Source organism: Aquipuribacter nitratireducens (assembly GCF_037860835.1).
Classification (GTDB): domain Bacteria; phylum Actinomycetota; class Actinomycetes; order Actinomycetales; family JBBAYJ01; genus Aquipuribacter; species Aquipuribacter nitratireducens.
Genome location: NZ_JBBEOG010000007.1, coordinates 1 through 114623, shown reverse-complemented (window position 1 = coordinate 114623; position 114623 = coordinate 1). Strand labels below are relative to the sequence as shown.

Sequence of the window (114623 nt, the reverse complement as noted above, 5' to 3'; positions counted from 1 at the left end):
TCGAGGAGGTGACCGGGCGGCCGTTCACCGCCGTCGTCACCGAGCGGGTGCTCGGGCGGGCGGGCATGACGGCCAGCGGGTACTTCCGGACCGACGAGGCCCGCCCGGACGTCGCCGTCGGCCACCTGCCCCGCGACGACGGCCCGTGGCGGAGCAACGTCTTCAGCATCCCCGTGGTCGGGGGCGGTGACGGCGGAGCCTTCGTCACTGCGCGCGACGTCGACCGCTTCCTCACGGCCTTCGAGGACGGCTCGCTGCTCGGCGGGCTGAGGGACGCCGCCCTCACGCGGCACACGGAGGTGCTCGACGCGCCCGGCTTCGGCATGGGCTACGGCGTGATCCTCTACCCGGACGGGCGCTTCGGCCACGGTGGTGGCGACCCGGGGGTCGACGTGCTCGCGCAGCGCTGGCCGGAGGAGGGGGCCACCCTCGTCGTGCTGTGCAACATGGCCGAGCCGGCCGCCGACATCCGCACGGCGGTGCTCGAGGCGTGGCGCGCTCCGGGCTGACCGCTCCGCGCCGACCGACGGGGGCCAGGGCGCTCAGCGCATGTGACCGGTGTCGTTCCACCGCTCGATCACCCGGTTGCCGCGCTCGTACCCGAGCCGGCACAGCGCGGCCGTGCCGAGCACGAACCGGCGCCCCTCGACCGCCGGGAGCTCCAGCCACCGGGCGGTGAGGATGCGGAGCAGGTGCCCGTGGGCGACGACGGCGACGTCACCGTCGAGCTCCTCGAGCCGGGCGACGACCCGGTCCGCGCGTTCACCGACCTGCTCGACGAGCTCGCCCTGCCCGAGCGGGTGCGTCCACACCGTCCACCCGGGGACGTCCTCGGCCATCTCCGCGGTGGTGCGGCCCTCCGCCTCGCCGTAGTCCCACTCCATGAGGTCGTCGACGAGCTCCGGCTCGCCGAGCCCGGCGAGCCGGCACGTGTCGGTGGCGCGCCGCAGCGGACTGCACAGGACGTGGGCGAAGCGCTCGCCGGCGAGGCTGTCCCCGGCACGGCGGGCGTGGTCCTCCCCGTCGGGTGTCAGCTCGAGATCGGTGCGACCGGTGTGCTTGTGGGCGGCGCTCCACTCGGTCTCGCCGTGGCGGAGCAGGGTGATCGTCCGGTCCTCGGAGGCCATGGGACCAGTCGACCGGTCCGGCGAGCCGGCCGCCACCGGAGCCGTGCCCCGACGAGGCGGCGACGACCCTGCAGGCGTCAGCGCCGGACGGCGCGCCCCACCTGCCGCACCCGGCCGAGCCGGCCGCGCGCCTGCTTCTCGGGCCGCTGCTGCTGGCTCTGCTGCGCGCCCAGCGCGACGACCGCCCCGGTCAGGACGGGCGTGACCCACTGCAGCGCCTTCAGCTGCTGCTGCGCCTGGGCGACGTCGTGCGGCGTGCCGCTCGACGGCTCGGTGCTGCCCTCGACCGGCACGTGCTCCTTGCCGACCTTGGCCCCGAGGACACCGCTCCACGCGGTGGCGCCCACGGCGAGCAGCGTGAGGGCCGACTTCACGACCGTGTTCGCGAGCACGCCTTTCTGCTGCCCGACGCGGTCCCTGTTCGCCACGAGCAGGCCGATCCCACCGAGGGTGTGCGCGGCGACCGCAGCCGCCTGGACGGGGGCCCACTTCCCCCACCCGGCGCCGGACGCGGCGAGCCGCTGCTCCGGCTCGGCGCGGTCGGCGGCGCTGTTGACGCCGACGGCACCCATGAGGGAGCCACCGAACCAGGCGGCGCCGCCGAGGTCGTGGAGGGTCTGGGAGACGGTGCTCGTGCGCGACATGGCGGCCGGGTACCCGCGGCCGGTCAGGTCATGCGCCGTCGGCGGGCCGGGGGAGCGGCGCCCCGTGCGGCAGCGAGTCGGGCAGGCCGAAGGCGGCGAAGAGCCGGGTGTCGAGGAACGACGTGATGCTGCCGACCCGCCCGTCGCTCACCTCGAGGACGTGGACGGCCCACGGCACGTGGCCGGCGGTCTCGTCGTCCGGGTCCGCCCGGCGGTACTGGGCGACGGCCGCGCTGCCGTTGGCGCCGCGCGTCGGCACCAGGCGCGAGCCCCGGCAGCCGTGGCCGGGTCCGGTCATCCACGCCCCGATGTCGTCGGCGCCGCGCAGCCACATGGCGAACGGCGGCATGTTCTGCGTGGCGTCGGCGTGGAGGAGGGCGACGAAGGCGTCGATGTCGTATCGCTCGAACGCGTCGAGGTAGCGCTCGAGGAGGGCCTGGTGCCGGGCGTCGAGCGGGTCGAGCGGTCGGGCGTCGTCCGGGTGGTGCTGGGCGAGGGTCGCGCGGGCGCGCTGGAGAAGGCTGTTGGCCGAGGCGGTGCTGACGCCCAGCAGGGCGGCGACCTCGTCGGCGCGCCAGCGCAGCACGTCGCGGAGGATGAGGACGGCCCGCTGGCGGGCCGGCAGGTGCTGGAGGGCCGCGACGAACGCGAGCCGGACGCTCTCCCGCTCCGCGGTGATCTCGGCCGGGTCGGCGGCGAGGTCCTGGGTGGCGGTCCCCCACGGCAGGGGCTCCAGCCACTCCTCGTGCGCCCGCACGTCGGCGAGCGAGGTCTCGACCGGCGCCGACGGCCCGCCGATCTCCAGTGGCGTCGCCCGGCGGGAACGGCTGCCGATGGCGTCGATGCAGACGTTCGTCGCGATCCGGTACAGCCACGACCGCACGCTCGAGCGCCCCTCGAACCGCTCGGCGGCCCGCCACGCCCGCACCAGCGTGTCCTGGACGGCGTCCTCCGCGTCGTGCAGGGAGCCGAGCATGCGGTAGCAGTAGCCGGTGAGCTCGCCGCGGAAGGCGTCGAGGTCGGTGTCGGCGTCGAGCACCTGCGTCATGGCGCGACGGTAGACCCGGGGGCCGACGCTCCGGGAGCCCCCGACGGGCATGGCGGCACCGCGGACCGGGTACGGCTGGAGGCATGCCACGCCACGACCTCGACGACCACGAGCTCGACGAGCTGTGGGAGCAGTTCCACACCGTCGTCAACATGACGAGCAAGGACCTGTCCGACTGGCTGCGGGTGCGCGCCGCCGACGAGGACGCCGAGGCGTTCCTCGACGAGACCGGCCACATGCCGGGGCTGTCGACGGGCCAGCACGTGCTCCGCATCCTCGGTCGGCGGAAGACCGACCTCGACGAGGCCGACGTCACGACCATGGCCCGGGTCGTCGACCGCGTCACCGCGCAGCGGCGCGAGGACCTCGAGCCCACGGCCGGCGACGCGGCGTGGCGCCACGAGCTCATGACGATCGGGCACGACCCGCTGCAGCCGCCGCGGGGCGGCTGAGACGCGTCAGCGACGCCGACGCACGAGCCGCCAGACGTTGCGGTCGTCGGCGCCGCGGGAGTACGTCACCTCGTCCATCGTGAGCCGGACGAGCAGCAGCCCCCGCCCGCTCTCCGCGAGCGGGTCGACCTCCGGTGGCTCGGCGGCGGTGAGGACCGCGAGCGCGGCCGCGGGCAGCGGCACGCCCGAGTCGCGGAGGACGGCCTCGAGCCGGTCCGGCCAGCACTCGACGGCGATGTCCATCGGCACCGGCAGACCGGGGCTCGCGTGCTCCACGGCGTTGGCGACGAGCTCCGCGAGGGCGGTCTCCAGTGCGATCCGGTCCTCGTCCGGCACCTCGGGCCGGTCCCGCCACAGGCCCGCCAGCAGCTCGTGGACGCGTCCGAGGCTCTCCGCGTCGGTGACGGTGACGAGCGAGCGCGAGCCGTCCGCCCGGCTCACGCGGTCCCACCCGGTCGGGCGGGCTCAGCCACCGAAGGCCTCCTCGACCGACGCGTACGGACGCATGACCCGGTCGAGGTTCGTCAGCTGCAGGACCGTGAGCACCTGGGGCGCCAGACGGGCGATGCGGAGGTCGCCGCCCCCCTGCCGAGCGGCCTTGAGGCCGGCGACGAGGGCGCCCAGGCCGGAGGAGTCGATGAACTCGACCGCGGACATGTCGACGACGACGCGGGCGTCGCCGGTCGTGACGCACGCGGTCACGACCGCGCGCAGCTGCGGCGCCGACACCATCGTGAGCCGCCCCACGGGGCTCACCACCACGAGGCCGTCGTCGGTGCGGGTGGTCCCGATGTCCATCAGCGGGAGGCTCCTTCGGTGGTCGCGGTGTCGGGGTCGTCGGCGGGGCGGAAGGTGGCCGCCCGGAACAGCACGCTCAGCAGGAACAGGTCGTACACCACCCAGGCGACGTTCACCCACGTGCCCAGCGCCGGTGCGGCGCCGAGCGCCCAGCGTGTCACCCCGACGACGACGGACACCACGAGCAGCCCGACCGCGACGAGCTGCCAGCGCACGAGGTCCCAGCGCGGCCGGTCGACCGCCTGCCGGTTCTTCGGGGTGACGGCGAAGCCGAGCCCCCGACCGAAGAAGACGTTCCCCACGGCCGTCGCGCACGCCGTGATCCACAGGGGGAAGAGGGCGAGGGAGTACTGCTGGCCGCGCCACGTGCGGATGCCGCGCCCGACGACGGCGAACAGCAGCTGGTTGACGACGAGGAACGGCAGGAGCCGGGCGAAGAACTCGACGCTGTACGCCTCGACCGGCTGCACGCCGACGCACAGGTACAGCACCGGCGCGGCGATGTAGACGAGGGCGAAGAAGCCCGACAGGTACGTCCACATCGTCGCGGAGTACATGAGCTTCTGGCCGAGCGAGAGACCCCGCTGGACGAGGGGGTTCTCCCGCAGCATCACCTGCAGCGTCCCCTGCGCCCAGCGCAGCCGCTGGGTGAGCATCGTCCCGAGGTCCTCCGGCGCGAGGCCGTGGGCGAGCACCTCGTGGTGGTACACCGAGCGCCAGCCGAGGGCGTGCAGCCGCATGGCGGTCGCCATGTCCTCCGTCACGGAGATCGTCGCCATCGGCATGACGGGCTGGGCCTCGTCGGCCCGGTCGACGTCGACGGCCCGCACGACCGCGCGCACGGACTCCAGCGCCCCGAGCGGGGACCACTCCCGCGCGGCGAGCCGCTCGAGGGCGGCCTCGTCGACGACCGCCTCGCCGATCTCCTCGTCGATCGCGATGCCGGGTCCCCCGCCGCGGTGCCGGCCCGCGCCGACGCCCATCTCGGCGATGGCGCGCAGGTCCGCCTCGAGGGCGGCGACGTCGTCGGCGACGACGTCCCGCGCAGCGGCGTCGACCGCCCGCTGGAAGTCGTACGTCACCTCACCGGCCGGCTCGCCCGCGTCGAGCCGTCGCCGCGCGCGGGCGGCAGCGTCCCGGACGCTCGTGAGGGCCCGGAGGGTCGTGGCGGCGCCGGGGTCCCGGCGTGCCTCGCGCACCGCGCGGGCGAGCACGCGGTCGGCGGTGCGCAGGGCGTCGCGAACGGCCCGGTCGAGCTGCCGGACGTAGCCGACGACACCGATCTGCATGAGCGCCTCGCGTCGCAGGACCGCGTTGGAGCCGCAGAAGAACGCCGCGTTCCACCCGTCCTTGCCCTGCTGGATGGGCCCGTAGAACAGGGGCGCCTGCACGCCGAAGGGGTCGGCGTCGGTGACGTTGGTGAAGTACTGCGGGGTCTGGACGAGCGCGACCCGCGGGTCGTCGAACCAGCCGATCGTGCGGTCGAGGATCTCCGGTGCCGGCACCTGGTCGGCGTCGAGGACGAGCATGAGCTCGCCGTCGGTGGCGAACAGCGCGTTGTTGAGGTTGCCGGCCTTCGCGTGGCGCTGCTTGCCGACCCAGTCCTCGCTGCGGGTGATGTACCCGACGCCGGCCGCCTCGGCCGCCGACCGCATCTCGGGCCGGTTGCCGTCGTCGAGGACGTACGTGCGGTGGGGGTAGCGGATCCGCTGCGCCGCGAGCGCGGTCGTCATGACGAGCTCGACGTCCTCGTTGTACGTCGTGATGAGGACGTCGACGCTCACGCCCGCGGGGGCGGGCGGGGCGTCGCCGCGCTGCTTCAGCCGCCACGCCGTCACACCGAACAGCCACGCGTCGACGAGGCTGTAGGTCTCGGCGACGACGAGCGGCACGGCGATCCACCACACCTCCCACGGCACCGACCACCCCCACCGCCACACGACGTAGGAGGTGCCGAGCAGGAGGGTGAGGACGACGAGGGCCCGGACGAGCAGGAGCCGTCCCGTGAGCGGGCCCCGCGCCGTGGTGTCGAGCGGGAGGCTGCCGCTCACGCCCCGGCCTGCCGACGCACGACGACGACCGTGACGTCGTCGGGCGGGGTCCGGCGGTGGGCGAGGCGCGAGACGCGCGCGACGACCTCGGCGGCCTCCGCCGACGAGCGCACGAGGGTCTCGACGTCGGCGAGGGCGGCCAGGGTGCCGTCGAAGAGGTCGAGGACCCCGTCGCTGCACGCCACGAGCGTGTCACCCGGCCCGAGCGCGACGCTGTGCGGCCGGAAGCCGTCGGTGAGCCCGGCCCCGACACCGAGGGGCAGGTCGTCGGAGCGCAGCCGCTCGACGCCCCCGTCCACGCGCACGACCATCGCGAGGCCGTGCCCGGCGTCGGCGTACCGGACGAGCCCGGTGGCGGGGTCGAGGTGGGCGTGGAAGGCGGTGACGAACGTCGCGGCGTGGTCGAGGTCGGCCGCGAGCGCCTCGGCGGCGACGTCGAGGGCGACCGCCGGGCCGCCGGCGCGGGCGGTGCTCCGCAGGACGGCCCGGACGGTCGCCGTGATGATGGCGGCGGCCAGCCCCTTTCCCATGACGTCGACGACGGACAGGGCGACGCGTCCCAGTCCCGTCCCCGGCAGGGAGTACCAGTCGTAGAAGTCGCCGCCGACCCCGCGCGACGGCAGGCACGCGGCGGCGAGGTCGTAGCCGGGCAGCACCGGCGGGCGGCGGGGCAGCAGACCCTGCTGCACGGCGGCCGCCCGGCCGATCTCGCGGTCGGTGGTGAGCTCCTGCTGGACCCACATCGCGAGGTCCCGGAGCAGCGACTCCTCGCCGGCGCTCAGGGACCGGGGCCGGTCGTCGAGGATGCAGAGGGTGCCGACACGCTGGCCGTCCGCGGTCTCCAGCGGGTGCCCGGCGTAGAAGCGGGCGCGGGGGTCGCCGACCACCCAGCGGTTGTCGGCGAACCGGTCGTCCGCCGCGAGGTCCTCCACGACGAGCGTGCCGGGGCCCTGGATCGTCGCGTCGCAGATGGCGTCGGAGCGCGGGGTGCTCGCACCGGCCGTGAGGCCCTGCGCGGACTTGAAGAACTGCCGGTCGCGGTCCAGCAGCGTGACGGCGGCCATCGGCACCCCGAAGAGGCCGGCGGCGAGGCGCGTCACGCGGTCGAAGCGGTCCTCCTCGGGCGTGTCGAGCACGTCGAGGGCCCGGAGCGCGCGCACCCGCGCCTCCTCGTCGACGTCGACCGGGTCCGTCGTTCTCGTCATCGCGGCGGGTCCTCCTGCTGCTCGGCTCCGACCGTGGAACCTGGACGGCGACAGAGGTACGCCGCCGTGCGAGGTATCGGATGGCAGGGGACGGCGCTTGAGCCGAACAGGTGACCCGGCTCAGCCCTGCCGGGCCGCGAGGGCGGCACGCAGCGCGGTCGGGACCGCGGGGCTGCTGTCGATCCGCCAGTCGGCCTCCTTGTCGTGGGAGAACCACACGAGACCGACGACGTCGGGCTGCGCGTCGAGGTAGCGGACGAGCTCCGCGGCCCACGCGGCCTTGTCGCCGCCCTGCTCGGCGGACGCGGTCTCGGCCACGAGGACCGGCGTGCCCGGGGCGACCGCCCGCAGCTCGGCGAGACCGGGACCCAGCAGCTCCTGGGGCTGCTGCCAGCTCGACCACGACTGGCTCGTGCCCCAGTTGTAGCCGTCGAGGGCGACGACGTCGACGTACGCGGACCCGGGGTACAGCCCCGCCACCGGGGCCGAGCCCGGGTAGGGCACGTTGGGGCTCCACACCCACTCCACGTCGGCGCCGGACGCCTCGACGAGGGTGTGGACGTGCCGCCACGCGCGGACGTAGTCGCCCGACCGGTTGCCGTTGACCTGCTCGGCCCACGGGTACCAGTCGCCGTTCATCTCGTGGGCGAAGCGCAGCCGGACGCCCTGGCGGTTCGCGGTCGTCCAGGCGGCGAGGTCGCGGGCGAAGGCCCGGATGTGGGCGTCGTGGTCGCCGCCGGCGATACGCGCGAGGGAGTACGTCGGCTGCGCGACGCCCGCGCCGGCGGCCCACGGCTCCCACGTGACCACGGGCACCGCGCCGCGGGCACGCACGGCGTCGAGCTCGGCGACCGGCAGCGGTCGGGTGAAGTCGACGTACGACAGGACGATGCCGGGCTGCTCGCCGACGAGGCGGGCGACCTCGTCGAGCTCCGCGTGCGCGGTGGGACCGCCCGGGACGGACACGCCGAACGCCATGCGGGTCGGGCCGGGCGTGGGGGTGGGGCTCGGGGTGGGCGTGGGCGTAGGGCTCGGGGTCGGGCTCGGTGCCGGCCTCTTGCGGCCGACGGACGTGGTCGTGCGGACCGCACGGGTCGTCCACTCCGTCGCGCCGGTCGCGGCGGTCGCGCCACCGGCAGCCGTCCGCGTCGCGCCGGGCAGCCGCCGGGCGGCCTCGGCGCTCGTGAGGAGCGTCCCGGTGAGGGGCGTGGCGACGAGCGTCACGACGACGGTGACGACGGCGAGGAGGAGCGTGACGCCGACACGGGGCCCGCCGGGCGCACGGGAGCGGGACGGGTGGGACTGCGGCACGTCAGGGGCATCGTCACCCGCCCCCCGTCACAGCATCGACCGACCCGGCAGACCGCCCGCCACCTGCGCGGGCGTCGCGCGTCGCCGTCCGTGCACCTCGGGGTGGGGCGCTGGCCCGGCGGTGGCGGCGGACACGCTGCGCGTGTGCCGGTGAGCCTGCGCGGGTGACCCGGCCGCTGCGCCGGACGCGCGACGCGTCACGGCACCTCGCGAGGGCGTCACGGTGCGGCCGACGCCGTGGAGTCCGGGCTCGCGGCGGGCGCCGGCCGCGGTGGGGCCGGTGCGTCCGTCCCGCCGGCGGCGAGCAGGGCGACGTCGTCGACGTACGCCGTGACCGGGTCCCCACCGGTGTCGAGCACCCCGAGGGCCCAGCCGGTGACCGCCTCGAGGGTGAGCCCGTCGTCGGGGGCCCCGTTGCCGACGTCCTTCCTCTCGAGCTCGTCCCAGCCCCAGGCGAGCCGTCGCCAGCCGGGGGTGTCGTCGGTGAAGTACGCCGTCCAGCGCCCGGCGTCGTCGACCTCCGACCCCTCGGAGCGGTTGTCGAGCAGGTCGACGAACCACACCTCGCCCGACCCCGTGCCGAGGAACCACAGCCCGAGGCCGGTCGAGTCCGTGGCGTCGACCGGCTGCCAGGAGCCGCCGTCGCCGAGGACCCGCACGACACCGCCGTGCTCGGCTGTCGTCACGGTGACCTCCAGCGCGGACCCGGCGGCGTCGCCGGTGCCGGGACGCGGCTCGGGCGGGGTCACGGCGTCGACCTCGACGACCGCGTCGGGCGACCCGAAGACCTGCAGCCCCACGGGCGTGCCGTCGTCGTCGAGCCCCGAGGCCGGGAGGTCGGCGAAGTCGTCGAGGACGCGCGCGGTGGCGCGCCCGTCCGTCGGCGCCGGGGACCCCGCCGCGGCGCCGGACGCCGCGCCCGTGGCGACGGGTGTGGTCCCGGCCGGGCTGCCGGGGCTGTCCGGCACGAGGTCCCCGCCGGTCCCGGTGCAGGCCGCGAGACCGAGGACGGCGGCACCGGCCACCACGGGGACGACGTGACGGAACGCAGCGCGCACGGACGCAGCGTAGGCGCGCTACCAGCGGCGGGGGCCTGCGCCGACGGCGTGGCGTGCCGGGTCGAGCCGGACGCGCACCGTGACCGTGTCCCCCTCCTCCACGTCCTCCGCGCTCCGGACGTGCGCGGGGAGCGCGACGAACAGGCGCCCGTCCCCGCTCGGCATGAGCGACGACCGCCACGTCGTGGTGCCGAGCCGGGCCTGCACCGCGACGAACCCGCGTCGGCGCCGTCCGAGCGGCGCCAGCCCGGCCGACTCCGCGGCGTCGAGGTGGACCACGTGCCACCCGCTGCCGCCGAGCAGCCGCTCCACCTCACCGCTGACCGCGAGCTCCACCGCCACGCCCCGGACGGTAGGCCCGGGCACCGACGGTTCCCGCGGGTGCGGCGACGCACGGCCGACCGGAGGATGGGGGGGTGGAGCTCCCGACCGCCCTCGCGTTCGCCACCGAGCACAGGCGCAGCGTCCTCGTGACGCTGCGCCGCGACGGTCGACCGCAGTCGTCCAACGTCATGCACGTCGTGCAGGACGGCTGCCTCGTGGTGTCCGTGACCGACGACCGCGCGAAGACGCGCAACGCCCGCCGGGACGCGCGCGTGAGCCTCCACGTGAGCGCTCCCGACTTCTGGAGCTACGTCGTCATCGACGGCACCGCCGAGCTCACCCCCGTCGCGGCCGACCCGGGCGACGCGACCGTCGAGGCGCTCGTCGGCTACTACCGCGACGCCGCCGGGGAGCACCCCGACTGGGACGACTACCGCCGGGAGATGGTGCGCGAGCGCCGGCTCCTCCTGCGGGTCCGGCCCGAGCACGCGTACGGCATGCTGCCGAGGAGCGCGTGAGCGCGGGCGACGTCGGGGACGCGGGGGACGCCCGTCGCGACCTTCCCGGCGTGTCCGACGCGACGGTCGACGCCCTGGGCGCGCTCAGCGAGGCGCTGGAGGCGGTCGAGGTCGCACGCGGCCACCTCTACGAGTTCCACCGGCTGTCCGGCCGGGCCGACATCCAGCTCGGCGAGGCCCTCGAGGCGCTGGAGGAGGCCGGCCACGACGACCTCGCCGCGCGGGTCCGCGAGGACCTGCTCGGCCGCAACGTCCTCGACGGGCGGTGGACGTTCCAGGTCGTCGAGGAGTACGACGACGGCTACTGGTCCCGCTTCCGCGCGTGGGAGCGGACCGCCCGGGAGGAGCTGGCCGACGGGCGCCGGCACCTGCTCGAGGCGCGGATGAAGGAGCGGGAGCGCACGCGCGGCCGCCCCGGCCACGAGGCGACGCCGGGAGCCTGAGCGCGCGTCAGAGGTCGCCGGCGGCGAAGGTGTCGCACGCCGCGAGCGTGCCCTGCTCGTACCCGGCGGTGAACCACCGCTGCCGCTGCTCGGCGGACCCGTGGGTCCACGTGTGGGGGTCGACGGGCCGGCCGGAGGCCGCCTGGATGGTGTCGTCGCCGACCGCCTCGGCGGCCGAGAGCGCGTCGGCGAGCTGCGGGGCCGTGACGGGCTCGAGGAACGTGACGCCCGTGTCGGGGTCGACCGTCGTCGCCGCGGCCCCCACCCACATCCCCGCGTAGCAGTCCGCCTGCAGCTCGAGCCGGACCTGACCCGACCCGGACCCGGCGGCGCTGCGGTCCGCGGCCGCCATGGTGCCCGTCACCGCCTGCACGTGGTGGCCGTACTCGTGCGCCGTGACGTAGAGCTCCGCCAAGGGGCCGTCGGAGGCGCCGAAGCGCTCCTGCAGGACGTCGTAGAACGTGAGGTCGAGGTAGATGCCCTGGTCGGGCGGGCAGTAGAACGGGCCGGTCGCCGCGTCCGCCGCGCCGCAGCCGGTGCTCGTCGCGCCGTCGAAGGCCGTGACGGACGGCAGCGGCAGCGCGACGCCCTCGTCGGCGAGCACGGCCGTCCAGTACGCGTCGAGGGACTGCGCGGCGGCCGACAACCGGCACTCCTGGTCGGTGTTCGCCTCCTCGGCCGTGCAGTCGCCGACGGCCTCCTCGACGGGCGCCGGGCCGCCCCCGCCCGCTCCCTGCAGGATCGGTCCGAGGTCGACGCCGGTGAACGCGTAGACGAGCACCCCGACGAGCACGAGGACCCCGCCGCCTCCCGCGACCGCCGCGCCGCCGCGGCGCCGTCGGACGCGACCGCCCTCGAAGCGGCCACCCTCCTGGAACGTCACGACCGAACCCTGGCGCTCCGGACGGCCTCCCGCACGCCGTGGCCGCGCCGGTGCGGAGTCGTCGACCACCGGCCGAGGTCGAGGCGGTTCATCGCCGGGGTCGCGGCCACCCCGTGGACGAGCACCGACAGCAGGACCGTGAACGCGACCGTCGACCACAGCTCGGCCGCCTCGCTGAACGCGCCCTCGGTCGTCGCGTACGCGAGGTAGTAGAACGAGCCGATCCCGCGCACCCCGAAGAAGCCGAGCGCGAGGCGCTCCCCGCGCGTGCCCTGCCCGCCGAGCAGCGACACCCAGCCCGCGGCCGGACGCACGACGAGGAGCAGGAGCACGCCCGTGAGCGCGCCGGTCCACGTGAGGTCGTCGAGCAGGCCCCGCGCCGAGGCGACGCCGAGGAGCAGGAGGAGGACCATCGTGAGGATCTGCTCGACCTGCTGGACGAAGGAGTGCAGCACCTCGTGGTAGCGGTGCTTCGACTCGTGGCGGCGGATCGCGAGGGCCGTCGCGAACACCGCGAGGAAGCCGTAGCCCTGCACCGTCTCGGCCACGCCGTACGACAGCAGGACCGCCCCGAGCGCGACGACGGCCTCACCCGCGTCCGCGAAGCGCCACTCCGGGCGGGGGGCGCGGAAGGCGAGCCGGGCGAGCAGCCAGCCGACCGCGTACCCGACGACCACCCCCACGACGACCTTCCCGACGAGCTCCCACGCCAGCCAGCGGGGCCCCCACTCCGCGAGGCCCGCGGCCGAGCCGGCGAAGAGCGCGAGGTAGACGAAGGGGAACGCGAGGCCGTCGTTGAGGCCCGCCTCGCTCGTGAGCCCGAAGCGGACCTCGTCGTCCTCGCCCTCGTTGGGGCCCTCGAGCTGGACGTCGCCGGCGAGGACGGGGTCGGTGGGGGCGAGGACGGCGGCGAGCAGGAGCGCGCTCGCCGGCAGCAGCCCCATGAGACCCCATCCGAGGAGCGCGACCGCCGCGATCGTCAGGGGCATCGCGATGCCGAGCAGCCGCCACGTCGTGCCCCAGCGACGCCACGAGAACGGCCGGTCGATCGCGAGCCCGACACCCATGATCGCGACGATGACGGCGACCTCGGTGAGCCGCTCCGGCACCTCGCCGGAGGCGGTCGGGTCGATCTCGGGCAGCGGCAGCGGGAGGAGGCCGACGAGCAGGCCGACGGCGGTGAACCCCATGGCGACCGACACCGGGTGGTCGCGCAGGAGCCGGGGCAGGGCGGCCGCCACGACGAGACCGAGCCCGCCGACGACGTACACGACGTCGGCGCTCGTGATCTCGGGCGCGGGCAGCTGACCGGCGGTGGTGAGGGGGAGCCGTGCGAGCACGGGCGCAGCGTCGCACCCGCACGCGCGCGCGGCACGCGGGGGGGACGGGGTGCCGGTCGGCGCGCGCGTGCCTACCGTGGCGCGGGTGAGCGACCGCGAGCTCGACGTCGTCGTCCACGGCGCCACCGGCTTCACCGGGCGGCTCGTGGCCCGCTACCTCCTCGACCACGCCCCGGCGGGGACGCGGATCGCGCTCTCCGGACGCTCGCGGGAGCGGCTCGCGCAGGTGGGCGAGGGGCTGGGTCCGGCCGGCGCCGACCTCCCGCTCCTCGTGGCGGACTCCCACGACGACGACGCCCTCGCCGATCTCGCCGCCCGCACACGCGTCGTCGCGACGACGGTCGGCCCCTACGAGCGGCACGGTCTCCCGCTGGTCCGGGCGTGCGCGACGGCCGGGACCGACTACGTCGACCTCACGGGCGAGGTCCTCTTCATGCGCGCGAGCATCGACGCCTGCCACGCAGCAGCCGCGCACAGCGGCGCGCGGGTGGTGCACGCGTGCGGCTTCGACTCCGTGCCCTCCGACGTCGGCGTCCACCTGCTCGCGACGACCGCCGCGGCCCACGGACTCGGCCGGCTCGAGGAGACGCGGTTCCTCATGACGGGGGCCGCCGGCGGGGTGGGTGGGGGGACCGTCGCAACCGCGCAGGGCGTCGTCGAGCGCCTCGCGTCGGACCCGGACGCACGCCGGGTCGCCCTCGACCCGTACGCCCTCAGCCCCGACCGCGCCCGCGAGCCCGACCGCACCGTCGACGCCCCGCCCGGGGACGGTCCCGACCCGTGGGGGGTGCGGTGGGACGCGGTGACGGGACGCTGGCTGGCGCCGTACGTCATGGGGGTCGTCAACAGCCGGGTCGTGCGCCGCAGCAACGCCCTGACCGGCTGGTCGTACGGTCGCGGGTTCCGTTACGAGGAGGCGATCGCCGTGCCGGGGCGCGTCGTGGGCGCACCGGTGGCGGCCGCCGTCGCGGCGGGCACGCTCGCCGGGGCCGCGGCGTTCGCCGTGCCGCCGGTGCGGCGTCTGCTCGACCGGGTGCTGCCGGAGGCCGGCACCGGTCCGGACGAGGCGAGCCTGCACGAGGGCTGGTTCGCCGCGCGGTTGCACGCCCGGACCACGAGCGGCCGGGTCGTCGAGGCGGTCCTCCGCTCGCCGGGCGACCCCGGGTACGTGTCGACGGCGCGGATGCTCGGCGAGGCCGCGCTCGCCCTCGTCCACGACCGGGACCGGCTGCCCGACCGGGCCGGGGTCCTGACGCCCGCGACGGCGTTCGGGGACGTCCTCCTCCGGCGGCTGCGCGCGGCGGGTGTCACGTTCCGGGCGCTGTGAGGCCGCTCGTCGCCCGCTCGGTGGCCGGAGCGAGCGTCGGGGCCGGGGTCAGGACGGGGGTCAGGACGGGGGTCAGCACGGGGGTCAGGGCGCCGGGCCCCAGTCCGCGGCGAGGGCGTCGCGCAGCGCGGCGACGCGCCGGGCGCCGATCCGCCGTGCCAGCTCGGCCTCGACCTCGCGCAGCTCCCGGGCGGCCCGACGGACGAGGGCGGCACCGACCCGGGTGAGGCGCACGAGGCTCGCCCGCGCGTCGTCCGGGTCCGTCCCGACGTCGAGCAGGCCGAGGTCGACGAGCTCACCGACCGTGCGGTGCATCGACTGCCGCGTCACGCCGACGGCGCGCGCCAGCGCCGCGATGCTGGATCCCCCGGGGTCGAGCGCGGCGAACACCTGCGCCTGGCTGCGGGTGAGCCGGACCCCGTCGCGCGAGAGGCGTGCGCGGAGCGCGTCGTCGAACCAGTCCGCGGCGCGCAGGAGCGCGAGCGCGAGGGTCGGGTCGGCGTCCGGCACCCGACCAGTGTTGCGCACACCGTCAGTCCGGCTGACACTGTCGTCAGCGGGGCTGACGAATGGACGTCAGCCGGACCGACGAGGAGGCACGGTGCGTATCGCGGTGACCGGGGCGACCGGACGGACGGGCGTGCACGTGGTGCGCGCGCTGCGGGGGTCCGACCACGAGGTGGTGGCCGTCGTGCGGGACGAGGCGAAGGCGCGCGACGTCCTCGCCGACGCCGTCGCGGCGGGTGGGGTCGAGGTCCGGACGGCGGACGTCACCGACGCCGCGTCCCTCACGCGTGCCGTCGCGGGGTGCGACGGCGTGGTGTCCGCTCTCGGGCCGGTGAAGGGCTCCCCGCCGGACCTCATGACGCGGGCGGCGTCCGCCGCGCTCGACGCCGTCCGCGCTCTGCCGCGGCGTCGGCTCGTGTGGCTGACGGGTGCCGGCGTGCGCCGGCCCGGGGACACCCCGGGGGTCGCCGACCGTCTCATCGTGACGATCATGTCGGTCGTCGCGTCCCGCACCCTGCAGGACAGCCGCGAGGCCGTCACCCGTGTCGTCGCGGCCGGCGACGTCGACTGGACCGTCGTGCGGGCGCCGCGCCTCACCGACGGCCCGCCGGCGGGTCGGCGTCGCGTCGCCGACCGCGTCGGCGGCGGCCACGGGACCACCCTGCCCCGCGCCGACCTCGGCCCCTACCTCGCCGGGCTCGTCGTCAGCGACGGCCAGCTCCGTGCGGCGCCGGTGGTGTCGGCGTGACCGCGGCGAGACGGACCACCTGACCGGGTCGCACCTGCGCGAGCCGGTCGACGTCCGTGCCGGCGCGCCACGGCCCCGGCTCCGCGTCGTCGACGTAGGCGACGACGGGGTACCCGCCCGTCACGGGGTGGTCGGCGAGGAACACGACGGGTCGCCCGGACGGCGGCACCTGCACCGCTCCCCGCAGCAGGCCCTCGCTCGCGAGCTCCCCGACGCCCTCCCGCGCCCGCAGCGCCGCGCCGTCGAGGCGGACGCCCACGCGGTCGCTGTCGGCGGCGACGGTCCACGCCGTGCCGGTGAGGGCGTCCCACGCGGCGTCGTCGAGGCGGTCGAGCCTCGGCCCGCGGTGCACGTGGAGGAGCACGTCGTCGGCGGCCGGCACGGGGCGCGGAGCGACCTCGACGTCCGGCAGCGCCGCCGGGTCGCCGGTCGGGAGGACGGCACCGGCCGCGACGACGGGCGGACCGAGACCGGCGAGGGTGTCGGTGCTCCGCGAGCCGAGGACGGGGCGGACCGCGAGCCCGCCGGCGACCGCGACGTAGGTCCGCACCCCGCTGGTCGGGGTGCCGAGCGCGAGGACCTGCCCGGGCTCGAGCCGGACCACGCCGTCGACGGGTGCGCCCGGGCACGGCGCGCCCGTCACCGCGACGACGACCGGCGTGACGGCGCGGAGCCGGAGCCCGCCGAGGGTGACCTCGAGCGCCGCGGCCGCCTCGTCGTTGCCGAGCAGCCGGTTCGCCAGCCGCAGCGACGCGCGGTCGGCGGCGCCGGAGCGGGTGACGCCGAGCCCGGCGAGCGCGGGCCGACCGAGGTCCTGCACGGTGCAGAGCGGGCCGGTGGCGAGCACCTCGAGGCTCACGGTCCGACGCTCTCGAAGCGGACCCGGGTGCCCGGCGGCAGGAGCGCGGGGGGCTGCCGGTCGACGTCCCACAGGGCGGCCGTCGTCGTCCCGACGAGCTGCCAGCCGCCGGGGGACTCGCGCGGGTACACGCCCGTCCAGCCCGCGGCGAGCCCGACGGCGCCCGCGGGGACGCGCGGACGGGGGTCGTGCCGGCGCGGCACGCGCCAGTCGCGGGCGGGCCCGTCCAGTGCCACGCAGTAGGGGAAGCCGGGGGCGAACCCGCAGAACGCCACCACCCACGCGGTGGCCGTGTGGACGCGGACGAGGGCGGCCGGGTCGAGGTCGACGGCGGCGGCGGCCTCGGCGAGGTCGGCGCCGTCGTACGTCACCGGGACGACCACCTCGTCGTGGTCGGCCGTCGCCGTCGCCGTCGCCGTCGGCCCCGTCGTCGTGGCCGTCGCCCGCGCGGTGTCGGCCCCGGCGGCCCGCCACCTCGCGCGCACCGCGGCGGCCGTTCCCGCGGGCGTGGCGGTCGCGGGGTCGAGCACGAGGAGGACGGTCGTCGCTGCCGGGACGAGGTCGACGACCCCCGGCAGCGGGTCCGCCGCGAGGGCGGCGTGGAGCCGGAGGACCTCCTCGCTGCCGTCGACCTCCGCGAGCAGCCCGCGGGCGCCGGCCGGGAGGAGGCGCAGGTCGCTCACGCGAACGGCGCGAGCGTGACGCCGGCGGCCTCGAGCGCCGCCCGCACCGCCCGGCCCGTGGCGACGGCACCGGGGGTGTCGCCGTGGAGGCAGAGCGAGCGGGCGCGGACCGTGACGGTGCCGCCCTCGCGCGTGGTGACGGTCTCGTCGGTCGCGAGCGCGACGGCGCGGGCGGCCACCTCGGCCGGGTCGTCGAGGACGGCGCCGGGCTCGCGGCGCGGGACGAGCGTCGCCTGCGGCGTGTAGGCGCGGTCGGTGAACGCCTCGGCGACGAACGGGACGCCTCCCTCCGCGGCGAGCCGCTCGACGACGGAACCGGGCAGCCCGAGGACCGGGAGCGGGGTCCCGGTGACGGCCGCCGCGTCCCGCACCGCCGCGACGACCGCCCGCGCCTGCGCCTCGTGGTGGACGAGCGCGTTGTACAGCGCCCCGTGCGGCTTGACGTACCGCACGCTCGTGCCCTCGGCCGCCGCGAGCCCGGCGAGCGCGGCGACCTGGTAGACGACCTCGTCGAGCAGCTCGGCGGGGTCGGCGTCGATGAATCGGCGCCCGAAGCCTGCGAGGTCCCGGTACGACACCTGTGCGCCGACGACCACCCCGCGTGCCGCCGCCGCCGCGCACACCCGTCGCATGGTGGAGGCGTCGCCCGCGTGGAAGCCGCACGCGACGTTGGCGCTCGTCACGACGTCGAGCAGCGCGTCGTCGTCGGTGAGCCGCCACGCCCCGAAACCCTCGCCCAGGTCGGCGTTGAGGTCGATGGTCGGTGCGTCCACGGGCCCCATGGTCCCGCACCCCTCGAACCCGGGGGTCAGGAGCCTGGGTCCGTGTCGACGGGTGGGCCGGAGGTCCGCGTTCGCGTCGACGTGTGCCGGTGGACGGCCGCCGCGATCAGGCGGACCCGGGCGGGGGTGACGCGACAGCAGCCCCCGACGAGACGGGCTCCCGCCGCCAGCCACGCGTCGGCCGGCTCCTCGACAGGCTGCGTGGCGCCGCTCCACCGGTGCGTCGCGGCCTCCCACGTCTCGCCGGAGTTCGGGTAGACGACGCGCGCGCCCAGCTCCGCCGCCGTCGTCGCGGCCGCCGGTTCGCAGCAGTTGACCCCGGCGGCGACCACCCGTGGGTGCGCGGCCACCTCCGCCAGGCGCGCGGCGTCGACGGGTTCCCCGCGGCGGGTCCGGAGCCCGCCGGCCGTGTCGAGGGTGCACGTGAGGGAGACCCACACGTCGGCGCCGACGTCCTCGGCCGCGAGGAGCACGGCGTCGACCTCCGCGAGACCGGGCAGCGTCTCGCACGCGAGGACGTCCGCGCCGGCGGTGACGAGCAGCGACATCCGCTCGGCGTGGAACCTCCGCAGCCGTGCGGTGACACCGACGGAGCCGTCGAGGTAGTCGCCGCGGTACTCCTGGCCCCCGGGCAGCACGGCGCCGTAGGGGCCGAGCGACCCGGCCACCCACACCCGGTGCGCCGCGCCGGTGGCAGCCTCCCGGGCGCACGTCACCGACAGCGCGATCAGGCGGCGGGCCTCGGCCGGCGTCGCCCCGGCGGCGACGAGACCGTCGACGCTCGCCTGGTACGAGGCCGTGACGAGGACCTCGGCCCCCGCCGCCACGTGGTCGGCGTGGGCGCGCACGAGCGCCGCGGGGTCGTCGCGCAGCAGCCGCGCGGACCACAGGTCGTCGGTGAGGTCGTGGCCGAGGTCCTCCAGGTGCGTCGCGAGGCCGCCGTCGAGCGTGAGCGGACCCGTCTCCAGCGCGTCCCGGAACCGGGACGTGCTCATGACACGAGGCGGTCGAGCGACGGCACCCGACGCCCGGGCGGGACGGCGAGGAACGGGACCGCCGCGTGGTAGCCGCGGGCCTCGAGCTCGCCGGGCTGCCGGCCGAGCGCCGCCAGGCCGGCGAGCATCGCGGCGCGCTCGTCGTCGTCGGCGAGCCGCCGCTGCACCACCGGGTGCCGCTCGCCCACCTGCACGTCGTAGCCGCGCGCCGCCAGCATGCGCGCGATGGGTCCGAGGTCGACCCAGCGGAGGACGAGCCCGCACACCCACGGCGCCACCTCGGTGGTGTGGTCGAGGAGCCGTGCGAACGTCCGCTCCCCGACGTAGCCGATGCCGCCGGTCACGACGACCCCGCCGACGGGTGCGAAGACCGACAGGTCGACGTCGGGGTCCGCCTCGGGGTCGCCGGCGCGACCGCCGTCGAGGAGCCCGACGGCGAGCCCGTACTCCACGGCCGGCACCGAGGCGTCGAGGCCGAGGACCGTGACGGCGTCGTCGCGCCGGCGCTCGGCGAACCACGCGCGGTCCGCGGCGACGAGCGCGTCGTGGTCGAGCCGCGCGAGGTCGGGGTCGGCCCACCGGTCGAACAGCTCCTGCTCGGACACGCGGTGGTTGAGGAGGGCGGCGTCCTGGCCGAACGAGCAGCACACGTCCGCGACGGCGCGGGTCTCCTCGAGCTCGTCGACGAGTCGCCGGAACAGGCGCGCGCCCGCACCGACCACCCCGTACTCCAGCGAGCGGAAGTACGTGAAGTACGGCCGCGGGTCCGGTGCGGTGTAGAGCGCGGTGAAGTCGCGCTTGCCCGCCATGCTCACGCCTGCCGCAGCAGCGCGAGGGCGGCAGATCTTCCCGGGATGCCGCTCACACCGCCCCCTCGCCGGGCGCCCGCCCCGCCGAGCAGCACCCGCTCGTGCGGTGTCTCGACCCCCCAGCGGCCGACGTCGCCCGGCTCCTCCGCCCAGGGCCACGCGAGGTCGCGGTGGAAGATGTGCCCGCCCGGCAGTCCCACCTCGTGCTCGAGGTCGACGGGGGTCCGCACCTCGAGGCACGGGCGGCCGTCGGGGTCGTGGGCGAGGACGTCGGCGAGCGGCTCGGCGAGGACGCTGTCGAGGCTCGCGAGCGTCGCCTCGAGCGCCTGCGCGCGCGCTCTCTCGTTGTCCTCGCGGAACAGCCGGGCCGGCATGTGGAGGCCGAACAGCGTGAGCGTCTGCGCCTCGGAGGCGGCGAGCCCCGGTCCGAGGATCGACCGGTCGGACAGCGTGTGGCAGTACACCTCGCACGGCGGGACGGTCGGCACGCGGCCCGCGGCGGCCTCGGCGTGCGCGGTCGCGAGCTGCTCGGCGGTCTCGTTGACGTGGAAGGTGCCGGCGAAGGCGTCCTCGGGCCGGACGGAGTCGTCCCGGAGCCGCGGCAGCCGCGTGAGCAGCATGTTGACCTTGAGCTGGGCGCCCTCGACGGGTTCGCCGCCGGTCGGGGACCCGCCGTCGGTCGTGCCCGCCGCCGCCCCGGCGGCCGCGAGCGCCGACGCCAGGTGCGCGGGTGCGCCCGCCCACACGACACGGTCCGCCGTGACGGTGGCCTGCGAGCCGCCGGCGTCGACGGTGAGCCGGCCGTCGGGGTCGAGCGCGACGACGCGTGTCCCGGTCGCGAGCACGGCGCCGGCGGCCCGGGCGGCGGTGGCGAGCGCCCCGGACACCGCGCCCATGCCGCCGACGGGCACGTCCCAGTCGCCCGTGCCGCCCCCGACGACGTGGTAGAGGAAGCACCGGTTGGCGCGCACGTCGGTCAGGGGGTCGGCGAAGGTCCCGATGAGCGCGTCGGTGAGGACGACACCGCGGACCAGGTCGTCGGCGAACCGCTCCGCGACGACCTCGCCGACCGGCCGCTCGACGAGCGCGCGCCACAGGTCCGCGCCGACCGCGTCCCGGACGTCCGCCGCGGCCGGCAACGGGCCTGTCACGGTCGGCCACACCGCCGCCGCGACGCGCGCGACGTCGGCGTGGAACGCCTCCCACGCCGGGTGGTCCGCGGCGGCGCCGAGCCGCGCGAACGACGCCGCCGTCGCGTCGCGGTCGTCGGCGACGAGCAGGCCCGTGCGCCCGTCCGTCCGCGGGTCCGGGGTGTAGGAGGACACGCGGCGACGGACCAGCCGCAGGTCGAGGCCGAGCTCGTCGACGACCTGCCGGGGGAGCAGGCTCACGAGGTAGGAGTAGCGGGACAGGCGCGCCTCGACGCCCGGGAACACGCGCGCGCTCACCGACGCGCCCCCGAGGTGGTCGGCCTGCTCGAGCAGGAGCACGCGACGCCCCGCACGGGCGAGGTAGGCGGCGGCCGTCAGGCCGTTGTGACCGCCTCCGACGACCACGACGTCCTGGTGCTCCTGCGGCAGCGGGGTGGTCACCGCCTCATCCTGCCGGACGGCTCCGGAGGCACTCACCGAGGAGGGCGACGGCCTCGTCCAGCTGGTCGTCGCGCAGGTACGGCGCGGGCCCGAGCCGCAGCACGTCCCCGCGGTGGTCGGTGAGCACGCCCCGCTCGAGCAGCGCCGCCTGCAGCGCGGCGGCGTGCGGGGTCCGCAGCGCGAGGAAGCCGGCGCGCTCCGCGGGGTCCGGGACGGCGACGGCGAGGACGCCCGGGTCGACGTCCAGGGCCGCGACGCCCGCCGCGAGCCGGCCGACCTGGTGGACGCTCACCTCGCGCAGGCGGGCGGGCGTGAGCCGGTGCTCGTCGAAGAAGTCGAGGACGCGGGCCGCCCGGTAGTGGCTCGTCGGGTCGTACGTCGACCCCGCGAACCGCTCGGGGCCGTCGCCGAAGCCCACGGCCCCCGCCGGTGCGGCGGACAGGTCGGCGAACTCGGCGAACCAGCCCGTGACGTACGGGCGCAGGGTGGTCCCCCTGGGCCAGCGCATCGCGCACACCCCCTCGCCGTGCTGCAGGTACTTGTAGCCGCCGCCGAGGACGTAGGCGTCGTGGAGGTCGTCGTCGGCCAGCGACCAGTCGAGGGCGCCGACCGCGTGGTAGGCGTCGACGACGAGCACGGTGCCGTGCCGCCGCGCGGCCGCGGCGAGTGCCGCGAGGTGGGGGACGACGTGCGCCGTGCCGAAGAGGACCTTCGAGACGAGGACGAGCCCGGTGTCGTCGTCGACCTCGGCGGCGAGGCGCTCGGCGAGCGTCTCGACCGGCTCGGCGGGCACCCGGACGACGTCGATGAACCCCTCCTCGAGCCGGGCGAGCTGCCGGCGCGCGGAGTGGAACTCCCCGTCGGTCGTGACGATCCGGGGGCGGGTCCCCCAGTCCCACGCCGACAGCAGCCGCACCAGCAGCGTGTGCGTGCTGTCGGCGAGCGTGACGACACCCGAGCCGTCGTCGCCCAGCAGACGCAGCCAGCCCTGCCGGACCCGCTCGGCCTTCGCGAAGGCGCGCGACCACTTCTCGTCGAGCAGGGCCGCGGCGTCGTCGAACGCCTCGAGCTGGGCGTCGCGGGCGACGTCGGGCCATGCCTGGTGGGAGTGCCCGGTCAGCAGCAGCCGCTCGGACACCCGCGACGCCCGGTAGTGCTCCGCGAGCGCACCCATCAGAACCGGCTCCTGACCGTCCACAGCGCGGGGAACGCGGGCCGGATCGTCGTGCGCAGGTACGCCGCCCCTGCCGAGCCGCCCGTGCCGGGCTTCGCGCCGATGGTCCGCTCCACCATCTTGACGTGCCGGTAGCGCCACTCCTGGACGCCCTCGTCGAGGTCGGTGAAGGCCTCGCACAGCAGGGCGGCGCCCGGGTCCTCCCGGTACAGCCGCAGGAGCATGTCCTCGACCGCGTCCTGCGTGGCGGGGCCGGGCACGTCGCCGGGGGCGGTGCTCCCGACGGGGTGGCCGGTGCGGGCGAGGTGCGCGAGCAGCGCGTCCCACAGCGACGGCGCCTCCAACCGGCGCCGCAGCCGCTCGCGCGCGGCCTCGTGCTCCGCCCGGCGCACGGCGGCCGGGTCCTTGAGCCCGAGCGCGAACTCGACCTCCCGGAACTGCGCGGACTGGAAGCCGCTGCCGGACTCGAGGTGGGCGCGGAACGACGCGAACTCCAGAGGCGTCATCGTCTCGAGGACGTCGAGCTGGCTGACGAGCACCTTCACGATCGTGCGGACCCGGCCGAGGGTGTGGGAGGCGCGGGCGCGCTCGTCCTGCCCGAGCAGGACGACGGCGCGGTCGAGCTCCCAGAGGATCTGCTTGAACCACAGCTCGTAGACCTGGTGGATCGTGATGAAGAGGAGCTCGTCGTGCTCCGGTGGGTCGCTCGACAGGGTCTGCAGGTCGAGGAGCTCGTCGACCCGGAGGTACGTGCCGTACGTCTTGCCGGGTCGGGGCCCCGATGTGGCGTCCTCGCTCATCGGCGACAGTGTGCCCGCGTCACCCGCTGCTCGTCGCGAGGCCCGCGCGCTGCCGCAGGCCGTCGAGGAACGCGTCGGCCTCCTGCGCCGGGCTCCACAGCCACCCCTGGCCGGTGGGGCAGCCGAGCCGGCGCAGCAGGTCGGCCTGCTCCGCGGTCTCGACGCCCTCGGCGACGACCTCCGTGCCGATCGCGGAGCCGAGCGCGACGACGCTGCGGACGACGGCGAGGGAGCGGGGGTCGCGCGTCATGGCGTCGACGAACGCCCGGTCGATCTTCACCATGTCGACGGGCAGGTCGACGAGGCGCGCGAGCGAGCTGTACCCGGTGCCGAGGTCGTCCACGGCGACCGCGACGCCGGCCACCCGCAGCCGGTCGAGCTGGGCGGCGAGGCGCCCACGGCCGGCCTCGAAGCCCGTCTCCGTCAGCTCGAGGACGAGGCGGTCGCCGGGGAGGCCCGTGCGGGCGAGCACCCCGAGGACGGTGTCGGCGAGGTCCTCGTCCCGGTCGAGCTGCCGGGCGGAGACGTTGACGTGGACCTTGGGCGCGTCGGGCCCGAGGGCGTCGAGCCAGGACCGGGCGGTGCGGCACGAGCGCTCGAGGACCCACCGCCCGAGCTCGGGCATGAGCCCGGCGCCCTCGGCGACGTCGAGCCAGTCGCCGGGCAGCCGCAGCCCGTCGTCCGGGTGGTGCCAGCGCAGGAGGGTCTCGCCGGCGACGACGCGCCCGTCGGCGATGTCGACGACCGGCTGGACGTGGAGCGTCAGCTCCCCGGCACGCAGGGCGCGGCGCAGGTCGTCCGCGACGCGGACGAGCCGCACCGCGCGGGTGCGGTGCTCGTCGTCGAACACGACGAAACGGCCCTTGCCGGCGGACTTCGCCGCGTACATCGCGGTGTCGGCGTCGCGCATCATCGTGTCGGCGGTGCTGTCGGCGCCCGCGAGGACGATGCCGACGCTCACGCGGACGCGGGCGGGGCGCCCGGTGACGTCGAGGGGCTCGGTGACGGCGGAGACGATGCGCTCGGCGACGCGTCGGACGCCGGCCTCGTCGGTGTCGGGGCAGAGGACGACGAACTCGTCGCCGCCGAGCCGGGCGACGGTGTCCTCCGCGCGGACGCACGCCCGGAGCCGGTCCGCGACGGCCGCGAGGACCGCGTCCCCGGCGGCGTGCCCGTCGGTGTCGTTGATCTGCTTGAAGTCGTCGAGGTCGCAGAACAGCAGGGCGGGGTGCTGCCCGCTGCGCCGGCCGCGGACGAGCGACTGCTCGAGGCGGTCGCGGAGGAGGACGCGGTTCGGCAGGCCCGTCAGCTCGTCGAACAGCGCCATGTGCGCGAGCTGCATCTCCGCCTCGCGGCGGGCGCTGACGTCGAGCATCTGGACGGCGACGACGGGCTCGTCGTGGCCGAGCCGCACGACGGCGAGCGCCACCTCGAACCAGCGGGGGGACCCGCCTCCGGTCGACACCTCGTGCCGCCAGCCCTCCGCCCGGCCCGCCAGCAGGTCGTCGACCGCGGCGAGGAGGAGGTCGCGGTCCGGCGGGGTGAACCGGGCGCACCACTGCGACCCGCGCAGCGAGCCCGCACCCGCGGCCAGCATGGCCTCGGCCTCGCGGTTGGCCTCGAGGACGACGAGCCGGGACCCGTCGGCGCCGAGTTCCGGTCGCAGCAGGAGCATGCCGAGCAGCGCGTCGGTGAATCCGCCGCGGAACAGCTGCTCCGAGCGGCGGACGGTCGCGAGGACGCGGTCTCGCTGCCGCACCGACACCGCGACGGGGAGCACCGTCATCGCGGCGGCGATGACGTACACCTGGAGCAGCTGCGCCTGCGACGCGGGCCACACCTCGGCGCCGGCGCGCGCGAACGCCCCCATCCCCGCGGCCGTGAGCAGCGACGCGGCGACGGCGGCGACGAGGAGCTCGAGCGCGACGGTCCGCACGCCGAGGCGCACGGCCGCCCACACCATCGCGACGAGCGGCAGGAACGGCAGCGGTCCGATGCCGACGACGAAGACGACGAGCACCGTGAGGGCGAGGACGGTGACCTGGAGGGCGCGTTCGAGCGGACGGCGCGGGCTCCTCGGCTCCCGGGCGGCGAGGGCGATCGGCAGCGCGAGGGTCTGGGCCGCCGCGTGGCTCGGCACGACGACGAGCGCGGTCCGCAGGAGGTCACCGCCGTCGAGGACCGCGACGGCGGCCCCGGCGAGGACGCCGCCGACCACGGCTCCCGCGGCCACCGCGGCCGCGAGCCGCGGCAGGTCCGCGAGCCGCGACAGCCCGACGGTCCGGCCGCGGAACCGGAGCAGCGCCGCGGTGACGGCGACCTCCGCGGTGTTGGCGACGGCGTAGCCGGCCGACAGGTCGACAGGGCGTCCGCCCGTCCAGTTGCCGGCGAGGATGCCGAGGCCCACGGCCAGCAGCACCGCGGGCAGCCGCCGCGGCAGCAGCACGGCGGCGGCGACGCCGGCTCCGACGGCCGGCCACCACGCCGCGACGGAGCTGCCCGCCGGGGCGAGGACCACGGCCCACTGGCTGAGGGCGAGCACGACCACGCCGAGCCCGACGACCGTGAGGGCGTCGGCGAGCAGTCCCGTCGGGTGACGGCGGGGCGTGGACCTGGTCACGATGATCCAGATCGGCGGGCCGGGGCCCCGACCTGAGCCCCGGCCCGCCGACGGGACGCGCCCCCGGGGTGTGGCGTCTGTCAGCGCGTCCGGTCGCGCGACATGCTGCGGTAGCTGCCGATGCTCGCCGTGCTCGTCTCACCCGGCTCGTCGTCGAAGACCATCGCCCCGATGCGCCCGCTCACCACGGCCTCACGGCCGGTGAACGTGTAGCGGTACGTGTACGTCGACCCCTCGAACGAACCCGAGTCGACGATCTTCGACGTGTACTGCGAGCCCGTGCCCGTGAGGGTGATGTCGACGGGCGGGGTGACGGCGCCCTCGCCGCCGTGGTCGCTGACGACGAGCGTGCCCGTGAGGCGCGCCGACGTCAGCTTCTTGTCCATGGTGAAGGTGACGTCACCGCCGTCGACGAAGCGCTCGCCGACCGGCTCGCACCCGCCCTCGACCGGCTCCTCGCCGTGCCCGCCGCCGCCCTGCTCCGGCAGGACGCCGTCGGGGCACTCCCAGTCCGTCACGAAGCCGAAGACGTACGCGGTCGAGCGGCCGAGCTCGTCGACGTAGAGGAAGCCGGTGTGGGCGTTGCCCGCCACGCCGGGCAGCGTGCCGACCTCGAGCCAGTCGATCTGGGCGAGGCGGCCGGACGACTTGGAGAAGAACATCGACCCGGCCTGCGCGGGGCCGGCGGTCGCGACGAGCCCGAAGGCGGTGAGCGCGGCGACGGCGACGGTGCCGAGACGGCGGGTGGTGGTGGAGCGGCGCATGACGGGTCCCCTCTGGACGGGTGGTGCGGGTGGGTGGTGCGGACGGGTGGTGCCGTGGTGCGGGTGGTGCGGGTGGTGCGCTCAGCGGCGGGTGCGGAGCCGCTGGAGGACGAGGCGGCCGACCGCCTCCCCCTGCGCGAGACCCGCCTCGATGCCGCGCGGGTAGTGGATACCGCCGTACAGACGGGACACGGCGGCCTCTCGCGCGGCGGCGTCGAAGGAGGTGAACGAGCGGGCCGGGTACCCGCGCTCGGCGTGGGTGTCGTCGGTGAACGCGACCTCACCGAGCAGGTCGGTGAGCACGACCGCGGCCGCGGCCGACGACACCGAGTGCCCCGACGTGTGCTCCGGGAACTGCGGGGTGTTGACGACCGTCGTCCACGCGGGGTCGACGTAGCGGTTGAGGTACGTGACCGGGCGCAGGAGGTTCGTCTCGTACTTCACGGTCCAGCACGCGAGGAAGGCGTCGTTGAGGGCGACCCCGAGTCGGACGTAGGCCTCGAGCGCCTCGTCGAGCGCGAGGTCGAGGCCGCGCGCGACCTGCTCCGCCACGAGCATCCAGTGACCGCTGGGCAGCCCGGTCGGCGTCCCGAGCGGTGGGGTGAACGAGCCGGGGTTGTCGGTCCAGAACCGGGCGATCGCCCGTTCCTCGTCGCCGTTGCGCCGCGACTGCTCGAGCACGGCGAGCGCCTGGTCGTGGAACGCGGAGCCGGGCTCGGTGCTGAAGGGCACGGGCGGCTCGGCGCCGACCTCCCCGCGCTGCAGGACGAGGGGGCGCACCGTGCCGCACCAGGGCTCGATCGCGGGCCGGAAGTTCGGCGGTGTCGACTCCCACAGCCACGGCTGTCCGGTCGGTGGGGTGTACGGCCGCGCGAGGGCCTCCGCGTGCCCGTCCGTGGCGCACCAGTCGGCGAGCCGGGCCGCGACCGCGCTGCCGTGCTCGAGCGAGGCCGCGAGGTCCGTCGGTCGTACCCCCGCGGCGCGGCGCGAGGCGACGACCTCGGCGTGGACGGCGTCGAGGTGGGGGCGCGTGGCCGGAGCCCGCAGCGGCAGGACCGCGAGGAGGACGTCGTGGGCGGCCGCCGACAGCGCGGCGTGCCAGTCGAGGCGCGCGCGACCGGGCGCCGTGACGACACCCGTCGTCGCACCGGCACCGACGGCCCGCAGGTCGCTGAGCTGCCCGGCGAGGGAGCGGTGGCCGGGCATGCCCGCGACGACCGCCTCGTACATCGCGAGCGCGGTGCGGGAGTACGCCCGGGCGGCCGCCGGCGGGGTGAGGTTCTCCAGCAGCACCGCGCGGTACGCGGCCCGGACCCAGTGGTGGGCGACGTCGGCCGGCAGCAGGGGGGCGGGCAGCAGCGGGGCGACGGGCCGGGCGGCGGCCCGGGCCGCCGGGGCGACGAGCCCGGCACCGACGGCGAGCGCGACGCCCGCGCTCCCCACCCGAAGCGCGTCACGGCGCGACGGACCAGCAGACCTGCCCACGGCAGCCCCCCGATGCTCTCTCCAGCGCCGCCCCCCGTCGGGCGGCAGCTCATCTGACACCGTCCGAGCCCTCGTGACGAGAGGCGAGGACACGTCGTTACACAACTGTGACAACAGGCGTCTGACCAGCGGATTCGTTGCCCAGTGAAGCATCGGCGCGGACGAGTGGTGCCGACGGCGGAGCGTGGTGGAGCGAGCACCGGCCGCTACGGGGAGGCTCGTGGGGCCCGCCGGTGCAGCCGGGTCAGGACGGCGTCGCAGAGGACGAGGACCACGGTCGCGGTGACGACGTGGACGACGAGCAGCCTGTCCCACACGGCGGGCCACCGCGCCAGCGCGCTCCACACGACGACCAGCACCACGGTCGAGGACAGGCAGGTCGGGAGGGCCCGCCTGACGCGCAGCAGACGCAGCGTGCCGTACGCCGCGAGGGTGCCGATCGGGACGGTCGCGACCAGCACCAGGAACGACGAGGCAGCGGCCAGGAGGAACGCGACGACGAGCTCGTCCTCGCGACGGACCGCAGCGGCGAGGATCACGTGGAGGCCGCCGACGAACGCCGCGTGCGACACCGCGCCCGCGACGGCTCCGGCGCCGCCGACCGCCACCAGCCGGCGCGCGCGCCCCGGCAGAACCCGCGAGCGGTCAGCGAGGACCGGGGACACCCGCTCCCGCCCGCTCCGGGGAGCACGAGACGAGCCACGCGACGACGTCCGGGGTGGGCAGCGGCCGGGAGAACAGGTACCCCTGACCGCGTTCGCAGCCGAGCCCCGTCAGCTCGTGCGCGACGGCAGGGTCCTCGATCCCCTCGGCGACGACCCGCACGCCGAGAGCATGGGCGAGGGCGATGGTGTGCGTGACGATCGTCGCCGTCGTCGGGCTCTCGAGGACGTCCGCGACGAAGGTCCGGTCGAGCTTCAGCTCGTCGACGGGGAAGTCGCGGAGGTAGGCGAGGCTCGCGTAGCCGGTGCCGTAGTCGTCGATGGAGACCCCGACGCCGGACTGCTGCAGGGCGAGGAGCACCTCCGCGACCCGGGCGGGTTCGCTCATGAGGGTGTCCTCGGTGAGCTCGACGACGAGGGCGTGCGACGGCAGTCCGGCCCGCCGTAGCGCCTCGTGGACCTTGCCCGGCAGGAGGAGGTCCTGGACGTTCGCGGCGGAGAGGTTGACGGAGACGGGGACGTCGACGCCGAGGTGCCACCACGTGGCGCAGGCCTCGAGCGCGAGGGCGAGGACGCGCTCGGCGAGCGCCCCCATGAGACCGGTCGCCTCGGCGAGGGGGAGCACGACGGCGGGGAGGAGGGTCCCCTCGACCGGGTGCTCCCAGCGGACGAGCGCCTCGACCCCGACCATCGGCGGTGCCGCCGGTGCCCCGTCGACCGTCCACTCGCGACGCTGCAGCGGGACCTGGGGCTGGAGGTGGACGACGAGCCGTCCCGGGCCGGGACCGGCTGCGGTCACGGGTGCGTCGTCGAGGACCCGCCGCAGGTCCTCCATGAGCACGAGGCGGCCGAGTCGGGAGGCGTCGGCGTCGAACTCGCGGACGGCGGTGTCGGCGCGCTTGGCGTCGTACATCGCGACGTCCGCGGCACGCATGAGCTCGCTGCGGTCCCGGGCCGGCCAGGGCGCGCTCGCGACCCCGACGGACACGTCGACGTGCACGCGCGTCGCACCGAGCTGGTACGGCTCGGCGACCCGGTCGCGGACCGAGTGCGCCAGGGCGACGGCGTCCGGGGCTGCGGTCCCGGGCAGGAGGAGCGCGAACTCGTCGCCACCGAGGCGCGCGAGCACGTCGCCGGGTCGGGCGACGGACTCGATGCGGCCGGCGACCAGCACGAGGAGCTCGTCGCCGACCGCGTGCCCGAGGCTGTCGTTGACCTCCTTGAAGCGGTCGAGGTCGAGCAGAAGGAGGCTGAGCGGGTTCTCCCGCGACGCCGTCGCGAGCAGCCGGTCGCACTCCTCGAAGAGGGCCCGTCGGTTCGCGAGCGTCGTGAGCTCGTCGGTGCGTGCCTGTCGCTTGGCGTCGGCGGCCTCCCGCAGCTGCTTCATCGTGAGGACCGAGCGCCCCAGCTAGACGGCCACGGACGCGAGCGCGAGCCAGCCCGACAGCCCGGTCCCCGCCTCGCGGAGGCTGATGCCGATGAGGACGAGGGAGACGAGCACCATCGTGACGGGCAGCACGATGCTCGCCCCGGCGCCGGGCGCGGCCGCAGCCGGCGGCCGGGGCCGGGCCAACAGGGCGGGCACGACGAACAGCGCCGCCGCCACCACGTAGACGAGGTCGACGAGCCCGCCCTCGACGTAGCTGGTCCCCGCCTCCGCGCGGATGAAGAGCACGTCCGCGACGAACCACGTCGTGAGGCCGGCCGCGACGGCGAGCAGGTCGGTGTGCTGCCGGAACGGCACGAGACTCAGCCCGCCGACCACGACCAGGACGAGCAGCAGGTCGTTGACGGGGTAGGCGAGGTAGACGAGCGCGGCCCCGAGCGGCACGTCCGACATGACGAGACCCGGCGCCAGGAGCAGCGACGCGACCGCCGCGGCGCCGAGGCCGGCGACGACGCCGTCGAACCACATGATGGTCCGCCACGGCCGTACCCGCTGGCGCAGCAGGAGCATGACGGCGACGTAGCCGAGCGGGTAGAAGGCGAGGTAGCCGAGGTCGGCGAGGGAGACGTACGCGTCCTGGTGGGCCGCGACGAGGGTGTAGTACGCGTTGCCGGCGACGGTGCTGACGAGGGCGGTGGCGACGAGGCGCCACGGCAGCCCGCCCGCGCCCGGCACGCCGCCCGTGCGCCACAGCGCCACGGCCGCGGCGAGGTAGGGCACGTTGAACAGGCCGACGTCGATGAGGAGGACCTGCCCGGCCTCGGCGTCACGGAACAGGAACGTCGTCGCGAAGGCGAGCACGCTGAGGACCGCGACGACCGCGCACGCCACGGTGCCGCGTGGCCGGGTCCGCGCCGGCGTCACGGGAGAAGCGCCCATCGAGTCCCTCCCCGGAGCCAGGTCGCACCTCCCGGTATCGGCAGGCGGGGCCCCGACCTGAGCCCCAGCCGGTGCGGGTCACCCCACTACGGTGCAGCGATGACGGAGCCGCCCCTGCGAGTCCTCGTCGTGGGCGGCGGTGCCGCCGGCCTGCTCCACGCCCAGCTGCTCCTCGACCGGGCCGCCGACACCGGCCGGCAGGTCGCGCTCACGTGGGCCGTGTGGCGTGAGGGCGCGGCCACCGCGTCCCGCTCGGGCGGGCTCGCCCTGCGCTACGCCTCGCCCGACCCGCGGGCCGCGGACTGGGCGGCGCGCTCGCCGGTGGTCGGGGCCGCGCTCGCCGCGCGGCACGCCCACCTCACCGGGCACGTGCGGACCGGCCGGGCGCTGCTCGTGTCGCAGCGTGCGCCGGTCGTGGCGTTCAGCGGGGACGTCGTCGAGCCGGCCGCGTACGGCCTGCCGCACACCCACGGCCTGCTCCACGAGGCCGGGCCCCTGTGGCACACGTGCGGCCTGCTGCCACGATGGGCGGCCGCGCTCGCCGAGGACCCGCGGGTCCGCCGCGTCGACCTCGACCGCCCGGTCCGCTCGACCGCCGACCTGCTGCGCCTGCACGACGAGGCCGCGGCCGACGTCACCGTCGCGTGCCTCGGCCTCGGCGCCCACGCGCTCGGCGACCCCGCGCTCGAGGGCCGTCTCGGGGTGCTCGTCACCGGTCCGCTGCCGGCCGGGCTGCACCGCGACCACGCCGTCGTCGACGACGACGACCCGCTGCGCCCCCGCTACACCGTCCCCCACGGCGGGTCGCCGGCGACACCGGACCACCTCCACGTCGGCGGCACGTACCTGCCGGTGACCGACCCCGCCGACTGGGACGAGCCGTCCCGGCTCCGGGAGCGCGCCCTCGCCGAGGTGCCCGCCCTGCTCGCCGACGCCCGCGCGCGCTTCCCCGACCTGCGCGACTGGGAGCCGGATCCCGACGGGGTGTGGTGGGGCCTGCGTCCGGTCCGCCCCGAGGTCGCGGTCGGTCGCCTGGACCCCGCCGGCACCGGCGGCAGGACCGTCGTCGTCGACCACGGCTGGGGCGGCTCCGGCTGGACGATCGGGCCGGCGCTCGCCGACGAGGTCGCGACGGGCGTCCTCACCGACCGGGCCGAGGGACTGCCGGTCGTGGCGCGGTGAGCGTGCACCGGTGACCGCGACACGCCGCGGCGACCGGTCACACGTGCACGCTCAGCCGCCTCTCCAGCCGCCACGTACCCTCGACACGTGACCGCCCTCGTCGCCGCCGGCTCCCTCGTCGCCGGGTTCGCCGTCGCGGAGGCGACGGGGGTCCGCGAGCTCGGCGGTGCCGTGCTCCTCGCGGGCGGCGGGTGGTGCGCGGTGCGCTGGTGGCGCGGCCACGGGCCCGTCACCGCCGTCGGGCTGTCGGCGCTGTACCTCGGCGCCTTCGTCGGCTCCCACGTCCTCGCCCGCGAGATCGGCGCGTGGCCGTCCGTCGCCACCGTCTCCGCGATCACCGCGGCCGCCGCGTGGGTGGCCGCCGACCGCCGGCCCGCCCGGCAGCAGCCCGCCTGAGCGCGCGTCGTCGCACCGGCGCCGCCGCCCCGGTCGAGGGGCGCTGGCCCGTCGCCGGGGGCACCGCCTCCCTCGTCAACGACCCGGCCGGCGGCCCGGGTTGGCTGCTCGCCGTCGACGACGTCCCCCAGTCCCACGTCGACCTCGTCGACCCGACGGTCCTCGTCTTCGAGTACGTCCGCTGGGTCGGGGCGCTCGTCGACGCGCTCGCGCCGAGCGGCGCCCCGGTCCACTCCGTCCACGTCGGCGCCGGTGCCGGGACGCTCGCCCGCTACGTCGCGGCCGTGCGGCCGGGGTCCCGGCAGGTCGTGCTGGATCCCGACGGGCCGCTCCTCGACGTGGTCCGCGACCAGCTCGGTCTCCGCTCGGGCCCGCACCTCAAGGTGCGCGCCGTCGACGGTCGCGACGGGCTCGCCGCGCTGCGCCCGGGCGGCTACGGACTCGTCGTCCGTGACGCGTTCGCCGACGCGCAGGTGCCGCACCGGCTCCGCACTCGGCAGTGGGTCGAGGCGGTCGCGCGCGTGCTGTCCCCGGACGGGGTCGTCGTGCACAACCTCATGGACGTCGGGGCGCTCACGACCGCGCGCGCGGAGGTCGCGACCGTGCGCAGCCTGCTGCCCCACGTCGTCGCGGTCGTCGAGCCGTCGGTGCTGCGCGGCCGCCGCACCGGCAACGTCCTGCTCGTCGCCTCCGCCGTGCCGCTGCCGGACACCGTCCGCGACCGCTGGGCGCGGGCGCTGCACGGTGACGCGGCCGCGCCCGTCCGGCTCCTCGACGAGGCCGCGACCCGGGACCGGCTCGGGGGCGGGGAGCTCCTCGACGACGACGCGCCCGGGCCGCCTCCGCCGCCGCGGCCCTCGTGGCGGTGAGGGGGGCCGACCTACCATCCGCGCATGGGGCGAGCGCGGGCCGTGGGCGCGACGGTCGCCGTCGCGTCCCTGCTGCTCCCGGCGTGCGCTGTCGACGAGGGGGTCGCGGTGGTGACGGGCTCCGCCGAGCCGTCCTCGGCCTCCTCGGTGGTGCCCTCGCTCGCCGCGGAGGTCGTCCAGTACCGCCGCGACGCGCAGCGCGACGTCGTGCAGGTGAAGGTGACGAACCTCGGCGAGGCCCCGGCTCACGTCACGCACGTGCGGCTGGAGTCGGACACGTTCGCCGACCCGCTCGAGGCGGACAAGGACTCGACGATCGGGCCGGGTCTGAGCGCCGACCTCACCGTCCCCCTCGCCGAGCCGGCGTGCGACGGCCCCGCCGACCCGGCCCCCGCCGTCGCGCACCTCACCCTCGGCGACGGCACCGGCGGCAGCGACGTCGTGACCGTCGAGACCGAGCAGCAGGCGCCGGGCGCCGACGTCCTCGCGACGGTCCGGGACGAGCGCTGCGCCGTCCTCGCCGTGACGGACGTCGTCGCGCTCACCGTCACGCCCGGCTGGACCGACGCGGGGCCCGTCGGCGGCGAGCCGGCGCTGCGCGGCACGCTCGACGTCACCCCGCTCCCGGCGGCGCCCGACCTCACCGTGTGGGTGGAGGGCGCGACGACGCTGTTCACCGTCGCCGGGCGCAGCACCGCCACCCTGCCCGCGGGGGGAGCGGAGCCGGTGGCGCTCGACGTCGTGCTCACCGTCACCCGCTGCGACGCCCACGCCGTCGCCGAGGACAAGAAGGGCTACCTGCTCCCGGTGCGGGTCGCGGTGGGCGGCGCCGAGCCGGTGCTGGTGGAGGTACCGGTGCCGGTGCCGGAGCGCGCGCCGCTCCAGGACCTCATCGACCGCACGTGCAGCTGAGACCGGCACGGCACGGGGCCCGCCCGGCTGCTGCCGGACGGGCCCCTGGGTCGTGCGGTGCGACGGGTCAGCCCCGGGAGGCCGCCTTCGACGCCCGGCTCTGCGCTGCGCAGACGTTCGCGACGTCGACGGTCTCGCCGCGTGCGACGACGACGTCGCGGACCGCCTTCACCTCACCGCGCTGGTCGGTGCACGTGAGGGTCCACGCCTCCGGCTCGTTGACGACGCGCGGCGTCGGGTTGCGGTACGAGACGCTGCCCGACCAGTCGTCGTTGACGCCGCCGGCGTAGTTGAAGACCACGACGGTGTAGTCGCCGGGGACGGGGTCCCGCAGCGTGACGACCTCGGGCTGGGCGCCCGTCGCCGCGCTGCCGACGACGTCGCCGTCGGCGTCGAACACGTAGAAGTCCCAGTCCGCCACGGCGGCGCTGCCCCACGTGAACCGCAGGTCGGCGAAGGCGTTGTCGTAGCCCTCCTCGATGGTGAACGTCGTCGTCTCGTACGGCCCGGACAGCGACAGCGCCCGGTTCTCCCCGGGCGTGCCCGCGGGGTTCGCCAGTGTCGCGGGCGGCTGCGGCGGGGCGGTCGGCTCCCGACCGTCACGCCCGGCGACGATGGGACGCGTCGAGGGGTTGACGGCGAAGTCGAAGCGCCCGCCCGTGGAGTCGTAGCGGCTCGACAGCGAGTCCTCGAACTGGATGACCTCGCCGCCGCGGCCGACGACCGGGGAGGTCGAGGTGAGGAACTGCTTGCTCACCTCGATGCTCCAGCCCGCGGGCGCCGTGCCGACGATGCGCGAGTGGTACGCCGGGTCGGCGGTCGCCCGCTGGATCTCCAGGTAGGCCGCGCGGTTGCCGCCCAGGCCCGCACCGGCCGCGGGCTCGAGACCGAGGTACTCGGCGACGACCGCCCGCTCGAAGGCCGGGTGGAAGTTCTCGTCGCCGATCTCCGGGGTGAAGCCCATCGAGCCGGCCGTCCAGAACGCCCAGTCCTCCGTGCCGCCCGTCGTGTCGTACAGCTCGTACGACGGGATGTTGGCGTAGCCGTTGTGGGCGGTCGCCTTCGCGCCGAGCGCCTTGTACAGCGGCTCCTCGAGCGGGGCACCCGTCGCGGCGACGCCGGGCGGGCGCAGCCACAGGTTGCTGTACGTGTGGTTGGTGATGAGCGTCGTCACCGAGCGGCTGGCCACGAGCGCCTGGATGTTGCGGCTCTCCGGCTCGGAGAACGGTTCGTCACCGCGGTAGGTGTCGCTCGACCAGCTCGTGCTCGCACCCGGCCCGCCCCACAGGCCGCCGTAGTTGCGGTTGAGGTCCGTGCCGCGGTAGCGGCCGGCGTTGTTCGCCGCGCACGTGCCCGTGCGGAACTGCGCCGGCGTGACGGCGCTGATCGCGCAGTTCTTGCGCTTGTTGTCGTAGGAGAACGTGCCGAAGGTGTCGGTCGTCGTCGCCTCGCGGGAGATCGTGAAGCCGTCCGGGTTCACGACCGGGACGATGATCGTGCGCGTCTCCTCGACGAGGTCGGTGATCTCGGCGTCGCTGCCGTAGCCGTCGAGCAGCTCGTACGCCCACTCCATGGCGTGCTCGCCCGAGGGCCACTCACGGGCGTGGTGCAGTCCCATGTGGAGGAAGACGGGCTTGCCGTCGTGGACCCGGTCGACGTCGGTCGTGATCTCGATGCCGTGGACCTCGCGGCCCTCGACCGTGAGCTCCTCGAGCGTGATCGGGCGGACCAGGCCGGGGTTGGCGGCGACGAGCTGCTTGAGCTCGGCCTCGTAGTCCGCGAGGCGCCGGTACTCGGTGCGCCCGCTCGGCAGGCCCGTCGTCTCGTTGGCGGCGGCGAACTGCGCGTCGGCGCGGCGGTCGGCTGCGGACTGCGCCCCGAGGTCGGCGATCTCGACGTCGTAGTCGAAGCCGGCCTCCTCGAGCGCCTCGGCGTCGGCCTCGCCGTGGAGGACGACGTCGATGCTCGTGGGCGTGCCGTGCTCGGTGAGGTCGAGGTCGAGGGCCTGCAGGCGCTCCTTGGCCTTCCGGTCCGGGGTCTCGACGGTGACGAGCTGCGAGGTCTCCGGCTCGCCGAGGATCTCGAGGAACGTGAGGTCGACGGTCACCTCGCCGGGGCGCCCGGACAGCAGGCAGCCCTGGACCGTGAGCTCGGTGCCGGCGTCGACGAAGCCGGTCGCCTTCTCCCGACCGCCGAAGCCGGCGCTGGCGGCGACGACGTCGCCGGCCGCGTCGAGGACCGCGAGGTCCCAGTCGCCGCTGCCCGCGATGCCGGCCTCGACGAGGCCGCTCGTCGGGGCGGTCACGGTGTAGGAGTCGACGCCCGCGCCGCGGGCGGGTCCGGCGGCGCAGTCGCGGGACTGCGCGGCGCCGACGGACAGGACGTTGGTCGGGTCGGCCACGGCCGACGGGACGGTCACCAGGGCCCCGGTGACGACGAGGGCGCCCGTCAGCCCGACGACGGCACGCGCCCGTCGGGAGGACAGCGCGGGTACGAACGACATGCGGTCGCCTTTCGCTGGGAGGATCCGCGAAACCTAGGGCCGCGTGATCAACGAGAACAAGGCTTTACCGGTCGGTCGGCAACCACTAGGGTCACGCGCCCGAGGTCGTGCGCGTCCGCCGCCTCAGGAGGAGGGCAGGCTCGCCAGCACGCAGAACTCGTTGCCCTCCGGGTCGGCCATGACCACCCACGTGACGTGCTCGTCGCCGCCCTGCCCGATGTCGGCGCGGCGCGCCCCGAGCGCCTCCAGGCGCGCGACCTCGGCGGCCTGGTCGTCGGGGGCGAGGTCGAAGTGCCAGCGGTTCTTGCCGGCCGTCTTCGCCTCCTGCACGCGCCAGAACATGACGGGGAACGCCTTGCCGCCCTCCGCACGTGTGGCCGCGGGCGCGATGACGGCCGCGCTGCCGTCGTCGGCGGAGTGGACGAGGTGCCAGCCGAGCGCCTCCACCCAGAAGCGTGCCTGCGCGGCCGGGTCGAGGGAGTCGACGGTCACGGAGTTCACGTGCAGGGCCATGCCGCGGACACTAGGGCTGGGACCACCCGCCGTCACGCGACCGCGCGGTGGCACCCTGGGCCGCATGAGCGAGCGGCAGTTCGGGTTCCGCACCCGTGCCCTGCACGCCGGCGGCGCGCCGGACCCCACGACCGGTGCCCGGGCGGTGCCGATCTACCAGTCGACGAGCTTCGTCTTCGAGGACACCGCGGACGCCGCGAACCTCTTCGCCCTCCAGAAGTACGGGCTCATCTACACCCGCATCGGCAACCCGACGGTGTCGGCCCTGGAGGAGCGGCTCGCCTCGCTCGAGGGCGGCCTCGGGGCCGTCGCGACGTCGTCCGGCCAGGCCGCCGAGTTCGTCACGTTCGCGGCGCTCGCCGGTGCGGGCGACCACGTCGTCGCGGGCGCGTCGCTGTACGGCGGGACCATCACGCAGCTCGACGTCACGCTGCGCCGCTTCGGCGTCGACACGACCTTCGTGCGCGGCGGCGACCCCGCCGACTTCGCCGCCGCGCTCACCGACCGGACGCGTTTCGTCTTCGCGGAGGTCGTCTCCAACCCCGGCGGCGAGGTCGCCGACATCGCGGGCCTCGCCGACGTCGCCCACGCCCACGGGGTGCCGCTCGTCGTCGACGCGACGACCGTCACCCCGTACCTGTGCCGGCCGATCGAGCACGGGGCGGACCTCGTGCTCCACTCGACGACGAAGTTCATCGGCGGTCACGGCACGACCCTCGGCGGGGTCGTCGTCGACTCCGGGCGCTTCCCGTGGGACAACGGGAAGTTCCCGTCCATGACCGAGCCCGTGCCCAGCTACGGCGACCTGAGGTGGTGGGGCAACTTCGCCGAGTACGGCTTCCTCACGAAGCTGCGGAGCGAGCAGCTGCGCGACATCGGCGCGACGCTGAGCCCGCACTCGGCGTTCCTCCTCCTCCAAGGCGTGGAGACGCTGCCGCAGCGGATGCGGGAGCACGTCGCGAACGCCCGCCGGGTCGCGGAGTGGCTCGACGCCGACCCGCGCGTCGCGTGGGTCCGCTACGCCGGGCTGCCGTCCCACCCCGACCACGAACGTGCGCTCCGGTACACCCCGGAGGGCCCGGGCGCCGTCTTCAGCTTCGGGGTCGAGGGTGGCCGCGAGGCGGGGGAGCGGTTCATCGAGTCGGTGCGGCTGTGCAGCCACCTCGCGAACATCGGCGACGCCCGCACGCTCGTGCTCCACCCGGCCTCGACGACGCACCAGCAGCTCAACGAGGCGCAGCTGGCCGCGGGCGGGGTGTCGCCGGACCTCGTCCGGATCAGCGTCGGCCTGGAGGACGTCGACGACGTCCTGTGGGACCTCGACCAGGCGCTCGACGCGGCCGTGTCGACGGCGGGTGCGGCATGAGCGCCCCGACCCGTGAGGAGCGGACGTGGCGCGGTCCCGGGGCGCTGGAGCGGCAGGCGATCCTGCGGCGCACGCGGACGGTCGCCGTCGTCGGCATGTCCGACAAGCCGTCGCGCGCGTCGTACTTCGTCGCGACGTACCTGCTGTCGACCTCGCCCTACGAGGTGTGGTTCGTCAACCCGAACATCGGCGAGGTGCTCGGTCGCCCTGTGTACCCGTCGCTGGACGCGCTCCCGGGGGTGCCCGACCTCGTCGACGTGTTCCGCCGCCACGAGGACCTGCCCGGAGTGCTCGACGAGACCCTCGCGCTCGGCGAGGGGGTGCGGACGTTCTGGCTGCAGCTCGGGCTGTGGCACGAGGACGTCGCGCGCCGCGCCGAGGCGGCCGGCCTCCAGGTCGTCATGGACCGCTGCCTCAAGATCGAGCACGCCCGCTTCCACGGCGGCCTCCACCTCGCCGGCTTCGACACCGGCGTCATCGACTCCCGGCGCCGCCGCGCCTGACCCTTGCGGGGCCCGTGCCGCGGGACGACCATGGAGTGGGTCGAGGGTGACGGTGCAGGAGGTGCTGCGATGCACGCGAAGGCCGGGGAACGGCTGGTGGTCCACAGCAACCGGGAGGGCGCGCCCGGGCGGGACGCGGAGATCCTCGAGGCGCGCGGCGAGGACGGTGCTCCGCCGTACCTCGTGCGGTGGTCCGACGACGGGCACGAGAGCCTCGTCTTCCCGGGGCCGGACGCGGAGGTCGTCCACGAGGACCACCCGCAGGGCTCCTGACCGCGCGCCCCGGTAGGCGCTCGCGCCTGCCGCCGCGGGTCAGCAACCTCCTCCTGCTCGCCGCGACGGTCCTCGCGCTGCTGACCGGCCTCGCCACGTGGTTCGTCACGACGGACGACAACCGCTGGGTCGTCGCGACCCACGGCGCGGTCGGGCTGCTCCTCCTGCTGCTCGTGCCGTGGAAGCAGCGGGTCGTCCGCACCGGGCTGCGCCGGCGGCGGCCGAGCCGGTGGCTGTCGCTGCTGCTCGTCGCGCTCGTCGTCGTCGCCCTCGCGACGGGCGTCCTCCACGCGACGGGCCTCGCGACCCGGGCGGGAGGGCAGCTCACGATGTGGTGGCACGTCGCGAGCGGCTTCGCCGTCGCCGCGCTGCTCGCCTGGCACGCCCTCGCCCGGCGGCAGCGGCTGCGCCGGACCGACCTCGACCGTCGCCTCGCGCTGCGCGCCGCGGGGCTCGCCATCGGCGCCGGCGCGCTGTGGCTCGCGACGAGCGCCGCGACGCACGCCCTCGCCCTGCCGGGAGCGGCCCGTCGACCGACGGGGTCGTACCTGCTCGCCCGGCCCCGCCCGACGATCTGGCTCCTCGACAGCACGCCTGACAGGGCCGACGCGGACCCGGCGACGTGGCAGGTCCGTGTCGACGACGCCGACGGCTCGCGGGACGTCGCGGTGACGGCACTGGCGGACTCGTCCGACCGGGTCCGCCGCACCGTCGTCATCGACTGCACGTCCGGGTGGGCGAGCGAGCAGCCGTGGACGGGGGTGCCGCTCGCGGCACTGCTGCGACCGGGCCCCGACGACCGGGCTGTCGTCGTGCGCTCGAGCACCGGGTACACCCGCCGGTTCCCCCTCGACCGCCTCGACGACCTGCTGCTCGCGACCGACATGGCCGATGCCCCGCTCGACGTCGCGCTCGGCGGTCCGGTCCGGCTCGTCGTGCCCGACCAGCGGGGGTTCGCGTGGGTGAAGTGGGTCGTCGAGGTCCGCACGGACCCGGGCCCGCCGTGGGCGCAGTCGCCGGTGCCGCTGCAGTGAGCGCCCGGGCGAGACCGCCCGGCAGGTCGGGCGCCGTGCCCCTGGGACCCGGGACACCGGGCGCCGCAGAGTCCTCCTCGACGCGGACCACCCGGTCCGCACCGACTCTCACGAGGAGACCCGAGACCCATGAGCACCACCGCACACCCCGTCGTCCCCGCCCCCGGCCGCGCCGCGGGTGCGACGTCCGAGCGCGCCGACAGCGCCCACCGTCCCCGCGGGTGGGCGTGGGCCGGTGTCGCCGCCGGCGTGGCCGGCATCGGCACGATCGTCACCAGCTCCATGTCCACCGCCGTCTACGACGCCACGGTGCAGGGTGACGCCCCCGCGATCGTCGACGTCATGGCCGGCCAGGTCCCCCAGCTCATCGCCTTCCACCTCACCACCATGGCGACCGTCGCCCTGCTCCCCGTCGTCGCCGCGGGACTGCACCGGCGGCTGCGGGCCACGACGCCCGCGGACAGCCTCACCGGTCCGGTCGCCGCGATCGGCCTCGTTCTCGTGGCGGTCGCCGCCCTCATGGGTTCGGGGCTCGACACCGAGTTCCTCTTCGCGGTCGGTGAGCCGGAGGTCCTCGTGCCGGAGGCCGCGGTCGTCTTCGGCCACTGGGTCGGGACCATCCCGTGGCTGTGGGTCGGCGCGGGCATCAGCGGTGTCGCCGTCGCCGTCGCCGCGCTGCGCCACCGGGCCGTCCCCCGCTGGCTCGGGGTCGTCGGCCTCGTGCTCGGCGGGCTCACGCTGCTGCTCGGCATCAGCCCCCTGCAGTACATGGCCGGCATGACCGGCCCGGTCTGGCTGCTCGTCACGATGCTCGGCCTCGCCCTCGGCGACCGGCGGGCGTGAGCGCGTTCCCGCACCACGACCACCACGCCGTCCGTACGCTGCGCTCGCCATGACAGCCGCGACATCAGCGACGCCCGGCACCGGCGTCACCACCACCGCGCCGTCCCTCACCGAGGGGCGGCGCGGCGGCGCGCCGTGGGCCGCGGGTGCGACCGTCGCCGTCGCCTGGGGCGTCGGACTGCTCTCCCTCCTCCTCCTGCTCGGCGGCCGGCCGCCGCTCGAGCAGGACCTCCTGTTCTACGTCGTCGACCTCGCCGTCGCCCTCGTGTTCGGCGCGGTCGCGGCGACCGTCCTGTGGCGGCGGGTCCACGTCGTCGCCGTACTGATGGGACTCGCCGCCGTCGGGGGCGCGCTCGCCGCCCTCGGGTACGGCTACGCGCAGCTGGCCTCGGTCGTCGGCGGCCTGCCGGGCGACGCCGTCCTCCAGCGGCTCTCCGGCACGGCGTGGCTGCCCGGCACGTACGGCATGTTCCTCGTCCTGCCGTGGCTCGTCCGCGAGGAGGGTGCCCTGCCCGGGGACCGGGCCGGACGCGCCGGGCTGGCGGTCGGGGCCGCGCTCACCGTCGCCCTCTTCACCGCCCGGCTCCTGCCCGAGACACCGACGCTCCTCGTCGTCCAGTCCGTCCTCACCCTCGCCGCGGTGGTCGTCGGTCTCCTCGCGGCCGCGGGCTGCCTCCGCCGGCGCCGTGCCCTGCCGCCCGGGCAGCGCGCGCCCTACGTGTGGCTCGCCCTCGGCACCGCGGCCGTCGCCCTCTCGTTCGTGCCCATCGCCCTGCCCTTCCTCCTCACCGTGGTCCCGCTCGCCGTCGTCCCCTCGCTCCACCTCGCGAGCCAGGTGCTGTTCCCCGGCGCGGTCATGGTCGTCGTCCTCCGACGCCGCCTGTGGGGCCTCGACCTCGCCCTGTCCCGCGCGGTCCTCGCCGGCGCGCTCACCGCGGTGCTCGTCGTCGCGTACGTCCTCGTCGCCGCGCTCGTCGCGGCGCTGCTGCCCGACGCCGGCCTCGCGCCGGTCGTCGCCGCCGGTGTCGTCGTCGCGGCGGTCCAGCCGTCCCGGCTGTGGCTGCAGCGTCGCGTCGACCGGCTCGTCCACGGCGACGCCGCCGACCCCGCGCTGGCCGTCCGGCGGCTCGGGTCGCGGCTGGCCGCCGCCGCGTCCACCGAGGACCTCCTCGAGTCCCTCGTCGACGGGGTCGTCGCCGCCCTCCGCCTCGACGCCGTCACGCTCGTCGTCGACGGACGCGAGGTGGTCCGCCGGGGTGAGCTGACGCCCCACTCGGTCGGCGTCCCGCTCGAGCACCGGGGTGCCCCGGTCGGCCGGCTCGTCGTCACCCCGCCGGCCGGGGAGCGCCTCGACGGCCGCGCCCGCGCGGTGCTCGACGAGCTGGCGGGGCTCGTCGCCGCCGGTGCGGCGCTCACCGTCGCGGCGCGCGAGCTCGAGAACGCGCGGGAGAAGGTCACCGAGGCACGCCTCACCGAGCGACGGCGCCTGCGCCGGGAGCTCCACGACGGCCTCGGTCCGTCGCTCGCCGGGATCCGGCTCGGCATCGGGGCAGCCCGCAACGTCGTGCGCGACGACCCGGCCGCGGCCGCCGACCTGCTCGGGGCGCTCCAGGGCGAGCTCGACCAGCGCGTCGAGGACGTCCGCACCCTCTCGCGCGACCTCCTCCCGCCGGCGCTCGACGAGCTCGGCCTCGTCCCGGCGCTCGGCGAGCTCGCGGCCCGGCACGCGACCGGCGGCCTCGACGTCGACCTCGATCTCGACGACGCGACGTCCGCGCTCCGCGGCGCGCTCGCCGTCACCGCGTACGGCATCGTCGTCGAGGCGGTGACGAACGTCGCCCGGCACAGCGGCGCCTCGCGCTGCACGGTCCGGCTGCGGCGGGAGGGCGAGCACCTGCGCGTCCACGTCGACGACGACGGCACCGGGGTGGCGGAGGGGAGCCTGCCCGGTGTCGGGACGTCCTCGATGCGGGAGCGCGCGGAGGAGGTCGGGGGCAGCCTGGCGCTGCTCGCCCGCCCGGGCGGCGGGACGCGCGTGGAGGCGGTGCTGCCGTGGCGGGCGTGATCGGGAGGGACGCGGCCGGCCGGGTGGTGCACGTCGTCGTCGTCGACGACCACCCGGTCTTCCGGCTCGGCATGGTGAGCCTGCTCGGCAGCCTCGACGGCATCACGGTCGCGGGTCAGGCGGCGTCCGCGACGGAGGCCGCCGGGGTGCTCGACGCCGGGACGACACCCGACCTCGACGTCGTCCTCATGGACGTCGACCTCGGCGACGGCACCGGCATCGAGGTGACCCGCGAGCTCGTGCGGCGGCGCCCGGAGGTCGCCGTCCTCGTCGTCACGATGCACGAGGACGACGACAACCTCGTCGCGGCCATCCGTGCCGGCGCCCGCGGCTACCTGCTGAAGAGCGCGAGCCCGACGGAGGTCGAGCGGGCCGTGCGGGCCGTCGCCAACGGGGAGGTCATCCTCGGACCCGAGGTCGCCGCCCGGACGCTCGCGTACCTCTCGGGCGCCCGTACCGCCGCCGTCGGCGGGCCCGTGCCCTTCCCCGAGCTGACGGCGAGGGAGCGGGAGGTGCTCGACCTCGTCGCCCGCGGACTCGACAACGCCTCGGTCGCCCGGCGGCTCGTGCTCGCCGACAAGACCGTCCGCAACACCGTCGCGGCGATCACGGCGAAGCTCGGGGTCAGGGACCGCTCGGCGCTGATCGTCCGCGCGCGCGAGGGAGGGCTCGGCGCCTGACGACTCGGGGCCGCCACGGGGTCCGTCCCGGTATGGGGCACCATGGCCGCGTGACGACGGACACCACCGACCGCAGCGAGCTCGGCGCCGGCCCCCTCGCGCACGTCGACGACACCGTGCGCCCGCAGGACGACCTGTTCCGCCACGCCAACGGGCGCTGGCTCGCCGAGGCCACCATCCCGGACGACCGCGCGGCCCACGGCAGCTTCTACGTCCTGCGCGAGGAGGCCGAGAAGGCCGTCCGCACGATCATCGAGGAGGCGGCGGCGTCGGGGGCCGAGCACGGCTCGAACGCCCAGAAGGTCGGCGACCTCTACGCGAGCTTCATGGACACCGACCGCGTCGAGGCCGTGGGGACGCAGCCGCTGGGCCCGGTCCTCGACCGGGTCGACGGCGTCGGCGACGTCGACGGCTTCCTCCGGCTGCTCGGTGAGCTCGAGCGCGAGGGCATCGGCGGCGCGTTCGGCTCCTACGTGTGGGTCGACAAGGGCGACCCCACCCGGTACCTCCTCCACCTGTCGCAGGGCGGCATCAGCCTCCCTGACGAGTCGTACTACCGGGAGGAGCAGCACGCAGCGGTCCGCGACGCCTTTCCCGGCCACGTCGCGCGCATGCTCGCCATGACGCGCGTCGTCGACGGCGGCGCCGACGACGAGGCCGCGCAGGCCGCGGCCCGGACGGTGCTCGCGGTCGAGACGCGGCTCGCGTCCCACCACTGGGACACCGTCGCCACCCGCGACGCGGTCAAGACGTACAACCTCCTCACCGGCGAGCAGCTCGACGCCGTCCTGCCCGGCTGGCGGGCGTGGGCCGACGGCGTCGGCGTGCCCGAGAGCGGCCGCGGCGAGGTCGTCGTCGGTGAGCCGGACGCGCTCGAGGGCCTCGCGACGGCCCTCCGCGACATCCCGCTCGAGGAGTGGAAGACGTGGCTGCGCTGGCGGGTCGTGACGTCCCTCGCCGGCTACCTCACCGACGAGGTCGTCGGGGAGAACTTCGCGTTCTACGGCACGACGCTGTCCGGTGTCCCGCAGATCCGCGAGCGGTGGAAGCGGGGCGTCTCCCTCGTCGAGGGCGTCCTCGGGGAGGCCGTCGGCGAGCTCTACGTCGAGCGGCACTACCCGCCGGCCGCGCACGCCCGCATGGCGGAGCTCGTCGACAACCTCATCGCCGCCTACCGCGAGCGCATCGACGGCCTCGACTGGATGTCGCCGGAGACCCGGGCCCGCGCCCAGGAGAAGCTCGCGAGCTTCACGCCGAAGATCGGCTACCCGGTCCGCTGGCGCGACTACTCCGCGGTCGACATCGAGCCCGGCGACCTGCTCGGCAACGTCCGCCGGGCGACCGCGGCCGAGACCGACCGCGAGCTCGCGAAGCTCGGCGGCCCCATCGACCGCGACGAGTGGCTCATGACGCCGCAGACCGTCAACGCGTACTACAACCCGGCGCTCAACGAGATCGTCTTCCCCGCGGCGATCCTCCAGCCGCCGTTCTTCGACCTCGAGGCCGACGACGCGTACAACTACGGCGGCATCGGGGCGGTCATCGGCCACGAGATCGGGCACGGCTTCGACGACCAGGGCTCCCGCTACGACGGCACCGGCGCGCTGCTCGACTGGTGGGGCGAGGACGACCGCGCCCGCTTCGAGGAGCGCACCCGCGCGCTCGTCGACCAGTACGAGGCGTTCGCGCCCGCGGAGGCACCGGACACGCACGTCAACGGCGCCTTCACACTCGGGGAGAACATCGGCGACCTCGGCGGCGCGGAGGTCGCGCTGCACGCGTACCGGATCTCGCTGCGCGACCACGAGCCGCAGGTCGTCGACGGCCTGACCCCCGAGCAGCGCTTCTTCCTCGGCTTCGGCCGGATCTGGGCGCAGGTCACGCGCCCGGAGGAGGTGCGTCGCCGGATCACGGTCGACCCGCACTCGCCGCCGGAGTTCCGCGCCAACGTCGTCCGCAACGTCGACGCGTTCCACGAGGCGTTCGGCACGCAGGCCGGCGACGGGCTGTGGCTCGACCCGGAGCAGCGCGTCCGGATCTGGTGAGCGGCGCCGCCGCGCTCACCCGAGCGCGGCGGCCACCACCTCGCGTGCGGCGTCCTGCACCTCGCGCAGGTGGTCCTCGCCCCGGAACGACTCGGCGTAGATCTTGTAGACGTCCTCGGTGCCGGACGGACGCGCCGCGAACCACGCCTGCTCGGTCGTCACCTTGAGGCCGCCGAGCGCGGCGCCGTTGCCCGGGGCCTCGGTGAGGACGGCGGTGACGGGGTCGCCCGCGAGCTCGGTGGCGCTGACGTCGTCGGCGCTGAGCCGCGACAGCTTCGCCTTCTCGTCCCGGTCGGCGGGGGCGTCGACGCGGGCGTACACGGGGGCGCCGTGTCGGCGCTCGATGTCGGCGTACAGCTGGGAGGGGCTGCTACCGGTGACCGCGGTGATCTCGCTCGCGAGCAGGGCGAGGAGGATGCCGTCCTTGTCGGTCGTCCACACGCTGCCGTCACGGCGTAGGAAGCTCGCCCCGGCGGACTCCTCGCCGCCGAAGCCGACGCTGCCGTCGAGCAGGCCGGGCACGAACCACTTGAAGCCCACGGGCACCTCGAGGAGCCGGCGGCCCAGCCCGGCGACGACCCGGTCGATGACCGAGCTCGAGACGAGGGTCTTGCCGACGGCGACGTCGTCGCCCCAGTCACGGCGCGAGAACAGGTGCTCGATGGCGACGGCGAGGAAGTGGTTGGGGTTCATGAGCCCGCCGTCCGGGGTGACGATCCCGTGCCGGTCGGCGTCGGCGTCGTTGCCGGTCGCGACGTCGAACGGCGCCTCGCCGCCGTCGGAGCCCGCCATCCGCTCGCGCAGGCTCGCCATGGCCCACGGGCTCGAGCAGTCCATCCGGATCTTGCCGTCGCGGTCGAGGGTCATGAACCGCCACGTCGGGTCCACGAGCGGGTTGACGACCGTGAGGTCGAGGCGGTGCGTCTCGGCGATCGCGCCCCAGTAGTCGACGGCCGCCCCGCCGAGCGGGTCGGCGCCGATCCTCACACCGGCCTCGCGGACGGCGTCGAGGTCGAGGACGGCCGGCAGGTCCTCGACGTAGCGCGCGAGGAACTCGAAGGACTCCGCGTGCCGCCGCGCCCGTTCGAACGGCACCCGCTCGACGGCGTCGGCCCGGCCGCCGCCCTCGCGGAGGATCGCGTTGGCTCGGTCGGCGATCCAGCCGGTGGCGTCGGAGCCCGCGGGCCCGCCGTGGGGCGGGTTGTACTTGAAGCCGCCGTCGGCGGGCGGGTTGTGCGACGGGGTGACGACGATGCCGTCGGCGCGGCTGCGGTCGTCGTCGGACGTCCCCTGGTTGTGGCGCAGGATCGCGTGGCTGACCGCAGGGGTGGGCGTGTACCGGTCGGACGCGTCGACGAGCACCGGGACCTCGGCGGCGGCGAGCACCTCCAGCGCGCTCACCCACGCGGGCTCGCTGAGGGCGTGCGTGTCCCGTCCGAGGTAGACCGGACCCTCGATGCCCTGCTCCCGCCGGTACTCCACGATCGCCTGCGTGGTCGCGACGATGTGCTGCTCGGTGAACGCGGTCTGCAGGCTGCTGCCACGGTGCCCCGACGTGCCGAACGCGACGGCCTGCCCGGGGTCGTCGAGGTCGGGGGTCAGTGCGTAGTAGCTCGTCACGAGGTGGGCGACGTCGACGAGGTCCTCGGGCTGGGCGGGCTGTCCGGCGCGCGGGTGGTCTGCCATGCGTCGATCCTGGCCCGGCCACTCGGTCCGCACCAGGGCGCGGGAGGCTGTGGACGACGCCCGCGGCGGCCTGCCGTTCCGCCCTACGGTCGCGGAGTGGACGACCTCATGCGGCTGCCGGCGACCCTGCACCTCGTGCAGCAGCTCCAGCTGACGCCACGGGTCGCGGCGACCGCCACGCGCGTCGCCGCCCGCGCCACGGGTCTCACGTACCCGCAGCTCGCGGTGCTCGCGACGTCGTGGCACGACACCGAGCTCCCGCTCGGCGTGGTCGCGCACCGGCTCGGACTCGCGCCGGCCGCCGTCTCGCCCGTGGTCGCGCGCCTGTTTCAGCGGGGGCTGGTCGACAGGCGCAGCTATTGCAGGCCGGCGGCCTCCGCCAGCGCCACGACGTCCGCGAGGAGCGTGTCGACGCCGTCCGCCGGTCGCGGGGAGACGAGGACGACGGTGTCGGCCCCGGCCGCGTGCTGCGCCGCGATGCCGGGCGCGACGCCGTCGCCGCGCAGGACCAGCAGGTCGAGGACGTCGTCGGCGAGGGCGGCACGGCCCGACCGGACGTCGTCGAGGTGCGCGCGCACGTCGCCCGGCAGGTCCGCCACGTGCGCCTCGGTGCCGCCGTGGCGGAGCGCGTCGAGGACCCGACCGCGCAGCACCTCGTCACGGTCGCCGTCGCCGACGTGGGCGCCGGCGAGCGCCCACGAGTACGTGGTGAGCAGCCGTGCCCCCGGCCGGGTCGAGCCGGTCGCCGCCTCGTCGAGCCGGCGACGGGCCGACGCGACGTACGCGACGGGCGTCGGCTCGGCGAGGACGAGACCGTCCGCCGCCTCCCCGGCGAGGGCGACCGACCGTGGCCCACGGACCCCGAGGCTCAGCGGCGGGACGACCTCGGGCGGGTGGTCGAGCCGGACCGCGTCGAGGGCGACGTAGCGGCCCTCGGTGCGGACCTCGCAGCCGGCGAGCAGCTCCCGCACCGCGTCGGTCGTCTCCCGCAGCGCACCCAGCCACGAGGCCGGCGCGGCACCGACCTGCGCCATCCACGAGGCGACCCCGTGGCCGAGGCCCGCGTGCACCCGGCCCGGGAAGGCGCCTGCGAGCGTCGCGAGCTCCATCGCCGTGAACGCGGCGTTGCGGACCACCGCTGGCAGGATCCCGATGCCCACGACGACACGCTCGGTCGAGGCGAGCGCGATCGCCGCCGTCGTGGGCCCACCGGTGAAGAAGCAGTCCTCGACGACCCAGATCTCGCCGAAGCCGGCCGCCTCGCAGGCGCGCGCGACCCGCGCCACGTCGGCCGGCGCCACCTCCCGGGGCAGCATGATCCCGACGGAACCGCTCACGGGACCTCGACCTCCTTCGCGTCGGGGCGGCAGTCGCGCAGCCGGCCGGGCACGAGCAGGCCGCTCAGCCCACCGGCCACGAGGAGCCCCGCGCAGATCAGCATGGCGGCCCGGTACCCGTCGGTGAGGGCCTCCGGGTCGGCGTAGTCCTGCTGCCCGAGGCCCACGAGGCCCGGCAGCGCCGCCACCGCGAGCAGCCCACCTGCCCGGCTCACGGCGTTGTTCACCCCGCTGGCGGTGCCCGTGTACCGGTCGGGCGCGGCGGCGAGCTCCGTCGTCGTGAGCGGCGCGACGATGAGGACGAGACCCAGGCCGAACAGCAGCACGCCCGGCAGCACCGCCGTCCAGTACGAGTCGCCCTCGGAGACGAACGCGAGCCACGCGACCCCGACCGCGCCCACGAGCGGGCCGGCGACCAGCGGCAGCCGGGGCCCCACCCGGTCGGTGAGTGCGCCGGCCCGTTCCGACAGGAACACCATCAGGAGCGTCGAGGGCAGACCCGCGAGGCCCGCGACGAGCGGGCGGTAGCCGAGCGAGGTCTGCAGCTGGATGACGAGGAAGAAGAACATCGCCCCGAGCGCCGCGTACACCGCGAGGGTCAGGACGTTCGTCACCGTGAACGTGCGGTTCGCGAACAGCGACGGCGGGACCATCGGCGCGCTCGCCCGCCGCAGCCACCACACGAACGCGACGCCGGCGACCACCGCGACGACCCCGGCGACGGGGGCGGCCGAGGCGAGGAGCTCGCTGCCCTCGCCGCGCCCGGCGCCCGTGAGCGCGACCGTCAGCGCCGCGAGCGCGACGACCGCGAGGACAGCGCCCGTCCAGTCGAGGTGGGGCGCGGAGTCCGGGTCCCGGCTCTCCGGCACGTAGCGCGCGGTGAGGACGAGCGCGACGACCGCGATCGGGAGGTTGACGAGGAACACGAGCCGCCAGTCGAGCTCCGCCAGCCAGCCGCCCAGCGCCGGTCCGAGCGCGGGCGCTGCCGCACCGATGCCCGCCCACGTGCCGATCGCCCGGCCGCGGTCGGCGGGACGGAAGCTCGCCTGGATGACCGCGAGCGACCCCGGGGTCAGCAGCGCGCCGGCGATCCCCTGGAGCACGCGCGCGGCGACGAGCAGGTTCGCGGTCGGTGCGAGGGCGCACAGCAGCGACGTCACGGCGAAGCCCGCGATGCCCCACACGTAGACCCGGCGCCGGCCGAGGTGGTCCCCGAGGGAGCCACCGACGAGGATGAACGCCGCGAGCGTGAGCGTGTAGCCGGTCACGACCCACTGCAGCTGGGCGAAGCTCGCGTCGAGGTCGGACCCGATGCGCGGCAGCGCGACGTTGACGACGGTCGAGTCGAGGAACGCGATCGTCGAACCGAGGATCACCGCGGCCAGCAGACCGGTGCCCTGCCGGGTGCCGTACGCGACCGTGCCGGCGTCCGGTGCGCGCGTGGTGCCGTCCACGGCGTCCAGCCTCCCCCGCCGTGCCGTGGCGCGCGCCTCGATCTACCGTCGGCCCGTGACCGAGACCGCGGCGGGCGCCGAGAACCCGCACCAGAACGTCAGCTTCGCCTCCAACGGCGGGACCGCCCACGGCTACCTCGCCGTCCCCGACAGCGGGTCCGGTCCGGGTCTCGTCGTCATCCAGGAGTGGTGGGGTCTCACCGAGCACATCAAGGACGTCACCGACCGGTTCGCCCGCGAGGGCTTCGTCGCGCTCGCCCCCGACCTCTTCGGCGGCCGCACCACCCACGACTCCGACGAGGCCGGCGAGCTCATGCAGAACCTGCCCGTGACGAAGGCGGCGACCGACCTCGCCGGCGCGGTCGAGTTCCTCCGGTCCCACGAGGCCGTGACCTCGCAGACCGTCGGCGCCGTCGGCTTCTGCATGGGCGGCGGGTTCGTCCTCGTCCTCGCCGCGCAGCAGGGCGACCGCGTCGGCGCGGCCGTGCCGTTCTACGGCGTCGGCGGCTACGACCAGGTCGACCTCGGTGGCATCACCGCACCCGTCCTCGGCCACTTCGGCACCGAGGACGGCTTCGCGCCGCCGGAGCAGGTCGACGCCCTCGAGGCTCAGCTGCAGGAGAAGGCGAAGGGCAGCGTCGAGATCGTCCGGTACGAGGGTGCGGGCCACGCGTTCTTCAACGACGAGGACCACCTCGGCACCTACGACGCCGACCTCGCCGCGCAGGCGTGGTCGCGGACGGTGGAGTTCCTCCGCGCGAACGTGCGCTGAGCCGGCGACCTGAGGGACGGCGGGCGTGCCCGAGCTGCCGGAGGTCGAGCAGGCCCGCGCCACCGTCGAGGCGGGCGCCCTCGGGCGCCGCATCCGCGACGTCGACGACACCGACGACTGGGTGTGCCGCCCGCACGAGCCCGGCGAGATCCGCGAGGCGCTCGTCGGGCGCTCGCTGACGGCGGCACGGCGCCGCGGCAAGACGATGTGGTGCGAGACGTCCGACGACGGTCCGCTGCTCGGCCTCCACCTCGGCATGGCCGGCCGGCTCCACGTCACCGACGCCGCCGGGAGCCGCACCACCGGCGGGGACCTCGTGCGCGGCGCCGACGGCACGGGCCCCGGCGGCAAGCCGGAGTGGTTCCGCTTCACGGTGACCTTCGACGACGGCGGCGCCCTCCGGCTGTTCGACAAGCGGCGGCTCGGCCGGGTCCGGCTCGACCCCGACCTCGACGCTCTCGGGCCCGACGCGGAGGAGGTCGGCCTCCGCGAGTTCCGTGAGCGGGTCGGGCGGGGCACCGCGCCGCTCAAGGCCCGCCTGCTCGACCAGGCCGTCGTCGCCGGGATCGGCAACCTCCTCGCCGACCAGGTGCTGTGGCAGGCGCGGCTCGACCCGCAACGCGAGGCCGGCGGCCTCGACGCCGACGAGCTGCGCGTCCTCCACCGCGAGCTGGGACGGGCCATCCGCTCGGCGACGTCGAAGGGCGGCGTCCACACCGGCGAGGTGATCCGCCACCGGCGTCGCGGCGAGGACTGCCCCCGCTGCGGCGCCGCCATGGCGAGCGGGAAGGTCGGCGGGCGCACCACGTGGTGGTGCACCCGCGAGCAGGTCGCCTGACGGCGGCGCCTGCGGCACGATCGGTCCGTGCCGGAGCTGCCGGAGGTCGAGGCGCTCGCGCGGTTCCTCGCCGAGCGCGCCGTGGGGCGCGTCGTCGCGCGCGTCGACGTCGTGGCACTCAACGTCCTCAAGACGTTCGACCCGCCGCCGACGGCCCTCCAGGGGCTCGCCGTCACCGGCGTCGCCCGGCACGGCAAGCTCGTCGACCTCGACGTCGACGGGCTCCACCTCGTCGTCCACTTCTCCCGCGCCGGCTGGGCGCAGTGGCGCGACCCGGCGCCGACCGCACCCGCGCGCCCCGGCAAGGGACCGCTCGCCCTGCGGGTCCTGCTCGACGACGGCGGGTCCCTCGCCGCGCTCGACCTCACCGAGGCGGGCACGCAGAAGCGGCTGGCCGTCCACGTCGTCCGCGACCCCGCCGACGTCCCGTCCGTCGCCGGTCTCGGCCCGGACCCGCTCACCCTCGACGTCGACGGGCTGGCGGAGCGGCTCGCCGGGTCGCGGCAGCGGCTCAAGACCGTCCTCACCGACCAGCACGTCGTCGCCGGCATCGGCAACGCCTACTCCGACGACGTCCTCCACGCCGCGCGGCTCTCGCCCTTCGCGCCCGCCGGGTCGCTCGACCCGGACGAGCTCGCACGGCTCCACGCCGCCGTCCACGCCGTGCTCGCCGGAGCCCTCGGCAGCGCCGTCGGTCGCGCCCCCGACCAGCTGAAGGACGACAAGCGCGGTCGGATGCGGGTCCACGGCCGCGCCGGGCAGGCGTGCGACGTCTGCGGGACGACCATCGCGGAGATCAGCTACACGGACTCGTCGTTCCAGTACTGCCCGGGCTGCCAGACCGGCGGCCAGGTCCTCGCGGACCGGCGGATGTCCCGCCTGCTCCGCTGAGTCGAGCGGGACCGGCGCCTACACGTCGCCGCGGAAGGGCTCGAGCACCCGCCCCATCCGCTGCCAGCGGTCGATCTCGCACCCGTCCGTGAGGGAGAACGTCGCGTCGACCGGGATCTGGTCGCCGTCGGCGCCCGTCAGCAGCCCCCGGACCGCGACGACCGCGTCGCCGCCGTACTGCTGCGTGCAGAGGGCGTCCGGGGGGACCGGCTCGAACGGCTGGCCCGTCGCGACGGCGCTCTGCAGGTCGGCGCACGCGCCGGTGACGTCCGGGTGCGTGCCGTCGCCCTCGACGACGCCCTGCGTCCACGAGCACACGAGGGTCACGGCGGACCCGCCCTCGGGCACGACCTCGAGGTCCGCACCGACGAGCTGGGGCAGCAGCGGCGGCGGCGAGGCCGGGTCCGGGGCGGTGGCCCCGTCGGACGGCAGCAGGGTGACCGTGTCGTCGTCGGCGGACGACGGCGTCTCGTCGGGCACGCTCACCTCCGGTCCGGTCGGCGCGGCGCCGGTGGCGTCCGGCGCGGTTCCCGCACCAGATCCTGACGCGGTCCCGCCGTCGCCGCACGCGGCGAGCACGAGCAGGGCGCTCAGGACGCCGACAGCGGCCACCGGTCGCGAAACGGTTGTCACACCGGTCATGACGCTCATGCCCATGGGACGATCCCACCACCCCGTCCGGTTCCGTCCCAGTCGTGGCGGACCGCGGGACACCGCGAGACACCCGCGAGAACGCCAGAGGAGCGCCCGTGACCGAGGTCCCCACCGTCACCGTCACCGACCTGCCCGACGACGCGGTCCTCGTCGACGTCCGCGAGGACGACGAGTGGCGCGCGGGGCACGCGCCGGGCGCCCGCCACATCCCGCTCTCGCAGGTGCCGCAGCGCCTCGACGAGCTGCCCGAGGGCGAGGTCCACGTCGTCTGCCGCTCCGGCAACCGCTCGGCACGCGCGACCGCGTGGCTCAACCTCAACGGCTTCGAGGCGGTCAACGTCGCCGGAGGGATGGGCGCGTGGCGGGACGCCGGCAAGCCGATGGTGAGCGAGGGCGGCGGCGAGCCGACCGTCCGCTGACCGGTCCGCGCGTGCTGCGCCCCCGCCCGCCGCTGCCGCCGCGGGCGCGGCCGCTCGTCGTCGCGCACCGCGGGGCCAGCCTCGTCGAGCCCGAGCACACCCTCCGGGCGATGCAGCGCGCGCTCGACGACGGCGCGGACGGGCTCGAGTGCGACATCCGCCTGTCCCGGGACCAGCACCCCGTGTGCTTCCACGACGTCGACCTCGACCGGACGTCGGACGGGGAGGGCCTGCTGTACCGCCGGACCCTCGCCGAGCTCGACCGCCTCGACTACGGCGAGGGCCCGGGCATCCTCACCCTCCGCCGCGTCGCCGAGCTCTGCCGCGACGCGCCCCGACCGGTCGGGCTCCTCGTCGAGACGAAGCACCCGAGCCGGTGGGCGTGGCGCGTCGAGCGGCGGGTCGTCGAGGTGCTCCGGGACGTGCTGGGGCGGGACCTCGCGGGTCTGCCGTTCCTCGCCGGCATGTCGTTCTCGCCGCTCGCTGTGCGCCGCCTCGCGGCGCTCGCACCCGGGCTGACCCGGGTGCGGCTGCGCTCGCACCGCGCCCCGATCCCGCAGCTCAGCACCTCTCAGGCCGTGGGCCTCGACCTGCGCCTCGTCCTCGCGGACCCGACCGTCGTCGCCGACTGCCACCGCCTCGGCCAGCAGGTGTTCGTGTGGACCGTCAACACGCCGCAGGACATGCGGACCTGTACGCGGCTCGGCGTCGACGGGCTCATCACCGACGACCCCGCGACGGCGCGCGAGGTGCTCGACGACCTCGTCGGCCCGGACGGCACCCCGTCCGCGCGCCCGTGACGCGTCCTACCCTCAGGGGACTGACGGTTTCGCGAACGGTGCGCTCGGGTACTCCGCCGCCGTCAGCACGCGACGACGGAAGGTGACGACATGGCGTCGGTCACAGCGGTACGCACGGAACGGGAGTGGGCGCTGCCCCACGCCCCCGCCGCGGTGCCGCGTGCGCGGGAGGAGCTGGTCGGGCTCCTCACCGACTCCGGCGTCCCCGAGGAGACCGTCGTGGAGGCGGAGCTCGCGGCCAGCGAGCTCCTCGGCAACGCCATCGTCCACGGGCGGCCCACCCCCTCCGGCTCGGTCCTGCTGCGCGCCCGGGTGCGCGACCGGGCGGTGGAGGTCGCCGTCACCGACGGCGGTCCCGCTGCCGGCGGCAGCCCCGACATCCGGCCGCGCAACACCTCCGTCGTCGCCACCCGCGGCCGCGGGTTGCGGATCGTCCGGAGCCTCGCCCACGAGTGGGGTGTCCTCGTCGACGCCGAGGAGGGGTGCACGACCGTCTGGGCCGCCCTCGGCGGACCGTCCCGCCGGCGCGCGTTGTAGGTCCCGCGGGCGCCTACCCTGGGCCACCGTGACGACCCGCCCGAAGTCCCGGACCCCACGCCCCGCGGCCGACCAGCCGATCGAGCCGCCCCGCGGCGGGCTGCGCGCCCCGTGCCCCTGCGGCTCCGGCAAGCGGTACAAGCAGTGCCACGGCCGCGTGCGCGCGGGCGCCGAGTTCGTCGCGCGCCCCTTCGAGGGCCTGCCGCACGAGACCGACTGGGTCGCGTTCCGCGAGATCGTCCCGGCCGCCACCATGCGCGCGCGCACCGTCGACGGCGACGACGTCACGTTCGCGACCGTGCTGCCCGTCGCGTGGCCGGCGCTGCGGCGCGCGGACGGCAGCGTGTTCGTCGGCGTCCAGGCCGCCGACGCCTCCGCCGACGCCTCGCGCGACCTCGCCGCCGCCATGGACGCGGCGCTCGCCGCGGACGGCCCGGGCCCTGTGACGCACGTCGACGCCCGCCGCTCGACCGCCCGCCTGCAGGACCGGCTCGACCTCGACACCCCACCGGTGCTCGAGGTCCACGAGGGCTTCGACTTCTGGGTCGACGGCGTCCTCGACACCGACCCCGGCGAGGCGGAGGACCCGAGCGACCCGCTGAGCGCGCTCGCGCCGCAGGTGCGCGCCTCCCTCGAGCGGGCGAACGCGGCCGTCGTGCCCACGGAGAAGCTGACGAGCGCCGAGAGCGCGTACTGGTGCCGCATCGGCGACAACGTCCACCTCCGGTGGGTCATCGCGACCCCGGAGGACCGGTTCCTCGACGCGCTCGCGCGCCTCCACGTCACGACGGTCGACGGCGACACCGCCGGTTCGACGCTCGGCCCCGGCACCCGCTTCGCGGGGTTCTTCCGCGCGTACGGCCTCGTCGTGCCCGTGTGGGACCTGCCTGGCGACATGAGCGCCGAGGGGACGGAGGAACCCCTCGCGTCGTTCGCCGAGCGGTTCCAGGACGCCCTCGCCGTGTCCGACCCGCTCGACGCCGAGCAGCGGCGAGCCCGGGCCGGCCTGACGTCCCGGCAGGTCACGCTGCGCTGACTGTGCCGGAGGGCGTCCCGCGCGACGTCCTGGGGTGCCATGCTCGCCCCGTGCTCCGCCTCCTCGGCGAGGTGCTGGTCGACGGTGCCTCGCCCGTCCCCGGGCGCGCGCGCCGGCTGCTCGCCACGCTCGCGCTCGCGCGGCCTGCCGCGGTGGGCGTCGACCGCCTCGTCGACGTCCTCTGGGGTGACGACCATCCCGGCAACCCCACGGCGGCGCTCCACAACCACGTGTCCCGGCTGCGCGGGGCCCTCCCACCCGACGTCGCCGTCGTGACGGTGCCGGCGGGGTACCGGCTCGAGGCGGCGGACGACGTCGTCGACGTCGCCCGGTTCGAGCGGGCGCTCGGCGTCGCCGGGGCGAGACCACCCGGTCGTCGTCTGCCGGAGCTCGACGAGGCGCTGGCGCTGTGGCGCGGTGAGCCGTACTGCGACCTCGACGACCCGGCGGCCCTCGGCGAGAGGGAGCGGCTCGGGCGGGTGCGGGACGCGCTCGCCGACCTGCGGGCGGACGACCTGCTCGCAGCGGGACGCGTCCACGAGGCCGTGGCCGAGCTGGAGGGCCGACGAGCGCGGGACCCCCTGCGGGAGCGGACCGTCGAGCTCCTCATGCACGCCTACGTCGCGGTCGGGAGACGCGCCGACGCCCTCGCCGCGTACCGGGACCTGCGCACGCGGATGGTCGAGGAGCTCGGGCTCGACCCGTCCCCGTCGCTGCGACGCCTGGAGCTGGCGGTGATGGACGACGACACGAGCACCGTGCCGGCGCCCGTCCCGCACCCCCGACCGGAGACCGAGCCGGACCTCGCCCCGCGGTCCGTCGTCCGGCTCGTCGGGCGCGAGGCCGAGACCGCGCTGGCGCTGCGGCTGCTCCGCGAGCACCGGCTCGTCACGCTCGTCGGCCCGGGTGGCGTGGGGAAGACGAGGCTCGCCCACCACCTCGTCGACGAGGCGTCGCAGCCCACGGGCGGCCACGACCGGACCGTCACCGTCGTCGAGCTCGCACCCGCACGCACGGAGCAGGAGGTGGCGGAGCTGGTGGCGAGCACCCTGCGCGTCCACCCCGGCGCCGGGCGCACCTCGACGGACCGGGTCGTCGCGACCCTGCGGCACGACCGGCACCTCCTGGTGCTCGACAACTGCGAGCACGTCGTCGAGGCCGCCGCCCACCTCGTCGACGCGGTGCTGACGCGCACGCCCGACGTCGTCGTCCTCGCCACGAGTCGCGAGCCGCTCGACGTCGACGGCGAGCGGGTGGTGCCCGTCGCGCCCCTGCCGCTGCCCGTCGCCGCCTGGCTCCTCGACGACCGCGCCGCCGCGCTGGGGCTGCCGCTGCCGAGCGGAGCCGGGACGGCGGACCAGGTCGCGCGGCTGTGCGAGGCGCTCGACGGGCTGCCGCTCGCGCTCGAGCTCGCGGCGGCGCGGCTCCGGTCGATGACCCTCGAGGAGCTGCTCGACCGCGTCGACGACCTCCTCGGCCTGCTCGTCGGTGGACGACGGACGACCGCGTCGCGCCACCGGTCCCTGCGCGCGCTCGTCGAGTGGTCGGTCCGCGACCTGCCGCCCGACCTCCACCGGACGTTCACCCGCTTCGCGGTGGTCGCCGGCAGCGTCGACGCCCGGACCGCGGCCGCCGTCTGCGGCCTCGACGTCGACGAGGCGGCCGAGCAGCTCGCCGAGCTCTCCCGCCGCTCGCTGGTCGTGCAGGAGCGGGCGCCGGGCCGCCCGCTGCGGTACCGCTGCCTGCAGACCGTGTCGGCCTACGGCGTCGACCTGCTCGCCGCCGGCGGCGACCTCGCCCGGACCCGGGATGCGCACGCCGACCTCGTCCTCACCGACGTCGCCCGAGCCGGGTCCCTGGACGGGCCGGGACCGCCCGGCGTCGACGGCCTCCCCTCGCTCGCGGAGACCAGGGCCGCGCACCGCCACCTGCTGGGGTCCGGCGACGGCCCGCGGGCGCTCGCGCTCGCCGCCGGGCTGCAGCACCCGGCGCTGTTCCGCATGCAGGCCGAGGTGTTCGGCTGGGTGCACGCGACCGCGGACCGCTTCGGCTCCCTCGACCACCCCGATGCGGAGCGGGTCGTCGCGGCCGCCGCCACCGGGGCGTGGCAGGCGGGCGACCTCGCCCGTGCCCGGTCGCTGGCGGACCGCGCCGCCGGGATCGCTGCCCGCTCGGGCTGGCCGGACTCGGGGGCGAGCGCCGCCGAGGCACGGGCGGACGTGCTGCTCTTCGACGGCGACCTCGACGGCGCGGCCGTCCAGTGGGACCTGTCCGTGGCGCGGACCCGCGCGGCGGGACCGTCCGCCCGGCTCGTGACCCGGCTGGCGGACCGGGCGATGGTCGCCGGGTACCGGGGGCGCCTCGAGGTCGTCGAGGAGTCGCTGGGCGAGGCCCGCGCCCTCCTGCCCCCGCGCGACGCCTCGTGGTTCACCGCGTGGGTCGACTACGCGGAGGGCGAGGCGCTGGCCGCGACCGACCCGGCGCGCTCGTTGGCCGCCCTCGACCGTGCGCTCGCGCTCGCCTCGACCACCGGGGCGGAGTTCACCATCGGCGTGGCGGGACTGACGTGGGCCGGCCTCCAGGTGCGGGAGGGCGACCCGGCGGCGGCGTGCGGGGTGCTCCGCGACCTGCTGCTGCGCTGGCGGCGGGCCGCGGCGTGGGTCCAGCAGTGGATCACGCTGCGCACGGCCGTGGAGCTGCTCGAGCGTCTCGACGAGCCGGTGGCGGCCGCGCAGGTCCTGGGTGCGGTCGAGGCGGCGGGTGGCGTGGGCGTCACCGGGCCCGACGCGCAGCGTCTGCGCACGGTCGGGGAGCGGCTCGCCTCGGTTCTCCCGGACGCCGCGGAGCACGTGCGCGCCGGGGCGCGCCTCGACCCGGAGGCGGTCGTCGACCTCGTCCTCGAGCGCGTGCCCGCGGCGACCGCACCGACCTCCTCGGCCGTCGAGCGCGAGCAGCGACGTCGTGACGACAGCGGAGCGGGAGGTCCGTGACAGCGGGCGGCGCGAGCGTGGGCGCCGACGCGGCACCGCAGCGGCGGTGCCGTCCCCGACGAAGGAGACCCACGTGCACCCCGACCTGTTTCTCACCGACGCCGGCCTCGAGACCGAGCTGCTGTTCCTCGACGGCCGTGAGCTGCCGTACTTCGCCTCGTTCCCGCTGCTCGACGACCCCGAGGGCCGCTCCCGGCTCCTCTCCTACTACCGGCCGTTCGTCGCCCTCGCCGACGGGCTCGGGGTCGGGGCCGCCCTCGAGACACCGACGTGGCGGGCGTCCGCGGACTGGGGCGCCCGCCTCGGGTTCGACGCCGCCGACCTCGCGCGGCTCAACGCCGACGCGGTCGCGCTCGTCCGCGAGGCGGTCGCCGAGGCGGCCCCCGCCGTCCCCGTCGTCGTCTCCGGCAACCTCGGCCCCCGGGGCGACGGCTACGTCGCCGGTGACCGGATGACGGTCGAGGAGGCGACGGCGTACCACGCGCCGCAGGTGGCGGCCCTCGCCGACGCCGGGGCGGACCGGGTGGCGGTCCTCACCATGACGTACGTCGAGGAGGCGGTCGGGGTCGTGCGGGCGGCAGCCGCCGCGGGCGCGCCCGTGCTCGTGTCGTTCACCGTCGAGACCGACGGCCTGCTCCCGTCCGGGCAGCCCCTCGCCGAGGCGGTCGCCGAGGTGGACCGGCTCACCGACGGCCACCCCGAGACCTACGGGCTCAACTGCGCCCACCCGGACCACGTCCACGACGCGCTCGCCGGGCTCGGCGACGTGTCCGGGAGGGTCACGGCGTTCCGGCCCAACGCCTCCCGCATGAGCCACGCCGAGCTCGACGAGGCCACCGAGCTCGACGACGGCGACCCGCTGGAGCTCGGGGCGCAGCTCGCGGACCTGCGGCGCCGTCACCCGCACCTCACGACCTTCGGCGGGTGCTGCGGGACCGACCTGCGGCACGTCCGTGCCGCGGGCCACGCCCTCAGCGCGGCGGTCGTGGGGGTCTGAGGCGGCTCACCCCAGCGGGTCGCGCACCACGGGGCAGCTCATGCACCGCGGCCCGCCACGGCCCGAGCCGAGCTGGTCGCCGGGGATCTCGAGCACCTCGACACCCTCGTCGCGCAGGCGGGCGTTCGTCTCCGTGTTCCGCTCGTACGCCACGACGACACCGGGGGCGAGGGCCAGGGTGTTGTTGCCGTCGTCCCACTGCTCGCGCTCGGCGGTGACGGGGTCGAGGCCGGTGTCGACGCGGCGGATCCGCTCGAGCCCGAGCGCCTCCGCCGCGGCCGGCAGGAACGGGGCCGCGGGTCCGACGGAGAGCTCGACGGCCTCCGGCGGCACGTGGGCCCCGCTCGTGCCGGCGGTCCCCGCCGCGGCGGTGATCGGGTGGCCCTGCAGGGAGTGGGCGACGTTCGGGTACACGACGACGGCGTCGCGGTCGACCATCGTGCAGACGGTGTCGAGGTGCATGGTCGCCCGCTCCTGCGCGATCGGGACCGCGAGCACGGTGTGGGCGAGGCCGCGCCCCAGCAGGATGCGGGCGAGCCGCTCGACGCCGGCGGGGGTCGTCCGCTCGCCCGTGCCGACCGCCACGACGCCGGGTCCCACGACGAGGACGTCGCCGCCCTCGACGTGCTCCCACGCCGGCCGGTACGCCACGGTCGTGCCCTCGAACCGCGGGTGGTGCGCGTACACGAGGTCGAGGAGGTGCGTCTCCCGGTCCCGCGCCGGCATGGCGAGGGACGTGACGGCGACCTCGTCGCCCACCCACACGCTGGAGTCGCGGGTGAAGAGCAGGTTCGGCAGCGGGTCGACGACGAACTCGTCGTCCGGCAGCAGCGTCGCGACGAGCCCGCCGCGCCCGGGCACCTCGTCGTTCCGCACGCCCGCGACGAGGGCGGTCGTGAGCCGCGCGGGGTCGAGGTCGGCGAGGTAGCCGCGCAGCCGCGCGCGCAGCGTGTCCCCGATGCGGAGCCCGCTGCCGGAGGAGTCGGCGAGGGTGTCCTCGATCGCCCGCTCGCGGGCGTCGGGCTGCTCGAGGACCTCCCGCAGCAGGTCGGTGACGAGGTGCACCCGCACCCCCCGCGCGCGCAGCGTGTCGGCGAACGCGTCGTGCTCGGCCTGGGCGCGGTCGACCCACGGCAGGCCGTCGAAGAGCAGGCGGTCGTTGTTGCGGGGGGTGAGGCGGCGCAGCTCCGCTCCCGGCCGGTGGAGGATCACCTCCCGCAGCGTGCCGACCTCGCTGTCGACGAATCCTCCGCTGGCGGGTGCCGGTGCGTCCGTGCTCACGCGCGCCATCGAACCACCTCGGGCCACAGCGGGCAGGGTGCGTCAGCTCCCACCGTGCTCCTGGGCGAGGGCGCTCGCGCGCGCAAGGACGACCTTCGCGGGGGTGCCGGTCCGGGCGGCGGCGACGGCGACGTCCTCCCACTCCGGCTGCACGTTGACGACGCGCCCGTCGAGCCAGGCGCGCTTGACGCGCACGTGGTCGACGCCGTGCTCCCCGTGGAGCGCGACGCTCACCTCGTCGCGCGGCAGCGCGTGCTTCGCGACCGCCTGCACCCGCATGCCGATGGCGCTCGTCTCCCGCACGACGACGTCGCGGACGGCGCTCGCGCGCTCCGGGTCGCTCAGCACGTGGAGGGTGTGGGCGGGGCGGCCCTTCTTCATGAGGATGGGTGCGAGCCACGCGTCGGACGCGCCCGCCTCGAGCAGGCACGCGAGCACCCGCGGCCACAGCCGCGGGTCGAGGTCGTCGACGTTCGTGCTCGTGACGAGCGCGACGTCCGCGCCGGTGTCGCCGAGCGGCCCGACCGGCGCGCCGAGCACCACCCGCAGCGCCCCGAACCGGCCGGGGGTCTCCCGCGACCCCGCCCCCGCGCCGAGCGCGGCCGGACGCAGCGGTGGCAGCGGCCCCCAGCCGTCGGCGAGCGTCGCGAGCAGTGCCATGCCGGTCGGCGTGCACGTCTCGCCCGCGCCCGGCCCGGCGAGGACCGGTGCGCCCGTGGCCGTCGCGAGGTGGAGCACCGCGGGCACCGGCGCGGGCACCCGGCCGTGGCCGAGGGTGCCGGCGGCGTCCTCCGAGCCGCTGGCCCCGCCCACCCCCACGGGCGTGACCACCACGCGGGACACCCCGAGCGCGTGCAGTGCCGCGCACACGCCGACGACGTCGGCGATCGAGTCGTGCCCGCCGACCTCGTGGAAGTGGACCCGGTCGACGTCGCTGCCGTGGATCTCGGCCTCGGCGGCGGCGAGCGCGGCGAACACCGCCGTCGCCTGGTCCCGCACGCGCCCGTGCAGCGGAGCCGTGGCGAGGGCGCGCTTGATGTCGGCCCAGCGCCGGTCCGGGCCCGACCGGGTGTCCTCGGCGTCGGGCACCACCTCGGCGCGGGCGACCCGGAAGCCGTCGCGGACCTCGTGCCGGAACACGACGTCCGCGGGCACGACCGCGCGGACCGCGGCCCGGACGGCGGTTGCGTCGGCGCCGGCGTCCCACAGCGCCGCGAGCAGCATGTCGCCCGCCGCGCCCCGTCCGGCGTCGACCCACAGCGTCGTCACGGCGACGCCTCGCCCCGGCCGGTCACCACCGGCCCAGCCTCGCGGGGCGCCGCGGCGCGTGCCACCCGGGCGGCGTGGACGCCGGCGCCGTACCCGTTGTCGACGTTGACGACGACGACGCCCGGTGCGCACGAGTTGAGCATCGACAGCACCGCCGCGAGCCCGCCCGCCCCGGTGCCGTAGCCGACCGAGGTCGGCACGCCGACGAGCGGGACCCCGACGAGCCCCGCGACGACCGACGGCAGGGCGCCCTCCATGCCGGCGACGACGACGAGGCAGTCCGCGTCGGCGAGCCGGTCCGCGACGGCCATGAGCCGGTGGATGCCGGCGACGCCCACGTCGTCGACCCGCTCGACGCCCGCCCCGTGCACCCGGATCGTCACGGCCGCCTCGGCCGCGACCGGTCCGTCGGAGGTGCCGGCCGCGACGACCCGCACGAGCCCGCGCGGGGCCGGGAGCGCCCCGAGGACCGCGGTGCGGGCGACCCGGTCGACGTCGGCGTCGGCGAGCTCGGCGGCGACGTGGTCGAGCGCCTCGGGCGACAGCCGCGTCGCGAGCACGGCGGTGTCCGGGTGGGCGGCGTGGAGGGTGCGGAGGATCTCGACGACCTGCTCCGGGGTCTTCCCCGACCCGAAGACGACCTCCGGGTCGCCCGTGCGGGCGCGCCGGTCGACGTCGATCCGGCTGTGCCCGAGGTCGACCGCGCGGGCCTCGCCCTGCAGGGCTCCGGGGGTGTCAGGCGCGTGGTGCAGCACGTGACGGAGGGTAGGACGTGCCGGTGCGCGCGCCCGACCATGGCCTAGCCTCCGCCGGGTGGGACGGCAGCGGATCGCGTACCTCGGCCCGGCCGGCACGTTCACCGAGGCCGCGCTCGACGCCGCCGTCGCCTCGCTCGGCGACGACGTGGACAAGGTGCCCGTCGCCACGGTCGGGCGCTGCTTCGACGCGGTCCGGGCGGGTGAGGCCGACGCCGCCGTCGTGCCGATCGAGAACTCCCTCGAGGGCGGGGTCAACGCCACCCTCGACGCCCTGAGCGCGAGCGACCCCCCGCTCGTCGTCGTGGGGGAGCAGCTCGTCCCCGTGACGTTCGTCCTCGCGGCCCGACCCGGCACGACCCTCGCGGACGTGAGGCGCGTCGCGAGCCACCCGCACGCGGAGGCGCAGTGCCGGGCGTGGCTCACCGACCACCTGCCCCACGTCGCCGTCGAGCCGGCGATGTCGACGGCGGCGGCCGCGGCCGGTCTCGCCGGGTCCGAGGCCGCGGCCGGCTACGACGCGGCGGTCTGCGCACCGTCCGCCGTCACCCGGTACGGCCTCGAGGCGCTGGCGAGCGACATCGGCGACCGGCCGGCGACGACCCGGTTCGTCGTCGTCGCCCGTCCCGGCCGGCTGCCGGAGCCCACGGGCGCCGACCGCACGAGCCTCGTCGCGTACCTGCGCGAGAACCACTCCGGGGCGCTGCTGGAGCTCCTCGAGCAGTTCGCCGCCCGGGGCGTCGACCTCACGCGCATCGAGTCGCGGCCGACCGGCGCCGGGTTCGGCGAGTACTGCTTCTCCATCGACCTCGACGGCCACGTGCGCGAGCCCCGGGTCGCCGAGGCGCTCAAGGGACTGCGCCGCCTCAGCCCGCACACGCGCTTCCTCGGGTCCTACCCCAAGGCCGACGGGCGCCCCACCCGCGTGCTGTCGTGGACGGGCTCCGCGGGCTTCGACGACGCCGAGGCGTGGCTCGAGGGGATCGTGAACCAGCGCAGCGACAGCTGGACCGACGGCCCGATGAGCAGCGCGTAGGCGACGGTCCCGACCCCGACCGTCCCGCCGACCGCCCAGCCGACGAGGAGCACCGTCACCTCGAGCGAGGTCCGGACGAGCCGCACCGACCGGCCCGTCACGCGGACGAGGCCCGTCATGAGCCCGTCCCTCGGCCCCGGTCCCAGACCCGCACCGATGTAGAGGCCGCCCGCGAGGCCGTTCCCGACGATCCCGCCGACGAGGTAGACGATCTGCCACGTGAGGTGACCCGGGTCGGGCAGCAGCCACAGGGTGGCGTCGGCCGCGAGCCCGATGACGACGACGTTCGCGACCGTGCCGATGCCCGGTCGCTGCCGCAGCGGCCACCACGCGAGCAGGACGACCGCCCCGGTGAGGATGACGACGGTGCCGAACGTGAGGCCCGTCCGGTCGGCGACGCCCTCGTGGAACACGTCCCACGGGTCGAGGCCGAGCCCGGAGCGCACGAGCAGCGCCATGGTGGCGCCGTAGAGGAGCAGGCCGAGATGGAGCTGGACGAGGCGGCGGACACGGGGTCGCGGCAGGAGCACGAGGAGAGTCTGCGCGCGATTGGCCTTCCCATCCAGGGCCACTCGGCGCACACTGGCGTGGTGCAGACGCGGATCGGTGCCCTGGCCCTGGGCCGGTTGCTCGGCGACGGCTGGCAGGGCGCGGGTCCCACGTACTCGGCGCTCGCCGCCCGGCTCCGCAGCCTCGTCCTCGACGGGCGGCTCCCGCTCGAGGTGCGGGTCCCGAGCGAACGCCAGCTCGCCACCCAGCTCGGGGTGAGCCGCACGACCGTCACCGCCGCCTTCGACGCGCTCCGCGAGGAGGGCTTCCTGCGCTCCCGGCAGGGGTCCGGGTCGTGGACCGCGGTGCCGGGCGGCGTGCGCCCCACCGGTGGTGCGATCTCGCCGCCGCCCCCCGACGACTCGCTCCACGACGTCGTCGACCTCGCCGCCGCGACGCTGCCGGCCGACGGGGTCGCGGTGCGCGCCGCGTACGAGGCGGCCCTCCTCGCGCTGCCCCGGCACCTGCCCGGCAGCGGCTACGAGGCGGGTGGGCTGGCGGTGACCCGGCGGGCGGTCGCCGACGACCTCACCCGTCGCGGCCTGCCGACGACACCGGACCAGGTCGTCGTGACGTCCGGGGCGGTGTCGGCGTGGGCGCTGCTCCTGCGGGTCCTCACGACCCCGGGCGACCGGGTGGTCGTCGAGCAGCCGACGTACCCCAACGCGCTCGAGGCGGCGCGGCGCGCCGGCGCACGGCTCGTGCCCGTCCCCCTCGGTGGCTGCGACGAGCCGCTGTGGGACGTCGACGCGTGGCGGGCGACGCTGCGGCAGGCGGCGCCGCGGCTCGGCTACGTCATCCCCGACTGCCAGAACCCGACCGGCGGCGTCATGGACGACGCCACCCGCCGTGCGCTCGTCGCGGCCGCCGACGCCGCGGGCACCGTGCTCGTGAGCGACGAGACCCTCGTCGACCTCCGCAGCGAGGGGCCGGCGCCCCGGCCGCTCGCCGCGTTCTCCGACTCCGTCGTCACCGTCGGCGGGCTGTCGAAGTCGGCGTGGGCGGGGCTGCGCCTCGGCTGGGTGCGGGCCCCGCGGGACCTCGTCGACCGGCTCGTCGAGGCGCGGCTGTCGTGGGACCTCGGCACCCCCGTCGTCGAGCAGCTCGCCCTCGCGCACGTGCTCGCCGACCCCGACCGGCCCCGGCACCTCGCCGGGCGCCGCGCGCTCGTCGCGGCGCGCCGGGACGCCCTGGAGACGGCCCTGCGCCGGCACCTGCCGCAGTGGCGCTGGCGCGCGCCCCAGGGCGGGCTGTCCGTGTGGGTCGCCCTCGCCGACCGCTCGAGCACGTCGATGGCCGAACGCGCCGCCGCCCACGGGCTCCGGCTGGCGGCGGGCCCGCGGTTCGGGGTCGACGGGGCCCTCGAGCGGTACCTGCGCCTGCCGTTCGTCGTGCCCGTGGAGCGGGTCGACGACACGGTCCGACGCCTCGCCGCGCTCGCCGCCGAGGCCCCGAGCAGCCGTCCGAGCCGTCTCGTCGTCTGAGCACCGGGGCCGCGCCGGGATGCCGGGGCGACGGCCCCGCTCCTAGGGTCGCGCCATGGCGCGCATCCTCGTCACCGGCTCCACCCAGGGCATCGGGCTGGAGACGGCCCGGCAGCTCCTCACCGGCGGGCACCACGTCGTGGTCCACGCGCGTGACGACTCCCGCGCGGCGCAGGCCCGCGCCGCGCTCGCCGACGCGTCGGGGCCAGCGGGGGCGCCCGACGTCGTCGTCGGCGACCTCGCCTCGACGGCCGCGACCCGCCGCCTCGCCCTCGACGCCGCCGAGGCCGGGCCGCTCGACGTCGTGGTCCACAACGCCGGGCTCGGCGCGCCGGAGGAGCGGGTCGTCACCGACGACGGCCTCGAGCGGACCTTCCAGGTCAACGTCGTGGCGCCGTACCTGCTCACGTGCCTGGTCCCGCCGCCCGCGCGGCTGGTCTACCTGTCGAGCGGCACCATGCGCCGCGGCCGGCTCGACCTCGACGACCTCCAGCACGAGGCGAGGGCCCGGTCCGGCCGCTTCGACGGCATGCAGGTCTACGCCGACACCAAGCTCGCGGACCTCGTCCTCGCCCTCGCCGTCGCGCGCCGGTGGCCCGACGTCGTCTCCAACGCCGTCGACCCCGGCTGGATCCGCACCCGCATGGGCGGGGCCGCCGCCACGGGCGAGCTCGTCGAGGGCGCCGACACACCGGTGTGGCTCGCGACGAGCGGCGACGAGGGGGCGACCCGGTCGGGGCGCTTCGTGCACCGCCGGCAGGCGGAGGACGTGCCCGCCGCCGCGACGGATCCCGCGCTGCAGGACGACCTGCTCGCGGCGCTGGAGGACCTCACCGGGACGGGTCTGCCGTCCCGCTGACGGGGCCCGTCAGCTGTCGCGCGCCTCGCGGGTCGCCCTGTCGTTCGCCTTCTGCAGGGCGTCGACGAGCTCGTCCTTCGTCATGTCGGAGCGGCCGTGGACGTCCATCTCCTTCGCCTGCTCGTACAGGTGCTCCTTGCTCGCGTTCGCGTCGACGCCGCCCTTCGTCCCCCGGTCGGTGTCGACGCCGCCCTCGGCCTGCGCGTCGGAGGGGCCCTTCCGGCCGCCCTCCTTGGGCTCCCAGTGGTCGCCCGTCTTCTCGTGCGTGTGCTTGACCGCGGACCACGCCGCGCGGTTGGCGCGCTCCTCGTCGTCGTAGCTGTCCATGGCCGAGTCGTGCGTCTTGGCGAACGTGCGCTGGGCCTTGTCGTCGCTCCGCTGCAGGGTGCTCGGCAGCTCGTCCTGCTTCGGCGTCCCGCTCTTCGTCGTCTTGGGCACGGTGCCACCTCCTCCACCCACCGCGGTACCCGCCCCCGGCACGGGCCATGCACCCGCCGGGGTCGCGGCGCGCGGCTCCGGCTGGGAGCGTCGACGGATGGCCGCGTCCCGACAGCCCCGCTCCACCACCCGCTCCACCACCCGCGGGACGACCCGCTCCACCACCCGCGGGACGTCCCGTCCCACCACCACGGCGGAGGCGGAGCCGCGCTCCCAGCGCTCCTTCGTCGAGCTCGACGGCCGCGACCGCAGCGAGGACTACCGGAAGTGGGCGGAGTCCCGCGCGGCGGGCGACGTCCTCGTGTCGCCGGCCCTGCTCCACGGCCAGGCGCGGCGGGAGCACGTGCGGCGCACCCTGCTGGAGGACCACCGCGCCCGGATCAACAACCGCCCCCAGGGCGCGCAGCGCAAGTTCGACACCCTCGCCGACGACCCGTTCACGTTCTTCCGCGGCACCGCGCTCCTCTACTACCGCGACCACGGCGGTACCGACGGCCACCTGCCGGTCGTCCTCACCGTCGGCGACGTGCACCCCGAGAACTTCGGCGTCATGCCGAACTCCGACGGCGCCCCCTTCTTCGGGGTCAACGACTTCGACGAGGCGTGGGCGGCGCCGTTCAGCTACGACGTCAAGCGCGGCGCGACGGGCTTCTGGCTCGTCGCGCGGCGGAACGGTCTCGGCGCCGGCAAGGCCCGCAAGGTCGTCCGGGCGTTCGTCGAGGGCTACCTCGGCGGGCTGCGCGCCTTCGCCGAGGACGACCGCTCGAGCACGTTCCAGTTCCGCCTCGACAACAGCCCGCCCGTCGTCCGCGACATGATCGAGACGGCGGTGCGGGAGCGGACCGAGTTCCTCCGCACGTACGTCGACCTCGAGGTCTCGCAGTTCACCCCGAGCAGGAAGCGAGTTCCCCACACCTCGCACGTCGAGGAGTTCCAGGCGGTGATCGACCGCTACGTCGCCGACAACGACCTCGGGACCGTGCCCCGCCCGGACGACTTCTTCCGCGTCCGCGACGTCGCCCGCAAGAAGGGCAGCGGCACCGGCAGCCTCGGTCTCGACCGGTACTGGGTGCTCCTGCAGGGCTGGGGCGAGGGTCCGGAGCGCTGCGTGGTCCTCGAGCTCAAGCAGGCCCGGCGCTCCGCGCTGTACGGGCTCGTGCCGCCCAACGAGCTGACGGAGAAGCACGAGGCGGACGGGGAGGAGCAGGGCCGGCGCATCGTCACCGCCCAGCAGGTCCACCTCGTCAACGGCGACGCCCTCTACGGCTTCGCCGACATCGACGGGACGAGCTTCCTCGTCCGCGAGCGCAGCCCCTACAAGTACGAGGCCGACACCGAGGAGCTGTCCGGCAAGGACCTCCGGCGCTACGCGGAGGTCTGCGGGCAGGCGCTCGCCCAGCCCCACGCCCGCTCCGACGAGGAGACCGGCATCCTCGGCGGCAGCGCGGAGCACCTCATCCTCTCGGCGCTGCAGCCGCATCTGTTCGTCGACGACGTGGTCGCCTTCGCCGAGGAGGCGGCGGAGCGGGTGTGCGAGGACTTCGCCCACTTCCGCCGCGACCACGCGCTCGGCGCGTTCCGCTACTGGGACGTGGCCTGAGGCCCCGTCCCGGCCTCAGGGGGCGAGCGCGACGAGCGACCCGGGGCGCAGGGTCACCTCGATGCGCGTGACCTCGCCGACGACGTCACCGTCGACCTGCGCCTCGGTGCCGCGCGGGCACTCGACGACGACGTTGCGCGTCGAGCGGAGCACCTCGACGTCGGGGCCGCGCGCGTCACGGCGGCTCACGAGCCGACCGAGCTGCCACACGAGGCCGAGGTGGCTGCGGGGCGCCGCGATGACGGTCTCCATCACCCCGTCGTCCGGCTGCGACTCCTCGAGCAGCCGCAGCCCGCCGACGAGCACACCGCACGTCACGACGAGCAGCGACCGGACCTGCGCGCGCTGCACCCCGGCGCGCTGCAGCGACACCGACACGTCGTCGAGGTCCTCGGCGTACCGGACCCGGATGGCGTTGCGTCGCAGGGCGCGCGCGCCCGACACCACGTACGCCAGCCACCCGGCCCGCTTCTTCATGTCCTCGTCGACCCCGGCCATGATGTCGGCGTTGAGGCCGATGCCGAGACCGACGAGCGACAGCTCGCTCGCCCGGCTGCCGTCGGGGCGGGTGAGGGTCGCCTCCATGACGTCGACGTTGCGGTGGCGTCCCTCGTCGATCATCCGCACGGCCTCCTCGCGGCTCGTGTGGCTGACGCCGAGCGCGCGGGCGAGGAGGTTGCCGGTGCCGGCGGGCAGGATCGCGAGCGGCGTCGACGTGCCGACGAGCGCCCGCGCGACGGCCCGGACGGTGCCGTCGCCGCCGGACACCGCGACGACCGAGGCCCCCGCCTCGAACGCCTCCCGGGCCTGCTTCGCGCCGGTCTCCTCCGCCGTCGTCTCCCACCAGCGGGCCTCGCGCCAGCCGTTGCGGCGCGTCACCTCCGCGACCTCGCGGCGCAGCTCCGTCATGTTCGACTTCACCGGGTGCGCGACCACCGCGATCCAGCGGTCGCCCTTCCCCGCGTCTGCCGCGCCGGGACGGGCGCCCCGGTCCACCGGCGTGTCGTCCGGCCCGTCGTCGCGGGGACCCGAGGTCGGCTGCTCCACGGCGCGAGACTAGTGCCGCGCCGGGCGGACGCCGCGCCCCTGCGTACCCTCGCCCGTGTGATCGACCCCAAGGTCCTGCGCGAGGACCCCGACCGCGTCCGCGACAGCCAGGTGCGCCGCGGTGCCGACCCGGCGACCGTCGACGCCGCACTGGCCGCCGACCGCGCGCGCCGCGAGTCCGTCGCGGCCTTCGAGCGGCTGCGCGCGGAGCAGAAGGCGTTCGGGCGCACCGTGCAGGCGGCCCCGAAGGAGGACAAGCCCGCGCTCGTCCAGCAGGCGAAGGCGCTGTCGGAGCAGGTGAAGGCCGCGCAGGCGGCGGCGGACGCCGCCGAGCAGGCGCTCGACGCCGCGATGCGCGCGATCGACAACCTCGTCCTGCCGCCCGTGCCCTCGGGCGGGGAGGACGACTACGCCGTTCTCTCGCACGTCGGGGAGCCCCGCGACCTCGTCGGGGAGGGCGTCGTCGACGCCGAGGGCCGCGTGCCGGACCACCTCGCCGTGGCGGAGGGACTGAAGGCCATCGACATGCGCCGCGGGGCGAAGGTGTCGGGCAGCCGGTTCTACTTCCTCACGGGCGTCGGCGCCCGGCTCGAGCTCGCGCTGCTCGGCCTCGCGATGGACACCGCCGTGCAGGCGGGGCTCGTGCCGATGGTGACCCCGACGCTCGTGCGCCCGGACGTCATGGCCGGCACCGGCTTCCTCGGTGCCCACGCCGACGAGGTGTACCGGCTCGAGGCCGACGACCTCTACCTCGTCGGCACGAGCGAGGTCGCGCTCGCCGGCTACCACGCCGACGAGATCCTCGACCTGTCCGACGGGCCCCTGCGCTACGCGGGCTGGTCGGCGTGCTACCGCCGGGAGGCCGGCAGCCACGGCAAGGACACCCGCGGCATCATCCGCGTCCACCAGTTCCACAAGGTCGAGATGTTCACCTTCTGCGACGAGGCCGACGCCGAGGCCGAGCACGAGCGGATGCTCGCCCTCGAGGAGGGCATGCTCCAGGCGCTCGGGCTGCCGTACCGGGTCATCGACGTCGCCGCGGGCGACCTCGGCTCGTCGGCGGCGCGCAAGCTCGACTGCGAGGCGTGGCTGCCGTCGCAGGAGCGGTGGCTCGAGCTCACGAGCACGTCGAACTGCACGACCTTCCAGGCGCGCCGGCTCGGCGTCCGGGTCCGCGGCGAGGACGGCACCCGGCCGGTCGCGACGCTCAACGGCACCCTCGCGACGACCCGCTGGCTCGTCGCGCTGCTGGAGAACAACCAGCAGGCCGACGGCTCCGTCCTCGTGCCGGAGGCGCTGGCGGCGCGGCTCGGCACCGACGTGCTGGTGCCGGTGTGACCGCGCCGGCCGGGTCGTCGGGCCCCCGGGCGCTCGTCGCCCTCGACGTCGACGGCACGGTCGTCGACCACGACGACCGCCTGTCGGACCGGGTCCGGGCCGCCGTGCAGGCGGCTGCGGAGGTCGCGCACGTCGTCATCGCCACCGGTCGCAGCACCGACGGCACGCTCGAGGTGCTCGACCGGCTCGGGCTCCTGCGCGGGCACGCGGTGGTGTCGAACGGCGCGGTGACGCTCGACCTCGACCCCGACAGCGAGAAGGGCTTCACCGTCGCGGAGGCGGTCTCGTTCGACCCGGCCCCCGCACTCGCCGCCGTCCGCGAGTACCTGCCGGCGGCGCTGTACGGCATCGAGACGGAGGACCTCACGAAGGTCCTCACCGAGGAGTTCCCGCCCGGCGAGCTGTCCGGTCCGTACCGGGTCGCGTCGTTCGCGGAGCTGTCGCGGACGCGGGCCCTGCGCGTCATCGTCCGCAGCCTCGACCACACGCCGGAGGACTTCGAGCGGATCGTCCACCGCATCGGACTCAACAGCGTGACGTACGCCGTGGGCTGGTCCGCGTGGCTCGACATCGCCCCCGAGGGCGTGTCGAAGGCGACGGCGCTGGAGACGGTGCGCCGCCGCCTCGACGTGCCGCCGGAGCTGACGTTCGCGGTCGGGGACGGCCGCAACGACATCGAGATGCTCCGCTGGGCCGCGCACTCCGCCGCCATGGGCAACGCGCTCGACGACGACGTCGTCGCCGCCGCGGACGAGCAGATCGGCACCGTGCACGACGACGGGCTCGCGGCGTTCCTCGACCGGGTGCTGATCGGGCGCGCGGCGTGAGCGGCCACGGGCACGGGCCCGGCCACGGCCACGACGACGTCGTGTTCGACCAGGGCTACTGGGAGGACCGCTACCGCACCCGGGACACGCCGTGGAGCGGGCGCGCGAACGCCGTCCTGGTCGCCGAGGCCACCGCGCTGCCGACCGGTCGGGCGCTCGACCTCGGCTGCGGCACGGGCGGCGACGTCCTGTGGCTCGCGCAGCACGGGTGGACCGTCACCGGGGTCGACTGGTCGCGCGAGGGGCTCGCACAGGGCGCGACCGACGCGGAACGGCTCGGCGCCGACGTCGCGCGGCGGGTGACGTGGCAGCAGGCCGATCTCGAGACGTGGGAACCCGACCCCGTGGCCGACCGGTGCGACCTCGTGACGAGCCACTTCCTCCACCTGCCGCGCGAGGCCATGCGGCGGCTCGCCGCCGCCGCGTGCGGCGCCGTCGCCCCCGGCGGGACGCTGCTCGTCGTCCTCCACGACGTCACCGACATGGAGACCGGGCTCCGGCGACCCGACATGGTCGAGCGGTTCGTGCCCGTGGAGGAGCTGGCGGACGCCGTGACCGCCCGTCCGGACGTCGCCGGCTGGGACGTCCGCACCGACCGGCGCCGCCGTGAGCAGGCCGGTCCCGACGGCGAGCCCGTCGCCGTCACCGACGCCGTGCTGCTGGTGCGCCGGCCGGACTAGGAGTCCTCGGCGAGGCGCACCTGGACGGGTGTCCCCGCCTCGACCGTCCGGGACACCGTGCACGTGCGGTCGTGCGACGTCCGGAGCACCCGGGGCAGCACCTCGCGGGCCGCGTCGCCGTCGGCGCCCTCGGGGAAGCGGACGTCGAGCGTGAGGCGGATGTCCTCGAGCCGGTTGCCGTCCGCGTCGCGGACGTACGTCGCCTCGCACGTCGCCTCGAACGCCTCCGGCGCGCTGCGACGACCGGTGACGACGTCGACGTCGACGGCCGTGCACCCGGCGATCGCGGCGAGCAGCAGCTCGACCGGGGTGAAGCCGTCCGCCGCCTTGCTGCCGAAGCGGAGCTCGTCTCCGCGCGCGTTGCGCGCGAGGTACACCCCCTCCTCGAGCCGCTCGATGCCGACGCTGCGCTGCGAGGTCCCGTCCGCCATGGGGTGATCGTCGCAGGCCCCGTCGCCCGGCAGGTGATTGGATCGGGAGGGTGGACGAGCGACGCCTGCGCCCCGACACCCTCGCCGTGCGCGGCGGTCTCGCCCGCACGGCGTTCGACGAGACGTCGGAGGCGCTGTTCCTGACGCAGGGCTACGTGTACGGCAGCGCCGCCGAGGCCGAGGCCGCCTTCGCCGGGGACGTCGACCGCTACGTGTACTCCCGCTACGGCAACCCCACGGTCGCGACCTTCGAGGAGCGGCTCCGGCTGCTCGAGGGCGCGGAGGGCTGCTACGCGACCGCCTCCGGCATGGCGGCGGTCTTCACGTCCCTGCTCGCGCTCGTGCGGGCCGGCGACCGGGTCGTCGCCTCGCGGGCGCTCTTCGGCAGCTGCTTCGTCATCCTCGACGAGCTGCTGCCGCGCATGGGCGTCCGCACCCAGTTCGTCGACGGGCACGACCTCGACCAGTGGGAGCGGGCGCTGGCGGAGCCCGCCGCCGCCGTGTTCTTCGAGTCCCCGTCGAACCCGATGCAGGACCTCGTCGACGTCCGCGCCGTCTGCGACCTCGCCCACGCCGCCGGCGCCCGGGTCGTCGTCGACAACGTCTTCGCCACGCCGTTGCTGCAGCGGCCGCTCGAGCTCGGTGCCGACGTCGTCGTGTACTCCGCGACGAAGCACGTCGACGGGCAGGGCCGGGTGCTCGGCGGCGCGATCCTCGGGACCCGCACCTACATCGACGAGCACGTGCAGCCGTTCATGCGCCACACCGGCCCGTCCATGAGCCCGTTCACCGCGTGGGTGCTCCTCAAGGGCCTCGAGACGCTGCGCCTGCGCGTCGACCACCAGGCCGCGGCCGCGCTCGACCTCGCCCGGTGGCTCGAGACGCACGGTGCCGTGCGGGCCGTCCGCCACCCGTGGTTGCCGAGCCACCCGCAGCACGAGCTCGCCCGCGCGCAGATGAGCGGCGGCGGGACCGTCGTCACCGTCGAGCTCGAGGCGTCGGCCGACAGCGCCAAGGCCGCGGCCTTCGCCTTCCTCGACGCGCTCCGGCTGTGGGACATCTCGAACAACCTCGGCGACGCGAAGTCCCTCGTCACCCACCCCGCCACCACGACGCACCGTCGCCTCGCACCCGAGGCCCGCGCGGCGATGGGCATCACCGACGGCGTCGTGCGCCTGTCCGTCGGGCTGGAGGACGTCGAGGACCTGCGGGAGGACCTCGACCGGGCGCTGCGCGCGACCGGCTGACGCGACGTCGACGACCTCGGGCAACCTCGCGGGGCGGCCGACACGTGTAGGGGGCAGGGAGGTGTCGGATGGACGACGACGGGTTCCACCGCTACGTGCAGGAGCGCCAGCGCGCGCTGCTGCGCACGGCGTGGCTGCTCACCGGTGACTGGGGCCGCGCGGAGGACCTCGTCCAGGTGGCGCTCGAGCGGCTGTGGCCGCGCTGGGAGCGCGTGACACGACGCGGGTCGCCCGACGCGTACGTGCGTCGCGTCATGGTGAACGCGGCGGTCGACTGGCGCCGACGCCGCTGGACCGGCGAGGTGCCGCACGACGTCCTCCCCGAGCCCGCGGCCGCGGTCGCCGTGGACCACGACCTCGCCCACGTCGTCGTCGCCGCCGTGCGGGCACTGCCTCCGCGTCAGCGCGCCACCGTCGTGCTCCGGTGGTTCGACGACCTCTCGGAGGCCGACACCGCCGCCGCCCTCGGCTGCTCCGTCGGCACCGTCAAGAGCCAGAGCGCGAAGGCGGCGGCTGCCCTCCGCCGCCACCCCGGTCTCGCCGACCTCCACCTGGAAGGAGCCGCACGATGAGCGCCGACCTCCACGACCTGCTCGACCGTGGGACCCCGGAGCCGCGACGGCCGCTGGACGTCGACCGCGTCGTGCAGCGGGCGCGGCACCGCCGGCGGGACCGTCGTCAGGCGGTCGTCGTGGGGCTCGCTGTCGTCGGGATCGTCACCGCCGTAGGCCTGGCGCGTGGCGGTGCCCCGGGCGACGCCCCCTGGTCGGGCCCCGCCACCCGGCCGGCCGACCTCGCGGACGTCCCCGTCCGGCTCTCGGCGCTCGCGGACACCCAGGTCGCCGAGCCCGGCTTCTCGCTGCAGGTGTTCGTCGACAGCCTCGAGCCCGCCACGCCCGGCGCGTACGTCGTCGCCCACGACGGCGACGAGATCGACGTCCTGCTCGTCCCTGCGGCGGACGGGTCGTTCTGCCTCGCCACCTGGGACGGGGCCGGGTCGGGCTACAGCTGCGGGCACCGCCCGGCGGACGTCCTCACCGCCGGTGTCGACGTCGCCGGCGAGGACGCCCACGGTCACCTCCTGCTCGCGGTCGTCGTGCCCGACGGCTACGACGAGGCAGCCGTCGGTCGGGACGCCACCGACGCCGACGTCGTGCCCGTCGAGCGGAACGTCGCCGTGTTCGAGTGGACCGAGCGGTGGCCGAGCGGGCGGCTCGTGCTGTCCGGCGACGGCGTCCCCACCGTCGTCCGCCCCCTGTCGCAGGTGCTCGGTCGCGGCATGGAGGGGCAGCCCGCCGTCGCGACCCCACGCTCGTGACGACCTCCGGGGCGGACCGTCACTCCGTCGCGAGGTCCCGTCGCCGGAACGCCGCGAGGCCGGCGGCCACCAGCGCGAGCCCCAGCGCCGTGAGCACGAGCGGCGCGCCCCACGACGCCTCCTCCAGCGGCACCTGGGGCAGGTGGTGGAAGGGGGACACACCACGCGCCCAGCCGGGCAGGTCGAGGGAGTCCGCGAGGAGCAGCACGACCGCGGCCCACGCGAGCGCGAGCCACGCGAGCGAGCCGGCCCGGGCGGAGACCCCCTGGAGGAGCACCGCGACCCCGACGACGACCCACACCGCGGGCACGGTCACGACCGAGGCGAGGACGACGTCGCCGAGCACCCGCTCGTCCGAGCCGGTCGCCACGGCCGTGAGACCGAGGACGACCCCGCCGCCCACCATGAGGACGGCGGACCCGACGAGGGCGACGAGCGCGTGGGCGCCCGAGAAGGCCCACCGGTGCACCGGCGTCGCGAGCACGGGCTCCGCCCGGCCCGCCTGCTCCTCGCTGCGCGCACGCAGCGCCGCGATGACGGCGTAGGCGGTGACGAGCAGCGACATGAACCCGATCGACACGACGAGGTAGCCGTCGACGAGGTCGTCGGCCCCGCCCGGCAGGAACTCGACGATCTCCGGTGCGGCGTCGACGAGGTCGAGGGTCGCCTCCACGAGCGAGCCGTACGTCACGGCCGTGACGACGATGCCGGCGCCCCAGCCGAGGAACGAGGCGCGCTGCAGCCGCCACGCGAGGCCGAGTGGTCCGCGCAGCAGGGGCCCGGCCGAGCGGCGACCCGGACGCGGCCGGATGAGCCCGGCGTCGACGTCCCGGCGGTCGAGGAGGGCGACCGCGACGACCGCGAGGGCGACGGCGGTGCCCACCTGCAGCAGCAGCGGCCACCACCGGTCGAGGTGGAAGGGGTACGCCGCCTGCCCCCACCCCATGGGTGACAGCCACGACAGGACGTTCTGCTGCACGTCGCCGACGGCACGCAGGAGGAACGCGACGCCGATGGCGACGCCGCCGATCGCGCTCGCCGCGCGACCGTGCTCGCTCACCTGCGCCGCGACAGCAGCCACACCCGCGAGCACGAGCCCCGTGCCGCCGAGCGAGGCGCCCAGGAGCCACGAGCCCTCCGCCGGCAGACCCGTCACCACGCCGACCAGCCCGACGGCGACGGCGACGGCCGCGCACGCGGCCGTCGCGACCGCCAGGGCGGCGAGGAGGGGAGCGCGCCGCCCGACCTGGGCGGACAGCACGAGCTCGGCACGGCCGGCCTCCTCGTCGGTCCGCGTGTGCCGGACGACCGTGAAGACGGCCATCAGGCAGACGACGACGGCGACGGTCGCGAAGATCTCGAAGGACACGGCCCGCGCGACGGTGTCGAGGCCCACCGGTCGACCTGTCATCGCGACGACCGCGGCGCTCGCCTCGGCGGCCCGCGCGTAGGCCTCGAGCGCGCCGGGGCTGTCGTAGACACCCTGGCTCGACACCGACTGGATCCCCACGAGGCCTGCGGCCGCGGCGATCCACAGCGGCAGGCGCACCCGGTCCCGACGGAGGGCGAAGCGGGTGAGCGTCCACGCCCCGGTCGCGCGCGCCGGGCTGCCGCGCTCGGCCCGGTGCTCCGCGCGGTGCCCCCGCGCGGGGCGTGCGAGGGTCGCGGTCACGGCGTCGCCCCGGCGTCGGCGTCGACGTCCTCGTCGGACGTGCGCTCCCCGTAGTGCCGCAGGAACAGCTCCTCCAGCGTCGGCGGGCGGCTCGTGAGGCCCTTGACCCCGAGGCCGGTGAGCTCGCGCAGGAGCGCGTCGAGCCGGTCGGTGTCGACCTCGCCCTCGACCCGGTGTCCGGCCGCGCCCTCGTCGGTCACGCGTAGGTCGTGGAGGCCGGCGAGGCCGGTCAGCCCGTCGGGGGCCCGGGAGACGTGTGCGCTCACCGAGGTCCGGGTGAGGTGACGGAGGTCGTCGAGCGTGCCCGTCTCCACGACCCGGCCGGAGCGGATGATGCTGACGCGGTCGGCGAGCGCCTCGACCTCGGCGAGGATGTGGCTGCTCAGCAGGACGGTGCGGCCCTCGTCGCGCGCCTCGCGGACGCAGTCGGTGAAGACGGCTTCCATCAGCGGGTCGAGGCCCGAGGTCGGCTCGTCGAGGACGAGCAGCTCCGCGCGCGAGGCGAGCGCGGCGACGAGGCCGACCTTCTGCCGGTTGCCCTTGCTGTAGGTGCGGGCCTTCTTCGACGGGTCGAGCTCGAAGCGCTCGAGGAGGTCCTCCCGCCGCGCCGGGTCGACGTCGCCCCGCAGCCGTGCGAGCAGGTCGATCGTCTCCCCGCCCGTCAGGCCGGGCCACAGCGTGACGTCGCCCGGCACGTAGGCGAGGCGGCGGTGGAGCGCGACCGCGTCGCGCCAGGGGTCCTGCCCGAAGAGCCGGGCGTCGCCCGAGTCCGCTCTCAGCAGGCCCAGGACGACGCGGATGGCCGTCGACTTGCCGGCTCCGTTGGGGCCGAGGAAGCCGTGGACCTCCCCGGGGCTGACGACGAGGTCGCAGCCGTCGAGGGCACGGGTCCTGCCGAACGTCTTCACGACGTCGTGGAGGGTCACGATGTCCGCCATGCCGGAGGACGCTACACCTGTTTCAGACTTTCGTGAAACATCAGAACAACGTAACCTACATCGGGTGACGGTCGACGACGGCACCCGGCAGGACGAGCTCCTCCGCTTCGTCGAGCGGTTCGCCCTCGCGCTGCGCGACTCCGGCGTGCCGCCGATGGCGGCCCGTGTCCTCGCCTTCGCGCTCGCGGACGACGCCGACCGGTACACGGCCGCCGACCTGCAGGAGCGGCTGGGTGTCAGTGCCGCGGCGGTGTCCGGTGCCGTGCGGTGGCTCGTCCAGGCCCGGCTCCTGCGCCGGGACCGGGAGCCCGGCACGCGCAGCGACCTCTACGTGCTCGACGACGCCGACCTCTGGTCCCCGATATTCGCGGCGGAGGCCGAGGCGCTCGGGCGGTGGGCTGCCGCTGTCGCCGAGGGGATCGGCGCCGTCGGCCCGGACACCCCCGGTGGGCGTCGGCTGCGGGAGTCGCAGGAGTTCTTCGAGTTCGTCCAGGGGGAGCTGGCGGGGGTGCTCGACCGCTGGCGGGAGCACCGTGAGACCCACCGGCACGAGTGGTGACCGGTCGCCCGGCGGACGCCCCCGGGTGAGACGCAGAGCGGCGGCCGGTCGGGGTCCACCGTTCGCCGACGCGGCTCGCCCGAACGCCCGACGGCGCCACGGCGGTTCGTCCGCGCACAATGGGGACGTGCACCTCATCGCGAGCGACGTCGACGGCACGCTCGTGCCGCGACTCGGCCCGATGAGCGACCGCACCGTCGCCGCCCTGGCGACCGCGCGGGACGCCGGCGTCCACGTCGTCCTCGCGACCGGACGCCCGCCGCGGTGGATGGGCGGCATCGTCGAGCGCGCCGGCCTGCGGGGCCGTGCCGTTCTCGCCAACGGCGCGCTCGTCGTCGACCTCCACCGCCTCGACGAGCCCGACGCCGGCGTCGTCCGGGCCCGCACGATCCGCGGGGTCGACGTCCGCGACATGACGGACGCCGTCCGTCGGGCGCTCCCCGGTGCGTCCTTCGCCGTCGAGACCGCCCGCGGGTTCGGCGTCGAGCCGGGCTGGCCGTCCCCCGTCGAGGCCGACCTGCCGCGCGCCTCCCTCGACGACCTGCTCCGCGAGGCGGGCGACGACGTCATCAAGCTGCTGGTGAAGACCGCCGAGCCAGAGCGGCCCGGGCTCGCCGACGCGATGCTCGCCACCGTCGGCGACCTCGTCGCCGGCCGCGCGGAGGCGACCCACTCCGGGGACCACCTCCCGCTCGTCGAGCTCGGTCCGCCCGGCGTCGACAAGGCCGCCGCCCTCGCGGAGGTGGCGGCCGAGCTCGGTGTCGCCGCGGCCGACACCGTCGCGTTCGGGGACATGCCGAACGACGTCGCGATGCTGCGGTGGGCCGGCGCCGGCTACGCCATGGCCGACGGTCACCCGGTCGCCCGCGAGGCGGCCGACCACCTCGCCCCGCCGTGCGCGGAGGACGGCGTCGCGCAGGTCCTCGAGCGCCTGCTCGAGGACCCTGACGGCCGGGCGGTGGCATGAGCACCGCGACCGCCGACCCAGGCTCCCGGGCCCTGCCGGACGGCACGCCGCCCGAGGAGGCGGGCGCTCGCGAGGGCAGGCGCCGTCCGCGCTGGCAGCGGGTCGTGCTGTGGCTGGTGTCCGGCCTCGTGCTCGCGGTGCTGGGCGTCGTGTTCGGCGTCGCCTGGTACTTCTCCGGCCTCGCCCTGGCGGTGGACCGGGCGGGGGCGCCGCCCGTGCCGGTCGTCGCCGGGGCCGACGGGACAGTCGTGCTCCCCGACACGTTCGGCACCGACACGCGCGGCCGGCACGGGATCCGGTGGCAGGCCGGTACCGACAGCGGCTGGGGCGTGACGGGTGACGTCGTCGAGCGCGGGGACGGCCGCGTCGTGCGCGAGTGGGAGGACCGGTCCGGCGCGCTGCCCGACGCGGGCGCGACGGGAGCGCTCGACCAGGACGTCTTCCTCGGTGACCCGGGCGTCGTCGGGCTCGACTTCGAGGAGGTCGTCCTCGACAGCGATCTCGGCCCGCTGCCCGCGTACCGCGTGCCCGCGCCCGCGGACCCGACGCCGGAGCAGGCCCGCGCGACCGGCACGTGGATCGTGTTCGTCCACGGCCGCGGCGGTCAGCGGGAGGAGGCCAACCGCTACCTCCCGCTGTGGCACGGGCTCGGCTTCGAGGTGCTCACGACCGCGTACCGCAACGACACGGTCGCGCCCCAGGACCCGTCGGGCCGCTACGGGCTCGGGGCGACCGAGTGGCGCGACGTCGCCGTCGCCCTCGACTACGCCGAGGCCCAGGGGGCCGAGAGCGTCGTGCTCGCCGGCTGGTCGATGGGGGGCGCGATCGCGCTGCAGACCCTCGCCCAGGCCGACGACGCCGACCTCGTCGAGGCGCTCGTCCTCGACGCCCCCGTCGTCGACTGGCGCGACACCTTCCACCACCAGGGGGAGCTCGCCGGGCTGCCCCGCTGGTGGACGTCCGTCGCGCTGGTCCTGACGGAGCTGCGGGGGAGCCTCGACCTCGACGACCTCGACTGGGTCGCCCGCGCCGACGAGCTCGCGGTGCCCGTCTACCTCGTCCACAGCGACGACGACGCCTTCGTCCCGAACGGCCCGAGCCGCGAGCTCGCCGAGCTCCGTCCCGACCTCGTCACCCCGCGCTTCACCGGGCCCGCCGACCACACGCGGGAGTGGAACGTCGACCCTCGTGCATACGAGGGCGACATGCGCCGCTGGCTCGTCACGACCGTCCTGGCGGACTGACCCCGTCCACCGGCAGGCCGAGCGCCGCCGCCGCCTCCGCGGCCGAGGCGGCGGCCCGGTCGAGGGCACGCAGCGAGGCGGCGTCGTCCGAGGCCGTCATGTCGTCGGAGGCCGTCATCACGAGCGCCTGCGCGGCCTGGGCGACCGCCGTGGCGGTGCGCGACAGCGCCCGGTGTGCCGCCGCGAGCGCGTCGTCGGCCGGCACCTCCCGGTCGGCGTCCGGTGCGCGCTCCTGCGCCGCCACGCAGCAGCGCCACACCAGCTCGCGGCACGCGGTCACCCGGTCGACCACCACCGGGGCGCTGCGGCCCCCGAGCACCTGCAGCACCCGCCCGCTCGCGCGGTCGACCCGGTCGAAGTCGCCCCGCCACAGGCCCTCGCCCAGCGGGTGCGGCCGCCGGGGCGACAGCCGCCCGAGGACGGAGCGGAGGCTGCGACGCGTGGGCACCGCCTACAGGTACTGACCGGTCCGGTGCGGCCGGTCCTGCTGGCCCGGTCGACCGGGGTCGCCGGGCTGGTCCGCCTGGCCGGGGTGGCCCGGCAGCACCGGACCCGGCAGCGCCTGCCGTCGCATCTGCTCCAGCTGGGCCCGGGCCGCCATCTGCTGGGCGAACAACGTGGTCTGGATGCCGTGGAACAGACCCTCGAGCCAGCCGACGAGCTGCGCCTGGGCGATCCGCAGCTCGGCGTCGGAGGGGGTGTTGTCGGGTGAGAAGGGGAGGGCGATGCGACGCAGCTCGGCCACCAGGTCGTCCGACAGCCCCGTCTCGAGCTCGGCGATCGTCCGGGAGTGGACGTCCGCGAGCCGGGCCCGTCCGGCCTCGTCGAGCGGCGCGGTGCGCACCTCCTCGAGCAGCTGCTTGATCATGCTCCCGATCCGCATGACCTTCGCGGGCTGCTCGACCATGCCGACGAGGTTCTCCTCGCTCGTGTCGCCGCTGACGCTCATCCCCTGCGGCGTCACGACGAGCACCCGGTCACGCGACTGCTCCTCGGTGTCCTGCGCCTCGTCGGTGACGTCGGTGGCGTCGGTGACGTCGTCGGTCCGGTCGGTGTCGGGCTCGCTCACCGGGCCATCGTGCGGGATCACGGTCGCAGCAGCACCTTGCCGACGTGCTCGCCCGCCTCGAGCACCCGGTGGGCCTCCGCGGCCCGCTCGAGCGGCAGCACGCGGTCGACGACCGGACGGACGCGCCCGTCCGCGACGAGCGGCCACACGTCCCGGACGACCTCGGCGCAGATCTCGGCCTTCTCCCGCCACGGTCGGGCGCGCAACGTGCTGCCGTGGACCGTGAGGCGGCGGCGCATGAGGGTCGCCATGTCGAGCTCCGCCGTCGTTCCCCCCATCAGCCCGATGACGACGAGCCGACCCTCCGGCGCCAGGACCTCCAGGTGGAGGCCCAGGTACCGGGCGCCGACCGGGTCGAGGACCACGTCGACCCCGGCGCCCGCCGTCACCTCGCGCAGCACCGCGGCCAGGTCGTCGCTGCGGTAGTCGAGCACCCGCTCGGCGCCGAACGCCGCCGCCGCGGCCACCTTCTGCGGCGAACCGGCCGTCGCGAAGGCCCGGGCACCGAGCGCCGACGCGAGCTGGGTGGCGAACGACCCGATGCCGCTCGTCGCGCCGTGGACGAGGAACACCTCACCGCGGCGCAGGCCGGCGCCACCGCGTGCGGTCCAGACCACGTTGCTGTGGACCGTCGCCGCGGCCTCGGGCAGCGCAGCCGCCTCGACGAGGTCGACGCCGTCCGGCACCGGCATCACCTGGCCCGCCCGGACCCGGACGCGCTCCGCGTAGCCGCCGCCGTCGAGGAGGGCGACCACCGGCTCGCCGACGGCGAGCCCGTCGACGCCCTCGCCGACCGCCACGACGTGTCCCGAGCACTCCAGCCCCGGCCAGGCGGGTGTGCCCGGTGGGGGGTCGTAGCGCCCTCGGCGCTGCAGGAGGTCGGCGCGGTTCACCCCGGCGGCCGCGACCTCGACGACCACCTCGCCCGGGCCTGGTTCGGGTTCGGGGACCTCCCGGACGACGAGGGCCTCCGGCCCGCCCGGCTCCTCGACGACAACGGCGCGCACGCCAGCGACCGTACCCGCGGGTCGCAGTGCGGACAGGCCCGCGGGTCGCTCGGTGCAGCTCACGCCCCACTGGCCACGAGGGCCGCGTCGAAGACGTCGATGGGATCGCGGGGATCGAGGGGACGAGACGTCTCCGAGCACTGGGGTGGCCCCGCGGACGATCGTGTGGGCGGAGGCGAGGGCGGCGGAGCCGCGTCCCGCGTGCGGCGGAGGTCCTCCCGGAACTGCTCCCAGGTCGTCCGGGCCTTCTGTCGCCACGCGGGCTGTGGACGGCGCAGTGGATCGACCCATGCGGGTGGTGTGACCGTCACTCGCTGGGTGCCGGCGTCGATCGAGACGTCCCAGGTTCCCGCGTGCACCGCGGTGTGGTGCGCCGGGCACAGCAGGCAGAGGTTGCCGATGTCCGTGGGGCCGCCGTCCGCCCAGTGCACGACGTGGTGGGCGTCGCAGACGTCCGGTGCAGCGCCGCACCCCGGCACGACACACCCTCCGTCCCGAGCCGCGAGGGCCACCCGCTGCGGGAACGTGGCGAGCCGCACGGTCCTCCCGACGTCGAGCGGGCCGAGGCTCGGCTCCATCACGAGCCGCTGGAGGACGGCGTCGCAGGCGAGACGACGCGCCGCGGCCACGGACACCGCACCCCCGCCTTCGATCCACGGCAGGCCGTCGACCGTGGAGCCGAGCTCGTCGAGCTGGCCCGGGGTGAGGTGGACGACGACCCGAGGGCGCTCCGAGCGGCGCGGCGACTGCACGGCAAGGGCGGCGTCCAGGGCGGCGGCCAGCGCGTCGGCGCGCCGTTGGGGTGCCGACCTCGGGTCCGGCTTCCCGTCGGCGCCCGCCGCGGGCGCCGACCAGCGGTTGAGGGCCGTCACGAGCTGAGCACCCGTCGCCCCGTCGAGCGCGAACCGCCCGACGACCATCCCCGTGGAGTCGGTGCCGACCTCGAGGTAGCGCCGTTCGTGCGCCAGCGGGTCGAAGCGGTCGGCGCGCTCCGGGGCGAGGGTGTGGAGCAGGTCGGCGACCGCATGGTGGAGAGCTCGCGGCGACGCCCCGGCGGCAGCCGTCAGCAGGTAGTCCCCGACGAGGGCCCCCGGCCCCCTCCTGCGCCAGCAGCCCGGAGGGGATGCGCTCGACGGCTCGCACGGCGGCGTCGAGGCCCGCTCGCGTCACCTGCCCCGCGGCCAGCGCCCGCGCGAACGTCTCCAACGGTCTGCCGGGTGCCGTCGCCCGCGCCGCTGCGACGTCGCGACGTGCCTGCGCGGGACCGACGAGACACGTGACCCGGACGAACGCCTCCGGTGACGATGCGACAGGGGAGTGCCTCGCGACGCCGCGCTGGTCGATCTCCCGCACCAGCGAGAGGTGCAGGGCCTCGAGTGACGCGCGGGCCCGCGAGAGCGGACCGACGGCGGCGACGACCGCATCGTCGACCTGCTGCCAGGCGCGGTCCGGGGCGAGTCGTTCGGCGAGACGGTCGATGTCCGCCTGGAGACGCGCGAGGCTCTCGTCGAGCGTCTCGTCGGCCGTCCCCACCATGCGCCACCTCCCCGTTCCCACCCACTCTACTCGAACATACGTTCGATGACAACCCGGTCGGGTCAGTGGGGGGTGTGCGCTGCTCCGTCCGGGTGACGCCCCCCGACGCCCCGGTTCACCTCCCACGACCTGCTGCCGAATCTGGACAGGACCGACCTGCCCGGGCGGTCGGTCGTCGTCGTCTCGTGGAAGGCTGGCCATGCTGCGTCCCACCGGTATCCGGTCGAAGATCCTCGCGGTCCTGGTCCTGCCCCTCCTGCTGCTCGCCACCACCGCCGGGCTCCTCGCCGCCGGCCAGGTGCAGGGGGCCCGCGAGGCGCGCCAGATCGAGACGCTGGCCGGTATCGGGGGCTCCTTCGCCGAGCTGGTCGGCGGCATCGCCACCGAGCGCGCCGTCACCGCCGCCGCCATCCAGGGCAGCGAGGAGGCGGCCGCCGCGCTCCCGCAGGTCCGCGCGGAGGTGGACGCCGGCCTCGAGGCCTCGCGCGCTGCCCTGACCGACGTCGACATGGACGTGCTGTCCGCCCAGGCCGGCGCCGGGCTCGTCCGCATGCAGGCGGTGCACGACTCGCTGCGTGGCCTGCGCACCACGGTCGACTCCTCCGACCCGTCGCTCGACGACGTGCTCGGCGACTACGACGCCGTCATCCGCGAGGACGTCGCGATGCCCGGCCGTGTCGCGTCCGGCACCGACGACCCGACGACGCGCGCGCTCCTCACCGGGTTCGGCCACCTCCTCGCCGTCCGGGACGTCGCGCTCCGCGAGCAGGCCGCCGGCCTCCGGCTCCTCTCCGGCACGGCGACCGCGGGGGACGTGCGCACCTTCGCCACGCTCGCCGGCGCCCAGTCCGACGCCCTCGACGCATGGGAGTTCGCCGTCGGCCGGGACGCGGCGGCCCGGGTCTCGGAGGACATGGGCCTCGTCGAGGTCGAGGGCTGGTCCGCCGGTCGTGCCCGCACGGCGCTGTCCTCGCCCGGCACGGTGCGCCAGTCCGGGCTCACGCCCGAGCTGTGGCAGGCCCTGACCGACGAGCGCATCGCCGTCGTCGACGCCGCGCTCACGACCGTCGCGGACGACGCCGGCGCCGCCGCGGTCGCGGCCAGCGACCGCGCCACGCTCCTCGCCTCGCTCGCCCTGGCGGCGGCCGTCCTCGGTGTCGGGGTGACCCTCCTGCTCTCCCTCACGCTCTCCCGGCGCATCGTGAAGCCGCTGCGTCAGCTCACCGAGGCCGCCACGACGGTGCGCGAGCGGCTGCCGCAGATGGTCGAGCAGGTGCGCAGCCCCGGTCAGCAGCCCGACGTCGACCTCCCGCGGATCGAGGCCGGCGGCAGCGACGAGGTCGCGGCGCTCGCCGAGGCCTTCAACGCCGTCAACGGCGCCGTCGTCGAGGTGGCGCAGGAGCAGGCGGCGCTGCGCGGCTCGATCGCCGAGACGTTCGTCAACGTCGCGCGCCGGAACCAGGTCCTGCTCTCGCGGCAGCTGACCTTCATCGACCAGCTCGAGCAGCGCGAGGAGGACCCCGACACCCTGGAGAACCTCTTCCGCCTCGACCACCTCGCGACGCGCATGCGCCGCAACGCCGAGTCCCTCCTCGTGCTCGCGGGCATCGACGCCGGTCGGCGCCTCCGCAAGCCGCTGCCGCTGTCCGACGTCATCCGCACCGCCGCGTCGGAGATCGAGCAGTACGAGCGCGTCAACCTCGCGCTGCAGGTCGACCCGCCGACGATGGGCCACCTCTCGCTCCAGCTCGCGCACCTCCTCGCGGAGATCCTGGAGAACGGGACCAACTTCTCCGAGCCCCACACCCCCGTGCTCGTCGCGACGAGCCGGACCGCCGCGGGCGTGCGCGTCACCGTGACCGACGAGGGGCTCGGCCTGACCGACGACGAGATCACCGCCGCCATGGTGAAGATCCGGAGCACGGGCGCCGACGAGGTCGTCACCTCGCAGCGACTCGGCTTCTACGTCGTGGGGCGCCTGGCAAGGCGCCTCGGGGTCACGGTCAACCTGCGTCGCGGTCGGTCGAAGGGCCTGGTCGTCACCGTCGACCTGCCACCCGCGCTGTTCGTGCCCGGCACGGTCAAGGCCGCTCCGGCTCCGGCCGGCGAGGCCCCCGAGGGCGCGCCCGCGGCGGCTCCGGCCCCGTCGGCGCCGAAGGCCGGCTCCACGCCGGAGCGCTCGCCCGGCGGTGGTCGGGTCCCGGCCCAGGCGACGCCCGGTGCACCCGGTGGTCCCGGCGCACCGCGCCCGCCGGCACCCCGGCCCGCCCCCGCTGCGACCCGTACACCCGTCCCCGCAGCGCGCTCGGGCAGCGCGGCGCCCGTCGGTGCGCCGGTGCCTGCCGCCGCCTCGTCGCGGCCGGCCGTCGGCGCCCCGATCGAGCTGCCCGCGGCCGCCGTCAGTGGCGGCGACGCCTCGCCCGTCGACGTCACGGTCGTGCCGGGCAGCGGTGCGCTGCCGCGCCGTGGCCAGGCGGCCGCCCCGTCCGCTGCGCCGTCCGTTGCGCCCTCCGTTGCGCCGTCCGCATCGGTGTCTCCGTCGGCTGCGCGCGTCCCGACCGTCTCCCCGACACCCGCGGCACCGGCCCGGCCGGTCCCCCCGGTCGCCGCTGCGGCCGCGACCGCTCCCGCCCCGCCGACCCCGGTCGTCGTGCCGCCCGGTCCCGTCACGTCGCGAGAGGCGACGCCCGGCGCGTCGACGACGCGCCCGTCGTCGTCCGGCCCGGGCGAGACCCGGCCCGTCGGCGGGCTCCCCACCCGCGCCCGTCAGGAGCCCGTCCCGCCCACCGGCCGGCCCGCGGTCGGGACGGGTTCGGCTCACGGCGCCGGAGCGGACCAGGCGGACACTGCCGCCGACGGTCCGGACGGCGACAGCGGCCGGAACGCGCCGGCGGGCAAGGACGCGCCGCGTCGCGCCGGTCTCTTCGGGGCCTTCCGCGCGCGCCGTGAGGTCGTCGCCGCCGCCAAGGCCCCGGCCATCCCCGGCCTCGAGCCCTCGCCTGCCGGCCCGACGTCGAGCGCCACCGCCCCGGCCCGTGACGGCCGCCCTGCGCCGGTGGACGAGCCGGTCGGGAAGCCGGTCGGGAAGCCGGTCGGGACGCCGGTCGAGGACGCCGTCGCAGAGCCTGTCGCGTCGCCCGCCGAGCGGCCGTCCGCCGAGCCGGTCGACGCACCCGTCGTGGAGCCCGAGACGCGTGTCGAGCCTGCCGAGCCGACGTCGGTGGAGAAGCCCACCGAGACGCCCGTTCGTGAGCCGGTCGAGAAGTCCGTCGAGAAGTCCGTCGAGAAGTCCGTCGAGAAGTCCGTCGAGAAGTCCGTCGAGAAGTCCGTCGAGAAGTCCGTCGAGAAGTCCGTCGAGAAGTCCGTCGAGACGCCCGCCGAGAAGCCGGTCGAGACGCCGTTCGAGACGCCCGCCGAGAAGGCCGCCGAGAAGGCCGCCGAGAAGCCGGTCGAGAAGCCGGTCGAGACGCCGGTCGAGAAGGCCGCCGAGATGCCGGTCGAGACGCCCGCCGAGAAGCCCGTCGAACCGGTCGCCGACACACCTGTGGAGCCGGTCGCCGAGAAGCCCGTCGAGAAGCCCGTCGGGCAGCCCGTCGGGCAGCCCGTGGCCAGGCCGTCGGTCCCGTCGTCGGTCCCGTCGTCGGCTCCCACGGCGTCCGCGCCTCCGGCCCCGGCGCCCGCGCCGGCCGCTGCGCCGGCCCCGGCGCCCGCGCCGGCTCCCTCGCCCGTCGTGGCCGGACCTGTCGACATCCTCCCCGGTGGAGCACGTCGCCGCGGCCGACGGAGCCTGTTCGGCCACCGCTCGGCACCCGTCACCCCGCCCGCCGCGGTCGTGCCGCCGGCGGCACGGCCCGAGGTCCGGCAGCAGCCGCCCCTCGGTGCCACGGCGCCTGCACCGGGGCACCCGGTCCCGCCGCCGGCGGCCCCGGTCGGGCACCCCGTGCCCGGCCCGGCGCGTGCGGCGGAGCCGTTCCCGGTGGCGCCGGTCGGCGGACCGTCCCCCACGCCGACGCCCGACACCGACCAGCCGGAGCCGTCCCTCGGGTCCACGCCGGTCGTCCCCGCGATCGACCCGGACGCCGTCCGCCAGCGCTCGATGCTCGCCTCCGAGGCGCTCAGCGAGCTGAGCCGGCTCTCGACGTACAGCCCGAGTGCGGTCGGCACGAGTCGCAACGGGCCCGCGCCGCTGGTCCGCCGCCGGCCGGCGGCGACCCCCGCCGCCCACGTGGCCCCGGCACCCGCCGCCCCGGCGGAGCGGCGGCAGCGCAGCGCAGCCGACGTCCGCAGCATGCTCTCCGGCTTCACGTCCGGCGTGAGCCGGGCGCGCGCCGGTGACGACGACGGCGAGGAGCCCCGCTCCATCGTCCCGGGCGTCGGACCGAACGCACGTCCGCTGTCCCGCACGACGACGCCCGCCACCCCCGGCGTGCCCGGCACCGCCCCCACCAGCCCCCCCGAGACCGACGCACGACCGACCGACGGAGGACCGCGACCGTGACCACGATGAGCACCGAGGCCACCAACTTCAGCTGGCTGCTCGACAACTTCGTCCGGAACGTGCCGGGGGTGTCCCACACCCTCGTCGTCTCCGCCGACGGGCTGCTCATGGCCATGTCGGACCAGCTCGACCGGACCCAGGGCGACCAGCTCGCCGCGATCGTGTCCGGCATCTCCTCGCTCACGCGGGGCGCCGCACGCCAGCTGGCCGGCGGGGAGGTGCGTCAGGCGATCGTCGAGATGGACAACATCTTCCTGTTCTCGATGGCGATCTCCGACGGGTCCGTCCTCGCGGTCATGGCGGACGCCGGCTGCGACGTCGGGCTCATCGGCTACGAGATGGCGCTGCTCGTCAGCCGCACCGAGGCGACCCTCACCCCGCAGCTCGTCAGCGAGATGCGGTCCCGCCTCCCGGTGTCCGGCGCGGTCCGCGCCGGCCTGTACTGACCGAGCCGCCACGACGAGCGCGTGAGGAGCTGACATGGACGACAACCGGCGCCCGGTCCCGGGCCCCCGTCACGCCGACGGCGACGACTTCGCCGTCCGGCCCTACGCACTGACCCGGGGTCGCACCCGCCACTCGGGCGCCGCGCCCCTGCCCCTGGAGGCGCTCGTCCAGGCGGTCTCGCGCCCGAGCGTGTCCGACACGCCCGAGAAGCGTCGCCTCCTCGAGCTGTGCGCGGACAAGTTCGAGTCCGTCGCCGAGATCAGCGCCCACCTCGCCCTGCCCGTCGGGGTCGTCCGGGTCGTCGTCGGCGACCTCGTCGAGTCCGGCCAGGTCCGTGTCCACGGCCTGACCTCGTCCCCCTCGTCCTCGTCGTCCTCGATCTCGCTGAGCGTTCTGGAGAGTGTTCTCGATGGCATTTCCTCCCTCTGACACCGTGGCCCCCGCCGCGCCCGACCAGGCGCCCGCGGTGGCCCCCACCGTCGTCAAGATCGTCGTCGCGGGCGGGTTCGCCGTCGGGAAGACGACGTTCATCGGCTCGATCAGCGACATCGAGCCGCTGTCGACCGAGGCGGCGATGACCGAGCACTCCCTCGGCGTCGACGACGCCGGTGGCGTCAGCGACCGGAAGACGACGACGACGGTCGCCATGGACTTCGGCCGCATCTCGCTGCCCGGCGACCTGTGGCTGTACCTGTTCGGCACGCCCGGCCAGGACCGGTTCCTCTTCATGTGGGACGACCTGGTCCGCGGCGCGATCGGCGCGGTCGTCCTCGTCGACACCGACCGGCTCGAGCAGTGCTTCCCCGCCGTCGACTACTTCGAGTCCCGTGGCATCCCGTTCGTCGTCGCGGTCAACTGCTTCGACGGCGTCGCGAAGCACCACCTCGAGGACGTCCGCGAGGCCCTCCAGGTGCCGGCCCACGTGCCGTTCCTCTACACGGACGCCCGCTCGCGGGCGGCGACCAAGCAGGCCCTCGTCGGTGTCGTGAAGCTCGCCATGGAGCGGGCGCGCGCGGAGGCCGTCGCGGTCGTCTGAGGCCCGCGGCCTCGCCAGGAGCGTCGTCGAAGGGGCACAATCCTGTGCCCTACCGACGACGAGTACCCCTCGACGAGGCGGGGTGAGGAGGGACCGGTGGCGTCGATCGAGGACGTCGCCCGGGCGACGGGCGTGTCCACCGCCACCGTCTCGCGCGCCCTGCGGGGCCTCGCCTCCGTCGCCGAACCGACGCGCGTGCGCGTCCAGAAGGCGGCGCAGTCCCTCGGCTACGTGCCGTCCGCGGCGGCCTCCAGCCTCGCGAGCGGCCGGACGAAGGCGGTCGGGCTCGTCACGCCCCACGTGAGTCGCTGGTTCTTCTCCGTGTGCATCGAGACCATCGAGTCGGTCCTGCGGACCGAGGGCTACGACGTCCTCCTCGTCATCCTCCCGCCGGGCGACCAGCTCGAACCCGGCCCCGGGGCCGTCACCCCGCCGTCCCGGCAGACCATCGAGACCGACCTCCTGCGCAAGCGCGTCGACGCGACGATCGTCCTCACGCTCCCCCTCGTCCGCCGCGAGCTCGAGACCCTCCGCGGGCTGGGTCACGCCGTGGTCTACGTCGGCGACCTGGTGCCGGGGCTGCCCTCGTTCGGCATCGACGACGTCGCCGTCGGGCGGCGGGCCACCGAGCACCTGCTCCGCCTCGGTCACCGCGACATCGCGCTCGTCGGCAGCAACGGCGAGGACCCGGACGGCTGGGGGCCGCCGCGCGACCGCTACCGCGGCTACGTCCAGGCCATGGGCGCCGCGGGCCTCGACCCGCTACCCCCCGTGCGGTGCGACCTCACGGTCGCCGAGGGCCGCCGCGCGGCGCGCGAGCTGCTGACCGGCGGGCCGCTGCCCACCGGCGTGGTCGCGGTGTCCGACGAGATCGGCATCGGGCTGCTCCACGAGCTGAGGTCCGCCGGGGTCGACGTGCCGGGGCGGGTCTCGGTCATCGGTGTCGACGACCACCCCCACGCGGACCTCCACGGGCTCACGACCATCGCCCAACCCGTCGCGGAGCAGGCGGAGGCGGCCGCGCGCTGGCTCCTCGCCCTGCTGCAGCGCGTGAGGGTCACCGGCGGGCGGCTCCCCGCGGGCTGGGACTCCCAGCAGGAGCGGCTCCCCGTGCACCTCGTCGAGCGCCGGTCGACCGCGGTGCCCGCCAGCCTCGTCAACCCCTGACCCGATCGGTCGACCCGCGGGTCTGACTGTCGCGGCGCGGTCACCGTCCGTCGTCGGCGGAGGGCCTGTGTTGCCGGATCGTTACGACGACGTGACGGGTCGAGCCTTGTGCGCCGCAGGTGCAAGCGTTTACATACACAGACGTCCGACCGGTCGGCATCGGTGCTGTCCGGGCGAGCCATCAACGAGGAGGCAACAGATGCGGATCCGCCTCACCAAGCGTGCGGCCGCTGTCGCCGGTACAGGCGTCGCGGTGTCGATGCTGCTGGCGGCCTGCGGGGCAGACGCGATCGAGGACCAGAGCGCCGGCGGCGACGCCAGCGCCGGCGGAGGTGACGCCGCGGCCGGCGACCTCCCCGAGATCGACTGCGCGCCGTACGAGGAGTTCGGTGACCTGAGCGGCACGTCCGTCTCGTGGTACACCCCCGTCCGGGCCCCGGACGACGCCGACTACATCACGTGGGTCGGGCTGTTCGAGGAGTGCACGGGCGTGACCGTGAACTACGAGGGGTCGGCGGAGTTCGAGGCCCAGCTCCTCGTCCGCATCCAGTCCGGCCAGGCGCCCGACGTCGCGATGCTGCCGCAGCCGGGCCTCGCTGCCAGCATCATCACGGACAACCCGGGCCTCGCCGTCGAGCCGCCCGAGGCCGCCGTGGCGAACTTCCGCGAGTACTACAACCAGGCGTGGGAGCAGTACGGGACGGTCGACGGCACGCTGTACGGCCTGCCGAACTCCTCCAACGCGAAGTCGCTGGTCTGGTACTCGCCCACCGCGTTCGAGGAGAACGGCTACGAGGTGCCGGAGACGTGGGACGAGATGGTCGCCCTCTCCGACCAGATCGTCGAGGACTTCGCCGACAACGAGGCGGTCAAGCCGTGGTGCGCCGGCATCGGGTCCGGTGACGCCACCGGCTGGGTCGCGACGGACTGGATGGAGGACGTCATGCTCCGCATGCACGGCCCCGAGGTCTACGACCAGTGGGTCAACCACGAGATCCCCTTCAACGACCCGCAGGTGGCGTCGGTCCTCGAGGAGGTCGGCCGGTTCCTCAAGAACCCCGACTACGTCAACGGCGGCATCGGCGGCGTCCAGTCGATCGCGACGACGGAGTTCCAGGCCGGTGGTCTCCCGATCACCGAGGGCCAGTGCTTCATGCACCGCCAGGCGGCGTTCTACTCGACGAACTTCCCCGAGGGGACGAGCGTCGCCGAGGACGGCGACATCTGGGCCTTCTACCTGCCTCCCATGAACGAGGAGTTCGGGCGGCCGCTGCTCGGCGGCGGCGAGGTCAACGTCGCGTTCGCCGACCGGCCCGAGGTCCAGGCCTTCCAGGTGTTCCTCACCCAGCCGGACGCCACCCAGGCGCGCGGCGGCATCGGCGGCGGCAACTACATCCCGCCGAACACGGAGTTCGACCCGAGCGTGCTGCCGGACCCGGTCCAGCAGCTGTCGGCGGAGCTCCTCACGGACCCGGAGGCGACGTTCCGCTTCGACGCCTCCGACCTCATGCCGGGCGCCGTCGGTGCCGGGTCCTTCTGGTCGGAGATGACGGCGTGGATCGCCGAGGACAAGAGCAACGAGGCCGTGCTCGACGCGATCGAGCAGTCCTGGCCGTGACCCTCGGGTCGTGAGCACCACGCCAGGGGCCCGGGACGAGCAGGCCTCGTCCCGGGCCCCTGGTGCTTCCGCCCCACGCGAGTAGCGTGGGGAGCCCAAGCCGCCGACACGAGGAAGTGACCGGACGCATGGACCTGCTGCTCAACGCGAACAGTGCAGGCGAGAAGTTCACCGTCATGATCATCGCGATCCTGCTCTTCGTCGCGGTCATGACCATCATCCTGTTCGCCGTCGACCGACCACGGAACGTCCCGGGCTGGTTGGCCGCGATCGCCTTCGCCGGCCCCGCCCTCCTCCTGCTCATCTTCGGGTTGGTCAGACCGGCGCTCATCACGATCTACCAGGCGTTCTTCGACCGGACGGGCGAGAACTTCGTCGGGACGGACAACCTCGCGCAGATCTTCGCGACGCCCGACCTCCGGCAGGTCATCTACAACACCTTCGCGTGGACCATCCTCACGCCGCTCGTCGCGACCTTCCTCGGTCTCCTCTACGCCGTGCTCGTCGACAAGACACGCTTCGAGGCGGTCGCCAAGGCGCTCATCTTCCTGCCGATGGCCATCTCCATGGTCGGCGCGTCGATCATCTGGCGCTTCGTCTACGACTACCGGGCCGACATCGGGGACAACACCCAGATCGGTCTGGCCAACCAGGTCCTCGTGTGGCTCGGCTTCGAGCCGTACCAGTTCTTGCTGCAGCAACCGTGGAACACGGTGTTCCTCATCATCGTGTTCATCTGGATCCAGACCGGGTTCGCGATGACGGTCCTCTCGGCCGCCATCAAGGCGATCCCCGACGACATCACGGAGGCGGCGAAGCTCGACGGCGTGAGCGGCGTACAGCTCTTCCGCTTCGTCACGGTGCCGGCCATCCGGCCCGCCCTCATCGTCGTCCTCACGACGCTCGCCATCGGCAGCCTCAAGGTCTTCGACATCGTCCGGACGATGACCGGCGGGCAGTTCGGCACGTCGATCGTGGCCAACGAGTTCTACACGCAGGCGTTCCGGCAGGGTGACCAGGGCCTCGGCGCGGCGCTCGCGCTCATCCTCTTCATCCTCGTGGTGCCGATCGTCGCCTACAACGTCCGTCAGCAGCGGATTTCGGAGGAGGTCCGATGAGCACCACCGACCGCAGCAGGGGAGCACGGGTCTCCGACGCCGCCGGCGCCGGGGTCACCGGCCCGGCGGGGACGCTGGCCGCCGAAGGGGCGGAGAACGCCGACGACCGCGTCGGGACCCCGGTCCGCCGCAGCCGCGCGGCCACGTTCCGCAAGAGCATGTCGAACCCGTGGGCCTCGCTCATCGCGATCGTCATCGCGGTCCTGTGGACCATCCCGACCGCCGGCCTGCTGATCTCCTCGATCAGGCCGGAGTTCTCCGTCAAGAACACGGGCTGGTGGACGTGGTTCACCAACCCGGAGTTCACGGCGAACAACTACAACCTCGTGCTCTACGGCAGCGAGGGCTTCGCGACCGTCTTCATCAACACGATCGTCATCACGTTGCCGGCGGTCGTCATCCCGATCACGCTCGCCCTCCTCGCGGCCTACGCCTTCGCGTGGATCGAGTTCCCCGGCCGTGACTGGATCTTCGTCGGTGTCTTCGCGCTCCAGATCGTGCCGATCCAGATCGCGCTGATCCCGCTGCTCACGGACTACGTGAACTGGGGCATCGCGGGCTCGTTCTGGCCGGTGTGGCTGTCGCACTCGATCTTCGCGCTCCCCCTGGCGGTGTTCCTGCTCCACAACTTCATGAAGGACATCCCCCGCTCCCTCATCGAGGCCGCCATGGTCGACGGTGCGGGGCACGTGAAGATCTTCTTCCAGGTCCTGCTGCCGGTGCTCACGCCGGCGATCGCGGCGTTCGCCGTGTTCCAGTTCCTGTGGGTGTGGAACGACCTGCTCGTCGCCCTGATCTTCGGGTCCGCGCAGAACACCGCGCCGCTGACGGTCCGGCTCGCGAACATCGTCGGGACGCGTGGCTCGGAGTGGCACCTGCTGACGGCAGGCGCTTTCATCTCGATGATCGTGCCCCTGGTCGTCTTCATCGCCCTGCAGCGCTTCTTCGTCCGCGGTCTCCTCGCGGGCAGCGTCAAGGGCTGACGGCCCTTCCGTTCCTCCCCCGACGACGCCCCCGGACCGGTCGGTCCCGGGGGCGTCGTCGCGTCTCAGGGCAGGAGCAGCCAGGCGGCCTCGTCCTGCTCGACGGCACCGCTCCCGCCGTGACGGGAGTGCAGGAGCAGGTCGCCGTGCCCGTCGAGCGGCACGGCGTCCGCGCCGAGGTTGACGACGCACGAGAAGCGCCCGCCGAGGCGGAACGCGACGGCGGCCTCGCCGAGGTCGAGCCACTCGAACGCGCCGGCACGCACGTCGCGGTGCTCCCGACGCAGCCGGAGCGCGTCCCGGTACAGCCGCAGCACCGAGCCCTGCTCGACGGACTGACGCTCCGCGGTGAGCGCGGCCCACGCCTCCGGCTGGGGGAGCCACGTCGCGACGCCCGGAGCGCTGAAGCCGAACGGCGGCTCGTCGCCGGACCACGGCAGCGGGACCCGGCACCCGTCGCGGCCGAGCTCGGTGCCGCCGCTCTGGCGGAAGACCGGGTCCTCCCGCACCTCGGGCGGCAGGTCGATGACCTCGGGCAGCCCGAGCTCCTCGCCCTGCCACAGGTACGCCGAGCCCGGCAGGCCCAGCAGGAGGAGGGCGGCGGCGCGGGCACGTCGGGTGCCGAGCCCGAGGTCGACGTCGTCCGGCCGCAGCCCGGCCTGGGCCCCGGTCCCGCGGGTCTGCTCGGCCCGCAGACCGAGGCGGGTGAGGTGGCGGACCTCGTCGTGGCTCGACAGCACCCACGTGGCGGCGGCGCCGACGGAGCCGTGCGACGCGAGCGTGCTGTCGACGACGTCCCGGAGGGCACCGGCTCGCCACGGGCACGTGAGGAAGTCGAAGTTGAAGGAGGCGTGGACCTCGTCCTCCCGCACGTACGCGGCGAGCGCGTCCGGTCCCGCGACCACCGCCTCCGCGACGAGGACGCGGTCGCCGTAGGAGTCGGCGACCCGGCGCCAGTGGCGCAGCACCTCGTGGACCTCCTCCCGGTCCCAGTAGGGGCTGTCGGTCCAGCTGCGCGTCTCGAAGCGGGCGCCGGGCTCGTGCCCCGCGTCCGGCAGGCCCGGTGCCTTGCCGAGGGCGGGGACGGCGTCGACCCGCAGCCCGTCGACCCCGCGGTCGAACCAGAACCGGAGGATGTCGTCGAACTCCTCGACGACATCCGGGTTCCGCCAGTCGAGGTCGGGCTGGCCCGGGGCGAAGATGTGGAGGTACCACTGCCCGGGTGAGCCGTCGGCGCGCGTGGTGCGCTCCCACGCGGAGCCGCCGAAGGCGCTGATCCAGTCGTTGGGCGGCTCGGAGCCGTCGGGTCCGCGGCCGTCGCGGAAGTAGTAGCGGTCCCTCGACGGGTGGCCGTCGGGTGCGGCGAGCGCCTCGACGAACCACGGGTGCTCGCGCGACGTGTGGTTCGGGACGATGTCGACGATCACGCGCAGGCCGAGGTCGTGCGCCTCGGCGATCACGGCGTCGGCGTCGGCGAGCGTCCCGAGCCGCGGGTCGACGTCCCGGTAGTCGCGGACGTCGTAGCCGCCGTCCTCCATGGGGGAGGGGTACCAGGGCGTGAGCCACAGCGCGTCGACGCCGAGGTCGCGCAGGTACGGCAGCCGCAGTCGAAGCCCCGCGAGGTCACCCACCCCGTCGTCGTCGCCGTCGGCGAAGCTCCGCGGGTACACCTCGTACACGACGGCGTCCCGCCACCACTGCTGCACGGCCTCATCGCTCATGATCGCCTCCTGGGCTCATCCTGCCCCGGCCGCTCAGGACGGCGCCACGGCTGCCGATCACTGTCCTTGCGCGGCCACGCGGGCCGCCCGGATCAGTGCAGGAGGTGCCGTGAGCGGCAGTTCTGACGGCATGGACGAGATCGTCCAGGAGTTCCTCGTCGAGTCGCACGAGAACCTCGACCAGCTGGACCGCGACTTCGTCGAGCTCGAGCGCTCGCCGGGCTCCCGCGACCTGCTCGCGAGCGTCTTCCGGACGATCCACACGATCAAGGGCACGAGCGGGTTCCTCTCCTTCGGCAACCTCGAGAAGGTCACCCACGTCGGGGAGAACCTCCTCGCGCAGCTGCGCGACGGCGACCGGGTGCTCGACGCCGCGACGACGGACGTGCTCCTGCGGATGGTCGACGCCGTCCGCGAGCTCCTCGCCCTCATCGAGGCGACGGGTGGCGACGCCGACGGCGACGTCGACGGGGTCGTGGACGCGGTCAAGGCCGTCCTCGACGGCACGAGCGCACCGGCCGTCGAGCCCGAGCCCGTGGCGATCGACCCCGAGCCCGTGGCGATCGACCCCGAGCCCGAACCGGTCGCCGTCGAGCCCGAGCGCGAGCCCGTCGTCGCACCGGTCGCGACCGCCGGCTCCGTCCCCGCCGAGCCCGCCGGCGACGAGCCCGCGACGGAGCAGAAGAAGCGCTCCGCCGTCGACGGGTCCATCCGCGTCGACGTCGACGTCCTCGAGAACCTCATGCAGCTCGTCGGCGAGCTCGTCCTCAGCCGCAACCAGATCCTCCAGCTCGCCGCCGAGTCCGCCGAGGCGGACCTCGTCCGCTCCGCGCACCGCCTCGACCTCATCTCCTCCTCCCTCCAGGAGGCGGTGATGAAGACGCGGATGCAGCCCATGGACTACCTGTGGGCGAAGCTGCCGCGCGTCGTCCGCGACCTGTCCGCGCAGTGCGGCAAGGAGGTCGACCTCGTGATGCACGGTCGCGAGACCGAGCTCGACCGCACGCTCCTCGACGCCGTCAAGGACCCGCTCACCCACCTCGTCCGCAACGCCGTCGACCACGGCATCGAGCGGCCCGGCGCCCGCGAGCAGGCCGGCAAGCCCCGCCGCGGCACCCTCACGCTGCGGGCGTACCACGAGTCCGGCCAGGTCGTGATGGAGATCGGCGACGACGGCAAGGGCCTCGACCCCGACGCCATCGGGCGCAAGGCCGTCGACAAGGGCCTCGTGAGCGCCGGCGAGCTCGCCGCCATGAGCCGCCGGCAGGTGCTCGACCTCATCTTCCGCCCCGGCTTCTCCACCGCCGAGGCCGTGACCAACGTCTCCGGCCGCGGTGTCGGGATGGACGTGGTCCGGACCAACATCGAGAAGATCGGCGGCAGCGTCGACCTCACGAGCACCCCCGGGCACGGCACCGTCTGCCGCGTCACGATCCCCCTCACCCTCGCGATCATCCCCGCGCTCATCGTCCGCCAGGGCGCCGAGCGGTACGCGATCCCGCAGGCCAACCTCCTCGAGCTCGTCCGGATGAACCCGGAGGACGCGACGAAGGGCGTCGAGTACGTCGCCGGCGTGCCGGTCCACCGCCTCCGCGGCCGGCTCCTGCCGCTGCTCGACCTCGGCGGGCAGCTCGGCGTCGAGTCGGTCGGTCGCGGCGACGCCGCGACCATCGCCGTCCTCCGCTCCGACACCGACGAGTTCGGGCTCGTCGTCGACGAGGTCGTCGAGACCCAGGAGATCGTCGTCAAGCCGCTCGGCGCGGCGCTCACGTCGCTGCAGGCCTTCGCCGGCGCCGCGGTCATGGGCGACGGGCGCATCGCCCTCATCCTCGACGTGCCCGGCCTCGCGGCCGCCGGCAACGTCGCCTCGACGAGCGCGAGCATCACCTCGACGCTGCGCGAGGAGGCCGGTCTCGGCGGGGCCGACAGCGACCTGCGCAGTCTCCTCGTCGTCCGCACCGAGGGCGCCCGCAACGTCGCCGTCCCGCTGGAGAAGGTGGCCCGTCTCGAGGAGGTCGAGGTCACCGCCCTCGAGCACGTCGGGTCGACGACCGTCATCCAGTACCGCGGCGACCTGCTGCCGATCGTCGAGCCCGACGGTGGCTACAGCAGCTACGGCGGCTACGGCGTCCCCGGTCAGGGCGAGGCGCCCGCGCAGGAGAGCCTCGTCGTCCCCACGGTCACGATCGTCGTCTACCAGCACGGCGCGCGCCTCGTCGGGCTCCGCGTCGCGGAGATCGTCGACATCGTCGAGGTCCCGCTCGTGCTGTCGCCCATCGGCGCCCGCGCCGGGAGCCTCGGCTCGCTCGTCGTCAACGGCAACATCACCGACGTCCTCGACGTCGCCGCGCTCGCCGCCCCCTTCGCCGCCGACGAGGCGGACGCCTACCTGGAGGACTCCCGTGCCCGTTGAGCAGCTGAGCGCGCCCCCGAGCGGGGCCGCCACCGACCGGGACACCGTCCAGTACTGCACGTTCTGGGTGGACGACCTCTACCTCGGCATCGACGCCCTCATGGTCCAGGAGGTGCTGCGCAACCCCGGCATCACCCCGGTGCCCCTCGCGCCGCCTGCCATCCGCGGCCTCATCAACCTGCGCGGCCAGATCGTCACGGCCGTCGACCTCGGCGCACGGCTCGGCCGCACCCCGACCGAGCGGCGGATGAACGTCGTCGTCCGCGCCGCCGAGGGCTCGGTGAGCCTGCTCGTCGACCGCATCGCCGACGTCGTCGAGGTCCCGCGCTCCGGCCACGAGGCCGTCCCGACGACGCTCACGGGCGTCGCGCGCGGCCAGCTGTCCGCGACGTGCCCGCTCGCCGACTCCCTGCTCCTCATCCTCGACGTCGCCCGGGTCACCGCCGTGCGGCCCGAGGGCGAAGGCAGCCGCTGACCCCCTCCACCACCGAACGACCCCCTCTGTCTTCAGCCCACACCCCAGGAGCCCCTCATGAGCACCCCGCAGGTCCGGCGCCGCCGGTCCTTCACCAGCTGGCCCCTCTCCCTCAAGCTCGGCACGCTCGTCGGCGTCGTCGTCGCGGTGCTGGTCGGCGTCGCCGTGAGCAACCAGCTCGTCAGCGACTACCGGACCGCCGTCAACCGCGAGTACCGCGAGCTCGAGCACGCGAAGGTGGCGTTCCTCCAGCTCGCCAACCGCGCGTCGGAGCACAAGTCGACCGCGTACGTCGCGGCCCTCGGCGGGGACCTCGCCGACGCCGACGCCTCCTTCGTCGAGGACCAGGCGACCGTGCACGCACTTCTCGAGGAGCTTCAGGGGCTCGTGCTGCCGCCGGCGGTCGAGGACCAGGTCGACGACCTCGACGAGGCGTTCGACACCTACCACGCCGAGGTCGGCACGTACCTCCAGCTCGCCGCCGGTGACCGCGGCGCCGCACAGTCCCAGTGGGCGCGCATCGACACCGCCGAGGACGTCATCGACACCGCCATGGACGAGGTCGACGTCGTCCTGACGGACGCCATCGACACCTCCCTCGCCACGACGTCCGGTCTCGGACACCTCACGGTCGTCATCCTGTGGATCAGCGTCGGTGTCGGCGTGGTGCTCGTAGCGGCCACCAGCTTCCTCGTGTACCGGGTGACGGCACCGCCGCTCTCTGCCACGGTCGCCTCCCTCGAGACCCTCGCCACCGGTGACCTCCGGGTGTCCTCCGACGTGGAGCGCACCGACGAGGTCGGTCGAATCGCCCGCGCCGTCAACGCCCTCGCGGCCACGCTCCGCGCCTCCCTCGGTGAGGTCCAGCGCGGCTCCGGTGCGCTGTCGGCGGCCGCGGGCCAGCTCGACGGCGTCTCCACCGAGGTCGCCGCGGCGGCCGAGGAGTCCTCGCAGCAGGCGAACGTCGTCGCCGCCGCCGCCGAGCAGGTCACCCGCAACGTCCAGACCGTCGCCGCCGGCGTCGAGGAGATGGGCCAGTCCATCCGGGAGATCGCGCAGAACGCGCAGGAGGCCGCCACGGTCGCCGGCGACGCCGTGAGCGTCGCGGGCGAGGCCGGCCAGATCGTCGCCCGGCTCGGCGAGTCCAGCCAGCTCATCGGCGAGGTCGTCCGGGTCATCACCTCGATCGCGGAGCAGACCAACCTCCTCGCCCTCAACGCGACGATCGAGGCCGCCCGGGCCGGCGAGGCCGGCAAGGGCTTCGCCGTCGTCGCGACCGAGGTCAAGGAGCTCGCCACCCAGACGGGCAAGGCCACCGACGACATCGCGAAGCGCGTCACCGCCATCCAGTCCGACTCCGCCGACGTCGTGTCCGCCATCGAGCGGATCGAGACGACCATCGGCCGGATCCACGACATCCAGACCACCATCGCCTCCGCCGTCGAGGAGCAGACCGCGACGACGGGCGAGATGGGGCGGTCCCTGTCGGAGGCCGCGGCGGGCTCGTCGGAGATCGGGTCCGGCATCAGCGCCGTCGCCACCGCGGCGGAGCAGTCGAGCGCGCAGGCCCAGACGAGCGCCTCGCACACCCGGGAGCTCACGGCCCTCAGCGAGCAGCTGACCGCGACGGTGCGGCGCTTCACGCTCTGATCCGGCTCGCCACGACGCCCCCGGCCGACCCGCGGCCGGGGGCGTCGGCGTGCACGCTCCGCGAACGCACGCACACGCACGCCGACCTCGTCACCCGCGGGGAGCACCCGTGCGGGTGCGGCCGGCCACGACCACGCGACCGGCGGATGACCGGTGTCCGGCCCCGGGGACAGGATGGCCGTCGTGGCCTACTCCCTCACGAGCGCCAGCGCCCTCGGCCTCGACCTCGTGCGCACCCCGGGGGGCGGCGCCGTCGCGCGTCTCCTCGGTCAGGGACTGCTCGTGGAGCCTGGCGCGGCGCCCGTGCCGGCGACCGCGACAGGCGCGGGGCAGGACCCCGCGGGGGCCCGCGCCGCGGCGCTCCGCCTCCTCGGGGAGCGCGCCACCGTCCCGGCCGTCGACGTCCGTGACGACGTGGTCGAGAGCCGGTCGCCGGGGACGCCGGCGCGCCCGGTGAGCGTCGAGGAGCTCGCGGAGACGCTCACGGCGTCCCTTCGCCGGGCGCGCCGCGACCTCCAGGCCGTGAGCCTCGGCACCGTCGAGGACCTCCTCGCGCTCGCCCGGTCGCTCCCCGTCGACGCGACCGGCCGCTCGGGCACGGGGGCGCCGCACGAGGCCGCGGCCGGGCTGGCCGTGCGCGAGGCCTCGGACGTGCGGCTCGGCGCCGCCCTGGCCGACGGGGTGCTCGCGGAGCTCCTGCTCGGCTGCGGCGACCCCGCCCTCGCCCCGCTCGCGCGGGAGCTGCTGCGGCCCACCGTCGGCGGTGACCTGCTGCCGCCCGTCGACTCACCCGGCGACGCCGTCGAGGTGCCCGCGGCCGCCTCGCTGCTGCGGCAGGTCGCCGCCGCGCGCCCCGAGGCCCTCCGCACGCCCGACCGGCCCGTCCCCGCGGTGTGGGCCCGTCACGTCCACGACGCGACGTGGGCCATCGAGATCACCGGCCGCACCCGCACGGCCGCGCTCGCCCAGCTCGACCTCGTCCGCGCCCTCCACCGCGCCGGGGTCACCCCCGCGGAGGCGGCCGCGGGCGTGTGGAACACGTGCAGCGGTGCCGTCCAGGCGCTCGTCGTCGCCGACGTCCTGCCCGACGACGTGTTCGAGGTCCTCGTCGCCGATCTGCTCGACGCGCTCGACGAGGCATCAGGTCCGGCCTAGACCTGCCGATCTCCTCACACGACACCCCCTCTCGGGGTGACGTGAGCAGCGCCCGTGCGGGCGCCGGACGGAGGTCGTGTGAGCAGCCCTCGCATCCGTGTCGTCGTGGTCGACGACTCGGTCGTCGTGCGCCGCCTGGTCTCCGACGTCCTCGCCTCCGACCCGGAGGTCGAGGTCGTCGCGACCTGCTCCAACGGCCGGCTCGGTGCCGACGCCGTGCGGCGCCTTCGCCCCGACGTCGTGACGATGGACATCGAGATGCCCGTCATGGACGGCATCCAGGCCGTCCGCGAGATCCGCACGACGGACCGCCTCACCCCGATCATCATGTTCAGCACGCTCACGGAGCGCGGCGCGCGGGCGACGTTCGACGCCCTCGACGCGGGCGCCACCGACTACGTGACGAAGCCCGGCCAGGCCTCCGCCGTCGGCTCCGGCCTCGACCAGGTCCGTGCCGAGCTGCTGCCCCGGGTCCGGGCGCTCGCCGGTCGCCGCCGGCAGCCGGGCACGCAGCTGCGCCGTTCGGCCCTGCGGCCCGCCGGTTCGCCACTCCTGGCCTCACCCGCCGCCCGGGCCGTCCCGCCGCTGCCGCGACAGGGCCCGCCCCGCACCCTCGTGCGACGACCGCAGCTCGTCGCCGTCGGGTCGTCCACCGGTGGGCCGGAGGCCCTGTCGAAGGTCATCGGTTCGCTGCCGCCGTCCTTCCCTGTGCCGGTCGTCGTCGTCCAGCACATGCCGGCGGAGTTCACGCAGCTGCTCGCCGAGCGGCTCGACCGCACGTGCGCCGTCCGGGTCCTCCACGCCGAGGACGGGCAGCGCCTCGATCCCGGCACCGTCGTCGTCGCCCGCGGCGGCCGGCACCTCGAGGTCGTCCGCGACGCCGGGGTGCTCCGCACCCGGCTGAGCGACGCCCCGCCGGAGAACTTCTGCCGTCCCGCGGTCGACGTGCTCTTCCGCTCCGTCGCGCGCGCCGTGCACGGGCAGTGCCTCGCCGTCGTCCTCACGGGGATGGGCTCCGACGGGACCGCCGGGGCGGCGGACCTCGCCGCCGCAGGAGCCCCGCTGTGGGCGCAGGACGAGGCGTCGAGCGTGGTGTGGGGCATGCCCGGCAGCCTCGTGGGAGCCGGGCTCGCCGACGCGGTCCTCCCGCTGCCCGACATCGGTCCCGCGGTCGTCCGCGCCGTGGTCTCCCAGCCCGGTGCCGTGCCACCGCTCCGTGCGGTGACCCCGGTCTCCGGAGGTCGGCATGCCTGACAGCCGACCGGCCATGAGTCCCGCCGACGCCATCTGGGTGCGCGAGCTCGTGCGCCGCCGCTCCGCGATCGTCCTCGACGAGTCCAAGCAGTACCTCATCGACACCCGGCTCGCGCCCATCGTCCGCAGCGAGGGCCTCGGCGGTGTCGGGGAGCTCGTCGCCCGAGCCCGCGCCGGGGACCGGCGCGTCGTCGGGCTCGTCGTCGACGCGATGACGACGAACGAGACGTCGTGGTTCCGTGACAACGGCCCCTTCGAGCTGCTGCGGACCGCCGTGCTGCCCTACCTCGTGCGCGCCCGCGGCTCCGAGCGGCGCCTGCGCATCTGGTCCGCGGCGTGCTCCTCCGGCCAGGAGGCGTACTCCGTCGCGATGCTGTGCACGGAGGTCGTGCCGCCGGGCTGGTCGGTGGAGATCATCGGGACCGACCTGTCGCCGGCGATGGTGGCGCGTGCCCGCGAGGGTCGCTTCTCCCAGCTCGAGGTCAACCGCGGCCTGCCGGCCAGCCACCTCGTGCGGTGGTTCACCCGCGACGGCGCCCACTGGCGCGTCGCGCCCGAGCTGCAGCGCATGACGAGCTTCCGCGAGGGCAACCTCGCCGAGCCCTTCACCGACCTCGGCCGCTTCGACGTCGTGCTGCTGCGCAACGTCCTCATCTACTTCGACGGCGCGACGAAGGTCGACATCCTCCGCCGCGTGCGCGGGGTCACCCGCCCCGACGGCGTCCTGCTCCTCGGGGCCGCCGAGTCCGCCCTGGGGCTCGACGTCGGCTGGAACCGGGAGACGGTCGCGGGCTCGTCCGTCCTGCGTCAGGACGGCGCCCCGTCCCTGTCGACGACCCGCGCCGTGCCGTCCCTGCCGCCGGCGGGTGGTGTCCGCCCGCCGCTGCCCCGCCAGGCGCCGGGCACCCGACCCCTCGTGGGTGCCCCGAAACCCGTCCGTCCCCTCCCGACCACCCGCACCAGGACCCACCTCAGCCCCGGAGGCCGCTGATGCTCGCCCTCGTCGTCGACGACTCCCGCGCCATGCGGCGCATCGTCTCCGCCATCGTCGGCCCGCTCGGGTTCACCCCGGTCGAGGCGGACAACGGCGCCAGCGCCCTCGCCGAGCTCGAACGGCTCACGGCCGAGGGGACGGTGCCCGCCCTCGCGTGCATCGACTGGAACATGCCCGTCATGGACGGCCTCCAGCTCGTCCAGGCCGTCCGCAGCGACCCCCGGTGGCGGGGCGTCACGCTCATGATGGTGACGACGGAGTCCGAGCACTCGCAGATCGTCCGCGCGCTCGCCGCCGGCGCCCACGAGTACCTCATCAAGCCCTTCACGGCCGACGCGCTGGCGGACAAGCTCCGCTACCTCGGCCTGGTGCCCGCCGAGGTCGGGGCGTGAGCGGCGCCGTCGCGCTCGTCGACGTCGTCGACGCCGCCGTCGTCACCGAGCTCACGCAGGCCGTGTGGGCGTCCTTCGTCGACGACGAGGTCGAGCTCGACGAGGCGTTCGAGGTGCCGTCGGACGCCGACCTGGCGGACGCCCTCGTCGGGCGGATCGCCATCGAGGGGCCCGCCGCCGCCGTCGTGCAGGTCGTGCTGCCGGAGGCCGCCGCCCGTGCCGCCGCCTCGCGCATGCTCGCCCTGGACCCCGACGACGTCGACGAGGCCGACGTCGCCGACGCCACGGGTGAGATCACGAACATGGTCGGCGGCAACCTCAAGGCCGTCCTCGTCGGCGAGCACCGGCTCGGCCTGCCCGCCGTCACGCGCGGCACGTCCGGCCCGCGCGCCGGCACCGTCCTCGCCCCCCTGTGGTGGGGCGAGCACCTCCTCCTCGTCCGCGTCGACGCCCTCCCCGGTGCCGACGCGACCGCCGTCCCCCACCCCCGTCACCCCTGAGGGAGCAGCCCACCATGAAGGTCCTCGTCTGCGACGACTCCCGCGTCATGCGGCAGATCGTCGTCCGCACCCTGCGGCAGGCCGGCTTCGAGGGCCTCGACATCGTCGAGGCCACGAACGGCGCCGAGGGGCTCGACGTGGTCGCGAGCGAGCAGCCCGACCTCGTCCTGTCCGACTGGAACATGCCCGAGCTCACCGGCATCGACTTCCTCACGCACCTGCGGGCGCGCGGGGACGCGACGCCGTTCGGGTTCGTCACGAGCGAGGGCTCCTCGGAGATGCGCGACCGCGCGGCCGCCGCGGGGGCGCTGTTCCTCATCGCGAAGCCGTTCGACGCCGACACGTTCGCCGACACGCTGGCAGGTGTGCTGTGAGCCTCGTCCTCAACCGCCCCACCGGGCCCGCGCCGGTGCCGGTGCCGCACCTCAAGGCCGTCAAGGACCTCTTCGAGGGCCTCACCGGCCGCGACGTCGAGATCGCCTCCGGCGCCGACCCCGTCGCCGTCGGCGGCGCGAGCGGCAGCCTCGTCGGGCTGTACGTCGACGCGTCGATGGAGACCCGGGCCCTCGTGATGTTCGACGTCGCGCTCGCCGCGTACTCCGGCGCCGCCCTCGGGCTGCTGCCGCCCGGTGCGGCGCAGGACGCCGTCGATGCGGGTGCCCTCACCGAGACCCTCGTGGAGAACTGCTCGGAGGTGCTCAACGTGTTCGCGTCGCTGTTCAACGTGCCGAACGCGCCGCACCTCAAGCTGTACTCGGTGATCGGCCCGGACGACGAGCTGCGCGCGGACGTCCGCGAGCTCGCCGTGCGGGCCGCGCCCCGCGACGACATCGCGCTCGAGATCGCGCGGTACGGCCGGGGTCGGCTCAGCGTCGTCGTGCGCTGACCGCCGCGGCTCCTCGCGCCGTTCGGGGGCAGCGGCTCAGGGCAGCGGCAGCAGCTCGACGAGGTCCTGAGGCCCGGCGCCCGGCGGCACCACGGCGACGGCGTCGGCGAGCGCGAGGCCCCACAGCTGGGCGGGCCCGGCCGGCCCGGCCGCCTCGACGGTCCCGGGCTCGGTGCCCCGGCGCACCGGCACGAGCGAGGTGACGGGGCGTCCGGAGGGCACCGCGCCCACGAGCCGGACCCGGGCCGCGGGCGGGCCGACGCGACCCGTCATCCCGTCGAGCACCGGGCCCAGCAGGAGCAGGAGCGCGGCGACGGCCGCGAGCGGGTTGCCCGGCAGGCCCACGAGCGGGCGGCCGTCGGGCAGCACCGCGAGCAGCTGCGGGTGGCCTGGCCGCACGGCGACCCCGTCGACGACGAGGGACGCCCCGATGTCACCGAGCCACGCATGCAGGTGGTCCGCGGGCCCAGCGCCGGCCATGCCGCACGTCACGACGACGTCGGCGTCCGTCGCCAGCAGGGAGTCGAGCGCGGCGCCGAGCGCACGGGCGTCGTCACCGCTGCGACGCGCCTCGACCGGCCGTCCTCCGAGGTGCTCGACGAGGCCGGGCAGCAGCGGCCCGACGGCGTCGCGCACCTGCCCGGGCCGCGGCACGCCGGACGTCACGAGCTCGTCACCGGTCAGCAGCGCGCCCACCCGGGGGCGGCGGCGCACGGTGAGGGAGTCGGCACCCGCGCTCGCCGCGAGCCCGAGGACGGCGGCGCTCACGGGCACACCGGCGTCGAGCAGCACCGTGCCCGCCGTGACCTGCTCCCCGCGGCGCCGCACGTGCCGCCGGGACGGCCACGGGCCGGTGAGCGCGACCCGGCTCCCGTCGACGGTGACGTCCTCGATCGGCAGCACGCGCTCCGTGCCGGCCGGCACGGGGGCACCCGTCGCGACCTCGGCCGCCTCCCCGGGCGTGAGCGCCCGCCGCGCGACGGCGCCCGCGAGCACCCGGTCGACGACGCTCCACGGGCCCTCGCCGCGGACCGCGAAGCCGTCCATCGCCGAGCTGTCGACCGACGGGGCGTCGGAACGCGCGACGAGCGGCGCGGCGAGCACCGTCCCTCCGCACTCGTCGAGGGGCAGCGGGGCGGGCGGCAGCAGCCGCGCGGCACCGGCGTCGTGGGCCAGCCGCCGCGCGGTCGGGACGTCGACCCCGTCGGCGTGGCGGTGGGCGTGCGCCCCTCCTGTCGCCGCGTCCGCCACGACCGTCATGGTCGCGGTCAGGTGGACGCGCCGACAGCCGTCGCGACCGCCGCGCCGGCCGGCGCCGCGTCGCGTGCGACGAGCCGCACGACGAGCGACTTGCTCGCGGGCGTCCGGCTCACGTCGGCCTTGTGGTCCAGCGGCACGAGGACGTTCGTCTCCGGGTAGTACGCGGCGGCGCAGCCGCGGGCGGTGTCGTACTCGACGACGCGGAAGTTCTCCGCGACCCGCTCGCCGTCGGCGTACTCCGAGACGATGTCCACGTGCTGGCCGTCGACCAGTCCCTGCACCGCGAGGTCGGCGGGGTTGACGAACACGACGCGTCGCCCGCCCTTGATGCCGCGGTAGCGGTCGTCGAGGCCGTAGATCGTCGTGTTGAACTGGTCGTGGCTGCGCAGCGTCTGCAGGAGGAGCCGGCCCTCCGGCACCTTCGGGTAGTAGAGCTCGTTCGCCGTGAACGTCGCGCGACCGGACGCGGTGTTCCAGCGGCGCTCGCGCGCGGCGTGGGGGAGCGTGAACCCACCCGGGTGCTCGATCTTCTTCTCGTAGTCGTCGAAGCCCGGCACCACCCGCGAGATGGCGGCGCGGATCGTCCGGTAGTCCGCCTCGAACCCGGCCCAGTCGGCTGCGAGCCGGTCGCCGAGGACCTCCCGCGCGAGCCGGCAGATGATGGCGACCTCGCTCAGCAGGTGCGGCGACGCCGGCTTCAGGGTGCCGCGGCTCGCGTGGACGGCGCTCATCGAGTCCTCGACCGTGACGACCTGCTCGCCGGCCTGCTGCACGTCCCGCTCGGTGCGCCCGAGCGTCGGCAGGATCAGCGCGACCTCGCCGACGACCGCGTGGGAGCGGTTGAGCTTCGTCGACACCTGGACCGTCATCGCGCACGACCGCAGCGCCCGCTCCGTCACGGCGGAGTCCGGTGTGGCACGGACGAAGTTGCCACCCATGCCCATGAAGAAGCGGGCGCGCCCGTCGCGCATCGCCTCGATGGCCGCGACCGTGTCGTAACCGTGGACGCGCGGGGAGGTGAAGCGGAACTCCTCGTCGATGCGGTCGTGGAACCACTCCGGCATCCGCTCGAAGATCCCCATCGTGCGGTCGCCCTGGACGTTGCTGTGACCGCGGACGGGGCAGACGCCGGCGCCGGGACGTCCGAGGTTGCCCTGGAGCAGGAGGACGTTGACCACCTCCCGCAGCGTCGCGACGGAGTGCCGGTGCTGGGTGAGGCCCATCGCCCAGCAGACGATCGTGCGGCGGCTGCTCTCGAAGCGGTCGGCGAGCTGCTCGATCGCGGCGCGGGTGAGGCCGGTCGCGGCGAGGACGTCGGCCCAGACGAGCGTCGCGGCCTGGGCACGGTAGTCCTCGAAGCCGCTCGTGTGCTGCTCGACGAACGAGCGGTCGACGACACTGCCCGGGCGCTCGGCCTCCCGCTCGAGCAGCAGCGCCCCGACGGCCTGGAACAGGGCCATGTCGCCGCCGACGCGGACCTGGAGGAAGTCGTCGGCGAGCTGTGCGCCCTTGACGACGCCGACGGGCGACTGCGGGTTGCGGAACTCCATGAGCCCCGCCTCGGGCAGCGGGTTGACCGCGACGACGACGGCGCCGTTCTTCTTCGCCTTCTCCAGCGCGCTCAGCATGCGCGGGTGGTTCGTGCCCGGGTTCTGCCCCGCCACGACGATGAGGTCGGCCTCGTGGAGGTCGTCGAGCTGGACCGAGCCCTTGCCGACGCCGATGGTCTCGCTGAGCGCGGACCCGCTCGACTCGTGGCACATGTTCGAGCAGTCCGGGAGGTTGTTCGTGCCGAACCCGCGCACGAACAGCTGGTAGAGGAACGCCGCCTCGTTCGAGGTGCGCCCCGAGGTGTAGAAGACGGCCTCGTCGGGGTCGTCGAGGGAGCGCAGCCGGTCCCCGATCGTGCGGAGCGCCTCGTCCCACGACAGCGGCTCGTAGTGCAGGGACCCGGCGCGCTTGATGACGGGGTGGGTGAGGCGCCCCTGCTGCCCGAGCCACCAGTCCGACTTCTCCGCGAGCTCGTCGACGCTGTGCTCGCGGAAGAAGTCGGGTCCGACGCGGCGGACCGTCGCCTCCTCGGCGACGGCCTTGGCGCCGTTCTCGCAGAACTCGGCCGGGGAGCGGTGGTCGGGGTCCGGCCACGCGCAGCCCGGGCAGTCGAAGCCGTGCTTCTGGTTGAGGAGGGGGAGGGTGCGGACCGTCCGGCCCGTCCCCATCTGCTTCCACGAGATCTCGAGGGCGTGGTAGACCCCGGGCACCCCCGCCGCCCACGTCTTCGGGTGGGTGACGGACATCCCGTCGTCGGTGAAGTCCTCGCGCGGTGCTCGGGTCGCCACGGTCCTCTGCCTCTCTCGTCGCGGTGGTGCGCGGGTCAGGCGAACAGCTGGGTCACCCGGCTGACGGTCTCGGCCACGCCGTAGACCAGGCCGGCGCTCACCACGACCCAGAGGAACACGGCCGCGGTCCGCTCGCCGCTCGAGGCGCTGCTGTCGGTGCTCATCGTCGTCTCCTGTCCGTCGGGTCTCAGCGCTCGCCGGCGAGGGCGACGTCGTCGCGCTCGGCGGGCGCCCGGGTGGGCTCGTGGAAGCGGGTCGCGACCGGTCGCACGAGCAGGTTCGCGACGAACCCGACGACCAGCACGCTGACCATGATGTAGAGCGAGAGGAGGTACAGGTCCGCGCCCTCCGCACCGCGCGCGGTCTGCACGTCCTGGATGCCGCTCACGATGTACGGCCCGGCGATACCGGCCGCGGACCACGCCGTGAGGAGCCGGCCGTGGATGGCGCCCACCTGCAACCCGCCGAAGAGGTCCTTGAGGTAGGCGGGGATGGTCGCGAAGCCGCCGCCGTAGAAGCTGAGGATGACGATCGTCAGCAGCACGAACAGCACCAGCGACGACGGCCCGAAGAGGGCGACGCCGAGGTACAGGAGCGCGCCGACGCCGAGGTACATCATGTACGTGTTCTTGCGGCCGATGACGTCCGACGTCGACGACCACACGATCCGGCCGGCCATGTTCGCCAGGCTCAGGAGGCTGACGAATCCCGCGGCCGCGGCGGCCTCGACGCCGGAGAACGCCTGCACCATCGGTGAGGCCTGGGCGAGGATCCCGATGCCCGCGGTCACGTTGCAGAAGAGCACGACCCACAGCAGCCAGAACTGGGGGGTGCGGATGGCGTTGCGGGCGGTGACGTCTGCGGTGGTCCGCATGCTCGGCTGCCCGGTCGCCGCGGGAGGCGTGTACCCGGCGGGCCGCCAGTCCGCTGCCGGGACACGGACGACGTACGCCCCGAGCGCCATGAGGACGAGGTACGCGACGCCGAGGGTGAGGAAGGTCGGCACGAGGCCGGCGACGAGGTCGCCGTCGCCGTAGGCGTTGAGCAGGCGGCTGCTCAGCGGGCTCGCGATGAGCGCGCCGCCGCCGAAGCCCATGATCGCCAGTCCGGTCGCGAGGCCCGGGCGGTCCGGGAACCACTTGATGAGGGTCGACACGGGGGAGATGTAGCCGAGTCCGAGCCCGATGCCGCCGAGCACCCCGTAGCCGACGTACACCAGCCACAGCTGGCCGCTCGCGATGCCGAGCGCGCTCACGAGGAACCCGAGCACCCAGGCGGTGGCGGACGCGGCCATCGTCTTGCGGGGGCCGTTGCGCTCGACCCACGTGCCGCCGAAGGCGGCGGTGAGCCCGAGCATGACGATGGCGATGGAGAAGATGGTGGAGACGGCCGTCGCGCTCGCGTCGAACCGCTCTTCGAGCGGCACGTTGAAGACGCTGAAGGCGTACACCTGGCCGATCGACAGGTGGACGGCGAGGGCCGCCGGCGGGACGAGCCAGCGGTTGAAGCCGGGTCCCGCGATCGTCCGTTCGCGGTCGAGCACTCGAAGCATCGTCGCTCCTCCAAGGGGGTCATCTCTGACGCCGAATCACTGGCACGTGTGGCTCGACGTTCAACTACCCAGGGATAGGCGAGGCGACACGTGATCGCCAACCGGACGAGTGTCCGTGCGACGAACGGTCGGTCCGGTACGACGAACGGTCGGTCGGCAGCGACAGCGACGCTCCCGCCAGGCGGACGCGGGACGAGTGCGGATACTGGGCCGGTGCCCATGACGGTGAGGCGGCGGGTGGTCCGCCACGACACGACGCACGGGACCACCTCGGCCCGGCCGGACTCCCTCGCCGTGGAGGAGCCGCTGGAGATCCGCCTCGCCGGGCGCCCCTTCAGCGTGACGATGCGGACCCCTGGTCACGACATCGACCTCGCGATCGGCTTCCTCGTCGGGGAGGGCGTCGTCGCAGCGGCGGACGACGTCGCGAGCGTGCAGGCGATGGGGGCCGCGGTCGACGTCCGCCTGGCGCCGCACGTGCCGCCACCGGACCCCTCGCTCGAGCGGCACGTCTTCACGACGTCCGCCTGCGGGGTGTGCGGCAGTGCGTCGCTCGAGGCGGTCGACAAGGTCGCCCGCTTCGACGTCGCGGTCGACGACGTCCGCGTCGAGCCCGCCGTCCTGGCCTCGCTGCCGGACACCCTCCGTGAGGCGCAGGCCGCCTTCGCGAGCACCGGCGGGGTGCACGCGGCGGGCCTGTTCACGGCCGACGGCGAGCTCGTCGTCCTGCGGGAGGACGTCGGCCGGCACAACGCCGTCGACAAGGTCGTCGGCTGGGCGCTGCGCGAGGGCCGGCTGCCGCTCGCCGGGCACGTGCTCCAGGTGAGCGGACGGGCCTCGTTCGAGCTCGTCCAGAAGGCCCGCCTCGCCGGGGTCCCGCTGCTGACGGCCGTGTCCGCCCCGTCGTCGCTCGCGGTCGAGCTCGCTGCGGACGCGGGCATGACGCTCGTCGGGTTCAGCCGGCAGGGGCGCTTCACCGTCTACACCGGCGAGCGGCGCGTGACCGGTCTCGGCGGCTAGTTGTGATGCCCAGGGAGGTTGTACCGCTGGTGTTCGGTGAGCCTGGCTGACAGGCGAGGCCTCC

At 75.5% G+C, this 114623-nt stretch carries 109 protein-coding genes and 1 pseudogene (1 of these 110 running past the window's edge); 59 read left to right on the top strand and 51 right to left on the bottom strand.

All coding sequences use genetic code 11. The features are described from left to right. Positions 1-509, top strand: the 3' portion of a protein-coding gene (locus WAB14_RS13780; RefSeq protein WP_340270615.1) for a serine hydrolase domain-containing protein. Its footprint begins 541 nt before the window's first position; the window shows 509 of its 1050 coding nt (coding positions 542-1050); the start codon falls outside the window, past its left edge; it ends in the stop codon at positions 507-509. Positions 510-542: 33 nt separating this feature from the next. On the opposite strand, the gene WAB14_RS13775 is transcribed toward WAB14_RS13780, so the two are convergent. The 3 genes from WAB14_RS13775 to WAB14_RS13765 form a co-directional block, all read right to left on the bottom strand. Beyond that, positions 543-1127 carry a histidine phosphatase family protein gene (locus tag WAB14_RS13775; protein WP_340270613.1) on the bottom strand — a complete coding sequence of 195 codons (585 nt, stop codon included), beginning with the start codon at positions 1125-1127 and terminating at the stop codon, positions 543-545. Between the two features lie 77 nt (positions 1128-1204). Beyond that, on the bottom strand, positions 1205-1771 hold the full coding sequence (locus tag WAB14_RS13770; RefSeq protein ID WP_340270611.1) for a hypothetical protein: 567 nt from the start codon (positions 1769-1771) through the stop codon (positions 1205-1207). A 28-nt stretch (positions 1772-1799) separates the two neighbouring features. Next, on the bottom strand, positions 1800-2819 hold the full coding sequence (locus WAB14_RS13765; RefSeq protein WP_340270609.1) for a sigma-70 family RNA polymerase sigma factor: 1020 nt from the start codon (positions 2817-2819) through the stop codon (positions 1800-1802). Between the two features lie 83 nt (positions 2820-2902). On the opposite strand from WAB14_RS13765, the gene WAB14_RS13760 reads away from it, so the two are divergent. Then, a complete protein-coding gene (locus tag WAB14_RS13760; protein ID WP_340270607.1) occupies positions 2903-3271 on the top strand; it encodes a DUF3140 domain-containing protein in 369 nt (122 codons plus the stop codon). A gap of 6 nt (positions 3272-3277) precedes the next feature. Here WAB14_RS13760 and WAB14_RS13755 read toward each other — a convergent pair whose 3' ends face one another. The 7 genes from WAB14_RS13755 to WAB14_RS13725 form a co-directional block, all read right to left on the bottom strand. Beyond that, entirely contained in the window at positions 3278-3712 is a 435-nt protein-coding gene (locus WAB14_RS13755) for an ATP-binding protein (RefSeq protein ID WP_340270605.1), read from the bottom strand. A 24-nt stretch (positions 3713-3736) separates the two neighbouring features. Beyond that, the gene (locus WAB14_RS13750) at positions 3737-4069 is read right to left on the bottom strand and encodes an STAS domain-containing protein (RefSeq protein ID WP_340270604.1); all 333 of its coding nucleotides are present in this window, start codon (positions 4067-4069) and stop codon (positions 3737-3739) included. Continuing rightward, positions 4069-6120 carry a glycosyltransferase family 2 protein gene (locus WAB14_RS13745; protein ID WP_340270602.1) on the bottom strand — a complete coding sequence of 684 codons (2052 nt, stop codon included), beginning with the start codon at positions 6118-6120 and terminating at the stop codon, positions 4069-4071. Before WAB14_RS13745 ends, WAB14_RS13750 begins: the two co-directional genes overlap by 1 nt. Continuing rightward, positions 6117-7325: a PP2C family protein-serine/threonine phosphatase gene (locus WAB14_RS13740; protein WP_340270600.1), complete on the bottom strand. Its 1209-nt coding sequence runs from the start codon at positions 7323-7325 to the stop codon at positions 6117-6119. Before WAB14_RS13740 ends, WAB14_RS13745 begins: the two co-directional genes overlap by 4 nt. 120 nt (positions 7326-7445) lie before the next feature. After that, entirely contained in the window at positions 7446-8636 is a 1191-nt protein-coding gene (locus WAB14_RS13735) for a glycoside hydrolase family 26 protein (protein ID WP_340270599.1), read from the bottom strand. 218 nt (positions 8637-8854) lie between these two features. Beyond that, positions 8855-9694 carry a hypothetical protein gene (locus WAB14_RS13730; protein WP_340270597.1) on the bottom strand — a complete coding sequence of 280 codons (840 nt, stop codon included), beginning with the start codon at positions 9692-9694 and terminating at the stop codon, positions 8855-8857. Positions 9695-9712: 18 nt separating this feature from the next. After that, positions 9713-10036: a DUF1905 domain-containing protein gene (locus WAB14_RS13725; RefSeq protein WP_340270595.1), complete on the bottom strand. Its 324-nt coding sequence runs from the start codon at positions 10034-10036 to the stop codon at positions 9713-9715. A 74-nt stretch (positions 10037-10110) separates the two neighbouring features. Here WAB14_RS13725 and WAB14_RS13720 point away from each other — a divergent pair, with 74 nt between their 5' ends. Both WAB14_RS13720 and WAB14_RS13715 read left to right on the top strand, forming a co-directional pair. Further along, on the top strand, positions 10111-10536 hold the full coding sequence (locus WAB14_RS13720) for a PPOX class F420-dependent oxidoreductase (protein WP_340270593.1): 426 nt from the start codon (positions 10111-10113) through the stop codon (positions 10534-10536). Beyond that, positions 10533-10979, top strand: coding sequence for a hypothetical protein (locus tag WAB14_RS13715; protein WP_340270591.1), 447 nt, complete (start codon positions 10533-10535; stop codon positions 10977-10979). Before WAB14_RS13720 ends, WAB14_RS13715 begins: the two co-directional genes overlap by 4 nt. 7 nt (positions 10980-10986) lie before the next feature. Here WAB14_RS13715 and ypfJ read toward each other — a convergent pair whose 3' ends face one another. Then, on the bottom strand, positions 10987-11862 hold the full coding sequence (gene ypfJ / locus WAB14_RS13710) for a KPN_02809 family neutral zinc metallopeptidase (RefSeq protein WP_340270590.1): 876 nt from the start codon (positions 11860-11862) through the stop codon (positions 10987-10989). Continuing rightward, positions 11859-13202 (bottom strand): cation:proton antiporter domain-containing protein, encoded by a 1344-nt coding sequence (locus tag WAB14_RS13705; protein WP_340270588.1) that lies wholly within the window; start codon positions 13200-13202, stop codon positions 11859-11861. Before WAB14_RS13705 ends, ypfJ begins: the two co-directional genes overlap by 4 nt. Before the next feature lie 85 nt (positions 13203-13287). On the opposite strand from WAB14_RS13705, the gene WAB14_RS13700 reads away from it, so the two are divergent. Beyond that, positions 13288-14529, top strand: coding sequence for a saccharopine dehydrogenase family protein (locus WAB14_RS13700; RefSeq protein ID WP_340270586.1), 1242 nt, complete (start codon positions 13288-13290; stop codon positions 14527-14529). Positions 14530-14613: 84 nt separating this feature from the next. Here WAB14_RS13700 and WAB14_RS13695 read toward each other — a convergent pair whose 3' ends face one another. Next, positions 14614-15039, bottom strand: a complete 426-nt coding sequence (locus tag WAB14_RS13695) for a MarR family winged helix-turn-helix transcriptional regulator (RefSeq protein WP_340270584.1) — start codon at positions 15037-15039, stop codon at positions 14614-14616. A 91-nt stretch (positions 15040-15130) separates the two neighbouring features. On the opposite strand from WAB14_RS13695, the gene WAB14_RS13690 reads away from it, so the two are divergent. Continuing rightward, entirely contained in the window at positions 15131-15784 is a 654-nt protein-coding gene (locus tag WAB14_RS13690) for an NAD(P)-dependent oxidoreductase (protein ID WP_340270582.1), read from the top strand. On the opposite strand, the gene WAB14_RS13685 is transcribed toward WAB14_RS13690, so the two are convergent. The 14 genes from WAB14_RS13685 to WAB14_RS13620 form a co-directional block, all read right to left on the bottom strand. Next, positions 15741-16643: a 5-oxoprolinase subunit C family protein gene (locus WAB14_RS13685; RefSeq protein ID WP_340270580.1), complete on the bottom strand. Its 903-nt coding sequence runs from the start codon at positions 16641-16643 to the stop codon at positions 15741-15743. The two genes, WAB14_RS13690 and WAB14_RS13685, sit on opposite strands and share 44 nt — an antisense overlap. Then, positions 16640-17326 (bottom strand): 5-oxoprolinase subunit B family protein, encoded by a 687-nt coding sequence (locus WAB14_RS13680; protein ID WP_340270579.1) that lies wholly within the window; start codon positions 17324-17326, stop codon positions 16640-16642. Before WAB14_RS13680 ends, WAB14_RS13685 begins: the two co-directional genes overlap by 4 nt. Then, on the bottom strand, positions 17323-18108 hold the full coding sequence (locus WAB14_RS13675; protein WP_377002563.1) for a LamB/YcsF family protein: 786 nt from the start codon (positions 18106-18108) through the stop codon (positions 17323-17325). The genes WAB14_RS13680 and WAB14_RS13675 overlap by 4 nt, the downstream gene beginning before the upstream one ends. A gap of 26 nt (positions 18109-18134) precedes the next feature. Beyond that, the gene (gene mmuM, locus WAB14_RS13670; protein ID WP_340270576.1) at positions 18135-19103 is read right to left on the bottom strand and encodes a homocysteine S-methyltransferase; all 969 of its coding nucleotides are present in this window, start codon (positions 19101-19103) and stop codon (positions 18135-18137) included. Beyond that, the gene (locus WAB14_RS13665) at positions 19100-19912 is read right to left on the bottom strand and encodes a hypothetical protein (RefSeq protein ID WP_340270575.1); all 813 of its coding nucleotides are present in this window, start codon (positions 19910-19912) and stop codon (positions 19100-19102) included. The genes mmuM and WAB14_RS13665 overlap by 4 nt, the downstream gene beginning before the upstream one ends. A gap of 2 nt (positions 19913-19914) precedes the next feature. After that, the gene (locus tag WAB14_RS13660; protein WP_340270573.1) at positions 19915-21504 is read right to left on the bottom strand and encodes a phytoene desaturase family protein; all 1590 of its coding nucleotides are present in this window, start codon (positions 21502-21504) and stop codon (positions 19915-19917) included. A gap of 4 nt (positions 21505-21508) precedes the next feature. After that, positions 21509-22678, bottom strand: coding sequence for a kynureninase/PvdN C-terminal domain-containing protein (locus tag WAB14_RS13655; RefSeq protein WP_340270572.1), 1170 nt, complete (start codon positions 22676-22678; stop codon positions 21509-21511). After that, positions 22678-23478 (bottom strand): tryptophan 2,3-dioxygenase, encoded by an 801-nt coding sequence (locus WAB14_RS13650; RefSeq protein ID WP_340270570.1) that lies wholly within the window; start codon positions 23476-23478, stop codon positions 22678-22680. The genes WAB14_RS13655 and WAB14_RS13650 overlap by 1 nt, the downstream gene beginning before the upstream one ends. 19 nt (positions 23479-23497) lie before the next feature. Further along, the gene (locus WAB14_RS13645; protein WP_340270568.1) at positions 23498-26098 is read right to left on the bottom strand and encodes a bifunctional diguanylate cyclase/phosphodiesterase; all 2601 of its coding nucleotides are present in this window, start codon (positions 26096-26098) and stop codon (positions 23498-23500) included. A gap of 80 nt (positions 26099-26178) precedes the next feature. After that, the gene (locus tag WAB14_RS13640) at positions 26179-26862 is read right to left on the bottom strand and encodes a hypothetical protein (RefSeq protein ID WP_340270566.1); all 684 of its coding nucleotides are present in this window, start codon (positions 26860-26862) and stop codon (positions 26179-26181) included. A gap of 81 nt (positions 26863-26943) precedes the next feature. Further along, positions 26944-28305, bottom strand: coding sequence for a vanadium-dependent haloperoxidase (locus tag WAB14_RS13635; RefSeq protein WP_340270565.1), 1362 nt, complete (start codon positions 28303-28305; stop codon positions 26944-26946). Between the two features lie 248 nt (positions 28306-28553). After that, positions 28554-29012, bottom strand: coding sequence for a hypothetical protein (locus WAB14_RS13630; RefSeq protein ID WP_340270563.1), 459 nt, complete (start codon positions 29010-29012; stop codon positions 28554-28556). After that, positions 28993-30396, bottom strand: a complete 1404-nt coding sequence (locus WAB14_RS13625) for a putative bifunctional diguanylate cyclase/phosphodiesterase (protein WP_340270562.1) — start codon at positions 30394-30396, stop codon at positions 28993-28995. The genes WAB14_RS13630 and WAB14_RS13625 overlap by 20 nt, the downstream gene beginning before the upstream one ends. A 21-nt stretch (positions 30397-30417) precedes the next feature. Next, complete coding sequence (locus WAB14_RS13620; RefSeq protein ID WP_340270560.1) at positions 30418-31335, bottom strand: hypothetical protein; 918 nt, start codon at positions 31333-31335, stop codon at positions 30418-30420. Between the two features lie 99 nt (positions 31336-31434). Between WAB14_RS13620 and WAB14_RS13615 the strand changes: the two genes are divergently transcribed. From WAB14_RS13615 to WAB14_RS13600, 4 genes are all read left to right on the top strand, one after another. After that, positions 31435-32517: an FAD-dependent oxidoreductase gene (locus WAB14_RS13615; protein WP_340270559.1), complete on the top strand. Its 1083-nt coding sequence runs from the start codon at positions 31435-31437 to the stop codon at positions 32515-32517. Between the two features lie 87 nt (positions 32518-32604). Continuing rightward, positions 32605-32913 carry a hypothetical protein gene (locus WAB14_RS13610; RefSeq protein WP_340270558.1) on the top strand — a complete coding sequence of 103 codons (309 nt, stop codon included), beginning with the start codon at positions 32605-32607 and terminating at the stop codon, positions 32911-32913. Next, on the top strand, positions 32868-33782 hold the full coding sequence (locus WAB14_RS13605) for a spermidine synthase (protein ID WP_340270557.1): 915 nt from the start codon (positions 32868-32870) through the stop codon (positions 33780-33782). Before WAB14_RS13610 ends, WAB14_RS13605 begins: the two co-directional genes overlap by 46 nt. A gap of 24 nt (positions 33783-33806) precedes the next feature. Beyond that, entirely contained in the window at positions 33807-34694 is an 888-nt protein-coding gene (locus tag WAB14_RS13600) for a hypothetical protein (protein ID WP_340270556.1), read from the top strand. Positions 34695-34761: 67 nt separating this feature from the next. Here WAB14_RS13600 and WAB14_RS13595 read toward each other — a convergent pair whose 3' ends face one another. Then, a complete protein-coding gene (locus WAB14_RS13595; protein ID WP_340270555.1) occupies positions 34762-37197 on the bottom strand; it encodes a M14 family metallopeptidase in 2436 nt (811 codons plus the stop codon). 123 nt (positions 37198-37320) lie between these two features. Beyond that, positions 37321-37710, bottom strand: coding sequence for a VOC family protein (locus WAB14_RS13590; protein ID WP_340270553.1), 390 nt, complete (start codon positions 37708-37710; stop codon positions 37321-37323). A gap of 64 nt (positions 37711-37774) precedes the next feature. On the opposite strand from WAB14_RS13590, the gene WAB14_RS13585 reads away from it, so the two are divergent. The 8 genes from WAB14_RS13585 (at position 37775) to WAB14_RS13550 (ending at position 46519) form a co-directional block, all read left to right on the top strand. Next, positions 37775-39076, top strand: coding sequence for an O-acetylhomoserine aminocarboxypropyltransferase/cysteine synthase family protein (locus WAB14_RS13585; protein WP_340270551.1), 1302 nt, complete (start codon positions 37775-37777; stop codon positions 39074-39076). Then, on the top strand, positions 39073-39579 hold the full coding sequence (locus tag WAB14_RS13580; RefSeq protein WP_340270549.1) for a CoA-binding protein: 507 nt from the start codon (positions 39073-39075) through the stop codon (positions 39577-39579). Before WAB14_RS13585 ends, WAB14_RS13580 begins: the two co-directional genes overlap by 4 nt. A gap of 69 nt (positions 39580-39648) precedes the next feature. Further along, positions 39649-39852, top strand: coding sequence for a DUF1918 domain-containing protein (locus tag WAB14_RS13575; protein WP_340270547.1), 204 nt, complete (start codon positions 39649-39651; stop codon positions 39850-39852). Next, complete coding sequence (locus tag WAB14_RS13570) at positions 39768-40886, top strand: molybdopterin-dependent oxidoreductase (protein WP_340270546.1); 1119 nt, start codon at positions 39768-39770, stop codon at positions 40884-40886. The genes WAB14_RS13575 and WAB14_RS13570 overlap by 85 nt, the downstream gene beginning before the upstream one ends. A 129-nt stretch (positions 40887-41015) precedes the next feature. Then, on the top strand, positions 41016-41729 hold the full coding sequence (locus tag WAB14_RS13565; protein WP_340270544.1) for a hypothetical protein: 714 nt from the start codon (positions 41016-41018) through the stop codon (positions 41727-41729). Positions 41730-41778: 49 nt separating this feature from the next. Continuing rightward, positions 41779-43794 carry a sensor histidine kinase gene (locus WAB14_RS13560; RefSeq protein ID WP_340270542.1) on the top strand — a complete coding sequence of 672 codons (2016 nt, stop codon included), beginning with the start codon at positions 41779-41781 and terminating at the stop codon, positions 43792-43794. After that, positions 43791-44474 (top strand): response regulator, encoded by a 684-nt coding sequence (locus WAB14_RS13555; protein ID WP_340270540.1) that lies wholly within the window; start codon positions 43791-43793, stop codon positions 44472-44474. Before WAB14_RS13560 ends, WAB14_RS13555 begins: the two co-directional genes overlap by 4 nt. A 32-nt stretch (positions 44475-44506) precedes the next feature. Next, on the top strand, positions 44507-46519 hold the full coding sequence (locus WAB14_RS13550) for a M13 family metallopeptidase (protein WP_377002553.1): 2013 nt from the start codon (positions 44507-44509) through the stop codon (positions 46517-46519). A gap of 15 nt (positions 46520-46534) precedes the next feature. Here WAB14_RS13550 and pgm read toward each other — a convergent pair whose 3' ends face one another. The 3 genes from pgm to WAB14_RS13535 all read right to left on the bottom strand — a co-directional run bounded on the left by pgm (position 46535) and on the right by WAB14_RS13535 (position 50996). Continuing rightward, positions 46535-48205 (bottom strand): phosphoglucomutase (alpha-D-glucose-1,6-bisphosphate-dependent), encoded by a 1671-nt coding sequence (gene pgm, locus WAB14_RS13545; protein ID WP_340270537.1) that lies wholly within the window; start codon positions 48203-48205, stop codon positions 46535-46537. Between the two features lie 356 nt (positions 48206-48561). Further along, the gene (locus tag WAB14_RS13540) at positions 48562-49542 is read right to left on the bottom strand and encodes an LLM class flavin-dependent oxidoreductase (RefSeq protein WP_340270535.1); all 981 of its coding nucleotides are present in this window, start codon (positions 49540-49542) and stop codon (positions 48562-48564) included. Beyond that, a complete protein-coding gene (locus WAB14_RS13535; protein ID WP_340270533.1) occupies positions 49539-50996 on the bottom strand; it encodes an MFS transporter in 1458 nt (485 codons plus the stop codon). Before WAB14_RS13535 ends, WAB14_RS13540 begins: the two co-directional genes overlap by 4 nt. Before the next feature lie 55 nt (positions 50997-51051). Between WAB14_RS13535 and WAB14_RS13530 the strand changes: the two genes are divergently transcribed. From WAB14_RS13530 to WAB14_RS13520, 3 genes are read left to right on the top strand one after another with little or no spacing between them, the layout of a single operon-like run. After that, positions 51052-51768 carry a dienelactone hydrolase family protein gene (locus WAB14_RS13530; protein ID WP_340270531.1) on the top strand — a complete coding sequence of 239 codons (717 nt, stop codon included), beginning with the start codon at positions 51052-51054 and terminating at the stop codon, positions 51766-51768. 25 nt (positions 51769-51793) lie between these two features. After that, positions 51794-52606 carry a DNA-formamidopyrimidine glycosylase family protein gene (locus WAB14_RS13525; RefSeq protein ID WP_340270529.1) on the top strand — a complete coding sequence of 271 codons (813 nt, stop codon included), beginning with the start codon at positions 51794-51796 and terminating at the stop codon, positions 52604-52606. 27 nt (positions 52607-52633) lie between these two features. Beyond that, positions 52634-53497, top strand: coding sequence for an Fpg/Nei family DNA glycosylase (locus WAB14_RS13520; RefSeq protein WP_340270528.1), 864 nt, complete (start codon positions 52634-52636; stop codon positions 53495-53497). Positions 53498-53515: 18 nt separating this feature from the next. Here WAB14_RS13520 and WAB14_RS13515 read toward each other — a convergent pair whose 3' ends face one another. Further along, positions 53516-54109 carry a subtilase-type protease inhibitor gene (locus WAB14_RS13515; RefSeq protein ID WP_340270526.1) on the bottom strand — a complete coding sequence of 198 codons (594 nt, stop codon included), beginning with the start codon at positions 54107-54109 and terminating at the stop codon, positions 53516-53518. Between the two features lie 137 nt (positions 54110-54246). Between WAB14_RS13515 and WAB14_RS13510 the strand changes: the two genes are divergently transcribed. The 6 genes from WAB14_RS13510 to WAB14_RS13485 all read left to right on the top strand — a co-directional run bounded on the left by WAB14_RS13510 (position 54247) and on the right by WAB14_RS13485 (position 60930). After that, positions 54247-54570, top strand: coding sequence for a rhodanese-like domain-containing protein (locus WAB14_RS13510; RefSeq protein WP_340270524.1), 324 nt, complete (start codon positions 54247-54249; stop codon positions 54568-54570). A gap of 11 nt (positions 54571-54581) precedes the next feature. Next, entirely contained in the window at positions 54582-55370 is a 789-nt protein-coding gene (locus tag WAB14_RS13505) for a glycerophosphodiester phosphodiesterase (RefSeq protein WP_340270522.1), read from the top strand. Between the two features lie 90 nt (positions 55371-55460). Continuing rightward, on the top strand, positions 55461-55907 hold the full coding sequence (locus WAB14_RS13500) for an ATP-binding protein (RefSeq protein WP_340270521.1): 447 nt from the start codon (positions 55461-55463) through the stop codon (positions 55905-55907). 28 nt (positions 55908-55935) lie between these two features. Continuing rightward, positions 55936-56943, top strand: a complete 1008-nt coding sequence (locus WAB14_RS13495) for a DUF5926 family protein (protein WP_340270520.1) — start codon at positions 55936-55938, stop codon at positions 56941-56943. Positions 56944-56993: 50 nt separating this feature from the next. Beyond that, complete coding sequence (locus WAB14_RS13490; RefSeq protein WP_340270519.1) at positions 56994-59933, top strand: ATP-binding protein; 2940 nt, start codon at positions 56994-56996, stop codon at positions 59931-59933. Further along, the gene (locus WAB14_RS13485; protein ID WP_340270518.1) at positions 59905-60930 is read left to right on the top strand and encodes a homocysteine S-methyltransferase family protein; all 1026 of its coding nucleotides are present in this window, start codon (positions 59905-59907) and stop codon (positions 60928-60930) included. The genes WAB14_RS13490 and WAB14_RS13485 overlap by 29 nt, the downstream gene beginning before the upstream one ends. Positions 60931-60936: 6 nt before the next feature. Here the strand turns inward: WAB14_RS13485 and WAB14_RS13480 are convergent, their stop codons facing one another. From WAB14_RS13480 to larB, 3 genes are read right to left on the bottom strand one after another with little or no spacing between them, the layout of a single operon-like run. Next, positions 60937-62211, bottom strand: a complete 1275-nt coding sequence (locus WAB14_RS13480) for an arginine deiminase (RefSeq protein ID WP_340270516.1) — start codon at positions 62209-62211, stop codon at positions 60937-60939. Positions 62212-62253: 42 nt separating this feature from the next. After that, on the bottom strand, positions 62254-63480 hold the full coding sequence (larC, locus tag WAB14_RS13475) for a nickel pincer cofactor biosynthesis protein LarC (RefSeq protein WP_340270514.1): 1227 nt from the start codon (positions 63478-63480) through the stop codon (positions 62254-62256). Then, the gene (larB, locus tag WAB14_RS13470; RefSeq protein WP_340270512.1) at positions 63477-64235 is read right to left on the bottom strand and encodes a nickel pincer cofactor biosynthesis protein LarB; all 759 of its coding nucleotides are present in this window, start codon (positions 64233-64235) and stop codon (positions 63477-63479) included. The genes larC and larB overlap by 4 nt, the downstream gene beginning before the upstream one ends. Before the next feature lie 58 nt (positions 64236-64293). Here larB and pheA point away from each other — a divergent pair. Further along, a pseudogene (gene pheA / locus WAB14_RS13465) lies at positions 64294-65085 on the top strand (prephenate dehydratase); the annotation flags it as partial. Between the two features lie 44 nt (positions 65086-65129). Here the strand turns inward: pheA and yczE are convergent. Beyond that, the gene (gene yczE / locus WAB14_RS13460) at positions 65130-65801 is read right to left on the bottom strand and encodes a membrane protein YczE (protein WP_377002546.1); all 672 of its coding nucleotides are present in this window, start codon (positions 65799-65801) and stop codon (positions 65130-65132) included. Between the two features lie 60 nt (positions 65802-65861). Between yczE and yczR the strand changes: the two genes are divergently transcribed. Beyond that, on the top strand, positions 65862-67304 hold the full coding sequence (gene yczR, locus WAB14_RS13455; protein ID WP_340270511.1) for a MocR-like transcription factor YczR: 1443 nt from the start codon (positions 65862-65864) through the stop codon (positions 67302-67304). Positions 67305-67359: 55 nt separating this feature from the next. Continuing rightward, positions 67360-68163 (top strand): SDR family NAD(P)-dependent oxidoreductase, encoded by an 804-nt coding sequence (locus WAB14_RS13450; protein WP_340270509.1) that lies wholly within the window; start codon positions 67360-67362, stop codon positions 68161-68163. 9 nt (positions 68164-68172) lie between these two features. On the opposite strand, the gene WAB14_RS13445 is transcribed toward WAB14_RS13450, so the two are convergent. Next, entirely contained in the window at positions 68173-68601 is a 429-nt protein-coding gene (locus WAB14_RS13445) for a ChaB family protein (protein WP_340270508.1), read from the bottom strand. 97 nt (positions 68602-68698) lie between these two features. Here WAB14_RS13445 and WAB14_RS13440 point away from each other — a divergent pair, with 97 nt between their 5' ends. Further along, positions 68699-70201 (top strand): DUF2252 domain-containing protein, encoded by a 1503-nt coding sequence (locus WAB14_RS13440; RefSeq protein ID WP_340270506.1) that lies wholly within the window; start codon positions 68699-68701, stop codon positions 70199-70201. A gap of 15 nt (positions 70202-70216) precedes the next feature. Here the strand turns inward: WAB14_RS13440 and WAB14_RS13435 are convergent, their stop codons facing one another. After that, positions 70217-71248, bottom strand: a complete 1032-nt coding sequence (locus tag WAB14_RS13435; protein WP_340270504.1) for a diacylglycerol/lipid kinase family protein — start codon at positions 71246-71248, stop codon at positions 70217-70219. 57 nt (positions 71249-71305) lie between these two features. Between WAB14_RS13435 and serS the strand changes: the two genes are divergently transcribed. The 3 genes from serS to WAB14_RS13420 are packed head-to-tail and all read left to right on the top strand — an operon-like array spanning position 71306 to position 74093. After that, positions 71306-72586: a serine--tRNA ligase gene (serS, locus tag WAB14_RS13430; RefSeq protein WP_340270502.1), complete on the top strand. Its 1281-nt coding sequence runs from the start codon at positions 71306-71308 to the stop codon at positions 72584-72586. After that, entirely contained in the window at positions 72583-73413 is an 831-nt protein-coding gene (locus WAB14_RS13425) for an HAD family hydrolase (protein WP_340270501.1), read from the top strand. The genes serS and WAB14_RS13425 overlap by 4 nt, the downstream gene beginning before the upstream one ends. Then, the gene (locus WAB14_RS13420; RefSeq protein ID WP_340270500.1) at positions 73410-74093 is read left to right on the top strand and encodes a class I SAM-dependent methyltransferase; all 684 of its coding nucleotides are present in this window, start codon (positions 73410-73412) and stop codon (positions 74091-74093) included. The genes WAB14_RS13425 and WAB14_RS13420 overlap by 4 nt, the downstream gene beginning before the upstream one ends. Here WAB14_RS13420 and WAB14_RS13415 read toward each other — a convergent pair. Beyond that, positions 74090-74524, bottom strand: coding sequence for an OsmC family protein (locus WAB14_RS13415; RefSeq protein WP_340270499.1), 435 nt, complete (start codon positions 74522-74524; stop codon positions 74090-74092). The genes WAB14_RS13420 and WAB14_RS13415 overlap by 4 nt on opposite strands. 50 nt (positions 74525-74574) lie before the next feature. On the opposite strand from WAB14_RS13415, the gene WAB14_RS13410 reads away from it, so the two are divergent. The 3 genes from WAB14_RS13410 (at position 74575) to WAB14_RS13400 (ending at position 77089) form a co-directional block, all read left to right on the top strand. Then, positions 74575-75771 carry an O-succinylhomoserine sulfhydrylase gene (locus WAB14_RS13410; RefSeq protein ID WP_340270497.1) on the top strand — a complete coding sequence of 399 codons (1197 nt, stop codon included), beginning with the start codon at positions 74575-74577 and terminating at the stop codon, positions 75769-75771. 68 nt (positions 75772-75839) lie between these two features. Then, positions 75840-76343, top strand: a complete 504-nt coding sequence (locus WAB14_RS13405; RefSeq protein ID WP_340270496.1) for a SigE family RNA polymerase sigma factor — start codon at positions 75840-75842, stop codon at positions 76341-76343. Next, the gene (locus WAB14_RS13400) at positions 76340-77089 is read left to right on the top strand and encodes a hypothetical protein (RefSeq protein WP_340270495.1); all 750 of its coding nucleotides are present in this window, start codon (positions 76340-76342) and stop codon (positions 77087-77089) included. Before WAB14_RS13405 ends, WAB14_RS13400 begins: the two co-directional genes overlap by 4 nt. A gap of 19 nt (positions 77090-77108) precedes the next feature. On the opposite strand, the gene WAB14_RS13395 is transcribed toward WAB14_RS13400, so the two are convergent. Both WAB14_RS13395 and WAB14_RS13390 read right to left on the bottom strand, forming a co-directional pair. Continuing rightward, the gene (locus WAB14_RS13395) at positions 77109-78761 is read right to left on the bottom strand and encodes an ABC transporter permease (RefSeq protein ID WP_340270493.1); all 1653 of its coding nucleotides are present in this window, start codon (positions 78759-78761) and stop codon (positions 77109-77111) included. After that, positions 78758-79699 (bottom strand): ABC transporter ATP-binding protein, encoded by a 942-nt coding sequence (locus tag WAB14_RS13390; RefSeq protein ID WP_340270491.1) that lies wholly within the window; start codon positions 79697-79699, stop codon positions 78758-78760. Before WAB14_RS13390 ends, WAB14_RS13395 begins: the two co-directional genes overlap by 4 nt. 64 nt (positions 79700-79763) lie before the next feature. Between WAB14_RS13390 and WAB14_RS13385 the strand changes: the two genes are divergently transcribed. The 3 genes from WAB14_RS13385 to WAB14_RS13375 all read left to right on the top strand — a co-directional run bounded on the left by WAB14_RS13385 (position 79764) and on the right by WAB14_RS13375 (position 82469). After that, positions 79764-80258 (top strand): GbsR/MarR family transcriptional regulator, encoded by a 495-nt coding sequence (locus tag WAB14_RS13385; RefSeq protein WP_340270489.1) that lies wholly within the window; start codon positions 79764-79766, stop codon positions 80256-80258. Positions 80259-80385: 127 nt separating this feature from the next. Continuing rightward, positions 80386-81225 (top strand): HAD family hydrolase, encoded by an 840-nt coding sequence (locus WAB14_RS13380; RefSeq protein WP_340270487.1) that lies wholly within the window; start codon positions 80386-80388, stop codon positions 81223-81225. Continuing rightward, positions 81222-82469 carry an alpha/beta hydrolase family protein gene (locus WAB14_RS13375; RefSeq protein WP_340270485.1) on the top strand — a complete coding sequence of 416 codons (1248 nt, stop codon included), beginning with the start codon at positions 81222-81224 and terminating at the stop codon, positions 82467-82469. The genes WAB14_RS13380 and WAB14_RS13375 overlap by 4 nt, the downstream gene beginning before the upstream one ends. On the opposite strand, the gene WAB14_RS13370 is transcribed toward WAB14_RS13375, so the two are convergent. From WAB14_RS13370 to WAB14_RS13355, 4 genes are read right to left on the bottom strand one after another with little or no spacing between them, the layout of a single operon-like run. After that, complete coding sequence (locus WAB14_RS13370) at positions 82447-82917, bottom strand: hypothetical protein (RefSeq protein WP_340270483.1); 471 nt, start codon at positions 82915-82917, stop codon at positions 82447-82449. The genes WAB14_RS13375 and WAB14_RS13370 overlap by 23 nt on opposite strands. A 3-nt stretch (positions 82918-82920) precedes the next feature. Then, entirely contained in the window at positions 82921-83538 is a 618-nt protein-coding gene (locus WAB14_RS13365) for a bacterial proteasome activator family protein (protein ID WP_377002538.1), read from the bottom strand. A gap of 17 nt (positions 83539-83555) precedes the next feature. Then, on the bottom strand, positions 83556-84545 hold the full coding sequence (locus WAB14_RS13360) for an NAD(P)H-quinone oxidoreductase (protein ID WP_340270481.1): 990 nt from the start codon (positions 84543-84545) through the stop codon (positions 83556-83558). Positions 84546-84604: 59 nt separating this feature from the next. After that, complete coding sequence (locus tag WAB14_RS13355; RefSeq protein ID WP_340270745.1) at positions 84605-85612, bottom strand: HNH endonuclease signature motif containing protein; 1008 nt, start codon at positions 85610-85612, stop codon at positions 84605-84607. Between the two features lie 668 nt (positions 85613-86280). Here WAB14_RS13355 and WAB14_RS13350 point away from each other — a divergent pair. From WAB14_RS13350 to WAB14_RS13315, 8 genes are all read left to right on the top strand, one after another. Then, the gene (locus tag WAB14_RS13350; protein WP_340270479.1) at positions 86281-90579 is read left to right on the top strand and encodes a nitrate- and nitrite sensing domain-containing protein; all 4299 of its coding nucleotides are present in this window, start codon (positions 86281-86283) and stop codon (positions 90577-90579) included. Then, positions 90576-91025: a roadblock/LC7 domain-containing protein gene (locus tag WAB14_RS13345; RefSeq protein WP_465251631.1), complete on the top strand. Its 450-nt coding sequence runs from the start codon at positions 90576-90578 to the stop codon at positions 91023-91025. The genes WAB14_RS13350 and WAB14_RS13345 overlap by 4 nt, the downstream gene beginning before the upstream one ends. 34 nt (positions 91026-91059) lie before the next feature. Beyond that, on the top strand, positions 91060-91455 hold the full coding sequence (locus WAB14_RS13340) for a DUF742 domain-containing protein (RefSeq protein ID WP_340270477.1): 396 nt from the start codon (positions 91060-91062) through the stop codon (positions 91453-91455). Further along, positions 91436-92062 (top strand): GTP-binding protein, encoded by a 627-nt coding sequence (locus WAB14_RS13335; RefSeq protein WP_340270476.1) that lies wholly within the window; start codon positions 91436-91438, stop codon positions 92060-92062. The genes WAB14_RS13340 and WAB14_RS13335 overlap by 20 nt, the downstream gene beginning before the upstream one ends. Positions 92063-92158: 96 nt before the next feature. Continuing rightward, positions 92159-93229 carry a LacI family DNA-binding transcriptional regulator gene (locus WAB14_RS13330; protein ID WP_340270475.1) on the top strand — a complete coding sequence of 357 codons (1071 nt, stop codon included), beginning with the start codon at positions 92159-92161 and terminating at the stop codon, positions 93227-93229. Positions 93230-93428: 199 nt separating this feature from the next. Continuing rightward, the gene (locus tag WAB14_RS13325) at positions 93429-94847 is read left to right on the top strand and encodes an ABC transporter substrate-binding protein (protein ID WP_340270473.1); all 1419 of its coding nucleotides are present in this window, start codon (positions 93429-93431) and stop codon (positions 94845-94847) included. Between the two features lie 128 nt (positions 94848-94975). Further along, a complete protein-coding gene (locus WAB14_RS13320; protein ID WP_340270471.1) occupies positions 94976-95965 on the top strand; it encodes a carbohydrate ABC transporter permease in 990 nt (329 codons plus the stop codon). Further along, a complete protein-coding gene (locus tag WAB14_RS13315) occupies positions 95962-96948 on the top strand; it encodes a carbohydrate ABC transporter permease (protein WP_340270469.1) in 987 nt (328 codons plus the stop codon). Before WAB14_RS13320 ends, WAB14_RS13315 begins: the two co-directional genes overlap by 4 nt. Before the next feature lie 65 nt (positions 96949-97013). Here WAB14_RS13315 and WAB14_RS13310 read toward each other — a convergent pair whose 3' ends face one another. Further along, positions 97014-98669, bottom strand: coding sequence for a glycoside hydrolase family 13 protein (locus WAB14_RS13310; protein WP_340270467.1), 1656 nt, complete (start codon positions 98667-98669; stop codon positions 97014-97016). 109 nt (positions 98670-98778) lie between these two features. On the opposite strand from WAB14_RS13310, the gene WAB14_RS13305 reads away from it, so the two are divergent. From WAB14_RS13305 to WAB14_RS13260, 10 genes are all read left to right on the top strand, one after another. Then, a complete protein-coding gene (locus WAB14_RS13305) occupies positions 98779-101082 on the top strand; it encodes a chemotaxis protein CheA (protein ID WP_340270465.1) in 2304 nt (767 codons plus the stop codon). Then, on the top strand, positions 101072-101557 hold the full coding sequence (locus tag WAB14_RS13300; RefSeq protein WP_340270464.1) for a chemotaxis protein CheW: 486 nt from the start codon (positions 101072-101074) through the stop codon (positions 101555-101557). The genes WAB14_RS13305 and WAB14_RS13300 overlap by 11 nt, the downstream gene beginning before the upstream one ends. 57 nt (positions 101558-101614) lie before the next feature. Further along, a complete protein-coding gene (locus WAB14_RS13295) occupies positions 101615-103207 on the top strand; it encodes a methyl-accepting chemotaxis protein (RefSeq protein ID WP_340270463.1) in 1593 nt (530 codons plus the stop codon). A gap of 183 nt (positions 103208-103390) precedes the next feature. Continuing rightward, positions 103391-104362, top strand: a complete 972-nt coding sequence (locus WAB14_RS13290) for a serine/threonine-protein kinase (protein ID WP_340270462.1) — start codon at positions 103391-103393, stop codon at positions 104360-104362. Between the two features lie 78 nt (positions 104363-104440). After that, complete coding sequence (cheB, locus tag WAB14_RS13285; RefSeq protein WP_340270461.1) at positions 104441-105616, top strand: chemotaxis-specific protein-glutamate methyltransferase CheB; 1176 nt, start codon at positions 104441-104443, stop codon at positions 105614-105616. Continuing rightward, entirely contained in the window at positions 105609-106607 is a 999-nt protein-coding gene (locus WAB14_RS13280) for a CheR family methyltransferase (protein ID WP_340270460.1), read from the top strand. Before cheB ends, WAB14_RS13280 begins: the two co-directional genes overlap by 8 nt. Further along, positions 106607-107002 carry a response regulator gene (locus tag WAB14_RS13275; protein ID WP_340270459.1) on the top strand — a complete coding sequence of 132 codons (396 nt, stop codon included), beginning with the start codon at positions 106607-106609 and terminating at the stop codon, positions 107000-107002. The genes WAB14_RS13280 and WAB14_RS13275 overlap by 1 nt, the downstream gene beginning before the upstream one ends. Beyond that, positions 106999-107502 carry a chemotaxis protein CheX gene (locus tag WAB14_RS13270; protein WP_340270458.1) on the top strand — a complete coding sequence of 168 codons (504 nt, stop codon included), beginning with the start codon at positions 106999-107001 and terminating at the stop codon, positions 107500-107502. The genes WAB14_RS13275 and WAB14_RS13270 overlap by 4 nt, the downstream gene beginning before the upstream one ends. A 14-nt stretch (positions 107503-107516) precedes the next feature. Then, a complete protein-coding gene (locus tag WAB14_RS13265; RefSeq protein WP_340270457.1) occupies positions 107517-107876 on the top strand; it encodes a response regulator in 360 nt (119 codons plus the stop codon). Beyond that, positions 107873-108388 (top strand): hypothetical protein, encoded by a 516-nt coding sequence (locus WAB14_RS13260; RefSeq protein WP_340270456.1) that lies wholly within the window; start codon positions 107873-107875, stop codon positions 108386-108388. Before WAB14_RS13265 ends, WAB14_RS13260 begins: the two co-directional genes overlap by 4 nt. A 36-nt stretch (positions 108389-108424) precedes the next feature. Here WAB14_RS13260 and WAB14_RS13255 read toward each other — a convergent pair whose 3' ends face one another. The 4 genes from WAB14_RS13255 to WAB14_RS13240 are packed head-to-tail and all read right to left on the bottom strand — an operon-like array spanning position 108425 to position 113539. Then, entirely contained in the window at positions 108425-109639 is a 1215-nt protein-coding gene (locus tag WAB14_RS13255) for a molybdopterin molybdotransferase MoeA (RefSeq protein ID WP_340270455.1), read from the bottom strand. Between the two features lie 17 nt (positions 109640-109656). Beyond that, positions 109657-111987 carry an FdhF/YdeP family oxidoreductase gene (locus WAB14_RS13250; RefSeq protein ID WP_340270453.1) on the bottom strand — a complete coding sequence of 777 codons (2331 nt, stop codon included), beginning with the start codon at positions 111985-111987 and terminating at the stop codon, positions 109657-109659. A 35-nt stretch (positions 111988-112022) separates the two neighbouring features. After that, on the bottom strand, positions 112023-112151 hold the full coding sequence (locus WAB14_RS13245) for an MFS transporter small subunit (protein ID WP_340270451.1): 129 nt from the start codon (positions 112149-112151) through the stop codon (positions 112023-112025). Positions 112152-112174: 23 nt separating this feature from the next. Next, the gene (locus WAB14_RS13240) at positions 112175-113539 is read right to left on the bottom strand and encodes an L-lactate MFS transporter (RefSeq protein WP_340270449.1); all 1365 of its coding nucleotides are present in this window, start codon (positions 113537-113539) and stop codon (positions 112175-112177) included. Positions 113540-113758: 219 nt separating this feature from the next. Between WAB14_RS13240 and fdhD the strand changes: the two genes are divergently transcribed. Continuing rightward, positions 113759-114559 (top strand): formate dehydrogenase accessory sulfurtransferase FdhD, encoded by an 801-nt coding sequence (gene fdhD / locus WAB14_RS13235; protein ID WP_340270744.1) that lies wholly within the window; start codon positions 113759-113761, stop codon positions 114557-114559. Positions 114560-114623: the final 64 nt, after the last annotated feature.

Coding starts and splice junctions, on each gene's coding strand:
- WAB14_RS13775 (WP_340270613.1), bottom strand. CDS start 1,127: ATGGCCTCCGAGGACCGGACGATCACCCTGCTCCGCCACGGCGAGACC.
- WAB14_RS13770 (WP_340270611.1), bottom strand. CDS start 1,771: ATGTCGCGCACGAGCACCGTCTCCCAGACCCTCCACGACCTCGGCGGC.
- WAB14_RS13765 (WP_340270609.1), bottom strand. CDS start 2,819: ATGACGCAGGTGCTCGACGCCGACACCGACCTCGACGCCTTCCGCGGC.
- WAB14_RS13760 (WP_340270607.1), top strand. CDS start 2,903: ATGCCACGCCACGACCTCGACGACCACGAGCTCGACGAGCTGTGGGAG.
- WAB14_RS13750 (WP_340270604.1), bottom strand. CDS start 4,069: ATGGACATCGGGACCACCCGCACCGACGACGGCCTCGTGGTGGTGAGC.
- WAB14_RS13740 (WP_340270600.1), bottom strand. CDS start 7,325: ATGACGAGAACGACGGACCCGGTCGACGTCGACGAGGAGGCGCGGGTG.
- WAB14_RS13675 (WP_377002563.1), bottom strand. CDS start 18,108: ATGGGGCCCGTGGACGCACCGACCATCGACCTCAACGCCGACCTGGGC.
- mmuM (WP_340270576.1), bottom strand. CDS start 19,103: ATGAGCACGTCCCGGTTCCGGGACGCGCTGGAGACGGGTCCGCTCACG.
- WAB14_RS13665 (WP_340270575.1), bottom strand. CDS start 19,912: ATGGCGGGCAAGCGCGACTTCACCGCGCTCTACACCGCACCGGACCCG.
- WAB14_RS13655 (WP_340270572.1), bottom strand. CDS start 22,678: ATGGGTGCGCTCGCGGAGCACTACCGGGCGTCGCGGGTGTCCGAGCGG.
- WAB14_RS13650 (WP_340270570.1), bottom strand. CDS start 23,478: ATGAGCGAGGACGCCACATCGGGGCCCCGACCCGGCAAGACGTACGGC.
- WAB14_RS13640 (WP_340270566.1), bottom strand. CDS start 26,862: ATGCGCCGCTCCACCACCACCCGCCGTCTCGGCACCGTCGCCGTCGCC.
- WAB14_RS13625 (WP_340270562.1), bottom strand. CDS start 30,396: ATGAAGCAGCTGCGGGAGGCCGCCGACGCCAAGCGACAGGCACGCACC.
- WAB14_RS13620 (WP_340270560.1), bottom strand. CDS start 31,335: ATGGGCGCTTCTCCCGTGACGCCGGCGCGGACCCGGCCACGCGGCACC.
- WAB14_RS13615 (WP_340270559.1), top strand. CDS start 31,435: ATGACGGAGCCGCCCCTGCGAGTCCTCGTCGTGGGCGGCGGTGCCGCC.
- WAB14_RS13600 (WP_340270556.1), top strand. CDS start 33,807: ATGGGGCGAGCGCGGGCCGTGGGCGCGACGGTCGCCGTCGCGTCCCTG.
- WAB14_RS13595 (WP_340270555.1), bottom strand. CDS start 37,197: ATGTCGTTCGTACCCGCGCTGTCCTCCCGACGGGCGCGTGCCGTCGTC.
- WAB14_RS13590 (WP_340270553.1), bottom strand. CDS start 37,710: ATGGCCCTGCACGTGAACTCCGTGACCGTCGACTCCCTCGACCCGGCC.
- WAB14_RS13585 (WP_340270551.1), top strand. CDS start 37,775: ATGAGCGAGCGGCAGTTCGGGTTCCGCACCCGTGCCCTGCACGCCGGC.
- WAB14_RS13580 (WP_340270549.1), top strand. CDS start 39,073: ATGAGCGCCCCGACCCGTGAGGAGCGGACGTGGCGCGGTCCCGGGGCG.
- WAB14_RS13575 (WP_340270547.1), top strand. CDS start 39,649: ATGCACGCGAAGGCCGGGGAACGGCTGGTGGTCCACAGCAACCGGGAG.
- WAB14_RS13565 (WP_340270544.1), top strand. CDS start 41,016: ATGAGCACCACCGCACACCCCGTCGTCCCCGCCCCCGGCCGCGCCGCG.
- WAB14_RS13560 (WP_340270542.1), top strand. CDS start 41,779: ATGACAGCCGCGACATCAGCGACGCCCGGCACCGGCGTCACCACCACC.
- WAB14_RS13550 (WP_377002553.1), top strand. CDS start 44,507: ATGGGGCACCATGGCCGCGTGACGACGGACACCACCGACCGCAGCGAG.
- pgm (WP_340270537.1), bottom strand. CDS start 48,205: ATGGCAGACCACCCGCGCGCCGGACAGCCCGCCCAGCCCGAGGACCTC.
- WAB14_RS13500 (WP_340270521.1), top strand. CDS start 55,461: ATGGCGTCGGTCACAGCGGTACGCACGGAACGGGAGTGGGCGCTGCCC.
- WAB14_RS13450 (WP_340270509.1), top strand. CDS start 67,360: ATGGCGCGCATCCTCGTCACCGGCTCCACCCAGGGCATCGGGCTGGAG.
- WAB14_RS13440 (WP_340270506.1), top strand. CDS start 68,699: ATGGCCGCGTCCCGACAGCCCCGCTCCACCACCCGCTCCACCACCCGC.
- WAB14_RS13415 (WP_340270499.1), bottom strand. CDS start 74,524: ATGGCGGACGGGACCTCGCAGCGCAGCGTCGGCATCGAGCGGCTCGAG.
- WAB14_RS13405 (WP_340270496.1), top strand. CDS start 75,840: ATGGACGACGACGGGTTCCACCGCTACGTGCAGGAGCGCCAGCGCGCG.
- WAB14_RS13400 (WP_340270495.1), top strand. CDS start 76,340: ATGAGCGCCGACCTCCACGACCTGCTCGACCGTGGGACCCCGGAGCCG.
- WAB14_RS13390 (WP_340270491.1), bottom strand. CDS start 79,699: ATGGCGGACATCGTGACCCTCCACGACGTCGTGAAGACGTTCGGCAGG.
- WAB14_RS13375 (WP_340270485.1), top strand. CDS start 81,222: ATGAGCACCGCGACCGCCGACCCAGGCTCCCGGGCCCTGCCGGACGGC.
- WAB14_RS13350 (WP_340270479.1), top strand. CDS start 86,281: ATGCTGCGTCCCACCGGTATCCGGTCGAAGATCCTCGCGGTCCTGGTC.
- WAB14_RS13340 (WP_340270477.1), top strand. CDS start 91,060: ATGGACGACAACCGGCGCCCGGTCCCGGGCCCCCGTCACGCCGACGGC.
- WAB14_RS13335 (WP_340270476.1), top strand. CDS start 91,436: ATGGCATTTCCTCCCTCTGACACCGTGGCCCCCGCCGCGCCCGACCAG.
- WAB14_RS13325 (WP_340270473.1), top strand. CDS start 93,429: ATGCGGATCCGCCTCACCAAGCGTGCGGCCGCTGTCGCCGGTACAGGC.
- WAB14_RS13320 (WP_340270471.1), top strand. CDS start 94,976: ATGGACCTGCTGCTCAACGCGAACAGTGCAGGCGAGAAGTTCACCGTC.
- WAB14_RS13315 (WP_340270469.1), top strand. CDS start 95,962: ATGAGCACCACCGACCGCAGCAGGGGAGCACGGGTCTCCGACGCCGCC.
- WAB14_RS13310 (WP_340270467.1), bottom strand. CDS start 98,669: ATGAGCGATGAGGCCGTGCAGCAGTGGTGGCGGGACGCCGTCGTGTAC.
- WAB14_RS13295 (WP_340270463.1), top strand. CDS start 101,615: ATGAGCACCCCGCAGGTCCGGCGCCGCCGGTCCTTCACCAGCTGGCCC.
- WAB14_RS13280 (WP_340270460.1), top strand. CDS start 105,609: ATGCCTGACAGCCGACCGGCCATGAGTCCCGCCGACGCCATCTGGGTG.
- WAB14_RS13275 (WP_340270459.1), top strand. CDS start 106,607: ATGCTCGCCCTCGTCGTCGACGACTCCCGCGCCATGCGGCGCATCGTC.
- WAB14_RS13265 (WP_340270457.1), top strand. CDS start 107,517: ATGAAGGTCCTCGTCTGCGACGACTCCCGCGTCATGCGGCAGATCGTC.
- WAB14_RS13245 (WP_340270451.1), bottom strand. CDS start 112,151: ATGAGCACCGACAGCAGCGCCTCGAGCGGCGAGCGGACCGCGGCCGTG.
- WAB14_RS13240 (WP_340270449.1), bottom strand. CDS start 113,539: ATGCTTCGAGTGCTCGACCGCGAACGGACGATCGCGGGACCCGGCTTC.
- fdhD (WP_340270744.1), top strand. CDS start 113,759: ATGACGGTGAGGCGGCGGGTGGTCCGCCACGACACGACGCACGGGACC.